This is a genomic window from Streptomyces sp. NPDC043876, from assembly GCF_056435825.1.
The window spans coordinates 585,513-697,825 of sequence record NZ_JBWKDV010000001.1 but is presented as its reverse complement, the minus strand read 5'-3'; the positions used below and the strand labels follow the sequence as shown (position 1 = coordinate 697,825).

Here is a 112,313-nt window from a genome sequence, read left to right as displayed (position 1 = left end):
GTCAAGCTCGCCGAGCAGGGCGGTGCCGAGTAATTCGGCTCGCGCACTGATCCACGCCGCCTAGTGCGTGGGTCGTAGCGGGCCGTTACGCCCGCCTCTCAATACATCCGGCACCTGCCGAATTAAGTGGAAGGATCGCCCATCATGGCGAAGCTCAGCCAGGAAGACCTGCTCGCCCAGTTCGAGGAGCTCACCCTCATCGAGCTCTCCGAGTTCGTGAAGGCGTTCGAGGAGAAGTTCGACGTCACCGCCGCCGCGGCCGTCGCCGTCGCCGGTCCGGCCGGCCCGGGCGCGCCTGCCGACGCCGTCGAGGAGCAGGACGAGTTCGACGTCATCCTCACCTCCGCCGGTGACAAGAAGATCCAGGTCATCAAGGTCGTGCGCGAGCTGACCTCCCTGGGTCTCAAGGAGGCCAAGGACCTCGTGGACGGCGCCCCGAAGCCCGTCCTCGAGAAGGTCGCCAAGGAGGCCGCTGACAAGGCTGCCGAGTCCCTCAAGGCCGCCGGCGCCGGCGTCGAGGTCAAGTAACACCTCTGAGGCCCTCACAGGGCCTCTGCGAAGGGCGATCACCCGTAAGGGTGGTCGCCCTTCGGCGTACCCGCGGTGCCTGATTTGCCCTGGTCTCGTTGGGGAGTAGGGTGATCTTCGTTGCTCCGTGACAGGGCCCGGTGATGATCCGCACGGAGCAGGGGGCCTTGACGAACGGCACGCGGCGCGCAATTCTCAGAGCCGTTGCCAGCTTGGACCAGCCGATCCGTATCCCGAGGCATGGATCGGTTACAAAGAGGGCAGTACTGATACGCGCTCTGTGTGCGAGGGCCGCAGCATTACCAACAAGGGGAAGGCCTGTTGCCGGACTCCAGAAGGCTGGTCTGGACATCAGTGAGCCAAGTGGCTACACTGACCCTTTGCGCTGCCTGTTAGCTGCCCCCTGCCCGTCGCCAGGGGCATACCTACGCTAGAGCACACCTGACTGATCACCCTGACCTGGTTCTTTGGACCGGATAGGGGAAGTTCGTCTTCTGTGTCAGCTGGGACCGGTACGCGCGTAGTGAGTCCGAGCCCTCGGAAGGACCCCCTCTTGGCCGCCTCGCGCAACGCCTCGACCAATACGAACAACGGTGCCAGCACCGCCCCGCTGCGCATCTCCTTTGCAAAGATCAAGGAGCCTCTCGAGGTTCCGAACCTCCTGGCGCTGCAGACCGAAAGCTTTGACTGGCTGCTCGGTAACGCCGCCTGGAAGTCTCGCGTCGAGTCGGCTTTGGAGAGCGGACAGGACGTCCCCACCAAGTCCGGTCTGGAAGAGATCTTCGAGGAGATCTCGCCGATCGAGGACTTCTCCGGGTCGATGTCGCTGACCTTCCGCGACCACCGTTTCGAACCCGCGAAGAACTCCGTCGACGAGTGCAAGGACCGCGACTTCACGTTCGCGGCGCCGCTGTTCGTCACGGCCGAGTTCACCAACAACGAGACTGGCGAGATCAAGTCCCAGACGGTCTTCATGGGCGACTTCCCGCTGATGACCAACAAGGGCACCTTCGTCATCAACGGCACCGAGCGTGTCGTGGTGTCGCAGCTCGTCCGTTCTCCCGGTGTCTACTTCGACTCCTCCATCGACAAGACGTCCGACAAGGACATCTTCTCCGCCAAGATCATCCCGTCCCGGGGTGCCTGGCTGGAGATGGAGATCGACAAGCGCGACATGGTCGGTGTCCGCATCGACCGCAAGCGCAAGCAGTCCGTCACCGTTCTCCTGAAGGCTCTCGGTTGGACCACCGAGCAGATCCTGGAGGAGTTCGGCGAGTACGAGTCCATGCGCGCCACCCTGGAGAAGGACCACACCCAGGGTCAGGACGACGCGCTGCTCGACATCTACCGCAAGCTGCGTCCGGGCGAACCGCCGACCCGTGAGGCCGCGCAGACGCTGCTCGAGAACCTCTACTTCAACCCGAAGCGTTACGACCTCGCCAAGGTCGGCCGCTACAAGGTCAACAAGAAGCTCGGCGCCGACGAGCCGCTCGACGCCGGTGTGCTGACGACGGACGACGTCATCGCCACCATCCGCTACCTGGTCAAGCTGCACGCCGGCGAGACCGAGACGGTGGGCGAGTCGGGCCGTCCGATCGTCGTCGAGACCGACGACATCGACCACTTCGGCAACCGTCGTCTGCGCAACGTCGGCGAGCTCATCCAGAACCAGGTCCGCACGGGTCTGGCTCGTATGGAGCGCGTCGTGCGCGAGCGCATGACCACGCAGGACGTCGAGGCGATCACGCCGCAGACCCTGATCAACATCCGGCCGGTCGTCGCCTCCATCAAGGAGTTCTTCGGCACCAGCCAGCTGTCGCAGTTCATGGACCAGAACAACCCGCTGTCGGGTCTCACCCACAAGCGCCGCCTGTCGGCGCTCGGTCCGGGTGGTCTGTCCCGTGAGCGGGCCGGCTTCGAGGTCCGAGACGTTCACCCGTCGCACTACGGCCGCATGTGCCCGATCGAAACCCCTGAAGGCCCGAACATCGGTCTGATCGGTTCGCTCGCGTCCTACGGCCGCGTCAACGCGTTCGGTTTCGTCGAGACCCCGTACCGCAAGGTCGTCGAGGGCGTCGTCACCGACGACGTCGACTACCTGACGGCCGACGAGGAAGACCGCTTCGTCATCGCCCAGGCCAACGCCGGCCTGAGCGACGAGATGCGCTTCACCGAGAACCGCGTGCTGGTCCGCCGTCGTGGTGGCGAGATCGACTACATCGCCGGTGACGACGTCGACTACATGGACGTCTCCCCGCGCCAGATGGTGTCCGTCGCGACCGCGATGATCCCCTTCCTGGAGCACGACGACGCCAACCGCGCCCTCATGGGCGCGAACATGATGCGCCAGGCCGTTCCGCTCATCAAGGCGGAGGCGCCGCTCGTCGGCACCGGCATGGAGTACCGCTGCGCCGTCGACGCCGGTGACTCGATCAAGGCGGAGAAGGACGGTGTCGTCCAGGAGGTCTCGGCCGACTACATCACCGTCGCGAACGACGACGGTACGTACACCACGTACCGCGTCGCGAAGTTCTCCCGCTCGAACCAGGGCACCTCGGTCAACCAGAAGGTCATCGTCAACGAGGGTGACCGCATCATCGAGGCGCAGGTCCTCGCCGACGGTCCGGCGACCGAAGAGGGCGAAATGGCCCTCGGCAAGAACCTGCTCGTCGCGTTCATGCCCTGGGAAGGTCACAACTACGAGGACGCGATCATCCTGTCGCAGCGCCTCGTACAGGACGACGTCCTCTCCTCGATCCACATCGAGGAGCACGAGGTCGACGCCCGTGACACCAAGCTGGGCCCCGAGGAGATCACCCGGGACATCCCGAACGTCTCCGAGGAGGTCCTCGCGGACCTCGACGAGCGCGGCATCATCCGCATCGGTGCGGACGTCGTCGCGGGCGACATCCTGGTCGGCAAGGTCACGCCCAAGGGCGAGACCGAGCTGACCCCGGAAGAGCGCCTGCTCCGCGCGATCTTCGGTGAGAAGGCCCGCGAGGTGCGCGACACCTCGCTCAAGGTCCCCCACGGTGAGATCGGCAAGGTCATCGGCGTCCGCGTCTTCGACCGCGAAGAGGGCGACGAGCTTCCCCCGGGCGTGAACCAGCTGGTCCGCGTCTACGTCGCCCAGAAGCGCAAGATCACCGACGGTGACAAGCTCGCCGGCCGCCACGGCAACAAGGGTGTCATCTCCAAGATCCTTCCGATCGAGGACATGCCCTTCCTTGAGGACGGCACGCCGGTCGACATCATCCTGAACCCGCTGGGTGTCCCGTCCCGAATGAACCCGGGACAGGTTCTGGAGATCCACCTCGGCTGGCTCGCCAGCCGCGGCTGGGACGTCTCCGGCCTCGGCGAGGAGTGGGCCGAGCGGCTGAAGGCCATCGGCGCCGACCGCGTCGAGCCCGGCACGAACGTCGCCACCCCGGTGTTCGACGGTGCCCGCGAGGACGAGCTGACCGGCTTGTTCGAGCACACCATCCCGAACCGCGACGGCGACCGCCTGGTCCTGCCCTCCGGCAAGGCGCACCTGTTCGACGGCCGCTCCGGCGAGCCGTTCCCGGAGCCGGTCTCGGTCGGCTACATGTACATCCTCAAGCTCCACCACCTGGTCGACGACAAGCTCCACGCTCGGTCGACCGGTCCGTACTCGATGATCACGCAGCAGCCGCTGGGTGGTAAGGCGCAGTTCGGTGGCCAGCGCTTCGGTGAGATGGAGGTGTGGGCGCTCGAGGCTTATGGCGCCGCTTACGCCCTCCAGGAGCTGCTGACCATCAAGTCCGATGACGTCACCGGCCGCGTGAAGGTGTACGAGGCCATCGTCAAGGGCGAGAACATCCCCGAGCCGGGCATTCCCGAGTCCTTCAAGGTGCTCATCAAGGAAATGCAGTCGCTCTGCCTCAACGTGGAGGTGCTGTCCTCGGACGGCATGTCCATCGAGATGCGCGACACCGACGAGGACGTCTTCCGCGCGGCGGAGGAGCTCGGTATCGACCTGTCCCGGCGTGAGCCGAGCAGCGTCGAAGAGGTCTGACGGGCCTGACGGGGGGCTCGCTCAAGAGCCCCCCGTCATCCCCGGGACCGTTCAGACCATGATTGAGACTCGACCCCGAAAGAGGGATTGACGCACAGTGCTCGACGTCAACTTCTTCGACGAGCTGCGGATCGGCCTTGCCACCGCGGACGACATCCGAACCTGGTCCCACGGCGAGGTCAAGAAGCCGGAGACCATCAACTACCGCACGCTCAAGCCCGAGAAGGACGGACTCTTCTGCGAGAAGATCTTCGGTCCGACCCGGGACTGGGAGTGCTACTGCGGCAAGTACAAGCGTGTCCGCTTCAAGGGCATCATCTGTGAGCGCTGTGGCGTCGAAGTCACGCGCGCCAAGGTGCGTCGCGAGCGGATGGGCCACATCGAGCTCGCCGCTCCCGTCACCCACATCTGGTACTTCAAGGGCGTTCCGTCGCGTCTTGGCTACCTGCTGGACCTCGCGCCGAAGGACCTCGAAAAGGTCATCTACTTCGCCGCGTACATGATCACGTTCGTGGACGACGAGCGCCGCACCCGCGACCTCCCGTCGCTGGAGGCCCACGTCTCCGTCGAGCGCCAGCAGATCGAGAACCGCCGCGACGCGGACCTCGAAGGCCGCGCCAAGAAGCTCGAGACCGACCTGGCCGAGCTCGAGGCCGAGGGCGCGAAGGCCGACGTGCGCCGCAAGGTGCGCGAGGGTGCCGAGCGCGAGATGAAGCAGCTGCGCGACCGTGCGCAGCGCGAGATCGACCGTCTGGACGAGGTCTGGTCGCGCTTCAAGAACCTCAAGGTCCAGGACCTCGAGGGCGACGAGCTGCTCTACCGCGAGCTGCGTGACCGCTTCGGCACGTACTTCGACGGTTCGATGGGTGCCGCGGCGCTGCAGAAGCGCCTGGAGTCCTTCGACCTCGAGGAAGAGGCCGAGCGCCTCCGCGAGATCATCCGTACCGGCAAGGGCCAGAAGAAGACCCGCGCGCTCAAGCGCCTCAAGGTCGTCTCCGCGTTCCTGCAGACCAGCAACAGCCCCAAGGGCATGGTGCTGGACTGCGTGCCGGTGATCCCGCCGGACCTGCGTCCGATGGTGCAGCTGGACGGTGGCCGCTTCGCGACCTCCGACCTGAACGACCTGTACCGCCGCGTGATCAACCGCAACAACCGCCTGAAGCGCCTTCTCGACCTCGGTGCCCCCGAGATCATCGTGAACAACGAGAAGCGCATGCTTCAGGAGGCCGTCGACGCCCTCTTCGACAACGGTCGTCGTGGTCGTCCGGTGACCGGTCCCGGCAACCGCCCCCTGAAGTCCCTGAGCGACATGCTCAAGGGCAAGCAGGGTCGCTTCCGCCAGAACCTCCTCGGCAAGCGCGTGGACTACTCCGCGCGTTCCGTGATCGTCGTCGGTCCGCAGCTGAAGCTGCACCAGTGCGGTCTGCCGAAGGCCATGGCGCTGGAGCTCTTCAAGCCGTTCGTGATGAAGCGCCTGGTCGACCTGAACCACGCGCAGAACATCAAGTCGGCGAAGCGCATGGTCGAGCGCGGCCGTACGGTCGTCTACGACGTGCTCGAAGAGGTCATCGCCGAGCACCCGGTGCTGCTGAACCGTGCGCCCACGCTGCACCGTCTCGGCATCCAGGCCTTCGAGCCCCAGCTGGTCGAAGGCAAGGCCATCCAGATCCACCCGCTCGTCTGCACCGCGTTCAACGCGGACTTCGACGGTGACCAGATGGCCGTGCACCTCCCGCTCTCCGCGGAGGCGCAGGCCGAGGCCCGCATCCTGATGCTGTCCTCGAACAACATCCTCAAGCCCGCCGACGGCCGGCCGGTCACGATGCCGACCCAGGACATGGTCCTCGGTCTGTTCTTCCTGACCACCGACGGCGACCTCCGTGACACCAAGGGCGAGGGCCGCGCGTTCGGCTCCACGGCCGAGGCGACCATGGCGTTTGACAACGGCGAGCTCGCGCTCCAGTCGCAGGTCGACATCCGCTTCCCGGTGGGCACCATCCCGCCGCGCGGCTGGGTGCCGCCGGTCGCGGAAGAGGGCGAGCAGGAGTTCCAGCCGGGCGACAGCTTCCGTCTGCGCACCTCCCTGGGCCGCGCGCTCTTCAACGAGCTGCTGCCCGAGGACTACCCGTTCGTCGACTACTCGGTGGGCAAGAAGCAGCTCTCCGAGATCGTCAACGACCTGGCCGAGCGCTACCCCAAGGTCATCGTGGCGGCGACGCTCGACAACCTGAAGGCGGCGGGCTTCCACTGGGCGACCCGTTCGGGCGTCACCGTGGCCATCTCCGACGTCGTCGTGCCCGAGGCCAAGAAGGCCATCGTCAAGGGCTACGAGGAGCAGGACGAGAAGGTCCAGAAGCAGTACGAGCGCGGCCTGATCACCAAGGACGAGCGCACGCAGGAGCTCATCGCGATCTGGACCAAGGCGACCAACGAGGTTGCCGAGGCGATGAACGCGAACTTCCCCAAGACGAACCCCATCTTCATGATGGTTGACTCGGGTGCCCGAGGAAACATGATGCAGATGCGACAGATCGCCGGTATGCGTGGTCTGGTGTCGAACGCGAAGAACGAGACCATCCCGCGTCCCATCAAGGCCTCGTTCCGTGAGGGCCTCACCGTTCTGGAGTACTTCATCTCCACGCACGGTGCCCGTAAGGGTCTGGCGGACACCGCCCTGCGTACCGCCGACTCGGGTTACCTCACCCGTCGTCTGGTGGACGTCTCGCAGGACGTCATCATCCGCGAGGAGGACTGCGGTACCGAGCGCGGTCTGAAGCTCAAGATCGCCGTTCGGGACGAGACCGGTGTCCTGCGCAAGGCCGACGACGTCGAGACCTCGATCTACGCCCGCATGCTGGCCGAGGACGTCGTCATCGACGGCAAGGTCATCGCGCCGGCCAACGTCGACCTCGGTGACGTCCTGATCGACGCCCTGGTCGCCAACGGCGTCGAGGAGGTCAAGACCCGCTCGGTCCTGACCTGTGAGTCCGCGGTCGGCACCTGTGCCTTCTGCTACGGACGCTCGCTCGCCACCGGCAAGCTGGTCGACATCGGTGAGGCGGTCGGCATCATCGCCGCCCAGTCCATCGGTGAGCCCGGTACCCAGCTGACGATGCGTACCTTCCACACCGGTGGTGTGGCCGGTGACGACATCACGCAGGGTCTGCCGCGTGTCGTCGAGCTCTTCGAGGCCCGTACCCCGAAGGGTGTCGCCCCGATCTCCGAGGCCGCCGGCCGCGTGCGGATCGAGGAGACCGAGAAGACCAAGAAGATCGTCATCACGCCGGACGACGGTGCCGAGGAGACGGCGTTCCCGATCTCCAAGCGCGCCAAGGTCCTCGTGCACGAGGGTGACCACGTCGAGGTGGGCCAGAAGCTCACCGCGGGTGCCACCAACCCGCACGACGTGCTGCGCATCCTCGGTCAGCGCGCGGTGCAGGTCCACCTGGTCGGCGAAGTCCAGAAGGTCTACAACTCGCAGGGCGTGTCGATCCACGACAAGCACATCGAGATCATCATCCGGCAGATGCTGCGCCGCGTGACGATCATCGAGTCCGGCGACGCGGAGCTGCTTCCGGGCGAGCTGGTCGAGCGGTCGAAGTTCGAGACCGAGAACCGTCGCGTGGTCACCGAGGGCGGTCACCCCGCCTCCGGCCGTCCGCAGCTGATGGGTATCACCAAGGCCTCGCTCGCGACCGAGTCGTGGCTGTCGGCGGCGTCCTTCCAGGAGACGACCAGGGTTCTGACGGACGCGGCGATCAACGCCAAGTCCGACTCCCTGATCGGCCTCAAGGAGAACGTCATCATCGGTAAGCTCATCCCGGCCGGTACGGGTCTGTCCCGCTACCGCAACATCCGGGTCGAGCCGACCGAGGAAGCCAAGGCCGCGATGTACTCGGCCGTCGGCTACGACGACATCGACTACTCGCCGTTCGGCACGGGCTCCGGCCAGGCCGTCCCGCTGGAGGACTACGACTACGGCCCGTACAACGGCTGAGTCGCGGCACCGCAGTAGGCAGTAGGCAGTAACCGCAGGGCGGTCACCCGAGAGGGTGACCGCCCTGCGGCGTTGTGGGGTCCAGGTACGGCTGGAGGTGGTGGAGCCGGGTCCGGTGGTCGGGGTGGCTCGACAGGAGGCGGGACAGGAGCCGGGTTGCCTCCGGGCCGCCGCTTGCTTCCTCGTCCAGCGAGCGGCGCAGCAGGGCGGCCAGCATCGGCGCGAAGCCGAGGCCCGCGGCGTGCGCGTCGGCGCGCAGCTCGGCCCGGCGCCCGACCGCCGCCGCCAGCCAGGGGAGGGCGAGCAGGAGCAGCGGCAGCCCGTAGGTCGCGGCCAGGGTGCGGTACGCCAGATAACCGCCGAGCGCGAGGACCACGAGGGTGGCGGTGGGGGAGAGGGCGCGGGCGGCCCGGACCCGCACGCGGGCCAGCGCCTGTCGGCAGGCCCGCGCGGGGAGCCCGTACCACTGCCCGAGCAGCCCGGCCCATGCGTGGCCGCCGGTGTGGTGGCCCAGCTCGTGGGCGAGTACGGCGGCCAGCTGGGAGCGGGGCAGCCGCTCCAGCGCATGCCGGGTGACCCCCACGATGTGCCCGGCGGCGGCGAACGCGTTGAGGTCGTCGCTGTCCTCGATCCACAGTTGGTAGCGGCCGCCGTCGACGCCGGCGCGGGCGGTGACCTCGCGCCACACCGGGGCGAGCACGGCCAGTTCATGGGGGAGCGGCCGGTGCAGCCGCAGCAGGTGCTTGGCGATGCGCTCTTCGGTGGGCCGGTGGAAGACGAGCGCGCCGGAGCCCGCCCAGAGCCCGACCGTGGCCCAGGCGGGCGGTCCGAGCCAGGCCTCCAGGGCGAGCGCCGCGGCCCCCACGAGCACGAGACCGAGCAGGAAGCCGGGCAGGTGCAGCGCGAGCCGCAGCCAGGCGGTGCCGTCGAGGCCGCGCTGGCGGGCCCGATAGGTGACCCGGGTGCCGGGAGCGTGGCGGTAGGCGAGGTCGTCGGCCGGTCGGTGGTCCGGCGCGGGGTCGGACAGCGGGTCCATGGGAGGTCTCCGGTCAGCCGATGAGGAGGGCCGTGGGCAGCAGGAGCGCGCCCGCGCAGAAGGCGAGCAGCCCGGTCCGGATCCACTGGTGCTTGCGGACGGCGATCCGGCTGTTCGCGGCGAGGGCCGCGCGGAGCGCGGCGGCGGGGTCGTCGTCGGTGGCGGCGAGGGCTTCGGCGAGCCGGCCCTGCCGGTCCGCGGAGCGGACGTCCCCGAAGTAGGAGAGGGGCACCCCGGCCCACCATTCGGTGCTGAGCGAGCGGGGCAGTACGGCCAGCAGCAGCGCGGGCAGCGACACCGCGAGCGCGACCGCCCCCGCCCACCACACGACCCGGCCCGGCGCGGACAGCAGGCCGGGCTGCCAGTGCCGTCCGGCGAGCTGGGCGCTGAGCACCCCGGCGGTCATTCCGAGCGCTCCGACCAGCAGGGACGCCTTGCTGTCGGCCCGGGCGATCTCGACCCGGAGGTCGGCCAGCAGCCGGGCGGCGGCCTCGTTCCCGTCGCCGCTCACCGGGGGTCGTCCGGGTCGAACGGTTCGGCCGCGGGTGGATCCGCGGGGACGAACTGCCCCAGGATGCCCTCGACGGCACTGAACGACAGCTGCTTGATCGCCTCCAGCTCGAAGGGCTCCGCCCCGCCCTTGTCCAGCACCGCCTGCACCAGCGCCACCTGGGCTTTGACCCGGTCCCTGTGGTCCTGGGCGAGACCGGTCATCGCGTCCTTGGAGTCGTCCGGGTGCCGGGCCAGGTGCAGGGCCCAGGCGTCGACCCCACCGCGGGCCAGGTACTCGCGGTAGAAGGCGATGCGCTTGGCCTCGTACTCCTGGACCTCCAGCTGCCCCTGCTGCGTGAGCACGTCCGCGGCCGTGGCGTGCTCGATGCCCTGGAGGTGCCGGGCCTGCGCGATGTTGTCCGCGTCCCTGCGGATGCGTACGGTCCAGCGCACGCCCAGCCCTTCGTCCGCGCCGAGCCGGGCGTGCCCCAGGGCGGAGAGCACTTCCGCCTCGGCCTCGGCGCTCGCGGCGATCGGGAAGCGGCGGGCGACCGGGCGGGCCGCCCGCTCCAGGGCGCCGAGCAGGAGGCGGGGGACGTCGCGGTGGCCGCTGCGCACGTACAGGACCGGGTCGGTGACCCGCCAGTCGAGCTGCACGGTCGCGTCGAACTCGTGGGCGTCGTCGCTGCTGGGGAGCGGGACCAGCGCCTCGACGGGGTGGACGCCCATGTCGACTTCGTAGACGGCCGTGTACCGGCGCCGGATCCGGCGCGGCCGGTGCGGGGGCAGGTACGCGTCGTAGGTACCGCGCGCCGTCGAACAGACCAGGGCGTGATCGATGCGGGTCGGGACGGTGCGGGCGAGGGCGTAGCGGCCCAGCTGGCGCACGGTGAGCACCGGGTCGACGAGCGGGGTGTGCCGGTCGGCGTGCTGGTCCCAGTCGGGGGTGCGGAGCAAGGGGTTGTCCATGGTCGGTCTCCTCTCAGACGGGAGCGAGGGCGCGCAGGCGGGCGGCCGCCGCGGGCGGGGGGCGGCCGTCGAGGCCCGGGACGGTGGCGAGGAGGTGGTCGAGCCGGGCGGCCTCGCGGCTGTCGGTCACGAGGGCGGGCAGCAGGGAGGCCAGGACGTGTTCCGTGCCGGGATCCGCGTCGGCGGCCCGCACCCAGCCGTGCAGGATCTCCTCGGCGCGGCGGCCGCGGTCGCGGTCGTGGTCGCCGAGAGCGGTGCGCAGGAGGAGGGCGATCCCGTCGGCGGCCGCCGTGCCGCGCCCGTACCAGGCCAGTACGGGCGGGCAGCGGAGGTCGTCGGGGCGGGAGCAGGCGTCGAGAAACCCGTCCAGGGCGAGGGCGCGTGTGGAGGGGTGGTCGCCGAGGGTGCGGCACAGCTCGGCGAGGACGGTGTCCTCCGCCGGGGAGAGGAGCAGCAGGGCGACGGAGTGGGGCAGTTCTTCGCTGATCCGCTGGTCGGGCTTGTCCAGCTCGGCTTGCCGGCGGGCCTGGGCCCGCAGGGCCCTGAGGGTGTCCACCGGCCGTTCCGGGCCGATCAGCCCGTGGGCGCGGACGGCGACCCAGCAGCGTTTCGGCGCGGCGCTGTCAGCGCTCCAGCCGTCGATGATCCGCGGGATGTTGGGAGCGTCGATCCGGTGGGCGAGGGTGAGGGCGCTGACGGCCGTGAGCTGCTGCCGGGGCTTCGCCGAGTCGGCCCAGCGTTCGATGACGAGCGCCATCGCGGACGGGAGGTCGGTGAGCGCCAGGACCGCCACGGTGGCGGCGGCCCGGGTGCGGACGAAGGGACGTCCGTCGACGGACAGGTCGTCGAGCCATCCGGTCAGTGCGGGGCGGGCGGCGGGGTGGCCGGTCCACACCTGGTTCAGCAGGACCCGGGCGGTCCTGTCGTCCGTGAAGGAGGCGTTGAGCTGGAACACCTCACCCCACTCGGTTTCCACCTTCCTGCGGTCGATCCGCGCGCGGGCGGTCTGGAGGCGTTTGGCGATGTGGGTGCCGAACACGGGTATGCGCTGACCGTGTTCCGGGTCTCCGGTCCGGCGCAGCTTCTCGTACAGCTTGTCGCTGAGTTCGGCGGTCAGGGGATACGGGCCGTTGTCGAAGGCGGCGAGGGCGATGAGGAAGGCCTGCTCCCGCAGGAGCATCGTGTCCTCGGACTCCTCGAACCACTCCTGGACCTGCCGCTCCAGCGCGCGCTGCGAGTACTCGTCGATCTCGACCGGGTCGGCCCGGACAAGGGCCTCGGCGTATCCGGCCACTTCGCGCAACTGGTGCTGCCGGGAGAGGAACGAGGTGACGGCGCCGAGGCCCAGTAACCGGTCGGCGGTGCCGGCGTCGACCCGCCGGTGCAGCAGGGCCGTCAGTACGGCCCGCGCCGGCGGCGGCTTCCACAGGGCGGGCTGGACGGTGTCCTCGATGTACGGGCTGTGGCCCGTCGTGATCACGAGGTAGGCGTTCTCGTCACGCAGGCGGTCCGCGACCGCCAGCAGCTGCGTCTCGCGCAACGGCTGGTGACGGGTGGGCTCCAGACCGAACAGCACATGTCCGCGGTGCTTGCCGGGCGTGATGTCTTCCGGCTTCGTGTCGCGGTCCACGGATTTCACCGGTGCGACGCCCAGTGCGCGCAGCAGCATCAGGGCCGCGGTGCGCCGACCGGTGTGCGGATCACCGCTCAGGACCAGGACGTGCTCCGCGCGCAGCCGCTCCACCCAGGCGCTGAAGTCGGTCCCCTCCGTGACGAAGCCGTCGGCCAGCCGGTCCAGGGTCTCCTGGGGGATCGTCCCCGATGTGGGGGTCGAGCCGTAGCTCCCGTAGTGGTGGAGGTGTACGCCGCCGCTGATGTCGTGCGCGGCGACGCCGTGGTTCACGCCGTCGAAGCGCATCGAGGGCGGGGCGTGGTCGTTCAGGTCGCGGCGGGAGTCCCAGGCCTGCTGGGTCTGCTCCTGCGCCTGCTCCGGCTCCGCCGGTGCGTCCGGTTCTTTGGGCGCTTCGGGTGCTTCGGGCTCGGCGCTCACCGCCGGTCTCCGGGGTTCCCGAAGGTGACGCCGCCCTGGATCTGGTGCGCGACCACGCCGTGGTTGGTGCCCCGGAAGTCGACCCCGGCCCCTGAAGTCGGGGCGGACGCGGGCGCCGTCGGCTCGGCGGGGGTGGCGGGGGCGGCGGGCGCGGAGGACGTCGTCGGCGCTCCGTGGAGCCACGCCGACAGCGGGCCGTTCTTGCTCTCGATGCCGACCCGGTGGAACCGGTCCGCCGGGATTCCGGTGTGGTTGTGGCGCACGATGCCCGCGTACACCGATTCCGAGACGCAGAGCGCGTAGTCGTCCGTGCTCTCCCGCAGCGCGGCCCGCAGCGGGTCCCCGTCCAGCAGGCGGTAGGCCTGGTTGAGGTCGCTGCCGACCCCTTCACCGTGCTCATCGATGAGGACGAAGCCCGTGGCCAGGACGGCGCGCAGACGGATCTGGGCCGAGTCCGCGGCCAGCCGGTTCACCGAGCGGAGTTCGGCGGGAACCGTGGTGAGCAGGGTGCTGAGCAGCGTCGTGAGGGGAACCGAGGAGTCGATCAGCTCGGTGATCGCGTCGCCGCGGTCGGCGCGCCGCCGCAGGGTCTGGTCGACCCCCACGGCCAGCAGCGTGCGGTCGACGATGCCGTAGAGCATGCGGCGCAGGTAGGTCTGCTGGACGTCGTCGCGGTCGCTGAAACGTTCGGTGTCGATCAGGAGGATCGAGTACGGCAGGGGATGCGCGGGGTGCGGGGTCGTCGTCATGGGAGGAGCGTGCGGCAGCGGCGGGCCGCGGCGTGAGGTCGTATGACCCTCCCCGAGTGTGACCGTGTGCACTGAAGGGCCGGCGGGTCAGCCCGCGGACGGCGGCTGGGACCGGGCGATCCGGCGCAGCACGTCGGGTCGTACGATCACCAGCGCCCGGCGGCCGGTGCTGACCACGCCGCGGTCACGGAGGTCCTTCAGCGCGCGCTGCACCATTTCGCGGGAGGCGCTGACGGCGCCCGCCAGCTCCTGCTTCGTCAGCGGAACGGCCACTTCCACGCCTTCGTCGGTACGCCTGCCGTGGATCTGGGCCAAGTCCAGCAGCAGCACGGCGAGCCGTTCGCGCACGCTCAGGGAGGCGAACTCCAGGGCGCGCCGGTCCGCGGCCCGGCTCCGGTCGGACACGAGGGCGGCGAGCTGGAAGAAGGCCTCCTGGCTGCGGCCGAGGTAGGCGCGGAAGGTCTCGTGCTCGATGACCACCGCGTGGACGCGTTCGAGCGCGGTGACGGTCGCGGACCGGGGACGCCGGGTGAGGGCGGCGGATTCGCCGATGATGTCCCCGGGGCCGCGCAGGGCCAGCAGGGCCTGGTAGCCGTTGGCGTGCGCGGCGGTGACCTTGGTCCAGCCGCGCAGCACGAGCAGCACGTGGGCCGTGGGCTCGTCCTGGTGGAGCAGGGTCGCGCGGGCGGGGTAGGTCACCTCGCGCCCCAGGGCCCGTAACGCGGCGCCGTCTGCGTCCTCCAGCCGTGCGAGGAAGGGGACCCGGTCGTCGAGCCCGCCGTCCCCGCTCATGACATGCGCTTGCCCGGTCATCCGCTGTCGCCCCCCGTCCCGGTGATCAGGGCGGTCAATGTACTGAACACCGGGTGCGGGCGGTCGCGGAACGCCGAGATCAGCCGGATGTGCGGCGCCGGCGCAGGCCGGCCACGGTGACCGACGTGAGGGCCAGGAGGGCGAGGGCGCCGGCGGTGAGGCCCGGGGTGAGACCGCGGGGGGTGAAGGAGCAGGAGAGCGCGGTGGTGTCCGGGGTGACCGGGAGGGAGACCAGGCCGTGGAAGGAGGTCGGCGCGGTGGTGCGGGAGCCCGTCGTGCACTGCCAGCCGGGGACGTCGGTCATGGCGAGGACGGCGGTGCCCGAGGCGCCGCGGGGGAGGGTGGCTTCGATGGAGTGGCCGCCGGTGGTGACCTTGGTGGCCCCCGTGGCGGTGAGGTGGGAGACCGCCGCCGTCAGCTTGGCGCGGTCCAGGCAGCCGACCGGGGAGCGCGGGGCGCGGGCCTCGGTGCGGGTCTCGACGGTGACCTCGACGCGGCCGGAGGCGGGGACCGGGCCGAGCTTCATGACGCCGGTGACGCGGTCCTCGACGGGGCGCCGGGTGCCCTCGTGGACGACCGTGCCGTAGAGGGCGGGGGAGTACCAGAACAGTTCGGAGCCGGGGGTGCACCGGGCGGTGTACGTCTGTGCGGTGTCCGTCCCCGTCCGGGTGGTTCCGGGGACCTCGTAGACGGTGGCGCCGAGGACGTCCTCCTGGTGGGCGTACACGCTGTCGGCCGGGTTCGGCGAGGTGTAGGGGGCGCTGCGCAGGGTGACCAGGGGTGGGGCCGGGAAGCGCTCGGCCGTCCAGGTGTTCGCGGCGTCCCCCGGACGGACCCGTGCGCCGATCGAGAAGATGGCGTCGAGGACCGGGTTGTCGGCGCCGAAGATGGTCCGGCCGTCGTTCTTGTAGCCGTAGCCGAGCGGTTCGAGCGCGCGGTACGTCGCCTCGGGGAGGTAGCTGCTGTAGTACTGCGGGCCTTCCGCCCGCAGGGCCAGCGCGTCGTTGTACGAGGTCTGCGGCGCCCCCGAGTCGGTCCGGTAGGCGGGCCAGCCGTCCACCTGGCGGACGGCCTCGGCGTGCCGGGCGATCGAGGCGTTCGAGGTGGCGGCCGGGGTGGCCCAGCGCTCGCGGGCGCGGCGGGAGTCGGCGTTCACCGCGGCGAGGGTGGACTCGGCGAGGACGACGCCGACCATCAGGACCGCCGCGACGGGGACCGGCCAACGCCGCTTCCCGCCACGGCCGAGGCCGAGGAGGAGCAGGGCGAGCAGCGAGACGCCGCCGCCGCCGAGGACGGCGGCCCAGGTGGCGCCGCCGAAGTCGTCGGTGTGGCGCAGCACGAAGGTGGCCGCTACCAGCAGGGCGGCGCTGAGCGCCAGGTGCAGCGGGCGCGGCCGGTGCGCCAGCGCCAGCCAGGCCAGCATCACCAGCATGCCGCTGAAGACGAAGGCCTCGCGGTACGGGTTGCCGTTCGGGACCGCCAGGCCGTGCCACACGTACTGGGTCGGCGGGAACTGGAAGGAGGCCGCCACCAGCACGGTCGCGGCGCCCCACACCAGCCGGGTGCGCCGGGCCACCTCGGTGTTCAGCAGGAAGGACCCGGCCAGGATCAGGCCGAGCGAGGCGATGTAGAGCCGGGGCCGGCCGCCCCACAGGTGGGTGGCGGGCAGCATGCCGGTGAGGAAGACCTCGATGCGCTGCGGGTGGAAGGCGGAGACGTCGGTGGGCTGCGCGGCGCCGCTGGAGAGGAAGGACGGGAGCAGCAGGGGGAGGGTGAGCATGATGCCCACCGCCGCGGCGCTCGCCGCGCGCCCCACGGCCCGCAGCCGCGCACCGGACTCCATGTCCCGCGTGCCGAGACGGATGGCGAGCAGCACGCAGGCCGCCATCGTCGCCATCATCGCGGTGTAGAAGTTGCCGTACCAGGCCAGCGCGACGAGGACGGCGACGCCCGGCCAGCGGCGCTGCTCCAGGCACCACTCGACCGCGATCCCGAGCATCGGCAGGGCCACCAGGCCCCACAGCCACATCGGGATGTACGAGGCGTCGCTGAGCGCCCACCCGCAGAGGCCGTAGCAGGCGCCCAGCACCCCGCGCTGCCACCAGGGGCCCCGGGCCAGCTTGCCGAGGTAGAGGGCCATCAGGGCCGCCGCCAGCCCCATGGTGAGCGGGGTGACCAGGAACACCGCGAGGTCGACGCGGGCCCGGGGGACCAGCACGGTCAGCCAGGACACCGGGTTGCCGAGGTAGGTGTGGTAGTCGGAGAGGAACTGCTGGCCGAAGCCGCCGCGCCAGGTGAAGAGGAGGTCCCCGGCGGCCTGTCCGTGCACCAGGTCCCACAGGGCGCGGTGGAACGGGACGTACTGGTTGGCCTGGTCGTTCAGCGCGCGCCCGGTGTCGCCGAAGGGGTAGGAGCCCCGCAGCGCCCAGGCCGAGCAGAACGCGGCCGTGGTGACGACGAAGGCGAGCAGGGGCGCGGCCAGGCGGCGCAGGGCGGGCCGCAGGCGGCGGCGGGCGGGCCGGCCGGGCTCGGGGGGCGGGCCGCCGACCGCTGTCCGCTCGGATGCCACGGTGCCCAATGTCTCGCTCCTGGTGCTCGGCGGCGCACTGTTCGTGTGCGCTGTTCCATGATCGGTACGATGGATGGTTTCGGGTAGTTTAAGCGGCCGCGGCCCGCGTCCCGGGGGGCGGTGGACCCGGCGGGGGCATTTGTTTTGACCGGAGTGAATGCGGTAGGTACGCTCAGACCTTGTGCCTGGGGTGTGCCTGGGCTCCCGTGCGTGTCCATCAACCGCACGCGAGCCGAAACTGGCCGCCGTTATCCGTAGGGTCTCCGCGCTGAGCGGGGGCTGAGCGGGTACGACACACCCGACCGCGTGGGTCGGCAAATGTTCCAGGTTAGCTTCACTAACGGCACACAGAAACCGGAGAAGTAGTGCCTACGATCCAGCAGCTGGTCCGTAAGGGCCGGCAGGACAAGGTCGAGAAGACAAAGACCCCCGCGCTTGAGGCTTCGCCCCAGCGTCGCGGCGTCTGCACGCGTGTGTTCACGACCACCCCGAAGAAGCCGAACTCGGCGCTCCGTAAGGTCGCGCGTGTGCGTCTGACCTCCGGCATCGAGGTCACGGCCTACATTCCGGGTGAGGGACACAACCTGCAGGAGCACTCGATCGTGCTCGTGCGTGGTGGCCGTGTGAAGGACCTGCCGGGTGTTCGTTACAAGATCATCCGCGGTGCGCTTGACACCCAGGCTGTCAAGAACCGCAAGCAGGCCCGCAGCCGCTACGGCGCCAAGAAGGAGAAGTAGAAATGCCTCGTAAGGGCCCCGCCCCGAAGCGCCCGGTCATCATCGACCCGGTCTACGCATCCCCCTTGGTGACGTCGCTCATCAACAAGATCCTCCTGAACGGCAAGCGCTCCACCGCCGAGCGCATCGTTTACGGCGCCATGGAAGGCCTCCGCGAGAAGACCGGCAACGACCCGGTCATCACGCTGAAGCGCGCGCTGGAGAACGTCAAGCCGTCCCTCGAGGTCAAGTCCCGCCGTGTCGGTGGCGCCACCTACCAGGTGCCGATCGAGGTCAAGCCCGGTCGCGCGGCGACCCTCTCGCTGCGCTGGATCGTGGGCTACTCCCGCGCCCGTCGCGAGAAGACCATGACCGAGCGCCTCATGAACGAGCTCCTCGACGCCTCGAACGGCCTCGGCGCGGCTGTCAAGAAGCGTGAGGACACGCACAAGATGGCCGAGTCCAACAAGGCCTTCGCGCACTACCGCTGGTAGTCCCAACCCACATCGAGACCGAGAGAAGACTGAGCCGATATGGCTACCACTTCGCTTGACCTGGCCAAGGTGCGCAACATCGGCATCATGGCTCACATCGACGCGGGTAAGACGACCACCACCGAGCGCATCCTGTTCTACACCGGTGTGTCTTACAAGATCGGTGAAGTCCACGACGGCGCTGCCACGATGGACTGGATGGAGCAGGAGCAGGAGCGCGGCATCACGATCACGTCTGCCGCGACGACCTGCCACTGGCCGCTCGAAGACGTCGACCACACCATCAACATCATCGACACCCCGGGTCACGTCGACTTCACCGTCGAGGTGGAGCGTTCGCTCCGCGTCCTCGACGGCGCCGTCACCGTGTTCGACGGTGTCGCCGGTGTGGAGCCGCAGTCCGAGACGGTGTGGCGTCAGGCCGACCGTTACGGCGTGCCGCGCATCTGCTTCGTCAACAAGCTGGACCGCACCGGCGCCGAGTTCCACCGCTGCGTCGAGATGATCAAGGACCGCCTCGGTGCGGTTCCGATCGTCATGCAGCTCCCCATCGGTGCCGAGATGGACTTCCAGGGCGTTGTCGACCTGGTCACCATGAAGGCGTTCGTCTGGTCCGCCGAGGCGACCAAGGGCGAGATGTACGACATCGTCGACATCCCGGACACCCACAAGGAAGCCGCTGAAGAGTGGCACGCCAAGCTGGTCGAGACGGTCGCCGAGAACGACGACCAGATCATGGAGCTGTTCCTCGAGGGCGTCGAGCCCTCGGTCGAGCAGCTGCACGCCGCCGTGCGTCGCATCATCATCGGTTCCAAGGGTGACAGCGGCGCCACGATCACCGCGGTGTTCTGTGGCACGGCGTTCAAGAACAAGGGCGTCCAGCCCCTGCTCGACGCGGTCGTCCGCTACCTCCCGTCGCCCCTCGACATCGAGGCCATCGAAGGCCACGACGTCAAGGACGCCGAGGTCGTCGTGAAGCGCAAGCCGTCTGACGACGAGCCCCTCGCGGCGCTCGCGTTCAAGATCATGCGCGACCCGCACCTCGGCAAGCTCACCTTCGTCCGGGTGTACTCGGGCCGCCTGGAGGCCGGCACTGCGGTGCTGAACTCCGTCAAGGGCAAGAAGGAGCGCATCGGCAAGATCTACCGCATGCACGCGAACAAGCGTGAGGAGATCGAGTCGGTGGGCGCCGGTGACATCGTCGCCGTCATGGGCCTGAAGCAGACCACCACCGGTGAGACGCTGTGTGACGACAAGGCACCCGTGATCCTGGAGTCCATGGACTTCCCGGCTCCGGTCATCCAGGTCGCCATCGAGCCCAAGTCCAAGGGTGACCAGGAGAAGCTGGGTGTCGCCATCCAGTCTCTCGCGGAGGAGGACCCCTCCTTCCACGTTCACTCGGACGAAGAGACCGGCCAGACCATCCTCGGCGGTATGGGCGAGCTGCACCTCGAGGTGCTGGTCGACCGTATGAAGCGCGAGTTCAAGGTCGAGGCCAACGTCGGCAAGCCGCAGGTCGCTTACCGCGAGACGATCCGCAAGACCGTCGAGCGTCACGACTACACCCACAAGAAGCAGACCGGTGGTACCGGTCAGTTCGCCAAGGTGCAGATCGCGATCGAGCCGATCCTCGAGGCCGACGGTCCCGCGTACGAGTTCGTGAACAAGGTCACCGGTGGCCGCATCCCGAGGGAGTACATCCCCTCGGTCGACGCGGGTGCGCAGGAAGCCATGCAGTTCGGCATCCTCGCGGGCTACGAGATGACGGGCGTCCGCGTCATTCTTCTCGACGGTGGCTACCACGAGGTCGACTCCTCGGAGCTCGCCTTCAAGATCGCCGGTTCGCAGGCCTTCAAGGAGGCCGCGCGCAAGGCGTCGCCGGTACTGCTCGAGCCGATGATGGCCGTTGAGGTCACCACGCCCGAGGAGTCCATGGGCGATGTCATCGGTGACATCAACTCCCGCCGTGGCCAGATCCAGGCCATGGAGGAGCGTCACGGTGCTCGCCTCGTGAAGGGCCTCGTGCCCCTTTCGGAGATGTTCGGCTACGTCGGAGACCTCCGCAGCAAGACCTCGGGTCGCGCCAGCTACTCGATGCAGTTCGACTCCTACGCCGAGGTTCCCCGGAACGTCGCTGAGGAGATCATCGCGAAGGCCAAGGGCGAATAACTCTTCGGAGTGCACGCTTTAGGCTTGTCACCGGAGCCTCTGGGGCAACAGGAGCAACCCTCCCTTGCCCCGGAGGGACCGGCTTTCCAGCAAAGATCACCTGGCGCCAATCTGTTAGGCGTACAGAACCACTCTCCAGGAGGACCCCGTGGCGAAGGCGAAGTTCGAGCGGACTAAGCCGCACGTCAACATCGGCACCATCGGTCACATTGACCACGGTAAGACGACCCTCACGGCCGCCATTACCAAGGTGCTGCACGACGCGTACCCGGACCTGAACGAGGCCTCGGCCTTCGACCAGATCGACAAGGCTCCTGAGGAGCGCCAGCGCGGTATCACCATCTCCATCGCGCACGTCGAGTACCAGACCGAGGCGCGTCACTACGCCCACGTCGACTGCCCCGGTCACGCGGACTACATCAAGAACATGATCACCGGTGCCGCGCAGATGGACGGTGCCATCCTCGTGGTCGCCGCCACCGACGGCCCGATGCCGCAGACCAAGGAGCACGTGCTCCTGGCCCGCCAGGTCGGCGTCCCCTACATCGTCGTCGCCCTGAACAAGGCCGACATGGTGGACGACGAGGAGATCCTGGAGCTCGTCGAGCTCGAGGTCCGCGAGCTGCTCTCCGAGTACGAGTTCCCGGGCGACGACCTTCCGGTCGTCCAGGTCTCCGCTCTGAAGGCGCTCGAGGGCGACAAGGAGTGGGGCGAGAAGCTCCTCGGTCTCATGGCTGCGGTCGACGAGCACATCCCGACGCCGCCGCGTGACACCGACATGCCGTTCCTGATGCCGGTCGAGGACGTCTTCACGATCACCGGTCGCGGTACGGTCGTCACCGGCCGCATCGAGCGTGGTGTCCTGAAGGTCAACGAGACCGTCGACATCATCGGCATCAAGGAGACCAAGACCACCACCACGGTCACCGGTATCGAGATGTTCCGCAAGCTCCTCGACGAGGGCCAGGCGGGCGAGAACGTCGGTCTGCTCCTCCGTGGCATCAAGCGCGAGGACGTCGAGCGCGGCCAGGTCATCATCAAGCCCGGCTCGGTCACCCCGCACAAGGAGTTCGAGGCTCAGGCCTACATCCTGTCGAAGGACGAGGGTGGCCGTCACACCCCGTTCTTCAACAACTACCGCCCGCAGTTCTACTTCCGCACCACGGACGTAACGGGCGTTGTGACCCTCCCCGAGGGCACCGAGATGGTCATGCCCGGTGACAACACCGAGATGACCGTCGCGCTGATCCAGCCGGTCGCCATGGAAGAGGGCCTGAAGTTCGCCATCCGCGAGGGTGGCCGGACCGTCGGCGCCGGCCAGGTCACCAAGATCAACGCCTGATCTTGATCTGACCCGGCAGCTCTCCGGAGCGCCAACCACTGAGGGGCCCTTCCCCCGTCGCGAGAGCGACGGGGGAAGGGCCCCTCGGCGTTTTCCACCGCCCGCCCCGGTGCCTTGCCGGGGCGGTGTGTTCCGGCTAGGACCAGCCGTTGTCCTGCGCCGTGTCCGTCACCGGCGCCGCGGCCGAGACCGACACCGTCGCGACCGACCAGCCGTTGTCCCCGGCCACGTCCTGACCCCAGCTGGAGGCCATGGGGGAGTGGCCGATAATGAGGGCCAGCGCCGCGGCCGCGCCGGCGATGAGCAGGGCGATTCTGGCGGAGATCGACTGCATTGTGTGGGTCCTTTTCATGCTGAGAGGTCAGGCCAGCATTGGCTTGAGGGTCGACATGCGGCGCGGATCGGCCAGACTTGATCTCACCGGGTGGCCGGCTGCCTTGTCTTCGAGCAGCTTGCCGCGCCCGAACGCCGCACGGGACCCCCCTTGACCTGCGGTATTCACGTCTGTCGCAAACACGAAGGGTGGCGAAGCCGATGAAGTACGCCGAGAACGGCGCCGCCGAGACGTACGTCCCGGAAGCGGAGCTGTCCCCGGACGCGCTGCGGCTCTACGAGCTCGCGGCGGGTTTGCCCTCCTTCACCCCGGAAGAGGTGGCGGGCGTGCTCGGCCTCGGCGAGCTGGAGCTGTTCGCCGCCGTCGAGCAGCTGGAGGAACTGCGGCTGCTGCGCCGGGACGCCGACAACGCGAACCGGCTGGCGGTCGTCTCGCCGCAGTTCGCGGCGGGCCAGCTGCTGTGGCCGATGGAGCGCAGGATCCGCCGGCAGTCGGAGGCCGTGGAGCGGATCCGCACCTCCTTCGCCACGCTGGCGCCCTGCTACCAGAAGGGCCAGCAGCGCCAGCAGCGCAAGGCCGTGGAACTGCTGACCGATCTGGACGACGTACGACGCCTCATCGACGGGCTGACCGACAGCTGCCAGACCGAGGCCCTGCACGTGCAGCCGGGCGGCGCGCGCGACCCCGAGGCGCTGCAGAAGGCGCGCGGCAGCATGGAGCGGCTGCTGGAGCGCGGGGTGAGCAGCCGGTCGATCTACCAGCACCCGGCCCGCTACAGCCAGCACACGGTGGAGTTCGCCGAGTGGATGATGGAGCGCGGTGCGGAGGTGCGGACCCTCGCGGACGGCCCGGACCGGATGCTGATCTACGACCGCCGGGTGGCGGTGGTCAGCGTGCAGGGCAACTCGGCGCACGCCCTGGCGGTGTACGAACCCAATCTCGTGGCGTTCATGGTGACCTCCTTCGAGACGGCGTGGCGGGCGGCCGACCCCTTCCCGGTGGGCTTCGACCGCGAGTGGGCCAAGCAGGTCTCGGAGGACCTGCGGCACTCGATCGTCCGGCTGCTGACGGAGGGCCTGGACGACAAGGCCATTTCGCGCAGGCTGGGGATGTCGGTGCGGACCGTGCAGCGGCACGTCGCGGAGATCATGCGCTCCTTCGATGCGAAGAGCCGCTTCCAGATCGGCTACCTGGTCGGTCTGGAGGAGGCGGGCGTGCCGGTCGACGGCCGGGGTGCGGCCGGCGCGGGTGCCGAGGAGGGCCCGGACCCGCTCACCACCGGGGCAGGGGCCTAGGGGGGCCCACGTCGCGGCGGCTGTGCCCGAGGGTCATGGCCCGCAGGACGCCGGCCGTGTGTCTCCCGGCGATCAGGGCGTCCAGTACGGCGCCGAGCGCCAGCGCGAGCGCGGGCGCGGGCCGCGGGTCCGCGGCCGGGGGATCGCGCGGGTCCAGCCACTCCAGCCCGGGCGGCGGGGCACCGGGGAGGGTCATCACGTACTCGTGTTCGCTCGCGTACGGGCCCCCGCGCGGTGCGCGGATCCACCAGGCGCTCCCCGCGCCCGGCAGCGGCGGCACCGGCGGGGCGAGCAGCCGCGGGATCCGGCCGGTCAGCCGCGCGACCAGGGCGGCGGCCGCGGCGGGGTCGTCCCCCCGGGAGACGGGGGCGTGCGGCAGGACGGCCGCGCCGCCGGGCAGCATCCCGGCCAGCCAGGGGCCCGGCCGGCCGCCGCCGGACGGCGCGGGGGCGCGGGCGTAGACGTAGCACCGGACGGCCGCCGGACGCGGGCCGCCCGGCGCCTCGGCCGTCAGGGCCGGCACCGTCACCGCCGGGCCGGTCACCGCCGGGGGAGCCGGTCCGGGAGGCCGAGCAGCAGCAGGGCCAGGTTGACCCCGGGGCGGCCGAACTCCTCGTGGTAGCGGTCGATGACCACGTTCTCCTCGGCCAGCGAGGTGCGCGCGCCGCCGGAGGTGACGCGGGCGTGGGTCCGCTCGCGCGCGGCCTCGGCGCGGCGGCCGACGAGGTGGATGATCTGCTGGTCGAGGACGGCGATGTCGTCGGGCTGCATGGGGTTCTCCGTTGCGGTGGTCACGGGCGGATCAGAGCGCCGCTACGAGCTCGGGGGCGCCGGGGTCGGCGGGCGCGGCGGGGGCGGCGGGGGCGGTACGGGGCGTGCGGCGCAGGGTGGTGAGGGCGACGAGCCCGCACAGCACGGCCAGCGGCAGCCACACCCAGACGGGGTCGCCGAAGCCGATGAGCGCGATGCCCGCGGAGGGGCCGAAGAACATGCCGATGCCCATCATCGAGTTGCACAGGGCGCTGGCCCGGGTCAGTTCGCGGTCGGGCACCTTGGAGATCAGCCAGGGGTGGAACGAGCAGGAGTAGGCGCATTCGCCGAGCCCGAAGAGGGCGGCGTAGGCGAGCAGGCCGGCGAGCTGGACGGGCCCGGGCCCGAAGGCGGTGGCGAAGGCGGTCAGGAACCCGGCCACCCAGAAGGCGACGGCGACGCGCAGGCCACGCTCCTCGGAGTGCCGCTCCAGCAGCTTCCCCAGGGGGCGCTGACAGGCGACGATCACCACGACGTTGACGGTGAGCATCACCGAGATCCAGCCGATGCCGGTGCCCATGAGCCGGTCTGCGACGAGCGGGACGGTGGCCTCGAACTGGCTGAAGCCGAAGAGGTACGCGCCGAACTGGAAGAGGGCGGCGGTCAGCGTGGCGCGGATCAGCATGCCGGTGCCGAAGGCCGGTGCGACGGGGCCGTCGGCCGGTCCGGCATCCGGTCCGGCGTCCTGCGCCGGTGCCGCGGCCCCGGGCGCCGTCCCGGCCTCCGGGATCCCGGGGACCTTGCGGGCCAGGACCAGGACGAGGGCCACCGGCAGGTACCCGGCCGCGTTCACCAGCAGCAGCCAGGTGATGGCCTCCCGGGAGAAGACGGCGAGGAACAGCCCGGCCACCAGGGAGCCGCCCGCGAGCGTGGCGTTCAGGATCTGGTAGCGGCGGGCGAAGACCGCGCGCCGCTGCTCGGGCGGCACCAGGGAGTTGACGATCGGGATGATCGCGGCCATGAAGGCGCCCTGGCCCGCGCCGCCGAGCAGGGCCGCCGCACCTGCCTCGGGCAGGGTCCCGGCCCCGGTCAGGACGCCGAAGCAGCCGGCCCACAGGAGCAGCCCGAGGAGGGCGAGGGCGTGCCGGGGGATCCGGACGACCGCGGCGGTGAGCAGCAGTGACACGGCGAGGTTGGCCAGGCCGGACGCGCCGTAGTAGACGGCGACCCCGGCCGTACCGATGTCCGGCCGGGCGGCCAGGTGGATGCCGATGAAGGGGAAGACCATGCCGTAGCAGAACGACGACAGGCCGTGCAGGACCAGGATGCGGTTGACCGACCTGCGGCGGAGCGCGGCCAGGGCGTCGGGCGTCGGGCTCATGGGTGCCCTTCCTTCCGGGAGCGGAGACGGAAGCGGAAGCGGGAGGGGGAGAGGGAGGGGGAGTCGGGAGCGCCGCAGGTCAGGCGGCGGGGCCCGGGACGAGGGCGAGGACGCGGGCCGGGCTGCCCGAGCCGCCGACGATGGGCAGCGGTGCGGCGATCAGCACCGCGCCCTGGGCGGGCAGCCGGTCCAGGTTGCGCAGCTGGGTGATGCCGTACTTGTCGGCGCCGTGGAAGTACCAGTGGCAGGGGTAGGGCTGGTCCACGAACTCGCCCGCGAGCCCCGCGTCGGTGCCGACCGTCTCGACGCCGATGCCGATGATCCCGGTCTCCTCGGCGAGCCAGCGGGCGCAGTCGGGGGCGATGCCGGGGGTGTGCCGGCCGTTGAGGAAGGTGTCCTGGTCGCCCTGGCGGGCCTCCCAGCCGGTGCGGTAGAGCAGCCAGCCGCCGGCGGGCAGCGGGCCGTGGTCCCGCTGCCAGGTCTCGACGTGTTCGCGCGTGAGCAGGAAGTCGGGGTCGGCGGCGGCCTCGGCCGAGAAGTCGAGCACGGCGGCGGGGCCGACCAGGCGCTGCGGCGGCACCTGGGAGACGTCGTCGAGGTCGCGGCCCGTGAGCCAGTGGACCGGCGCGTCGAAGTGGGTGCCGGTGTGCTCGGAGAGGCGGATGTTGTTCCAGTAGACGGTCGGACCGGCCTCGTCGTAGTGGCTGATCACCTCGCGCGCGAACGGCCAGGGCTGGCCGCGCTCCGGCGGCAGCTGGATCAGCGGGGTCTCCTCGGACAGCGGCGACGTCAGGTCGACGACCTCGACGGAGCCGTCGAGGAGGGCGCTCAGCAGCGGCCCGAGGGCGGTGGCGCCGGTGGCCGGGGCGGAGGCGGCCGGGGCGGTGGCGGGCGCGGTGCTCATCCGGCGGTCTCCGTGGTGTGGACGATCGTGTTCCAGTGCCGGTAGTCGGGGTGCTGGTCGCGCACCACGGCGTCGTAGAGCTCCTGGAGCTTGCGGGTGGTCACGCCGGGGGCGCCGTCGCCGACCGGGATCCGGTCGATGGTGGTGACCGGCGCGACCTCGGCGAGGGTGCCCGCGACGAAGACCTCGTCCGCCGTGTACAGCTCGGTGCGGTCGATCTCGCGGCGCTCCATGGGGATGCCCAGCTCGTTCGCGGCGAGTTCGCCGAGGGTGGCGACGGTGATGCCTTCGAGGACGCCGCTGGTCCCGGGCGGGGTGACGAGCTTGCCGTCGCGCAGCATGACCACGCAGGAGCCGGGCGCCTCGGAGACGGTGCCGCGCTGGTTGAGCAGGAGCGTGGTGTCGTAGCCGTTGCGGACGGCCTCGTGGTGGGCGAGGCGGCTGTTGTGGTAGTTCGCGCCGGCCTTGATGCGCGGCGGCATGCTGTCGTCGCTGATCCGGCGCCAGGAGGAGATGGTGGCGGAGAGCCCGCCGTCGAAGCCGCGGCCGCGGGGGGCGCGGGTGGAGGTGATGTGCGCGCCCGCGTCGGTGGTGTGGCTGAGCGGGTCGCCGTTGGGGCCCATGTTGAAGTAGGAGACGACGCAGACGTGCACGTCCTCCTCGAAGGCGTTGGCCTTCAGGACGTCGAACACGCCCTCCTTCAGCTGCTCGTCGCTGAAGGGGATCTCCATGCGCAGCGACTTCATCGAGCGGCGCAGCCGGGCCAGGTGCTCGTCGACGCGGAAGACCGCGAGGCCCTCGCGGTCGGGGCGGCGGTAGGCGCGCAGGCCCTCGAAGACGTTGGCACCCCAGAAGGCGCCCTGCGAGCGAGCGTGGACGGTGCAGTTCTCCCAGTCCACGACGGAGCCGTTGAGCCAGGCGTGGGTGGGGAGCTGGGGGAGCTGGGGGAGCTGGGGAGCGGTCATCGCGTACTCCTACGAAAGGGGGTGGGGGCCGGGCTCAGACGCCGACGGGGATCCGGGCGTCCGCCGCGGCGGCTTCCCCGGCGGGGGCCGCCGTGGCCAGCGCGCAGCGGGCGAGGGTGTCGCCGTACCGCTCCGGGCGGGCGGCGTCGGCGAGGGCGCCGAGGTGGCCGTCGGGGCGCACGACCAGGCAGGTGCCCTCGGTGGCCCGGTAGGCGGCGCGCAGGACGTTGTCGCGGTCGCGCAGGACGGTCACGCCGGCGGGCATGTCGTCGGCGCTGCCCGCGGCCGGGACGGCCAGTTCGCCCTCGCGCAGGACCACGATCAGGTCGGCGGCCAGGCCGCGGGTATCGGCGAGCGCGCGCTCGGCGAAGGCGCGGGCGGTCTCCCGGTCCGGGGCGAAGTACAGCCCGGTGAACCCGGCGCCGTACAGCTCGCGCAGCCGCGCCGCGCCGGGGGCGGAGATCCGCGCGTCGGGGGCGAAGGCGCCCAGCAGCGGGTGGCGCAGCGCGGATTCGACGACGGGGGAGTCGACGTAGGTGTGCGGTTCGGCCATCTTGCCGCTGTTGACCTTGTCGCGGGCGCCCTGGAAGGGCTGCGAGAGGGTCAGCAGCACCTTGCGGACGGTGCGGCGCAGCAGGTTCGGCGGCACCATGAACTTGATCGTCGCCTCGGTGACGGCCAGGTTCTCCTTCGCGGCGGCGTAGCGCTCGTCGTGGTAGGTGTCGAGGAGCGCGTCCCCGGCGGTCCCGGCGAGGACGAGGGCCAGCTTCCAGGCGAGGTTGTCGGCGTCCTGGATGCCGCTGTTCATGCCGCGGGAGCCGTACGGCGGCAGGGAGTGGGCGGAGTCGCCCGCGAAGAAGATCCGGCCGATCCGGAACTTCTCCACCACGCGCTGGTGGAAGCGGTAGGTGGACAGCCAGTCGATCTCGTAGTCCACGTCGCCGATGACGGCGCGCACCCGCCGGTCGAAGCGGCCGTCGGCGCGCTCCGCCTCGATGTCGGTGTCGGGCGCGAGCTGCCAGTCGATGCGCCAGACGTCGTTCGGCTGCGGGTGCATGACCAGCTGGCGGCCGGGGTTGAAGGGCGGGTCGTAGTGGAAGTGGCGCTCCTTGGCCAGCGGCAGCTTCACCTTGAGGTCGGTGATCAGGAACCGGTCCTGGTGGCTGTAGCCGGTCCAGGCGACCCCGGTGAGCGCCCGCAGGGGGCTGCGCACGCCGTCGCAGGCGACGAGGTAGCGGCAGGTGGCGGTGCGCGGGCCGGCCGGGGTGTCGGCGGTGACGGTGACGCCGTCGGCGTCCTGCGTGACGCCGGTGACCTCGTGCGCCCAGCGGATCTCGGTCAGCGGGTCCGACTCGATCTTCTCCAGCAGCAGCTGCTCGATGCGGAACTGCGAGATGTTGACGAACGGTCCGTAGCCGATGCGGCGGGTGTGCTCGGCGGCCCGGATCTCCTTGCCGCGCACGTACGTACGGGCGGTGGTCCAGGTGACGCCCTCGGCGCCGATGGTCTCGGCGCAGCCGAACTTGTCGAGCACCTCCAGGACGTCGCCCTGGATCAGGCAGGCCTTGGAGCCCTGCTTGCGCAGCTCGGGGTCGCGCTCGAAGAGCACGGACGGGATGCCGAAGGAGGCCAGACGGGCGGCGAGCGCCATGCCGACGGGGCCGGCACCGACGATGCCTACGGGGGTCGGGTCGCTGTTCATGCTGCTGCTTCGCCTTCGTTGGGGGAGCCGGCGGGCGCGGTGCGGGGGCCGGCGTCGGTGTCGGTGTCGGGCTCCTCCGCGACGCTGCGGAAGACCGGGATCCTGCGGACGGAGCTGAGGTACGGGGTGCCCTCGGTGGCGCCGGTCCCCGAGCGGGTGCCGAGCATCCGCACCGCGATCCGGTAGTGGGTCTGGCGCCAGCGGCGCAGCGCTGCGGCGAAGCCGAGCATCGAGGCGGCGAGCACCTCGCGGTCGGCGGCGGTGAAGCGCGGATCGCGGCCGGCGGCGGCGCAGGCCTCGTCGAGGGTCTGCTGGCCCGCCAGGATCCGCTCGCGCACCTCGGGGGTGGAGCGGTAGGCGGGGGAGTCGAGCCGGTCCTGGTCCGGGACCCGGCACAGCGACTCGACCAGCTTGTAGTTGCGCGACTGGATGGCGCTGGCGCCCTCGGTGAAGTCGCGGAACACCCGGAAGGACTCGACCTGCATGGTCGCGAGCAGCGAGAACAGCGGCGCCGATTCGGCGAGCGCGCTCTCGGCCACCGCGAGCTGGGCCGCGGCCGCTCCCGTACGGGCGCCGTCGAGGTGGCCTATGGCCGTACGGATGCTCAGCGCCAGCAGCGCGAACGTCGTCTCGAAGGTCTGGAGCACCCGGATGAACATGTGCTCGTCGTGCGAGACGTAGACGGGCAGCATGCTCAGGCGCAGCACCTGCCGTTCGTGGCCGTCCAGCAGTTCGCCGTCGACCAGCTCCCACAGCTGGGCGGCCTGCCCGGCGGGGTCGTCGGCGGTGAGCCGGTCACCGAAGCCGAGGCGCTCCAGCGCGGGGCGCGCCACGCGGACCGCGAGCCGGTGGCGCTTGTCCACCGCGCGGGCGTCGGGCCGCATCTGCGGCAGCCAGCCGGTGCGCCCCTCGGCGGCGGCCAGCTCGAAGCGCAGCAGGTCGGCGAGGAGCTGCACGGTCAGCCGGTCCCGGGTCACCCGGGCCGCCGCGGTGGCGTGCGGGCCGTCGTCGGCGCTGGGCAGGCCGAGCACGCCGAGGGAGGTGTACGTCGGGTAGTCGTAGCGTCCGTCCCACTTGTCGAGCGCGGTGTCCAGGAAGCGGTCCAGCAGCAGCCGTTCGGACGCGTCGGCGCCGGCGGGGGGCTGCGGGGCGAGCCGCTCGCGGGCCAGGGCCAGCGACTTCAGGGTCGGGTCGCACACGAAGTGCTTGCCGACGAGGTGGAACTCCTGGAGCACGGCGGAATAGGGGAACCGGCCGGGTACGGGATCGGCCAGCCAGTCGGTCAGCTCTTGCACGCTGGGGGTCTCACCTTCGGGAGCGGGACGGGAGCGGGACGGGGGCCGGAACGGGCGGGCCCGGTCAGCGCGCGGAAGGCGCGCACGGCTTCGCAGAGGGCCTCCACGTCGGCTGCGGAGTTGTAGTAGTGGAAGGACAGGCGCACCACGGGCCCGCGCGGGCTGACCGCGATGCCGCGGGCGCCCAGCCAGCCGGCCAGGGCGCGCGGGTCGGCGTCGTACAGCCCGAGGTGGGCGCCCTGGAGTTCGGGGGTCGCGGCCAGGCGGACGCGTTCGCCCCGGGCGGTCAGGGTCCGTGCGGCGCTCTCGATCAGCGCGCCGGTGTGGCGCCGTACGTCGGCCTGGTCGACGCCGTCGAACAGGCCGAAGGCGGCGTTCGCGGCGTAGAGGGCGGGCACGGCCGGGGTGCCGGTCTCGAAGCGGCGCGCTCCGGCGGGGAAGTCGAGCCGCAGCGGGTCGAAGGCCATCGGCTCCACCCGCCCGAACCAGCCGGTGAGCTGCGGGTCCCGGGCGGCGGGCGCGGCGTCGCGGGCGTAGAGGAAGGCCAGGCCGGGCAGCCCGGCGAGGTACTTCATCGTGCCCGCGACCAGGTAGTCGCAGCCGATCTCGGTGACGTCCACCGGCATCACGCCCACGGCCTGGTAGGCGTCGACGAAGGTCAGCGCGCCGGCGGCGCGGCCGGCCCCGACGATCTCCGCGACCGGTGGCCGCTCGGCGTACTGGTAGGTGGACATCGGGACCGAGACGAGCGCGGTGCGGGGGCCGAGGACGTCCGTGTAGTCGGCCGTCCGGACCCGCCCGGCCTCGCGGTCCCCGGTGAAGACCACCCGGGCGCCGCGCGGCCGCTGGGCGAGCCAGACGTGCGCGACGGACGGGAACTCCTCGACCGTGGTGACGATCTCGGTCCGGGACGCCGTCAGGGACAGCGTGGAGGCCACCTGGTAGGCGCCGACGGAGGCGTTGGGCACGATCGCGATCTGCTCGGGGGCCGCGCCGATCAGGGCCGCGAAGCGGATGCGGGCCGTGTCCGCCTCCTGCTCGAACCGGTCCCAGGGCGCGCCGTGGGCGGCGACGGCCTCCTGCATCCGCTCCAGGGCCTCGTCGACCGCGGTGGAGCGGGCGCCGAGGCTGCAACCGGCCAGGTGGACCGTCCGCTCCAGCATCGGGAAGCGGCGCCGGAAGGCGGCGGGCGTCACGGCGGGAGGGGCGGTCGGAGGGGCGGCGGGGCTCATGCCGGGCTCGTCCCGGTGCCGGTTACGGCACCGGCGTCGGTTCCCTCGCCCCCCGCGCCCATCGGGCAGACCGGCCGGGCCGGGCCCTCCAGGTACTCGGCGTACTCGGGCGCCGGTTCGTCCTCGCCCATCGGACCGCTGAGGGTCAGCTCGGTGCGCAGTTCCCACAGCTGCGGGAAGAACTTGTGCCCGATCAGCTTGGCCAGGAACTCCACCGGCGCGCCCTTGGTGCCGACCACGGAGTGGCCGATGACCCGGGTGGCCATCTTATAGTGCTGGGTGCGCCACAGCGAGATCCGCTCGTCCCAGTCGATGAGCGCCTCGCAGAGCCGGTACTCCGGGGTGTCCTGGCCGCTGCGGTAGACCTCGACGAGGTCGGTGCCGCGGGCCTCGGTCAGCCGCCGGAACGCCTTCTCCAGGTCCACGCTGACCAGCCGCGCGGCCTTCCAGCCGGGGGACTCGAAGCCCGACCCGTGCCCCAGGACCGTACGGATGATCTGGAAGTCCCAGGGGGCCAGCTGCCGCATCATCTCCAGCTGGTCGGCGGTCATCCGCGCGCTCAGCGAGGCACGGCCCAGCAGCCGGGCGGCGGTGTCGAGCGCTCCGGCGTCGATCTGCCGGGTGGCCTCCTCGACCTCGTGGCAGGCGAGCTTGAGCCACAGTTCGGTCGACTGGTGGACGACCTGGAAGAGCATCTCGTCCCGGTGGATCATGTCCTCGGGGCGGCGCTGGAGCGACAGCAGCGTGTCGGTCCGCATGTAGCGCGTGTAGTCGTTGTCCCCTTCTCCGTCGAGTACGGGAACCGAATAGTCCTTGGCCACGGTGCTCCTGTCAGGCGGTGGTGGTGGACAGGGCGAGCGGCTCGGCGCGCACCCGGAAGTCCTGGGCGGTGGCGGTGATGGCGGCCTCGGCGGCGGCGCCGGTCGCGGCGCGGAACCGGAAGCGGCCGCCCACGTGCTCGTAGTAGGCGTCCGCGTCGGGCAGCACCTCGCCCGGGCGGAGCACGACCTCGGCGTACGGCCCGTCGGCGCGGCCGGTCATCGAGGTGGACTCCGTGATGCGGCAGGGCCGTTCGGCCGGAGCGGGCACGAGCATCCAGCCGGCCACCTCACCGGTGGGGTGCGGTGCGGCCGCGGTGGCCGGGACCGGCGGCAGCGGGAGGTCCAGCTGGAGCTGCCAGGCGGCGTGCATCAGGTCGTAGCCGTGCACCTCGCGCCACAGGAAGGCGATCTCGGCGCCGCCGACGCGGGCGCCGCACTCCAGGAAGCGGCAGTGGGGGCGGCCGTCCGCGTCCCGGTCGATGAAGACTTCGAGGTGGAAGACGGTGGCCCGGCCGGGGGAGAGCGCGCCGAGGAAGGCGGTGGCGGCCTCCTCGACGGCCGCGTTGACCTCGGGGTCGTCGATCTCGACGGAGCCGAGGTGGTTCCCGTCGCGGAAGCCGAGGCAGGTGTTGAGGTAGCGGGAGGCCCGCCAGGCCAGCAGCCGTTCGCCGTCGAAGACGCCGTCCACGTGCGAGATCGGGGCGTCCACGAAGGCCTGCACGAGCATCGGCTCGCTGTCCAGGTCCAGCTCCGCGACCCGGCCGGGGCCGTCCACGCGGACCACGCCGGAACTGGAGCTGCCGGTGCGCGGCTTGACGATGACCGGCCAGCCGGTGTCCTCGCCGAAGGCGCGGACGGCGGCCGCGTCGGCCGCGGCGGCGAAGCGCGGTACGTCCAGGCCCGCGTCGGCGACCGCGCGGCACATCACGTACTTGTCGCGGAAGACGATCTGCGAGGCCTGGCGCGGGCCGGGTACGTCCCACTCCTCCCGGAGCGCGGCCCCCACCAGCAGGTCGTCCTCCTTGAGCGCGACGATCGCGGCGGGCGCGCCGTGCCGGGCGGCCAGGGCGCGCACCTCGCCGCGGACCCGCTCCAGGTCGTCGGTCGCGGGGACCAGGACGACCTCGTGGGCCTCGGGGGGCACCGAACCGGTGCCGACCGCGGTGCTCACGTAGCTGACGCGGTGGGTGGAGTGGTCGACGTAGCGGGTGAACTCGGCGTACCGCTCGCGCCAGCGGTTGACGACGACGACGTGCGGCCGGTCGTCGCCGGGGGCGGTCGCGGCCGGGGTGGCGGCGGCCGCCGTGGATTCGGGACTCATGTCCGGTTCTCCTCGTCTTCCGGGTGGGTGAACACGCAGGTGCCGCGGGTGCCGGGGTTCGCGTAGGTGATGACCGAGCCGTCCTGCGGCGCGAGGGCGCGGACGAAGGCGCCGCCGTATCCCCGGGGGGTGACGAAGATCCCCCAGTTGGCGACCCACTCCCGGAGCAGTCCGCTGTCCGGGTCGACGACCGGCTCCAGGGCCGGTACCACCAGCTCCTGCGCCACGTAGTCGCGCAGGGCGGTCGCCTCCAGGGCCGCGGCCCACTCCTCCTCGCCGACGTCCCGGCCGATCACCACGCCGTCGGCGCTGTAGCCGATGCCGGGCTTGAGGACGAGCGAGGCGCGGTGCGTACGGGCGTGCTCCAGGGCGTCTTCGCACCCCTCGGCCCCCAGCACCCAGGTGCGCGGCAGCACCCGGTCGATCAGCTCCTGCTCGGCCCCGGTCAGCGCGGCGCGCACGGCCGGGCGGTGCAGCAGGCCGAGGGCGGCCTTGCTGGTGAACAGGGCCCCTTCGAGGGGGGTGAACAGGGCGGTACGGCCCTCTGCATGCGCGCGGTTGACCCGGCTCAGCGCGGCCCGGGCGGCGGGGTCGCCGGCGATCTGGCCGGCGGCGAAGAAGCGCAGGATCACGTCCAGCGGGCGGCCGCGCAGGGTCAGCCTGCCGTCGGGGCCCTCGTCGAGTTCCTGGATCTCCCCGAGCTGGAGGTCGATGCCGTGGCCGCGCAGGTCCTCCTGGATGGAGAGGAAGACCCCGTCGTGCTCGTCGAGCGCGCCGGGGGCCTCCACCAGGGCGACGGCGGGGGCGGCCCCGGTCGTAGGGCCGGCCCCGGTCGTACCGGCGGGCGCGCCGGTGCGGGCGGCCGCGGCGGCGTGCAGTTCGGCGACCAGGTGCGCCATGGTGTCGGTGTGGCCGAGCCGGTTGCGTTCGGCGAAGTCGCGGAAGGCCGGGACGTCGAGGAAGGCGCGGTTCAGCTGGGCGCTGTCGATGCCGCCCAGTTCGCTGCCGACGTTGAGTTCCAGCAGGCGGAAGCCGGTGCCGTCGTGGAAGGCGTCGGCGCGGGCGTAGAGCAGCGGGTCGCCGTTCGCGCCCTCGCGCATCACCTCCGACAGTTCGGGAGGCAGCCCGATGGCGGCGCAGTAGCGGTCGAGGTCGCCGTCGTAGCAGCGCCGCGGCAGCGAGACGAGGACGCGGAAGAGGGCGGCGAGGTCGTCGGAGAAGGCGCTGATCTCCCGCTCGGAGACGAAGACGGGGCGGGGCAGCAGCACCTGGCCGTAGGTCTTGTCGTAGGCGGCCGGGACGGCGGCGCGGGCGGTGAGCGTGCGCAGCTCGCCGTTGGGGCGCCGGGTCTCCTCGACGTAGCGGCCGGTGACGGAGTTCTCCATGGGCGGTCTCCATTTCTGCCGGATCCGGGCATGCCGGATCACGGCACGAAGGGGAAGCCGCCGAAGGCGCGGCGGCGCGGAAAGTGGGGGGAAGGGGGTGCGGCGCTGCGATCCGGGGGGCGCATGAGGGGGGAATCCCGGAAGGGAGCGGACGGCCCGCACGAGCGGGGGCCGGGGACATGCGGGAAAGCGGTTCGATCCGCGGTGACGTGCCTTCACTGTGGCAGCGGCGCCCCCGGCGGGGGCCGCGTCCCGGGCTGCGCGTTTACGGCTGTCGTGAATGCGCCAGGCGGCCCCGGGCCGCCAGAACCGGGCAGAAGGGGATGAAGGGGCGGGCCGGGCGGTCCGCGGCGGCCGGATCCGGTTGCGCGGGGCCCGGACGGCTGCTTACCTACAGACCACTGCAGGGGCCCCACGCCCCTCCGGACGATCCGCGGTGACCACCGGACCGTCCACCAGGGAGAACCCACATGCCCCGCCTGCAGATCGTCATCGCCAGCACCCGCCCCGGCCGCGTCGGCCCCGCCGTCGCCGCCTGGGCCGCCGCCGAAGCCCGCACCCACGGCGGCTTCGAGATCGAGACCGTCGACCTCGCCGAGGCCGGCCTGCCGTTCTTCGACGAGCCCGAGCACCCGTCCACGGGCCAGTACGCGCACCAGCACACCAAGGACTGGAGCGCCACGGTCTCCCGCGGCGACGCCTACCTCTTCGTCATGCCGATGTACAACGGCGCCTTCACCGCGCCCCTGAAGAACGCCATCGACTTCCTCCACCAGGAGTGGCAGGACAAGCCCGTCGCCCTCTTCAGCTACACCGCGGGCCCCTCGGGCGGCGTCCCGGCCGTCGAGATGCTGCGCCCGATCCTCACCCGGATCGGTTTCCGCGCCGCCGGGCGCAGCGTGTCCGTGCCCGGCGTCGGCGAGTTGACCGGCCCCGACGGATTCCGTCCCCCGGCCGAGTTCGCGGGCGAGCTGAAGGGCGTCCTCGACGAGCTCGCCGAGCTGCTCGCGCCGCTCGACGCGGCCACCGCGGCGCAGGTCTGAGGGGCGCGGCCATGACCTCGCACTCCCCGCCCCCGGCCGCGCCCGGGCCCGTACCCGCCCCGGCCTGCGCCCCCGCTGCCGCCCCCGCCGCCGCACCGCGGCTGATCGTCGTCGGCAGCGGCGGGCGGCCGTACCGCGCGTACTCCTTCGCGTCCCTGCACGCCCGCTACACCCTCTCCGCGGTGCTCTCCGCCGAGCCGGACTGGCAGCGCGAGTACCTCGACTCCCACGTCGTCACCGACCTGTCCGATCCGGTCGCGATCGCCGATGCCGTACTCGCCCTCGCGGGCCCGGACATCGCCTCCGCGGCCGTGCTGACCTGGGACGAGACCGCCGTCGAGGCCACCGCGGCGGCCGCCGCCAAGCTCGGGCTGCCGCACCTGTCCGCCGAGGCCGCGAGCCGCTGCCGCGACAAGTACGCCACCCGCACGCTGCTCGCCGAGGCGGGGCTCGCCGCCGTCCGGCACCGGCTCGTCACCACCGCGGACGAAGCGGCCCTGGCCGCCGCCGAGTTCGGCTACCCGGTCGTCCTCAAGCCGCGCGCCCTGGCCGGCAGCATCGGCGTCACCCGCGCCGACGACGAGGGCCAGGTGCGGGCGGCCTTCGCCCTCGCCGACGGCGCCGCCTTCGCCACCCTGCCCACGGGCCACGGGATCCTCGTCGAGGAGTACCTCGACGGTCCCGAGATCAGCATCGACAGCGCCGTTCACGAGGGCGAGGTCCACATCGTCCACGTCGCCCGCAAGCGGCTGGGCTTCGCGCCCTGCTTCGAGGAGGTCGGCCACCTGGTCGCCGCCGTGGACGACGAGCCGTGGGCCGAGGAGGTCCGGGAGCTGGTCACCGGCGTGCACCGGGTGCTCGGCGTCACCACCGGCGTCACGCACGCCGAGGTCCGGCTCACCTCGCGCGGCCCGCGGCTGATCGAGCTGAACGCCCGCCTCGGCGGTGACCTGATCCCCTTCATCAGCGCCCTGGCCAGCGGGATCGACCTCGTGGCGGCCGCCGCCGAGCTGGCGTTCGGCAGGCTCCCCGAGCTGACGCCGACGCGCGGGGACACCGCCGAGGTCCGCTTCGTGTACGCGGCCGGCGACGGCTTGGCCCGCCCGCTCGACCTCACCGCCGCCGCGGCCGTGCCCGGCGTCGCGCACACCGCCGTCCTCGCCGGACCCGGCGACACCCTGCTGCTGCCGCCCCGCCAGGCCATCCCGCGGCTCGCCGCGCTGGTCGCGGTCGGCCCGGACGCGGCCGCCTGCGCGCGGATCCTCGACCTGGCCGAAGCCGCCGTGGACCGCACCGTGGACCCCCTCCCGGAAACGGAGACCGCCGCGTGAGCGCCCCCGTGGACCAGGCGGCGCCCCCCGGCCCGGCCGGCGCGCCCGCCGCCGGGCTGCGGGCGGCCGTCGTGCCCGGTGCCGGGACCGCGCGGACGCTGGCCGCGCGGCACGCGTACGTACCGCTCTACGTCGAGCTGCTCGACGACGCCCTCACGCCGGTCACCGCCTTCGCCCGCCTGTGCGGTCCGCAGGAGCCCGGCCTGCTGCTGGAGAGCGTCATCGGGACCGACACCACCGTCGCCGTCGCCCGGTACTCCTACATCGCCCACCGCACCCGGCCCCTCCCGCTCGGCGACGGGGACCCGCTCCTCGCGCTCCAGCCGCTGGCCGACCGCGACGTCGCCCCGCTGCCCGGACTCCCGCCCTTCCACGGCGGGGCGGTGGGCTACCTCGGCTACGAGAGCGCCCGCCACTTCGAGCGGCTGCCCGCCGCGGCGGGGCCCGGCCCGGACATGCCCGAGTCGGTGTTCCTCCAGGCCGACGACCTGGTCGTCTTCGACCACGCCACCCGCAGGGTGCTGATCACCACGCTGCACGACACGGCGGCCGAGACCTACGAGGACGCCGTCGCCCGGATCGCCGCGACCCACGACCGGCTGTACGCCACCGGGCCGTACGCCGACCCGACGTACGCCGGCCGGACCGCGGGCCGCGGCACCACCGGAACCGGCTTCCGCCCCCTCGCCCCCGCGCGCACCGCCGCGCAGCAGGACCGTTCCGCCTGGCGCGCCCACACCACCGAGGAACGTTTCCTCGACATGGTCGACACCGCCCGCGAGTACATCCGCGCCGGGGACGTCTTCCAGGTCGTGCTCTCCCAGCGGTTCAGCAAGCCGCTGGCGGCCGAACCCCTCGACGTCTACCGCCACCTGCGCGCCGTCAACCCGTCGCCGTACATGTTCCACCTCGCCCTCGGCGGCGGCCGGCACGTCATCGGCGCCTCGCCCGAACTCCTCGTCAAGGTCGAGAACGGCCGCGCGCAGACCCGCCCGCTCGCCGGGACGCGCTGGCGCGGCACCGACGCCGCCGCCGACGCGGCCCTGGAGGCGGAGCTGCTCGCCGACGAGAAGGAGTGCGCCGAACACGTCATGCTCGTCGACCTCGGCCGCAACGACATCGGCCGGATCGCCGCCCCCGGCACCGTCCGGGTGGACCGGCTCATGGAGGTCGAGCGCTACTCGCACGTCATGCACCTGTCGTCCACGGTCAGCGGCGACCTCGCCGAGGGCCGTACGCCGCTGGACGCGCTGCGCTCCACCTTCCCGGCGGGCACCGTCTCCGGAGCCCCCAAGATCCGCGCCATGGAGATCATCGCCGAGCTGGAGGACGAGCGCCGCGGCGTCTACGGCGGCGCCCTCGGCTTCATCGGCACCGGCGGCGACCTGGACACCGCCATCGCGCTGCGCACGCTCGTCATCGCCGACGGACGGGCCTGGGTCCAGGCCGGGGCCGGGGTCGTCGCCGACTCCGATCCGGCCGCCGAGTACCGCGAGACCCTGAACAAGGCGCAGGCCCTGTTCGCCGCCGTGGAACGGGCGGAGGCCTCCGCATGAGCGCGCATTCTTCCCGTACCGCCCCCCGCATCGCGGTCATCGACAACTACGACTCCTTCACCTACAACCTCGTCCAGTACCTGGCCGAGGCGGGCGCCGAGCCGCTCGTCCACCGCAACGACGGCGTCACCCTCGCCGAACTGGCCGCCCACGACGCCGTCCTGATCTCGCCCGGCCCGGGCGATCCGGGCCGGGCGGGCATCAGCCTCGCCGCCGTCCGCGCGCTCAGCGGCCGGCTCCCGCTGCTCGGCGTCTGCCTGGGCCACCAGGCGATCGCCGAGGCCTTCGGCGCCGACGTGGTCCGGGTGGGGCCCGTACACGGCAAGACCGACCGGGTGCGGCACGACGGCACCGGGGTGCTCGCCGGGCTCCCGGACCCCTTCACCGCGACCCGCTACCACTCGCTGGCCGTGGACCCCGCGACCCTGCCCGCCGAGCTGACCGCCCACGCCTGGGCCCAGGACGGCACGGTCATGGGCCTGCGCCACCGCGAACACCCCACCTACGGCGTGCAGTTCCACCCGGAGTCCGTGCTCACCGAGGCGGGCCACCGGATCATCGCCAACTTCGTCGACGCGGTCCCGGTCCGCGAAGCGGCCGGGTGCGCCGCCGGGGCCCCGCTCCTCCAGGGGGCCGCCCGGTGAAGGACGCCCTGCGCACCCTGGCGGCGGGCCGCCGCCTCACCCGCGACCAGGCGGGCCGGGCCATGGCCGCCGTCCTGGCCGGGGACGCCACCCCCGGCCAGATCGCCGGCTTCGCCATGGCCCTGTCCGCCCGCGCCGCCGACGTCGAGGAGATCGTCGGCCTCGTCTCCACCGCCCGCTCCTTCGGCGCCCGGCTCACCGGCGACGGCCGCGTCCTGGACACCTGCGGCACCGGCGGCGACGGCCACGACACCTTCAACATCTCCACCACCGCCGCGATCGTCGCCGCGGCCTGCGGGGTCCCGGTCGCCAAGCACGGAAACCGCAGCGCCTCCTCGGCCTGCGGCAGCGCCGACGTACTGGAAGCCCTGGGCGTACGGATCGACGCGGGCCCGGCGGACGCCGCCGCCTGCCTGGCCGACGTGGGCATCACCTTCCTCTTCGCGCCGGTCTTCCAGCCCGCCTTCCGGCACGCCGCCGGACCCCGGCGCGAGCTGGGCGTGAGGACCGTCTTCAACGTGCTCGGACCGCTCTGCAACCCGGCGGGCGCCCGCTACCAGACCCTCGGCGTCTCCGATCCGGCCCTGCTGGAGGTCATGACCGAGGTCCTGCACCGGCTCGGCACCGAGCGCGCCCTGGTGTTCTGCGCCGAGGACGGCCTGGACGAACTGAGCACCTGCTCCCCGTCACGGGTCGTCGAACTCGCCGACGGCCGCACCACCTCCTACCGGCTCGACCCCGCCGCACTGGGCCTCGCCCCCGCCACCCTCGCGGACCTGCGCGGCGGCGACGCCGCCGCGAACGCCCGGACCGTACGCCGGATCCTCGGCGGCGAAACCGGCCCGCGCCGCGAGATCGTGCTGCTGAACACGGCCGCCGCACTCCGGGCGGCCGGGCGGTGCGAGGACTGGGGCGCGGGCATCGCCCGGGCCGCCGAAGCCATCGACAGCGGCGCCGCCGCCGCTGTGCTCGACGCCTGGACCGCCGCCGGAGCAGCGTCGCTCCGCCCGGTCCCGGCCGCCGCATGACACGACGAGGAGCCGTACGTTGACCCGCCCCACCCCGGCCCACGCCCCACCCACGGCCGGCGCGCCCGCCCCCGCCGGCGGTCTGCTCGACGAGCTGGTCCGGGCCGCGCACCGCCAGACCGCGGCCCGCCGCGCCGAGGTGCCGTTCGCCGAGATCGAGCGCCGGGCCGCCGCCGCCCCCGCCGTACGGGACTTCGGCGCGGCCCTGCGCGCCCCCGGCCTCGGCGTCATCGCCGAGCTGAAGCCCCGCAGCCCGCTCAAGGGCCCGCTCACCGACGACTACCGGCCCGCCGACCTGGCCCGCGCCTACGCGGCGGGCGGCGCCTGCGCGCTGTCCGTCCTCGCGCACACCGAGGGCTTCGGCGGCCGTCCCGAGGACCTGGCGACCGTACGGGAGGCCGTCGGCCTGCCCGTCATGCGCAAGGACTTCATCGTCGACGCCTACCAGATCGCCGAGGGCCGGGCCTTCGGCGCGGACGCCGTCCTCCTGGTGGTCGCCGCCCTCAGCGGTGACCTGCTGGCCGAGCTGTACGCGTACGCGACCGGCCTCGGCCTGCACGTCCTGGTCGAGGTCCACAGCGAGGCGCAGGCGCGGACCGCGCTCGCGCTCGGCGCCGTCAACATCGGCGTCAACCACCGCGACCTGCGCGACTTCCGCATGGACCTCGGCCTGACCGGCCGGCTGCGCCCGCAGGTCCCCGCCGACCGCGTGCTGATCGCCGAGAGCGGCGTCCGCGGCCCGGCGGACGCCCTCCGCCTGCGCGCCGACGGCGCGGACGCGGTCCTGGTCGGCGAGACGCTGATGCGCGCGCCGGACCCGGCGGCGCTGGTGGCGCAGCTGAAGAATGCCGAGTACACCGCCGCGCCCACGACCGAGGAGACGCAGTCATGACCACCGTGCCCCCCATCCCTTCCTTCTTCCCCGACGCGGAGGGCGTGGTCCCGAACACCGAGGGCTATTTCGGTGATTTCGGTGGCAAGTTCATTCCGGAGGCGTTGGTCGCCGCGGTGGACGAGGTCGCTGCCGAGTATGAGAAGGCGAAGGTCGATCCGGCGTTCGCGGCGGAGCTGAACGATCTGCTCGTGAACTACACGGGCCGGCCGAGTGCGTTGACCGCGGTGCCGCGGTTCGCGGAGCACGCGGGCGGGGCGACGGTGTATCTCAAGCGTGAGGATTTGAACCACACGGGTTCGCACAAGATCAACAATGTGCTGGGTCAGGCGTTGCTGACGAAGCGGATGGGCAAGACCCGGGTGATCGCGGAGACCGGGGCGGGTCAGCACGGGGTGGCGACGGCCACGGCGTGTGCGCTGTTCGGCCTGGAGTGCACGATCTACATGGGTGAGGTGGACACCGAGCGGCAGGCGCTGAACGTGGCGCGGATGCGGATGCTGGGTGCCGAGGTGATCGCGGTGCGGTCGGGTTCGCGGACGTTGAAGGACGCGATCAACGAGGCGTTCCGTGACTGGGTGGCGAACGTGGACCGGACGCACTACCTCTTCGGTACGGTCGCGGGTCCGCATCCGTTCCCGGCGATGGTGCGTGATTTCCACCGGGTGATCGGGGTGGAGGCGCGGCGGCAGATCCTGGAGCGTGAGGGGCGGCTGCCGGATGCGGTGGCGGCGTGTGTGGGGGGCGGGTCGAACGCGATCGGGCTCTTCCACGCGTTCATTCCCGATGCGGGGGTGCGGCTGGTGGGCTTCGAGCCGGCGGGGCACGGGATCGGGACGGGTGAGCACGCGGCGACGTTGTCGGCGGGTGAGCCGGGGATCCTGCACGGGTCGCGTTCGTATGTGCTGCAGGACGAGGAGGGTCAGATCACGGAGCCGTATTCGATTTCGGCGGGTCTGGACTATCCGGGGATCGGTCCGGAGCACGCGTTCCTGAAGGATTCGGGGCGGGGTGAGTACCGGGCGGTGACCGATGACGGGGCGATGCAGGCGTTGCGGCTGCTGTCGCGGACGGAGGGCATCATTCCGGCGATCGAGTCGGCGCATGCGCTGGCGGGTGCTCTGGAGCTGGGCAGGGAGCTGGGCCGGGACGGGTTGATCATCGTCAATCTGTCGGGGCGGGGCGACAAGGACATGGACACGGCGGCCCGCTACTTCGGCCTCTACGACGGCACCGAGGGGCAGAGCAAGTGACGAGCACGACGGCGCCCGCGACGGCGGGGCAGGGCAACATCCGGCTGCTGGGCGAGACCCTGGCGAAGGCGAAGGCGGAGGACCGTGCGGCGCTGGTCGCCTATCTTCCGGCGGGTTTCCCGACGGTGGACGGCGGGATCGAGGCCGTCAAGGCGGTCATCGCGGGCGGCGCGGACGTGGTGGAGGTCGGTCTGCCGCACAGTGACCCGGTGCTGGACGGTCCGGTGATCCAGACGGCTGATGACATCGCGCTGCGCGGTGGGGTGAAGATCGCGGACGTCCTGCGGACGGTGCGTGAGGCGCATGAGGCGACGGGTGCTCCGGTGCTGGTGATGACGTACTGGAATCCGGTCGACCGGTACGGGGTGGAGCGGTTCGCGGCGGAGCTGGCGGCGGCGGGCGGGGCGGGGTGCATCCTGCCGGACCTGCCGGTGCAGGAGTCCGCGCTGTGGCGCGAGCACGCGGACAAGCACGGGCTGGCGACGGTGTTCGTGGTCGCGCCGTCGAGCAAGGACGCGCGGCTGGCGACGATCACCGCGGCGGGTTCCGGCTTCGTGTACGCGGCGTCCCTGATGGGGGTGACGGGGACCCGGGTCTCGGTGGGCGCGCAGGCGCAGGACCTGGTGGCCCGGACCCGTAAGACCACCGATCTGCCGGTCTGCGTCGGCCTGGGCGTCTCCAACGCGGCGCAGGCCAAGGAGGTCGCCGTCTTCGCGGACGGCGTGATCGTCGGCTCGGCCTTCGTCAAGCTCCTCCTGGACGCCCCCGACCTCCCGGCCGGCCTCGAAGCGGTCCGCGCCCTGGCGGCCGAACTTGCGGAAGGCGTCCGCAGGAACTAGCCCTCAGGCAGCCCCGCTACTCCGGCACCCGTCGCAGCAGCCCGGTTCGGGACCCCGGTAGGCGCGGTCGCAGTGGTCGCAGTTGCGCAGCGGCTCAGGCCCCGGCGGCCGTACGGGGAAGGCCCCGGCGGCCGGGGGCCGTACCCGCTCGGGCGGGATCCGCACGGTGAGCCGGTACGCGACCAGTCCCGCCGGGTTCCGGGGATGCGGGGGCAGATCGCCGCTGAGCGCGGCGATCACCGCGTCGGGCGCGGCCCCGCGCTCCAGCCAGGCCTCGGTGGCGGGCACGAACCGCTCGATGTCCCGCATCCCGAGCAGCAGCCGCGGGTCCACCGCGCGCAGAGCGACCAGGATCCGGGCAGCGGCCTCCCTGCGGGCGGGGCTGCCCTCCTCCACGGGCCGGGGCAGCGGCCGCACAGCCGCGACGACCTCCTCCGCGGGCCGGGGCAGCGGTTCCACCGCCGCGACGACCTCGCCCGCGGCCCGTACAGGGGCGCCGCCGGACCGCTCGCCCGGCGGCGCCCCGCCCCCTGCGTCCGCGCCCGCGTCGTCCTCCCCGGCCTCCGGCGGTTCCTCGCCGAGGAACCGGGGCCGGTTGTAGGAAACGGTCCGGGTGACGACCTGCCCGTTGTCCAGCCGCACCCGGGTGCGCATCAGGTAGCCGTACTTCTCCAGCTCCCGCAGCGCCTCGGCGATCCGGTGCTCGCTCTCGGGGAACCGCTCCGCGAGGTCCTTGATGCCGATGCGGTGGCCGGCCGGCAGGGACTGGATGTGGAGTGCGAGACCCATCGCGATCAGGGACATCTCGGTGTGCTGGGCCAGGTGGTTGCCGACGATCGTGAACCGCTTCTGATGGCGGACGTTCACGTGGACGACCCCGTACCGGGGAACGGCATCGGGATGCCGGGACGCGGCGCGCGAGGGCGCGCTAAGCTGCTGAGTACCCACCGGGAAGCCTTTTCTTCTCGCTGGTCAGGCCCCCGTCCGGGATTGCAGTCCCGCCGGGGGCCGACGTATGTCTGGAGTTGACGCGGCGAGCATATGCCAGCGAACCCCCTTGGATACCAGCCCAATTGGCCTAGTTCACCCATGTGAGCTACGCCCCGGCCCCCGCCCCGGGCCTCCCCGCGCCGGGAGGCTGGAGGGGCTTGGCGGGGTCCTTTCGCTTCCCGGGTACTTGGGCCTTATACGTCTAAGCCCACCGGATCGCGGATACCCGCGATCCGGCTGTGCCCGCGCCCGACGTCATCCGCCCGACCCGCCTCCGGCCCTGTTCAGGGGCTGTGAGACGCTCGCGCATCGCGAACGTTTCAGGGGTGGGGAAGCATGACGAAGAACGACGGCGGCGGTGGACCGGAGGTCTCCGACGAGGAGTGGGCGCGGTTCGTGCGGGAGGCCGGGCGGGGCGTGGAGGAGGGGCCGAAGGAGCCGTCGGCGCGGGCGCGGATGGTGACGGAGCGGCTGCGGCGCGAGGACGAGCAGCGGGCCGCGGCCGGCGGCCGCGGGCGCTTCGGGTCGCGGTCCGGCTCGCGGTCCGGGCCCGGGGCGGGCGATCCGCCCGGTTGGAGGACCGGGCCGGCCTGGCAGGACATGGAGGGCGGCCGGGGCCGGGGCAAGCGGCGGTTCAAGGCCGCCCTGGGCGTCGCGCTCGTCGCCGGGCTCGCGCTGGTCGTCGTACGGCCGGAGCTGCTGATCGACAAGCTGACCGGCGAGACGCGGGCGCGGGGCACCGCCCGGAACGCCGCCCCGCTGGCCGCGGAGACCGCCCGCCCGAGCGCGCCCCCGGCGTCGGCGGACCAGGACCGGCCGACCCTGAAGGAGCCCTTCCGCGGCTCCCCGGCGCTCCAGTGGGCCGACGGCGCGGCGGGCATCGAGCTTCCGCCCGCCACCGCCGTGGGCGGTGTGTCCCGGGAGCAGGTCGCGGCCCTGCTGACCCGTACCCGGGACCTGCTGGTCGCCTCGAACCTGGACCCCGCGGTCCTGGGCGGAGGGCGGCCGCAGGCCGCGCTCGACCTCCTGGACCCGCGCCAGGACGAGGTCCGGGGCCTCATGGAACGGGCACTGGAGAAGCCCTCCGAGGAGGCCGACCCGCTGTTCCTCTTCAGCCGCTTCGACCCGGCGGAGGTGCGCTTCCACGGCGGGGTGGTGAAGACGCGGGGCCGGATGACCGTCGAGGGCGGCAAGGACGGCGAGGTGCGGGTGCGCGCCGACTACACCTTCGTCTACCCCGTGGTCCGGGCGAAGGGCGGCTCCGACGAGGTGGCGCGGACGGTCGTGCGGCGCACGCTGACCACGGCGTATCTCGACCCGAAGGTCTGGGAGGCCACTCAAGGCAAGCTGCACGTCGTCGACTGGGCGGAGAGCGCGGGCAACGACGACTGTTCCCGGGGCGGGACCGGATACCTGCATCCGCGGTTCGACAGCGAGCCGAGCGCGGGGCCGGGCCCGTCCGGGCCGGTCACCGACCCGTACGACCGGAGCAAGCCCCAGGAAGAGCTGCCGCAGGACTGCGGGACCGTGTCGCGCACCTGACCGGGGCAGCCGGGGAGGGCCCCGCCGCGGGTGGCCGCGTGGTGCAGTTTGACCACTCAGCGTGGCGGGGTATTCTCTTCGGCCCGATTGGCGCCATACGTGCCTCGTATGGCAGACTACTCAAGTTGCTCGGCTGAGTACCGATGCTGCGCGCCTCCCGCCGGGAGGACCGGAAGCGAGTCCCACAGTACTCGTCGCCTTTACCTGCCCCTCGGGGCAGCACTGGGGCGGACGTACGGGAATCTTCTGGGAAGTGTCAGCACGGCGCCGGCCAGGCACTCGGTGGGTGTTTCTCCCCCGATGCGCGGTCCTGGGACCGCACCCCCTTGGCAGGGAATTTCCTCGGAAATTTCTTTGGAGGGAGTGCGACACGCCCGACCGCGGGGGTCGGAGGAGAGGCGGTGGAGAAATCCGCAGCCAGCCGGGAGCCAGAGCGTTTCCACAACAGACAGGACTACGGAGTAGCCATGGCGGGACAGAAGATCCGCATCCGGCTCAAGGCCTACGACCACGAGGTCATCGATTCCTCGGCGAAGAAGATCGTCGAGACGGTGACGCGCACTGGTGCGTCGGTCGCGGGCCCGGTGCCGCTGCCCACTGAGAAGAACGTGTACTGCGTCATCAAGTCGCCGCACAAGTACAAGGACTCGCGCGAGCACTTCGAGATGCGCACGCACAAGCGCCTGATCGACATCCTCGACCCGACGCCCAAGACCGTTGACTCGCTGATGCGCCTGGACCTTCCGGCCGGCGTTGACATCGAGATCAAGCTCTGAGAGGCACGGAGAAGATGGCAAAGCAGATCAAGGGCGTCCTGGGCGAGAAGCTCGGCATGACCCAGGTCTGGGACGAGAACAACCGTGTCGTCCCGGTGACCGTGGTCAAGGCCGGACCCTGCGTCGTTACCCAGGTCCGTACGAACGACATCGACGGCTACGAGTCGGTCCAGATCGCCTTCGGCGAGATCGACCCGCGCAAGGTGAACAAGCCCCTCAAGGGCCACTTCGCCAAGGCCGACGTGACCCCCCGCCGCCACCTGGTGGAGCTCCGCACCTCCGACGCCAGCGAGTACACGCTCGGCCAGGAGATCACTGCTGAGGTGTTCGAGTCCGGCGTCAAGGTCGACGTCACGGGCAACAGCAAGGGCAAGGGCTTCGCCGGTGTCATGAAGCGGCACAACTTCCGGGGCCTCGGCGCCGGTCACGGTGTGCAGCGCAAGCACCGCTCCCCCGGTTCGATCGGTGGCTGCGCCACCCCTGGGCGTGTCTTCAAGGGCATGCGCATGGCCGGTCGTATGGGTAACGAGCGCGTCACCACCCAGAACCTGACCATCCACGCGGTTGACGCGGAGAAGGGTCTGCTCCTCATCAAGGGTGCGGTCCCCGGTCCGAACGGCGGCCTCGTCCTGGTCCGTACCGCGGCCAAGGGGGCTTGAGGTAATGAGCACCATTGACATCCTTTCGCCGGCAGGCGACAAGGCCGGTACCGTCGATCTCCCCGCGGAGATCTTCGACGCCAAGACCAGCGTTCCGCTGATCCACCAGGTCGTTGTCGCTCAGCTGGCCGCTGCCCGTCAGGGCACGCACAAGACCAAGCGCCGTGGCGAAGTCCGTGGTGGTGGCCGCAAGCCGTACCGCCAGAAGGGCACCGGCCGCGCCCGTCAGGGTTCGACCCGCGCTCCGCAGTTCGCCGGCGGTGGCGTCGTCCACGGCCCGCAGCCGCGTGACTACTCGCAGCGGACCCCGAAGAAGATGAAGGTCGCCGCTCTCCGTGGTGCCCTGTCGGACCGCGCGCGCCACTCCCGCATCCACATCGTCACCGGTGTGGTCGAGGGTGCCGCCTCCACGAAGGCCGCCAAGACGCTGTTCGGCAAGATCTCGGAGCGCAAGAACCTGCTCCTGGTCGTCGACCGCGCCGACGAGGCCGCGTGGCTGTCCGCCCGCAACCTGCCCCAGGTGCACATCCTGGAGCCGGGCCAGCTGAACACGTACGACGTGATCGTCTCTGACGACGTGGTCTTCACTCAGGCCGCTTTCGAGTCCTTCGTGTCTGGCCCCAAGGCCGACGAGACCGAAGGGAGCGACGCGTAATGTCTGACGCGACCGTTACCAGCAAGACCTTCACTGACCCGCGCGACCTGCTGATCAAGCCGGTTGTCTCGGAGAAGAGCTACGCGCTGCTCGACGAGAACAAGTACACGTTCATCGTCGCGCCGGGCTCGAACAAGACCCAGATCAAGCAGGCTGTGGAAGCGGTCTTCTCGGTCAAGGTCACCGGGGTCAACACGATCAACCGTCAGGGTAAGCGCAAGCGCACCAAGACCGGTTTCGGCAAGCGCGCTGACACCAAGCGCGCCATCGTGACCCTCGCTGAGGGCGACCGAATCGACATCTTCGGCGGCCAGGCCTCCTAACGGAGGTCTAGTCGTCCGGAATCGGACGAGGACTGAGAAATGGGTATCCGCAAGTACAAGCCGACGACCCCGGGCCGTCGTGGCTCCAGCGTCGCCGACTTTGTCGAGATCACGCGGTCCACGCCGGAGAAGTCGCTGGTTCGCCCGCTGCACAGCAAGGGCGGCCGTAACAACACCGGTCGGATCACTGTTCGCCACCAGGGCGGCGGCCACAAGCGCGCCTACCGCGTGATCGACTTCCGTCGTCACGACAAGGACGGCGTGCCGGCCAAGGTCGCTCACATCGAGTACGACCCGAACCGCACCGCGCGCATCGCGCTCCTGCACTACGCAGACGGCGAGAAGCGCTACATCATCGCCCCGGCCAAGCTGAGCCAGGGTGACCGGATTGAGAACGGCCCCGGCGCCGACATCAAGCCGGGCAACAACCTCCCGCTCCGCAACATCCCGGTCGGTACCACGATCCACGCGATCGAGCTCCGTCCCGGTGGTGGCGCCAAGTTCGCCCGTTCTGCCGGTTCGTCCGTGCAGCTCCTGGCGAAGGAGGGCCAGTACGCCCACCTGCGCATGCCGTCCGGCGAGGTCCGCCTGGTCGACGTCCGCTGCCGCGCCACGGTCGGCGAGGTCGGCAACGCCGAGCAGTCGAACATCAACTGGGGCAAGGCCGGCCGTATGCGCTGGAAGGGCGTTCGCCCCTCCGTCCGCGGTGTCGCGATGAACCCGGTTGACCACCCGCACGGTGGTGGTGAGGGTAAGACCTCCGGTGGTCGCCACCCGGTCTCCCCGTGGGGTCAGAAGGAGGGTCGTACTCGCTCGCCGAAGAAGGCTTCGAGCAAGTACATCGTCCGCCGCCGCAAGACGAACAAGAAGCGCTAGGAGCGGGTTTAGATGCCGCGCAGTCTCAAGAAGGGACCCTTCGTCGACGGACACCTCATCAAGAAGGTGGACGTACAGAACGAAGCCGGTACCAAGAACGTCATCAAGACCTGGTCCCGTCGCTCGATGATCATCCCGGCCATGCTGGGTCACACCATCGCGGTGCACAACGGCAAGATCCACGTCCCGGTGTTCGTCACCGAGTCGATGGTCGGCCACAAGCTCGGCGAGTTCTCGCCGACTCGCACCTTCCGCGGCCACGTCAAGGACGACCGGAAGTCGAAGCGCCGCTAAAGGCGGGGTGGTAACGACTATGACTTACACCGAAGGGACAACCATGGAAGCCAGGGCCCAGGCGCGGTACATCCGCGTCACGCCCATGAAGGCCCGCCGAGTGGTGGACCTTATCCGTGGCATGGATGCCACGGAGGCTCAGGCGGTCCTGCGTTTCGCCCCGCAGGCCGCGAGCGTGCCCGTTGGCAAGGTGCTGGACAGCGCCATTGCCAACGCGGCTCACAATTACGACCACACGGACGCCTCTTCGCTGGTCATCAGCGAGGCGTACGTGGACGAGGGCCCGACCCTGAAGCGGTTCCGTCCGCGTGCTCAGGGCCGTGCCTACCGGATCCGCAAGCGGACCAGCCACATCACCGTGGTCGTCAGCAGCAAGGAAGGAACCCGGTAATGGGCCAGAAGGTAAACCCGCACGGGTTCCGGCTCGGCATTACCACCGACTTCAAGTCGCGTTGGTACGCCGACAAGCTGTACAAGGACTACGTCAAGGAAGACGTCGCCATCCGTCGGATGATGACGTCCGGCATGGAGCGCGCCGGCATCTCGAAGGTTGAGATCGAGCGCACCCGTGACCGCGTGCGTGTGGACATCCACACCGCGCGTCCCGGCATCGTCATCGGCCGCCGTGGCGCCGAGGCCGACCGCATCCGCGGCGACCTCGAAAAGCTCACGGGCAAGCAGGTCCAGCTGAACATCCTCGAGGTCAAGAACCCCGAGATGGACGCTCAGCTGGTCGCGCAGGCCGTTGCGGAGCAGCTGTCCTCCCGCGTCTCCTTCCGTCGCGCCATGCGTAAGAGCATGCAGGGCACGATGAAGGCCGGCGCCAAGGGCATCAAGATCCAGTGTGGTGGCCGTCTCGGCGGCGCCGAGATGAGCCGGTCCGAGTTCTACCGCGAGGGTCGTGTGCCGCTGCACACGCTGCGCGCGAACGTGGACTACGGCTTCTTCGAGGCCAAGACCACCTTCGGCCGTATCGGCGTGAAGGTCTGGATCTACAAGGGCGACGTCAAGAACATCGCCGAGGTTCGCGCCGAGAACGCTGCGGCCCGTGCGGGTAACCGCCCGGCCCGTGGTGGCGCGAACGACCGTCCGGCCGGTGGCCGTGGTGGTCGTGGTGGCGAGCGTGGCGGCCGTGGCGGCCGCAAGCCGCAGCAGGCTGTCGGCGCCGAGGCCCCCAAGGCCGAGGCCGCTGCCGCCGCTCCGGCTGAGAGCACCGGAACGGAGGCCTGACCGACATGCTGATCCCTCGTAGGGTCAAGCACCGCAAGCAGCACCACCCCAAGCGCCGCGGTATGGCCAAGGGCGGTACTGAGGTCTCGTTCGGCGAGTACGGCATCCAGGCGCTTACCCCCGCCTACGTGACGAACCGCCAGATCGAGGCGGCTCGTATCGCGATGACCCGCCACATCAAGCGTGGCGGCAAGGTCTGGATCAACATCTACCCGGACCGTCCCCTGACGAAGAAGCCCGCCGAGACCCGCATGGGTTCCGGTAAGGGTTCTCCCGAGTGGTGGATCGCGAACGTGCACCCGGGCCGGGTCATGTTCGAGCTGTCCTACCCGAACGAGAAGATTGCTCGTGAGGCGCTCACCCGCGCTGCTCACAAGCTTCCGATGAAGTGCCGGATTGTTCGGCGCGAGGCAGGTGAGTCGTGATGGCGACGGGAACCAAGGCGTCCGAGCTGCGTGAGCTCGGCAACGAGGAGCTCGTTGGCAAGCTGCGCGAGGCCAAGGAAGAGCTGTTCAAGCTGCGCTTCCAGGCGGCCACGGGTCAGCTCGAGAACAACGGCCGGCTCCGTTCCGTCCGTAAGGACATCGCCCGGATCTACACCCTGATGCACGAGCGCGAGCTCGGCATCGAGACGGTGGAGAGCGCCTGATGAGCGAGAAGAATGTGACTGAGACCCAGGACCGCGGCTTCCGCAAGACCCGTGAGGGCCTCGTCGTCAGCGACAAGATGGACAAGACCGTCGTCGTCGCCGTCGAGGACCGCGTGAAGCACGCCCTGTACGGCAAGGTCATCCGCCGTACGAACAAGCTCAAGGCGCACGACGAGCAGAACGCTGCCGGCGTCGGCGACCGCGTCCTCATCATGGAGACGCGTCCGCTGTCGGCGAGCAAGCGCTGGCGCATCGTCGAGATCCTCGAGAAGGCCAAGTAAGGAAATTGCCTGGGGGGGTTTCCCCCAGGTCAGTTCCGCCAGGCTCGGCAGGGGCTTCCACCGCTCGCGAGAGCGCCGCGAAGCCCCTGCCGGGAACCGGCAGACAAACAGGAGATAGACGTGATCCAGCAGGAGTCGCGACTGCGTGTCGCCGACAACACTGGTGCCAAGGAAATCCTTTGCATCCGTGTTCTCGGTGGTTCGGGTCGCCGCTACGCGGGCATCGGTGACGTCATCGTCGCCACCGTCAAGGACGCGATCCCCGGCGGCAACGTGAAGAAGGGTGACGTCGTCAAGGCCGTCATCGTTCGCACCGTCAAGGAGCGCCGCCGCCAGGACGGCTCGTACATCCGCTTCGACGAGAACGCCGCTGTCATTCTCAAGAACGACGGCGACCCTCGTGGCACCCGTATCTTCGGCCCCGTGGGTCGTGAGCTGCGCGAGAAGAAGTTCATGAAGATCATCTCGCTCGCGCCGGAGGTGCTGTAAGCATGAAGATCAAGAAGGGCGACCTGGTTCAGGTCATCACCGGTAAGGACAAGGGCAAGCAGGGCAAGGTCATTGTGGCCATCCCTACTGAGAACCGCGTCCTGGTCGAGGGTGTCAACCGGGTCAAGAAGCACACCAAGGCCGGTCAGACCGCTGGTGGTTCGCAGACCGGTGGCATCGTGATCACCGAGGCGCCGATCCACGTCAGCAACGTTCAGCTGGTTGTGGAGAAGGACGGCCAGAAGGTCGTCACCCGCGTCGGCTACCGCTTCGACGACGAGGGCAACAAGATCCGCGTTGCCAAGCGGACGGGTGAGGACATCTGATGGCTACCACTCCGCGTCTCAAGACGAAGTACCGCGAGGACATCGCGGGCAAGCTGCGTGAAGAGTTCTCCTACGAGAACGTCATGCAGATCCCCGGCCTCGTGAAGATCGTGGTCAACATGGGTGTGGGCGACGCCGCCCGCGACTCCAAGCTGATCGACGGCGCCATCCGCGACCTGACGACGATCACCGGTCAGAAGCCGGCCGTCACGAAGGCCCGCAAGTCCATCGCGCAGTTCAAGCTGCGTGAGGGTCAGCCGATCGGCTGCCACGTCACCCTCCGTGGTGACCGCATGTGGGAGTTCCTGGACCGTACGCTGTCGCTCGCGCTGCCGCGTATCCGTGACTTCCGTGGTCTGTCGCCGAAGCAGTTCGACGGCCGTGGCAACTACACCTTCGGTCTCACGGAGCAGGTCATGTTCCACGAGATCGACCAGGACAAGATCGACCGTACCCGGGGTATGGACATCACCGTGGTCACCACGGCGACCAACGACGACGAGGGCCGCGCCCTCCTTCGTCACCTCGGCTTCCCCTTCAAGGAGGCGTAAGCGAGATGGCGAAGAAGGCTCTCATCGCGAAGGCTGCCCGCAAGCCCAAGTTCGGTGTGCGTGCGTACACCCGCTGCCAGCGCTGCGGTCGTCCCCACTCCGTGTACCGCAAGTTCGGCCTGTGCCGCGTGTGCCTTCGTGAGATGGCTCACCGTGGCGAGCTGCCGGGCGTGACCAAGAGCTCCTGGTAATTCCCTCTCGTCCCTAGGGACTTGGGAATCACCAGAGACTCTCGGTAAGCACCTGGCCGGTGGGTGCCCCGCTCCGCATGCCGTAGGCTTGTGGGGTTGGGCGCCTGCCGTCCATAACGACTTACTACGCCGTAGGTCCCCGCACCGCACCCGTCCCGCCACTGAGTGGGGAGAGGGATGGCGCATACAGGAAACCCCGGCGAGAGAGGCCGAAGGCCGATTCATGACCATGACTGACCCGATCGCAGACATGCTGACTCGTCTGCGTAACGCTAACTCGGCGTACCACGACACCGTGGTGATGCCGCACAGCAAGATCAAGTCGCACATCGCGGAGATCCTCAAGCAAGAGGGTTTCATCACCGGCTGGAAGGTCGAGGACGCCGAGGTCGGCAAGAACCTCGTCCTCGAGCTGAAGTTCGGGCCGAACCGTGAGCGCTCCATCGCGGGCATCAAGCGGATCTCGAAGCCCGGTCTGCGCGTGTACGCGAAGTCCACCAACCTGCCCAAGGTGCTCGGCGGCCTGGGCGTGGCGATCATCTCCACGTCCCACGGTCTCCTCACCGGCCAGCAGGCAGGCAAGAAGGGCGTAGGTGGGGAAGTCCTCGCCTACGTCTGGTAGTCGGGAACGGAGGAAAAGCAATGTCGCGAATCGGCAAGCTCCCCATCCAGGTTCCCGCCGGTGTGGACGTCACCATCGATGGCAGCACGGTCTCCGTGAAGGGCCCCAAGGGTTCCCTCGCGCACACCGTCGCGTCGCCCATCGGTGTCGTTAAGGGCGAGGACGGTGTCCTCACCGTCACGCGCCCCAACGACGAGCGTCAGAACAAGGCCCTGCACGGCCTGTCCCGCACGCTGGTGGCGAACATGATCACCGGCGTGACCACGGGTTACGTCAAGGCGCTCGAGATCAGCGGTGTCGGTTACCGCGTCGCCGCGAAGGGCTCCAACCTGGAGTTCCAGCTTGGTTACAGCCACCCGATCCTGATCGAGGCGCCCGAGGGCATCTCCTTCAAGGTCGAGTCGCCCACCAAGTTCACGGTCGAGGGCATCGACAAGCAGAAGGTCGGCGAGGTCGCCGCCAACATCCGCAAGCTGCGGAAGCCCGACCCGTACAAGGCCAAGGGTGTCAAGTACGCCGGCGAAGTCATCCGCCGCAAGGTCGGAAAGGCTGGTAAGTAGCCATGGCATACGGTGTGAAGATCGCCAAGGGCGACGCGTACAAGCGCGCTGCCAAGGCTCGCCGCCACATCCGCATCCGCAAGAACGTCTCGGGTACGGCGGAGCGTCCGCGCCTCGTCGTGACGCGTTCCAACCGCAACATCGTTGCTCAGGTCATCGACGACCTCCAGGGTCACACCCTGGCGTCCGCGTCGACCCTGGACGCTTCGATCCGCGGTGGCGAAGGCGACAAGAGCGCTCAGGCCCAGGCTGTCGGCGCGCTCGTCGCCGAGCGTGCCAAGGCTGCGGGTGTCGAGACCGTCGTGTTCGACCGCGGTGGCAACCGATACGCCGGGCGCATTGCCGCTCTGGCTGACGCCGCCCGCGAAGCCGGGCTGAAGTTCTAAGCCCCGGTTCCGGGACTAACGGACGTAACAGAGAGAGGTAATCCAATGGCTGGACCCCAGCGCCGCGGAAGCGGTGCCGGTGGCGGCGAGCGGCGGGACCGGAAGGGTCGCGACGGTGGCCCTGCCGCCGAGAAGACCGCTTACGTTGAGCGCGTTGTCGCGATCAACCGCGTCGCCAAGGTTGTCAAGGGTGGTCGCCGCTTCAGCTTCACCGCGCTGGTCGTGGTGGGCGACGGTGACGGCACTGTAGGTGTCGGTTACGGCAAGGCCAAGGAAGTTCCCGCGGCCATCGCCAAGGGTGTCGAGGAAGCCAAGAAGTCCTTCTTCAAGGTTCCGCGCATCCAGGGCACGATTCCTCACCCGATCACGGGTGAGCGTGCCGCGGGCGTCGTGCTCCTGAAGCCGGCTTCGCCCGGTACCGGTGTTATCGCCGGTGGTCCGGTGCGCGCCGTTCTGGAGTGCGCCGGCGTTCACGACATCCTGTCGAAGTCGCTTGGCTCGTCCAACGCGATCAACATCGTGCACGCGACGGTGGCGGCCCTCAAGGGTCTCCAGCGTCCCGAGGAGATCGCGGCTCGCCGTGGTCTGCCGCTCGAGGACGTCGCCCCGGCGGCGCTCCTTCGTGCGCGTGCTGCGGGAGCGGGTGCGTAATGGCCCGTCTCAAGATCACGCAGACCAAGTCGTACATCGGCAGCAAGCAGAACCACCGCGACACTCTGCGTTCGCTCGGGCTCAAGCGCCTGAACGACGTGGTCGTCAAGGAGGACCGCCCCGAGTTCCGCGGAATGGTGCAGACCGTCCGCCACCTCGTGACGGTTGAGGAGGTTGACTAACATGGCTGAGAACAGCCCGCTGAAGGCCCACAACCTCCGTCCCGCCCCCGGTGCCAAGACCGCGAAGACCCGTGTCGGTCGTGGTGAGGCGTCGAAGGGTAAGACGGCCGGTCGTGGTACGAAGGGCCAGAAGGCCCGTTACCAGATCCCGCAGCGCTTCGAGGGCGGGCAGATGCCCCTCCACATGCGTCTGCCGAAGCTCAAGGGCTTCAAGAACCCCTTCCGCACCGAGTTCCAGGTCGTGAACCTGGACAAGCTCGGCGCTCTCTACCCCGAGGGTGGAGAGGTCACGGTGGCCGACCTGGTCGCCAAGGGCGCGGTGCGCAAGAACAGCCTCGTCAAGGTCCTCGGATCCGGCGAGATCTCCGTGGCGCTGCAGGTTTCGGTTGACGCCGTCTCCGGCTCCGCCAAGGAGAAGATTGCCGCCGCTGGCGGCACCGTCACCGAGCTCGTCTAAGACGAACCCAGTGATTTATAGCTAGAAACCCGACCGGGGATGCCTCACATATGGGGCATCCCCGGTTGGTCGTTCCTAGGCGGGCCTTCTCGCCGGTATGGTGGCCTGCACCTTTGCTTTGTCGTATTCGTCGATCCCTCAGACCGTCACCTCTGACGCAGTAGCGCGGGGGTCGCAGGAGGCACCGTGCTCACCGCGTTCGCCCGGGCGTTCAAGACGCCCGACCTGCGCAAGAAGCTGCTCTTCACGCTCGGCATCATCGTGCTGTTCCGGCTCGGGTCCCACATCCCGGTCCCCGGCGTGAGCTACAAGAACGTACAGATCTGCGTCAACTCGATGGGCAGCAGCAACAGCCTGTTCGGGCTTGTCAACATGTTCAGTGGCGGTGCGCTGCTGCACGTGACGATCTTCGCGCTCGGCATCATGCCCTACATCACGGCGAGCATCATCCTGCAGCTGCTGACCGTGGTCATCCCGAAGCTGGAGAACCTCAAAAAAGAGGGTCAGTCCGGCACGGCGAAGATCACTCAGTACACGCGCTATCTGACGGTCGCGCTCGCGATCCTCCAAGGCACCGGCCTCGTCGCCACCGCCAAGAGCGGCGCCCTGTTCCAGGGCTGCCAGGTCGCCAGCAAGATCGTCCCGGACCGCTCGATCTTCACCATGATCACCATGGTGATCACCATGACCGCCGGCACCTGTGTCGTCATGTGGCTCGGTGAGCTCGTGACCGACCGCGGCATCGGCAACGGCATGTCGATCCTCATGTTCATCTCGATCGCCGCGGGCTTCGTCAGCGCCCTGTGGACCATCAAGCTCCAGGGCAAGATCGCCGGTGGCTGGGTCGAGTTCGGCGTGGTCATCCTGGTGGGTCTCGCGATGGTGGCCCTCGTGGTCTTCGTCGAACAGGCCCAGCGCCGGATCCCGGTGCAGTACGCGAAGCGCATGATCGGGCGCCGCGCGTACGGCGGCACCTCCACCTACATCCCGCTCAAGGTGAACCAGGCGGGTGTGATCCCGGTCATCTTCGCCTCGTCGCTGCTCTACATCCCGGCCCTGATCGTTCAGTTCAGCGGCTCGAAGGCGGGCTGGGCCACCTGGATCCAGCAGCACTTCGTCAAGGGCGACCACCCGTACTACATCACTGCCTACTTCCTCCTGATCGTGTTCTTCGCGTTCTTCTACGTGGCGATCTCGTTCAACCCCGAGGAAGTTGCAGACAACATGAAGAAGTATGGTGGGTTCATCCCGGGCATCCGGGCAGGCCGACCCACCGCCGAGTACCTGAGCTACGTGCTCAACCGGATCACCTGGCCGGGGTCGCTGTACCTGGGACTCATCGCTCTTGTGCCGACAATGGCGTTGGCGGGCTTCGGCGCGAACCAGAACTTCCCGTTCGGCGGGACGAGCATCCTGATCATCGTGGGTGTGGGTCTGGAGACCGTGAAGCAGATCGAGAGCCAGCTCCAGCAGCGCAATTACGAAGGGTTCCTCCGCTGATGCGTATCGTCCTCGTCGGACCTCCTGGTGCGGGCAAGGGAACGCAGGCAACCGTGCTTGCCGAGACCCTGTCCATCCCGCACATCTCCACGGGCGACCTGTTCCGCGCGAACATCAGCCAGAAGACCGAGCTGGGGCAGCGCGCCCAGGCCTACATGTCGAAGGGTGAACTGGTCCCCGACCAGGTCACGATCGACATGGCCCGGGACCGCATGGAGCAGCCGGACGCCGCGAACGGCTTCCTGCTCGACGGCTTCCCCCGCAACGTCTCGCAGGCCGAAGCGCTGGACGAGATCCTCCGGGCCCAGGGCATCGAGCTCGACGCCGTCCTCGACCTGGAGGTCGAGGAGGACGAGGTCGTGAAGCGGATCGCCGGCCGGCGGACCTGTCGACTGGACAGCAAGCACATCTTCCAGGTCGACTACAAGCCGCCGACGGTCGAGGGCGTGTGCGACGTGTGCGGTGGTGAGCTGTACCTGCGCGAGGACGACTCCGAGGCCACGGTGCGCAACCGCCTGGAGGTCTACCACACGCAGACCGAGCCGATCATCGACTTCTACAAGGCCCAGGGCCTGCTCGTGACGATCTCCGCCCTCGGTAAGGTCGAGGACGTCACGCAGCGCGCTATGGACGCCCTGAAGAAGTAGTCACGCGTTCTTCTGTGCCGTACCGGCCGTGGTGTCCCCTGGGCACCACGGCCGTACTGTTGTATGACCCCGAACCGAAGGTGGAAGGCACGTTCATGGTGCAGCTGAAGACGCCCGAGCAGATCGCGAAGATGCGGGAGGCCGGACTGGTCGTCGCCGCCATTCACGCCGCCACCCGCGAGGCGGCCGTGCCGGGCGCCACGACGCGGGACCTGGACATGGTCGCGCGCAAGGTGATCGCCGACGCCGGAGCGAAGTCGAACTTCCTCGGCTACGGCGGTTTCCCCGCGACCATCTGCACCTCGGTCAACGAGGTCGTCGTCCACGGCATCCCCGACGACAAGACCGTCCTCAAGGACGGCGACATCATCTCCATCGACGCGGGCGCGATCATCGACGGCTGGCACGGCGACGCCGCCTACACGGCCTTCGTGGGCACCGGACACGCTCCGGAGCTGGTGGAGCTCTCCCGGGTGACCGAGGAGTCCATGTGGGCCGGCATCGCCGCCATGAAGCTCGGCAACCGCCTCGTGGACATCTCCAAGGCGATCGAGACCTACATCAAGCGCCAGCCCCGCCCCACCACCGGTGAGCACAGCCTCGGCAAGTTCGGGATCATCGAGGACTACGGCGGCCACGGCATCGGGTCCGAGATGCACATGGACCCCCACCTGTTGAACTACGTCTCGCGCAAGCGGGGCAAGGGCATCAAGCTCGTCCCGGGCGTCTGCCTGGCGATCGAGCCCATGGTCTCCCTGGGCACCGCCCAGACGGAGGTCCTGGCGGACGACTGGACCGTCATCACGACCGACGGCACCTGGTCCTCCCACTGGGAGCACTCCATCGCACTGACCGAGGCCGGTCCCATCGTCCTGACCTCGCCGGACTGCGGCAAGGCGAAGCTGGCGGAGTACGGGGTCACCACGGCCCCGGACCCCCTCGGTTAATGATCTAGACTTCGGGGCAAACTTTCCGGATTCGTCTTTCTGGGTGCCCTGTCGTAGACTGACTCGTCGGCTCTCGTGCACTTCCATGCCTGCATGGGTACGAGGTCGATCAAGGTAGCCGATTCGAAAGGCGAAGCGTGGCCAAGAAGCAAGGTGCCATCGAAATCGAGGGCACCGTGATCGAGTCCCTCCCGAACGCGATGTTCAAGGTGGAACTCCAGAACGGTCACAAAGTCCTCGCGCACATCAGCGGCAAGATGCGCATGCACTACATCCGCATCCTCCCTGATGACCGGGTCGTCGTGGAGCTGTCTCCGTACGACCTGACGCGTGGCCGGATCGTCTACCGATACAAGTAGATCTTGTCCTCACTCCTGCCTGGGCATCCGTCCCGGTGCGGGTGGTGGCACTGACCCGGAGAACCTCACCCACATGAAGGTCAAGCCGAGCGTCAAGAAGATCTGCGACAAGTGCAAGGTGATCCGCCGTCACGGTCGGGTCATGGTCATCTGCGACAACCTGCGCCACAAGCAGCGCCAGGGCTGACGCACGCCGACCGACCTGCACTCCGCAGTTCTTCGCGCGACGTAAGTAATACGTACATACGCAGAACCCGCCTAGCCCCGACCAGGGCCGGCGGCACCTCCGGCGGGGGCCGGGGACCCGGACGTACCACCACCCATCAGGTGTGGTCGGCGGCCGGGGTTCGGTTCTGCTGAAGACCCCCGAACACACAGGAGCCATTGAATGGCACGCGTTTCCGGTGTTGACATCCCGCGCGAAAAGCGCGTGGAGATCGCACTTACCTACGTCTTCGGTGTCGGTCGCACCCGGTCCAAGGAAATCCTTGCGGCCACCGGTGTGAACCCCGACACCCGCGTTCGTGACCTGGCCGAGGAAGACCTGGTCAAGATCCGCGAGTACGTGGACGCCAACCTCCGCACCGAGGGTGACCTCCGCCGCGAGATCCAGGCGGACATCCGCCGCAAGGTCGAGATCCAGTGCTACCAGGGCATCCGCCACCGTCGCGGCCTCCCGGTGCACGGTCAGCGCACCAGCACGAACGCTCGTACCCGCAAGGGCCCGCGTCGCGCGATCGCCGGTAAGAAGAAGCCGGGCAAGAAGTAGTCCTCAGCCGGACGCTTACTCAGCGGTCTTCGCTGTAGGACCGACCACCTCCCGTAGGAGATTTAGATGCCCCCCAAGGGTCGTCAGGGCGCTGCCAAGAAGGTGCGCCGCAAGGAAAAGAAGAACGTCGCTCATGGGCACGCCCACATCAAGAGCACGTTCAACAACACCATCGTCTCGATCACGGACCCCGCGGGCAACGTGATCTCCTGGGCCTCCGCCGGCCACGTCGGCTTCAAGGGCTCGCGCAAGTCCACCCCCTTCGCCGCGCAGATGGCCGCCGAGTCGGCCGCCCGCCGCGCGCAGGAGCACGGCATGCGCAAGGTTGACGTCTTCGTCAAGGGTCCGGGCTCCGGCCGCGAGACCGCGATCCGCTCCCTCCAGGCCACCGGCCTCGAGGTCGGCTCGATCCAGGACGTCACCCCCACCCCGCACAACGGTTGCCGCCCGCCGAAGCGCCGCCGCGTCTGACGCTGCGCGCTGGGTGTACGTGAACGCGTACACCGTGCGCTCTTGAGGTTGCGGGCGGCACGACCCCTCCGGGGGACGTGCCGCCCGTACCCTTGCTGTACGCAGTGCCCGTAGGACGTCAAATAGTGGGCGTCCACGACTGAAGGAACACACACATGCTTATCGCTCAGCGTCCGTCGCTGACCGAAGAGGTCGTCGACGAGTACCGCTCGCGGTTCGTGATCGAGCCGCTCGAGCCGGGCTTCGGTTACACCCTCGGCAACTCGCTCCGCCGCACGCTCCTGTCCTCGATCCCGGGTGCCGCCGTCACGAGCATCCGCGTGGACGGCGTCCTGCACGAGTTCACCACCGTGCCGGGTGTCAAGGAAGACGTCACCGACCTCATCCTCAACATCAAGCAGCTGGTCGTCTCCTCGGAGCACGACGAGCCCGTCGTGATGTACCTGCGCAAGCAGGGTCCCGGCCTGGTCACCGCCGCCGACATCGCGCCCCCGGCCGGTGTCGAGGTGCACAACCCGGACCTCGTCCTCGCCACGCTCAACGGCAAGGGCAAGCTGGAGATGGAGCTGACCGTCGAGCGCGGTCGCGGCTACGTCTCCGCCGTCCAGAACAAGCAGGTAGGCCAGGAGATCGGTCGCATCCCGATCGACTCCATCTACAGCCCCGTACTGAAGGTCACCTACAAGGTCGAGGCGACCCGAGTCGAGCAGCGCACCGACTTCGACAAGCTCATCGTCGACGTCGAGACCAAGCAGGCCATGCGCCCGCGCGACGCCATGGCGTCCGCAGGCAAGACCCTGGTCGAGCTGTTCGGTCTGGCCCGCGAGCTCAACATCGACGCCGAGGGCATCGACATGGGCCCCTCGCCGACGGACGCGGCCCTGGCCGCCGATCTGGCGCTGCCGATCGAGGAGCTGGAGCTCACGGTCCGCTCGTACAACTGCCTCAAGCGCGAGGGCATCCACTCGGTGGGCGAGCTCGTGGCCCGCTCCGAGGCGGACCTGCTCGACATCCGCAACTTCGGTGCGAAGTCGATCGACGAGGTCAAGGCGAAGCTCGCCGGCATGGGCCTGGCCCTCAAGGACAGCCCGCCCGGATTCGACCCGACCGCCGCCGCCGACGCCTTCGGCGCGGATGACGATGCCGATGCGGGCTTCGTCGAGACCGAGCAGTACTGATTCTTCCCGTCGCCGGCGGCTGAGGTCTTCGGCCTCAATCGCCGGCCGGGCTTGATTCGACTTTCCCGGGGCGTCCGCCCCGGGTGAACTGACACCGGTACCTGACACGGCCGGTGCAGATATGAAGGAGTATGACCATGCCGCGTCCCGCAAAGGGTGCCCGTCTGGGCGGCAGCGCCGCGCACGAGAAGCACCTCCTCGCGAACCTCGCGAAGTCGCTCTTCGAGCACGGCCGCATCACCACCACCGAGGCCAAGGCCCGCCGCCTGCGTCCCTACGCCGAGCGTCTGGTCACCAAGGCCAAGAAGGGCGACATCCACAACCGTCGCCTGGTGCTGCAGACGATCACGGACAAGAGCATCGTGCACACGCTCTTCACCGAGATCGCCCCGCGCTACGAGAACCGCCCCGGTGGTTACACGCGCATCACCAAGATCGGCAACCGTCGTGGCGACAACGCCCCGATGGCGGTCATCGAGCTCGTCGAGGCCCTGACCGTGGCGCAGGCCGCCACCGGTGAGGCCGAGGCCGCCACCAAGCGTGCCGCGAAGGACGCCGAGGCTGCTGCCGAGGCTCCCGCCGCCGAGGAGACCAAGGAGGCCTGATCCTCCGGGATCACGTCTTTTTGATCGGCTCTGAACGGGCCCGCCCCCTTCCGGGGCGGGCCCGTTTCGCATTCGTTCGACAGCGCAGCTGAGAGGATCGGTCACGTGAGTGACGAGGTGGAGCCCGGACACGTCCGGGTGCGGCTGGACCTGAGCTATGACGGCAAGGACTTCTCCGGCTGGGCGAAGCAGCGGACGCTGCGGACCGTCCAGGGCGAGCTGGAGTCGGCCCTGGCGACCGTCATGAGGCTGCCCGGTCCGGTCGAGCTGACCGTGGCCGGACGTACGGACGCGGGCGTCCACGCGCGCGGCCAGGTCGCCCAGTTCGACGTGGCCGACGAGGTGTGGGCCGAGCACCACGACAAGCTGCTGCGGCGCCTCGCGGGCCGCCTGCCGCACGACATCCGGGTCTGGAAGGTGGCCGAGGCCCCCGCCGGGTTCAACGCGCGCTTCTCGGCGATCTGGCGCCGGTACGCCTACCGCGTGGGCGACCACACCGCCGGGGTGGACCCGCTGCGCCGCGGGCACGTGCTGTGGCACTCCTGGCCGCTGGACGTGGACGCCATGAACGAGGCCTCGCAGCCGCTGCTCGGCGAGCACGACTTCGCCGCGTACTGCAAGAAGCGCGAGGGCGCGACCACCATCCGTACGCTCCAGCAGCTCAGCTGGGTGCGGGACGCGGAGGGGATCGTCACCGCGACCGTGCGCGCCGACGCCTTCTGCCACAACATGGTGCGCTCGCTCGTGGGCGCCCTGCTGCACGTCGGCGACGGGCACCGGCCGGTGGAGTGGCCCGGGAAGGTGCTGGGGGCCGCGGTGCGCGATTCCTCCGTGCACGTCGTCCGTCCGCACGGGCTGACCCTCGAAGAGGTCGGCTACCCGGCGGACGAGCTGCTCGCCGCCCGCAGCAAGGAGGCGCGCAACATGCGGACGCTGCCGGGGGCGGGCTGCTGCTGAGGCGCCCGGTCCGCGGCTAATCCGTTTGGGCGGATCGCGGGCGGACCGGGACAATGCCCGGCATGGGACATCTCGAAGCGAGTCATCTGGAGTACTACCTTCCCGACGGGCGGGTCCTGCTTCCCGACGTCTCCTTCCGGGTGGGGGAGGGCTCCGTGGTCGCCCTGGTCGGGGCGAACGGCGCCGGCAAGACCACCCTGTTGAAGCTGATCTCCGGTGAGCTCCAGCCGCACGGCGGCGGGGTCGTGGTCACCGGCGGCCTCGGGGTGATGTCGCAGTTCGTCGGCTCGGTCCGGGACGAGACCACCGTCCGCGACCTGCTGGTCTCGGTGGCCCAGCCGCGGATCCGGGAGGCGGCGAAGGCCGTGGACCGGGCCGAGCACCTGATCCTGACGGTGGACGACGAGGCCGCGCAGATGGCCTACGCGCAGGCGCTGAGCGACTGGGCCGACGTCCAGGGCTACGAGGCGGAGACGCTGTGGGACGTCTGCACGATGGCGGCGCTGTCGATCCCGTACGACAGCGCGCAGTTCCGCGAGGTGCGCACGCTGTCGGGCGGTGAGCAGAAGCGGCTCGTGCTGGAGGCGCTGCTGCGCGGGCCGGACGAGGTGCTGCTCCTCGACGAGCCGGACAACTACCTGGACGTGCCCGGCAAGCGGTGGCTGGAGGAGCAGCTGAAGGCCACCCGCAAGACGGTGCTGTTCGTGTCGCACGACCGGGAGCTGCTGACCCGGGCCGCGGAGAAGATCGTCAGCCTGGAGGCGAGCCCGATGGGCTCCGACGTCTGGGTGCACGGCTCCGGCTTCGACACCTACCACCAGGCCCGCAAGGAGCGCTTCGCGCGCTTCGAGGAGCTCAAGCGCCGCTGGGACGAGGAGCACGCGCGCCTGAAGGCCCTGGTGCTGCGGCTGCGCAACCAGGCCGCGAGCAGCCCGGACATGGCCTCGCGCTACCGGGCGATGCAGACCCGCTTCCAGAAGTTCGAGGAGGCCGGGCCGCCGCCGGAGCCGCCGCGGGAGCAGGAGATCACGATGCGGCTCAAGGGCGGACGCACCGGCGTGCGGGCGGTGACGGTCGAGAACCTGGAGCTGACCGGGCTGATGAAGCCGTTCTCGCTGGAGGTCTTCTACGGCGAGCGGGTGGCGGTGCTGGGCTCGAACGGCTCGGGCAAGTCGCACTTCCTGCGGCTGCTGGCCGGCGAGGACGTCAAGCACACCGGGACCTGGAAGCTCGGCGCGCGAGTGGTCCCCGGGCACTTCGCGCAGACCCACGCCCACCCGGAGCTGTTCGGCCGCACGCTCGTCGACATCCTGTGGACGGAGGCGGCGAAGCCCCTGGGCCAGGCGATGGGCGCCCTGCGCCGCTACGAGCTGGAGCGGCAGGGCGAGCAGCCCTTCGAGAAACTGTCGGGCGGCCAGCAGGCGCGCTTCCAGATCCTGCTGCTGGAGCTGGCCGGCACCACCGCGCTGCTGCTGGACGAGCCCACGGACAACCTGGACCTGGAGTCGGCGGAGGCCTTGCAGGACGGCCTGGAGAGCTACGACGGCACTGTGCTGTGCGTCACGCACGACCGCTGGTTCGCCCGTACTTTTGACCGTTATCTGGTCTTCGGTTCGGACGGTGTTGTACGGGAGACTCAGGAACCCGTGTGGGACGAACGTAGGGTCGACCGGAAGCGCTGAGGGGGGAGACCACCCCCGTGCGAGTCGAGGGGGAGGCGTTGTGGGCCTGCGGCCTAGCATCTGGCTCATGAAGTGGGACAAGCGGGACTCCGGGAACCGGGCCGTCGACTGGCTGCTGCGCCCCGCGCCCCGGTCGTGGCGGGCCGTCTCCCTGGCCGTGGTGCTCGGGATCGTGGTCTCCGTGGGCCTGCGGCAGAACTGGGGCTCGGACAACGCCTTCGTGGTCAAGGCCGCGGACACCCTGCTCTCGGGCGGTTCCCCGTACGAGGACAAGCGCTTCCTGTACCTGCCCAGCGCGGTGCTGATGGCGGTGCCGGAGGCGCTGCTGCCGATGCCGGTGCTGCGCTGGGTGCTGCCGCTGGTGATGTCGGGGCTGCTGGCGCTGGGCTGGTGGGGGGCGCTCAAGCTGTTCTCGGTGCCGATGCGCTCGCGCTTCGCGGTGGGCGGTTTCGCGCTGTTCGCCATCGGTTACAAGCCGTATCTCAACCTCGTGGTGATCGGGAACTGGACGGCGATCTCGGCCGCCGCCCTGCCGCTCGCGCTGCTGCTCGCGCACCGCCGGTCGTGGGGGGCGGCCGGGCTGGTCGTGGGCCTCGCCATCGCGTGCAAGCCGATGCTGGTGCCGCTGGGGCTGCTGTTCCTGGTGGCGCGGCAGTGGCGGGGGCTCGCGGCCGCGGTGCTGGTCCCGCTGGGGCTCTCGCTCGCGGGGGCGCTGATGATGCCGAGCCCGTCGCTCTTCTTCACCAAGACCCTGCCGTTCCTGCTCCAGGGGCAGGACGCCTACGCGCTGCCCTGGGACGCCTCGCCGATCGCGGTGCTGCCGCGGCTGGGGGTGCCGCAACCGGTTGCGGTGCTGGTGGCGGGCGCGGGGGCGCTGGCCGGGCTGTGGGGGGCGTGGCGCAGGTGGCACCGCAGCGACGAGCGGGACACCGGTCAGATGCGGCTGGCGGAGACGGGCTGCATGGTGATGCTCGCCGCATTCCTGGTCTCGCGTCCGTCCTTCGACCACTACCTGCTGGTGGTGCTGCCGCTGCTGCTGGCGTCGGCGGTGCGGGAGGACTCGGTGGCGCGGTCGCCGTGGTTCTGGCTGGCGATCGGGCCGCAGGTGGCGGGCGTGCCGTGGCCCTCCGAGCTGGAGCACAAGCGGCGCGCGTTCAAGGACTTCTTCACCCTGGGCGTGCTCGCCGTCGGCCTCACGCGGCGGTGTACGGCTCCGGCTCGGGTTAACCTGGATGACGTACGAACGGCAGGAGCCGTGCCCGGTCGCGCACGCGCCGACGAGCCTGCGGACGCAGGCGCTCGCTCGGCGTTTTGACCCGTCCGGGGCATCACGGGTATCCTGCTGGTTCGTTATGCGTATTGGCTTGTTCATTCTCACGTGAAAGGGCCCTTACGCCGGTCCACCGGGCCGATGACCAGCGGTACACACGGGTTGCGTCCCCGTTGTGGACCAGGGCTGTCGTGATCGTCCGTGGTGGCCTTGTCAGGACCCGTTCCCAAGGTCTCACGCCATATGGGAATACCCATCACTGAAGAAGCGAAGGCTACGACCGTGCGTACGTACAGCCCCAAGCCCGGCGACATCTCGCGCGTCTGGCACGTCATCGACGCCCGGGACATTGTCCTCGGCCGTCTGGCGACCCAGGCCGCGACCCTGCTCCGCGGCAAGCACAAGCCGACTTACGCCCCCCACATGGACATGGGCGACTTCGTCATCATCATCAACGCCGACAAGGTTCACCTGTCCGGCAACAAGGCGACCCAGAAGATGGCGTACCGCCACTCTGGCTTCCCGGGTGGTCTCCGCTCGGTCCGCTACGACGACCTCCTCAAGAACAACCCGGAGAAGGCCGTCGAGAAGGCCATCAAGGGCATGATCCCGAAGAACACCCTGGGCCGCCAGATGCTGTCGAAGCTGAAGGTCTACTCGGGCGATGTGCACCCCCACGCTGCCCAGCAGCCGGTGCCGTTCGAGATCACCCAGGTCGCGCAGTAGTTCCGGCCACACCCCCTAAGACGTAGAAAATTCTGAGGAGCATCGTGGCCGAGACCACCACCGAGACTGTCATCGACGAAGAGTTCGAGGGCGCTGTCGAGGAGTACACCACCGAGTCTGCGGACGTTCCGGAGGGTGACTACACCTCCGAGTCGCTCGCCGGCCGTTTCGGCGACCCGCAGCCGGCCGCCGGCCTGGGCCGTCGCAAGAACGCCATCGCCCGCGTCCGGATCGTTCCGGGCACCGGCAAGTGGAAGATCAACGGTCGCACCCTTGAGGACTACTTCCCCAACAAGGTGCACCAGCAGGAAGTCAACGAGCCCTTCAAGGTGCTCGAGCTCGACAACCGCTACGACGTCATCGCCCGCATCTCGGGTGGCGGCGTCTCCGGTCAGGCCGGCGCCCTGCGCCTCGGCGTGGCCCGTGCGCTGAACGAGGCGGACGTGGACAACAACCGCGCCACGCTGAAGAAGGCCGGTTTCCTCTCGCGTGACGACCGTGCGGTCGAGCGCAAGAAGGCCGGTCTCAAGAAGGCCCGCAAGGCCCCGCAGTACAGCAAGCGTTAATCTGCGCCTGCTGGTCTGCACGATCCCGCCCCGGCGGCACACTCTGTGCTGCCGGGGCGGTTCGTTTACCGCCACAAGCGGCAAATATCTGTCACAAGCGGTCACTGCGTGAAACGCGAAACCTCGGAGGACAAACATGGGACGACTCTTCGGCACAGACGGTGTACGCGGTGTCGCCAATGCGGATCTGACGGCCGAGCTGGCGCTCGGCCTCTCCGTCGCGGCAGCCCATGTCCTCGCGGAAGCGGGCACCTTCGAGGGGCACCGGGCGACCGCCGTCGTCGGCCGTGACCCGCGCGCGTCGGGCGAGTTCCTGGAGGCCGCGGTCGTCGCCGGCCTCGCGAGCGCGGGCGTGGACGTCCTGCGCGTCGGTGTGCTGCCCACCCCGGCGGTGGCGTATCTCACCGGTGCGCTGGGCGCCGACCTCGGCGTGATGCTCTCCGCCAGCCACAACGCCATGCCCGACAACGGCATCAAGTTCTTCGCGCGCGGCGGCCACAAGCTCGCCGACGAGCTGGAGGACCGGATCGAGTCCATCTACGAGGAGCACCGCACCGGCGCTCCCTGGGACCGCCCCACCGGCTCCGGCGTCGGCCGCGTCTCCGACTACACCGAGGGCTTCGACCGCTACGTCGCCCACCTGATCGGCGTCCTGCCGAACCGCCTGGACGGGCTCAAGGTCGTCCTGGACGAGGCGCACGGCGCGGCCGCCCATGTCTCGCCCGAGGCCTTCGCCCGCGCGGGCGCCGAGATCATCACGATCGGTGCCGCGCCCGACGGCCTCAACATCAACGACGGCTGCGGCTCCACCCACCTCGGCCTGCTCAAGGCGGCCGTGGTCGAGCACGGGGCGGACCTCGGCATCGCGCACGACGGCGACGCCGACCGCTGCCTGGCCGTGGACGCCGAGGGCAACGAGGTCGACGGCGACCAGATCCTCGCGGTCCTGGCGCTGTCCATGCGCGAGGCGGGCCAGCTGCGCGAGAACACCGTGGTCGGCACCGTGATGTCGAACCTCGGCTTCAAGCTGGCCATGGAGGGCGAGGGCATCCAGGTCGTCCAGACCGGCGTCGGCGACCGCTACGTGCTGGAGTCGATGAAGGAGCACGGCTACGCGCTCGGCGGCGAGCAGTCCGGCCACGTGATCATCCTGGACCACGCCACCACCGGTGACGGCACCCTGACCGGCCTCATGCTGGCCGCGCGGGTCTCGGCGACCGGGCGGACGCTGGCGGACCTCGCCGGGGTGATGCGGCGGCTGCCGCAGGTCCTGGTCAACGTCCCCGACGTGGACCGCAGCCGGGTCGGCACCTCCGGCGAACTGGCGGCCGCGGTCGCCGAGGCCGAGCGGGAGCTGGGCACCACCGGGCGGGTGCTGCTCCGTCCGTCCGGTACCGAGCCGCTCGTTCGGGTGATGGTGGAAGCCGCCGACATCGAGCAGGCGCGCGCGATCGCGGGCCGCCTCGCCGACGTCGTGAAGTCCGCCCTCGGCTAAGGGCCTCGTACGGCGTACCCGGTCGCCCCCCTTTAGAGGGGGGCGTCGTTCCGGGACGGCGCACCCGGCGGCCGGAGCATCCGGCCCCGCTGGGTGCGCCACAGCAGTTTCTGGGCCCACAGCGTCACGCTGCCCGCCACCATGATCCCGGCCAGGTTCAGCAGCAGCTGCTCGGCCGAGCCCCACATCTGGGCGAACTCGCCGTACCCCAGGGCCACCGCCGCGTTCGCGGCCGCCGGGACGGTGGTCACCGAGATCGCGACCCCGACCAGCGCGCCCGACTTGGCCGAGGTCAAGGACAGTACGCCGGCCACGCCCGCGAGCACCGCGACCACGAAGGAGAAGGGGTCCGGCTGCCAGATGAAGCTGGTGTTCGGACGCGGGTTCTCCAGCATGCCCCGGTCGAACAGCCCCAGCGCGTCCATGGCCAGGCTGAAGAGGGTGGTGGAGACCATCGCCACCGCGAAGCCCACCAGCAGGGCGGTCAGGGACCGGGCCGCCAGCCGGGGCGCCCGCTGGACCAGGGCGGTGCACACCCCGGCGAGCGGACCGAACTCCGGGCCGACCGCCATCGCGCCCACGATCAGGATCGCGTTGTCCAGGACCACGCCGCAGGCCGCGATCATCGTCGCGAGGGCCAGGAAGGCGAGGTAGGTGACCGAGAGGGTGGACTCCTCGTGGGTCGCCTCGGTCAGCTGCTCCCAGATCACCGCGTCGGCGCCCTCGCCCGGGGCCTCCTCCTCCGCCCGGTCGGCGCTGCGGGAGAGGGAGATGTCGATGTTCTCCACCGCGATCGAGCCGGTCTCGTCGAGACCGAGCGCGCGCAGCTCCACGAGCAGTTCGTCGGCCGCTTCCCGCGCCACGTCGCACAGCACCACGTCGCCGGGCGGATCGAGGGCGGCGCCCGCCAGTACGGCCAGGTGGGTGGTCCCGACCGTCCGGCGGACGAGCGCGACCACCTCGTCGGTCAGGCGGACCGGGGTGATCATCCGTACGTGCAGCATCCCGGCAGGTTAGCCGCCGGCGGCGGGGCGGCGGTCCTCAGAGCTTGCGCAGGCTGAGCTTCTGCACCTTGTGGTCGGGCCCCTTGCGGACGACGAGGGTGGCGCGCCCGCGGGTGGGGGCGACGTTCTCCAGCAGGTTGGGCCGGTTGATCGTCCGCCACATGGTGCGCGCGTAGTCCAGCGCCTCCTCCTCGGAGACCTGGGTGTACTTGCGGAAGTAGGAGAAAGGATTCTGGAAGGCGGTCTCGCGCAGCTTGCGGAAGCGGCCCAGGTACCAGCGCTCGATGTCCTCGGGGCGCGCGTCGACGTACACGCTGAAGTCGAAGTAGTCGGCGAGGGCCACCCGGGTGCGGCCGTCCTCGCCGGGCAGCGCGGGCTGCAGGACGTTCAGGCCCTCGACGATCAGGATGTCGGGGCGGCGCACGACGAGCCGTTCGCCCGGGACGATGTCGTAGATGAGGTGCGAGTAGACCGGGGCCGTGACCTCGTCCTTGCCGGCCTTGATGTCGGCGACGAAACGCGTGAGCGCGCGGCGGTCGTAGGACTCGGGGAAGCCCTTGCGGGCGGTCAGGCCGCGCCGCTGGAGCTCCTTCATCGGGTAGAGGAAGCCGTCCGTGGTGACCAGCTCCACGCGCGGGTGCTCCGGCCAGCGGGCCAGCATCGCCTGGAGCAGACGGGCCACGGTGGACTTGCCGACGGCCACGGAGCCGGCGACCCCTATGACGAAGGGGGTGCCCTGCTGGGCGCCGTGGCCGTTGCCCGCGTCGCCGAGGAAGGTGTTCAGGGTGCCGCGCAGGTTGCTGGTGGCGCCGACGTAGAGGTTGAGCAGCCGCGAGAGCGGCAGGTAGACGTCGCGGACCTCGTCGAGGTCGATGACGTCCCCGAGGCCGCGCAGCCGTTCCAGCTCGTCGGCGGTCAGCGGCAGGGGGGTGCGCTCGCGCAGCGCGCTCCACTCCGCCCGGGTGAGGTCGACGTACGGCGAGGCGTCCGCCCGGCGGTGGGCGGAACGCTCCGGCCGGTCGGCGCGCTCCGTTGCGCGGTCCGGGCCGGCCCCCGCGACAGGGCCCTCGGCGGCGCCCGCGACAGGGCCCTCGGTGGGGTCCGGGGCGGGGTCCGTGGTGCTTCGTGGCGGCGAAGTGATCACACCGCCATTGTCGGGGGTCGCGGCCGGTTGTGGGTGGTGTGGTCGGTCACGTGGGGAGTGATCACGGGGGGTAGCCGGTGTTCACGCGGGTTACGGGACCCGGTGCCGGGCCGGGGTGGCCGAAACGGGGGGCGAAGGCGTGCTGGGGGACCGGAAACCCTCGTACGCCGGTGCGTATCGGCCCGTGGATTTGGGGCGGCCGCAGGAGTGGCCGGTCGCCGAGCCGTGGGGGAGGGCCGTCGTGCGCCTCAGCCGTGTTCGCCCATGGGCGGTCGGCGCCGCCGTGGTGTCCCTCGGGCTGTCGGCAGCCGGATGCGGGCCGGCCGGGACGGCGCGCGGGAAGGACGGCCCCAAGGGCACCGAAACCTCCGCGGTACCGTCCGCGGCCGCTTCCGGGCCCGCGGCCAGGACCCGGCCGGAGCTGGTCGGGATGCTGGTCGGGCCGAAGGATCTGCCGGCCTACGTGGTCGCGACGCATGAGAGGTACCGGGCCTTCGCCCTCGCCACCACGTTCGGCAGTACCGAGGCCGCGTGCTCACCCTTGAGCGATACCCAAGCCGGCGTAGGGGTGGGCGCTCCCGCCGAGGCCGCCGCCGCCAAGGCCGCCGGCCGGCCGGAGGGTGCCGCTCCGAGCGGTGCGACGGACGAGGAGCGGTGGGCCGCGACGGACGCGCCCGGTGCCGCCATGGTGATCAGCCTCAGCTCGTACCGAGGCGGCGGCGCCGTGGAAGCCCTGGCCGAGCTTCGCAAAGCGGCCGTCACCTGTGCGGCCGGCTACGACGGCCCACGACGAGGACGCGGGCAAGGTCACCAGGATCGCCCCCACCGCTTCTGTCGTAGCAGGAGACGAGTCGGTCGCCTACACCGTCGAGCGGAACGTGGGAGGCGACGAGGTGATCAGCCAGCTGGTCGTGGTGCGCAAGGGCAACGTCCTCGCCTCTTTCACCGCGACTCCGTCATGGGGACGGGCCGATCAGCCCCGGGACATCATCCAGACACAGATCAGTAAGCTCGACTGAGGGGGCCGCAGCCCGGTATCGCCCTGGTCACGATTGGCGGGCGGGCCCGGAAATCGCGGTGGGCCCGGGCGCAATCGCTCGTACATTGCTCGGGCGGCACTGCCGCGAACATCATTTTTTGAGTCATAGGGGAGATTCATCGTGCGTTCCACCCTCGTCCGCCGTTCCGTCCTGACCGCCTCGGCGGTGTCGCTGGTGCTGCTCGCCACCGCGTGCGGCTCGGACAAGGCGGCGAAGGACGAGCCGAAGGACGCGGGTGCCTCGGCCGCCGCGTCGACGCCGGCCGCCGGGCCGGCCGCCAAGGCGAAGACGGCCGCGGAGCTGAAGCCGCTGCTCGTCACCCAGGCCGAGGTCGCTGACTACCTGGTCAAGGAGGCCGCCCCCGACGAGGTCACGGGCGCCGCCGCGGCCTACGCCACCACCAAGGCCGAGTGCCGGCCGCTCGCCCAGGCGATGTCGGGCGCCGGCGCCGGCAAGTCCGCGGGCAACGCGGCCGCCAAGGCCAGCAGCAAGCCGAAGCAGCCCGCCGCCGACGCTTCCGCGGAGGACAAGCTCAAGGCCGTCAAGGACGCCCTGAGCGTGACCGTCACGATGGTCGGCCTGAACTCCTACGACGGCAATGGCGCCGACGAGGCCTTCGCCGCGGTGAAGGCGGCGGGCACCCCGTGCGCCGCGGGTTACCCGGGGGCCAGCGAGTCCGAGACCGGCAAGGTCACGAAGGTCACCCCGGGCACCGCCGTGACCGCCGGTGACGAGGCCGTCGCCTACGCCGTCGAGCGTGAGGTGGAGGGCGAGAAGGTCGCCACCCAGCTCGTGGTGGTCCGCAAGGGCAACACCCTCGCGTCCTTCTACTCAGTGTCCCCGACGACGGACGCCGCGCTGCCCAAGACCCTCGTCGACGCACAGGTCAAGAAGCTCGGCTGACCCTCGCACGCGCCCGGGTGACCCCGGGTCAGGTCGCGTCAACCCCGCTCCGGCACATTCGCCGGGGCGGGTTTTTCGTCCGGTTGGGGTCCCGGACCGAGCCCCGTGCTCGGCGTAGGGTGCCGCCTATGTGCGGAATCGTGGGTTACGTGGGAGCGCAATCTGCGCTCGATGTGGTCGTTGCCGGACTCAAGCGGCTGGAGTACCGGGGCTACGACTCGGCCGGTGTCGCCGTGCTCGCCGACGGAGGGCTCGCCGCCGTCAAGAAGGCCGGCAAGCTGGTCAATCTGGAGAAGGAACTGGTCGGGCACCCGCTGCCCGCCGGTTCCACGGGACTCGGGCACACCCGGTGGGCGACCCATGGCGGGCCCACCGACCTCAACGCCCACCCGCACCTGGACAACTCCGGGCGCGTGGCCGTCGTCCACAACGGCATCATCGAGAACTTCGCCGTGCTGCGCGCCGAGCTGACGGAGCGTGGGCACCGGCTGGAGTCCGAGACGGACACCGAGGTCGTCGCCCACCTGCTCGCCGAGCGGTTCGCCGACTCGGGCGGCGACCTGGCGGAGGCCATGCGGCGCGTCTGCCGCATGCTGGAGGGCGCCTTCACGCTGGTCGCCGTCCACGCGGACGCCCCGGACGTGGTGGTCGGCGCGCGCCGGAACTCCCCGCTCGTGGTGGGCGTCGGCGAGGACGAGAACTTCCTCGCCTCGGACGTGGCCGCCTTCATCGCCCACACCCGGTCCGCGATCGAGCTGGGCCAGGACCAGGTCGTCGAACTGCGCCGCGACGGCGTGTCGGTGACCAACTTCGACGGTTCGCCCGCCGACGTGCGCGCCTACCACGTCGACTGGGACGCCTCGGCCGCGGAGAAGGGCGGCTACGACTACTTCATGCTCAAGGAGATCGCCGAGCAGCCGAAGGCCGTCGCCGACACCCTCCTCGGCCGGATCGACGCGAGCGGCTCGCTGACCCTGGACGAGGTGCGCATCCCCGCCTCCGTGCTGCGCGAGGTCGACAAGGTCGTCATCGTGGCCTGCGGTACGGCCTACCACGCCGGCATGATCGCCAAGCTGGCCATCGAGCACTGGACGCGGATCCCCTGCGAGACGGAGCTGGCCAGCGAGTTCCGCTACCGCGACCCCATCCTCGACCAGCGCACCCTCGTCATCGCCATCTCCCAGTCCGGCGAGACGATGGACACGCTGATGGCGCTGCGCCACGCCCGCGAGCAGGGCGCGAAGGTGCTGGCCGTCTGCAACACGAACGGCTCGACGATCCCGCGCGAATCCGACGCGGTCCTCTACACGCACGCCGGCCCGGAGGTCGCGGTCGCCTCGACGAAGGCGTTCCTGACCCAGCTGGTCGCCTGCTACCTGGTCGCGCTCTACCTCGGGCAGGTCCGCGGGACCAAGTGGGGCGACGAGATCCGCGCGGTGATCCGCGAACTGTCGGACATCGCGGGCGCGGTGGACACCGTACTGGAGACGATGGAGCCGGTCCGGGAGCTGGCCCGCTCGCTCGCGGACAAGAACACCGTGCTGTTCCTGGGGCGGCACGTCGGCTACCCGGTGGCGCTGGAGGGCGCGCTCAAGCTCAAGGAGCTGGCGTACATGCACGCCGAGGGCTTCGCGGCGGGCGAGCTGAAGCACGGGCCGATCGCGCTGATCGAGGCGGACGTGCCGGTGGTGGTCGTGGTGCCCTCGCCCAAGGGCCGTTCGGTGCTCCACGACAAGATCGTGTCGAACATCCAGGAGATCCGGGCCCGCGGGGCGCGCACGATCGTGATCGCGGAGGAGGGCGACGAGGCGGTGGTGCCGTACGCCGACCACCTCATCCGGATCCCGGCCACGCCGACGCTGCTCCAGCCGCTGGTGGCGACCGTGCCGTTGCAGGTGTTCGCCTGCGAGCTGGCGACCGCGCGGGGCAACGAGGTGGACCAGCCGCGTAACCTCGCCAAGTCCGTGACGGTGGAGTGAGCGCAGCGAGTTCGGAGTCCGAGAAGTGATCATCGGTGTGGGGATCGACGTGGCCGCGATCGACAGGTTCGCGGAGTCGCTGGCGCGTACGCCCAGGCTGGCGGCGCGGCTCTTCGTCGAGGCCGAGCTGAACCTGCCGAGCGGCGAGCGGCGCGGGGTCGCCTCGCTCGCCGCCCGGTTCGCCGCGAAGGAAGCCCTGGCCAAGGCGCTCGGCGCGCCCGCCGGGATGCTGTGGACCGACGCCGAGGTGTACGTCGAACCGAGCGGGCAGCCCCGGCTGCGGGTCTCCGGGACGGTGGCGGCGCGGGCGCGGGAGCTGGGGGTGCGCTCCTGGCACCTCTCGCTCAGCCACGACGCGGGGGTGGCGTCGGCCGTGGTGATCGCCGAGGGCTGAGCCGCGCGCCCGGGGATCGGGCACGCTGGTGGGATGCGTACTGCTTACAGCGTGGAGACCGTACGGGCCGCCGAGCGCGAGCTGATGGCGCGGCTGCCCGAAGGCGCCCTGATGCAGCGGGCGGCGGCCGGACTGGCCGCCGCCTGCGCGGGGTTGCTGCGGCGGGTGTACGGGGCGCGCGTGGCGCTGCTCGTGGGGACCGGGGACAACGGGGGCGACGCGCTCTACGCGGGCGCACGCCTGGCGCGCAGGGGCGCGGGGGTGACGGCCGTGCTCCTGGACCCCGAGCGGGCGCACGCGGGCGGACTGGCCGCGCTGCGGGGCGCCGGGGGCCGGGTGGCCGACCGGGTGCCGCAGCGGGTGGATCTGGTCGTGGACGGGCTGCTGGGCATCGGCGGGCGCGGCGGGCTGCGCCCGGCGGCCGCCGCGCTGGTGGCGCAGGTGCCGCCGGGGGCGCGGATCGTCGCCGTGGACCTGCCGAGCGGGGTGGACGCGGACACCGGGGAGGTGGCGGGGGCGGCCGTACGGGCGGACGTGACCGTCACCTTCGGGGCGTACAAGCCGGGGCTGCTGATCGACCCCGGGGCCGAACGGGCCGGGGAGGTACGGCTCGTGGACATCGGGCTGGCCCTGCCGGGTCCGGACGGGGCGGCGGTGCGGGCGCTCGGGCGGGCCGACGCGGGCGCTCTGCTGCCGCGGCCCTCCGCGGAGAGCGACAAGTACCGGCGCGGGGTCGTGGGCGTCGTCGCCGGGTCCGCGCAGTACCCGGGGGCGGCGGTGCTGTGCGTCGCGGGCGCGCTGCGGGGCGGGGCTGGGGCCGTGCGGTACGTCGGGCCCGCGCACGCGTCGGAGATGGTGCTGGCCCGCTACCCGGAGGTGCTGGCCGGGCGCGGGCGGGTGCAGGCGTGGGTGGTCGGACCGGGCCTGGGGGCGGGGCGGGAGGAGGAGGTGGCGCAGCTCCTCGCGTCGGCGGCCGCGGAGGGGGTGCCGGTGCTGGTGGACGCGGACGGCCTGCGCGGGCTGGATCCGGAGGTGCTGCGGGGGCGGGGCGCGCCGGTGCTGATGACGCCGCACGCGGGGGAGGCGGCGGCGCTGCTGGGGGTGGGGCGAGAGGAGGTCGAGCGGGAGAGGCTGGCGTCGGTACGGGAGTTGGCGGGGCGGTACGGGTGCGCCGTGCTGCTGAAGGGGTCCACGACGCTGGTGGCGGGTGCGGGTGCGGGTGCGGGTGCGGGGGCCGGGGCCGGTGTGGGTGCCCGGGCCGAAGCGGGTGCCGGGGGGCGGGGCCCGGTGTGGGTGAACGGCACCGGGACGCCCTGGCTGGCCACCGCCGGCAGCGGTGACGTGCTGTCGGGGCTGGCGGGGTCGCTGCTGGCCGGGGGGCTGGGGGTGGCGGAAGCGGGTGCGATGGCGGCCCACCTCCACGGCCTCGCGGCCCGCGGCGCCGCCGGGGGTGCGCCGCTCCTGGCCCACGAGGTCGCGGAAGCCCTCCCCACGGCGTGGCGCGCGGTGGTCGCCCCCGGGCCCCGGTGACCTCCCGGGCCGACCCCAGCCTCGCCGGCGTTTGAGGCGCCCCCGGAGGGCACTCGGTCCGCACCCGTCCACGGGCGTTGGGCCGGTGCGGCCGGGTGGGGCCTCCGGCGGGTCCTCAAACGCCGGACGGGCTGACTTGGCTGGGCCGCGTTCAGCGCGGACACCCCAGCCTCGCCGGCGTTTGAGGCGGGGTCCCCGGGGGGCGGTCGGGGGAAGGGGACCTGGTCAAGGTGTCGGCTCGTCGGGTGCTTGAGCGGCGCGCTGGTGGGGTTCTGAGACACTTGCGGCGATGAATGAGACACCGCCGCGCGTACACGCCGAGATCGATCTTGACGCCGTACGGGGGAACGTGCGCGCATTGCGCGCCCGCGCACCCCGGGCCGAGCTGATGGCCGTCGTCAAGTCGGACGCCTATGGCCACGGGGCCGTGGCCTGCGCCAGGGCCGCCCAGGAGGCCGGCGCGACCTGGCTCGGCACGGCGACCCCGCAGGAGGCCTTCGCGCTGCGCGAGGCGGGCATCGCGGGGCGGATCATGTGCTGGCTGTGGACCCCCGGCGGCCCGTGGCGGGAAGCCGTCGAGCGCGACGTCGACGTGGCCGTCAGCGGCATGTGGGCCCTCGAAGAGGTACGGGCCGCCGCCCGCGCGAGCGGCCGGACGGCCAGGATCCAGCTCAAGGCCGACACCGGCCTCGGCCGCAACGGCTGCCAGCCCGCCGACTGGCCCGAACTGGTCGGCGCGGCCGTCGCCGCCCAGGCCGAGGGCACCGTCAAGGTCACCGGCGTGTGGTCGCACTTCGCCTGCGCCGACGAGCCCGGCCACCCCTCCATCCAGCTCCAGCTGGACGCCTTCCGCGAGATGCTCGGCTACGCCGAGAAGGAGGGCGTGGACCCCGAGGTCCGGCACATCGCCAACTCCCCGGCCACGCTCACCCTCCCCGAGAGCCACTTCGACCTGGTGCGCTGCGGCCTCGCGGTCTACGGCGTCTCGCCCGCCCCCGAACTCGGCACCTCCGCCCAGCTGGGCCTGCGCCCCGCGATGACGCTCAAGGCCTCGGTCGCCCTGGTCAAGGACGTACCCGGCGGCCACGGCGTGAGCTACGGGCACCACTACACGACCCCGGGGGACACCCGGCTCGCCCTGATCCCGGCCGGCTACGCCGACGGCGTCCCGCGGCACGCCTCGGGCACCGGTCCGGTGCTGGTCGGCGGCGCGGTGCGGACGGTGGCCGGGCGGGTGGCCATGGACCAGTTCGTGGTCGACCTCGGACCCGGCGCGGACGTCCGCTCCGGCGACGAGGCCGTCCTCTTCGGCCCGGGCGACCGGGGCGAACCGACGGCCGAGGACTGGGCGCGGGCCGCCGGGACGATCGCCTACGAGATCGTCACGCGGATCGGGTCCCGGGTGCCCCGGGTGCATCTCCATGCGTGATCGGGACATTCGTAGGGGTGGCGCCTGTGCCGCTGAATGACTGCATATCCGGTGTTTCTGGGTTTCCTGGCTGAGTGAGGTCGGCGTGGGCGAGAACTGGCGAAAGGCGGGCTGGGCGGGCGCCGCGATCGGCGTCGTGGCAGCCGGTGCGGCGGCCGGAGTGGCCGTCGAGCGGCTCACGGTCGGCCGCGGGATCCGGATGAAGGCGCGCCTCGCGCTCGACGCCTCGGGCCCCTACGGCACCCTGCGCGGCACCGAGGGCACCTGCCGCGCCGAGGACGGCACGCTGCTCCACTACGAGTGCGACGAGCTGCCCGAGGACGGCGCCAAGCGCCGCCGGCTGCGCCGCAAGCCCGCCCCGGCCGCCACCGTCGTCTTCTGCCACGGCTACTGCCTCGGCCAGGACTCCTGGCACTTCCAGCGCGCCGCGCTGCGCGGCGTGGTCCGCGCCGTCTACTGGGACCAGCGCAGCCACGGCCGCTCCGCACGGGGCGTCGCGCAGGCCGAGGGCGTACCGGTCACCATCGACCAGCTGGGCCGCGACCTCAAGGCGGTCATCGACGCCGCCGCGCCCGAGGGCCCGCTGATCCTCGTCGGCCACTCCATGGGCGGCATGACCGCCATGGCGCTGGCCGCCCAGTACCCCGAGCTGGTGCGCGACCGGGTCGTCGGCGTGGCGCTCGTCGGCACCTCCAGCGGCCGGCTCGGCGAGGTGACGTACGGGCTGCCCTCGGTCGGGGTCAGCGCGGTGCGCCGGGTGCTGCCGGGCGTGCTGCGGGCGCTGTGCTCGCAGGTGGAACTGGTGGAGAAGGGGCGCCGGGCCACCGCCGACCTGTTCGCGGGCATGATCAAGCGGTACTCGTTCGGCTCGCCGGACGTGGACCCGGACGTGGCGCGCTTCGCCGAGCGGCTGATCGAGGCGACCCCGATCGACGTGGTCGCCGAGTTCTTCCCGGCGATCATGCTCCACGACAAGACGACCGCACTGCGGGCGTTCGCGGACCTTCCCGTCACCGTCATCGCCGGGGACCGCGACATGATCACCCCGCCGGAGCACAGCGCGGCCATCGCCGCCGAGCTGCCGGACGCGGAACTGGTGATCCTGGAGGAGACCGGGCACCTGATGATGCTGGAGCGCCCGGAGACCGTCACCGCCCTGCTCACCGAGCTGCTGGCCCGCACGGGAGCGGTCCCGGCAGCCGCTAACGTTGGCGGGCATGGAAGCACCGCTGCAAGCACCGCACAACCGGGCGGCTGAGGCCGCGACCGGCGCGACCCTGATCACGATCGACTCCCCCGAGGGCATGCAGGGCCTGGGCCGCAGGCTCGCCGCGCTGCTGCGCCCCGGCGACCTCGTCCTGCTGACCGGTGAACTCGGCGCGGGCAAGACCACCCTGACGCGCGGCCTCGGCGAGGGCCTGGACGTGCGCGGGGCCGTGACCTCGCCGACCTTCGTCATCGCCCGGGTCCACCCCCCGCTGGGCGAGGGTCCGGCGCTGGTCCACGTGGACGCGTACCGGCTCGGCGGCGGGCTGGAGGAGATGGAGGACCTGGACCTCGACGTCTCGCTGCCCGAGTCCGTGGTCGTCGTCGAATGGGGCGACGGCAAGGTGGAGGAGCTGTCCGACGACCGGCTGCACGTGGTGATCCGGCGCGCCGTCGGCCACGAGGAGGTCCTTGACGACATGCGCGAGGTCTCGGTGTACGGAGTGGGCGCGCGCTGGGCCGACGCGGGGATCGAGGCGCTCGCCGGGGCCGGGGGCGTCTGAGGGGCCCGGACATCCCTGGCGGCACTGGACTTTCCGACAACGTTCGCACGGGTACCGACAACGCGTCGGTAAAATGTTGCGCCGATGGCGGGGGCCGTGGTGACATGGTACCGAGAGCTGGTTAGGTCTACCTAACTTCGACGATCGGTCGAATGCCCAGGAGGCAGCCATGTCGGCAGAAGAGCGAGTTCCCCGCCCGTCCGCCGCGTCCGCGTCCGCGTACCGTTCCGCCCCCGGACCGTCGATGGGCGCGCTGCTCGCCTCGTGCCGCGCCGCGACCGCCGTCTCGACCCCGCCCGCGCGCCCGGCCGCCCCGGCGTCCGCGCCCGTCCCCGCGTCCGTACGCACACAGGCCGCTCCGGAATCCGAAGCGGCCTGAGCCGTACCCGACCCGAGGGGGGCACCCCGACGCGGCGCCGGTCACCGTGACGCGGCGTCGCACCCGTCGCGGCCTCACCCGTTCGGGTCAATCGTGGCGGTCCGCCGTCAGGGGACGACGACCACCCGCGTGTTGATCGTGGCGAAGTTCCACATCGCGTCCCCGTCGGCCCGCGTCATGCGGATGCCGCCCGTCTTCTTCGTCGTGTCCGGCTCCGGCGTCGCGCCGTCCACCCGGGCGCTGAAACCGATCACGACCCCGTCCGTGGTCGCGAAGAGCACCACGTGCTCGATCGGCGCCCCGTCCGAACCGGTGACCGTGCCGCGGCGCGTGTCCACCGAGTAGCTGCCCGTCTTGGGATGGACCGTGCTCGGCACCACCGCGAAGCTCTTCGTCTCCACGCCGTCCGCGCCGACCAGCCAGACCCGCTTCTGGGACACGGAGTAGACGACCCGCACGCCCTTGCCCGAATCGGCCGGCACCGGCGCCGGCTTGCCCGCGGCGTCGGGCGCGGCGGGGCTCGGCGCGGTGGAGGCGGCCGGCTGCTTCACGGCCGCGGCCGGGCGGGCCGGAGCGCTCGCCGACGCCTGGTAGCCGAGGAAACCGACCGCTGCCAGTGCCGCGGCGGTGAGCCCGGCCACGATTCCCGAGCTGCTGCGTGCCACCTTGCTCCACCTCTCCGCCGCCCCGGCGCCCTCGCGGTCCCGGGGGATTCAACGCTTGATCACACCGCTGGATGCACCCGCGCTGACGGTAGCAGCCGGGGTGCCGCCGGACCGGCCGCGAAGGCCCGGGGCCGCGGAGTCGTAGGCTGTTCGCGTGCTCTTGCTCGCTGTAGATACCGCCACGCCCGCCGTCACCGTCGCCCTGCACGACGGTGAGTCCGTCATCGCCGAGGCGCACCAGGTCGACGCCCGCCGCCACGGGGAGCTGCTGCTGCCCACCGTGGAGAAGGTCCTCGCCGGAGCCGGGCTGAAGCTCGACGCCCTGACCGGCATCGTCGTGGGCGTCGGCCCCGGCCCGTACACCGGGCTGCGCGTCGGTCTCGTCACCGCCGCCACCTTCGCCTCCGTCCTCGGCGTGCCGGTGCACGGCCTGTGCACCCTCGACGGGCTGGCCTACGCCGCCCGTGACGCCGGGATCGAGGGCCCCTTCGCGGTGGCCACCGACGCCCGCCGCAAGGAGGTGTACTGGGCCCGGTACGAGGACCCGCGCACCCGGACCACCGAGCCCGCCGTGGACCGCCCGGCCGACATCGCCGAGCAGCTCGCCGGGCTGCCGGTGGTCGGCGCCGGGGCCCTGCTCTACCCGGAGTCCTTCCCGGACGCGCGCGGCCCCGAGCACCAGTCGGCCGGCGCCCTGGCCTCGCTGGCCGCCCAGCGGCTGGCGGCGGGGGCGGAGTTCCTCCCGCCGACCCCGCTGTACCTGCGCCGCCCCGACGCCCAGGTGCCCAAGAACTACAAGGTGGTCACGCCCCAGTGACGGCCCCGACCGCCCCGGCCGTCCTGCTGCGCGAGATGCGCTGGTGGGACATCGGGCCCGTGCTGGAACTGGAACACGAGCTGTTCCCCGAGGACGCCTGGTCCGCGGGGATGTTCTGGTCCGAACTGGCCCACGCCCGCGGCCCGCTCGCCACCCTCCGCTACGTGGTCGCCGAGGAGGCGGACGGCGGCCGCCTGGTCGGCTACGCCGGGCTCGCCGCCGCCGGTGACCTGGGCGACGTACAGACCATCGCGGCGGCCCGCGACCAGTGGGGCACCGGGCTCGGCGCCCGGCTGCTCACCGACCTGCTCGGCGCCGCCACCGCGTTCGAGTGCGCCGAGGTGCTGCTGGAGGTACGGGTCGACAACACCCGTGCCCAGCGGCTCTACGAGCGCTTCGGCTTCGAGGCCATCGGCTTCCGCCGCGGCTACTACCAGCCCGGCAACGTCGACGCGCTCGTGATGCGACTCTCCGATCCCGCAAGCTCCGTCTCCACGGACGGACCCGTACAAGGTGAATCCTATGGCTGACGAACCGCTCGTCCTCGGTATCGAGACGTCCTGCGACGAGACCGGTGTCGGTGTCGTGCGCGGCACCACGCTGCTCGCCGACGCGATCGCCTCCAGCGTGGACGAGCACGCGCGCTTCGGCGGGGTCGTGCCCGAGGTGGCCTCCCGCGCGCACCTGGAGGCGATGGTCCCCACCATCGAACGCGCCCTGAAGGAGGCCGGGGTCAGCGCCCGCGACCTCGACGGCATCGCGGTGACCGCAGGCCCCGGCCTGGCGGGCGCGCTGCTGGTCGGCGTATCGGCGGCGAAGGCCTACGCCTACGCGCTCGGCAAGCCGCTGTACGGCGTGAACCATCTCGCGTCCCACATCTGCGTGGACCAGCTGGAGCACGGGCCGCTGCCCGAGCCCACGATGGCCCTGCTCGTCTCCGGCGGCCACTCCTCGCTGCTGCTGGCCCCCGACATCACCAGCGACGTCCGGCCGCTGGGCGCGACCATCGACGACGCGGCGGGCGAGGCCTTCGACAAGATCGCGCGGGTGCTCCAGCTCGGCTTCCCGGGCGGCCCGGTCATCGACCGGCTCGCGCGCGAGGGCGACCCGAAGGCGATCAACTTCCCGCGCGGGCTGACCGGGCCGCGCGACGCGGCGTACGACTTCTCCTTCTCCGGGCTGAAGACCGCGGTGGCGCGCTGGATCGAGGCGAAGCGGAAGGCCGGCGAGGAGGTGCCGGTGCGCGACGTGGCCGCGTCCTTCCAGGAGGCCGTGGTGGACGTGCTGACGCGCAAGGCGATCCGCGCGTGCAAGGACGAGGGCGTCGACCACCTGATGATCGGCGGCGGCGTCGCGGCGAACTCGCGGCTGCGGTCCCTGGCGCAGGAGCGCTGCGACGACGCGGGCATCGTGCTGCGCGTGCCGCGTCCCAAGCTGTGCACCGACAACGGCGCGATGGTGGCGGCGCTGGGCGCGGAGATGGTCAAGCGGAACCGGCCGGCCTCGGACTGGGACCTGTCGGCGGACTCCTCCCTGCCGGTGACCGAGCCGCACGTGCCGGGGGCGTCCCACGACGGGGAGCACGCGCACGGCCACGACCACGGGCAGCCGCACGGGCACGCGCACGACCACGATCACGTGCACGAGCTGAGCAAGGACAACCTGTACTCATGAGCACCACCGTCGCCGTCATGTGGGAGGCCCGGGCCGCCGACGGCCGGGGCGGCGAGCTGCTGGAGTGGGCCCGTTCGCAGGTGCTCGCGCGCGAACCGGTGCGGCGCGAGGTGTTCCGGGCGGCGCAGGACCGGGTCCTGGTCATCACCTGGTGGCAGACCGGGCCGGAGGCGGCGGACGGCAGCGCGGGCACGGGCGCGGACGCGCTGCCCGAACTGCCCGAGCCCCGCGCCGACCTGATCGCCCGGCCGGTGCACCGGTGGCGCTTCGAGTCCGTCGAGCTGACCGGCGGCTGACGCACGGCCGGCCTGCGGTCGGCCCGCTACCGGCCCGCGGCCGGCCGCGAACGCGGCGGCACGTCCGGGCTCGGAGCGTTCCGGAGTGCCGCTATGGTCATGCGCATGCCCCGCCCCGACCTGCCGCCCTCGCCGCCGCCCGTGCACCTGCGTGCATGGCTGGACCAGACCGCCGTCCGGGCCGACCGGGCCCGTTTCCTGGGCGAGTTGGAGCGGCTCAGCCTGGGCACGGGGCGGCTGCTGCTGCTCTGGGCGGTCAGCGCCGTCTTCGCCCTCGGCTGGTCCTTCGTCGGGATGGCCCTGATGGCCTTCGAAGAGGGCGTCCTGGTCGAGGCGTTGGTCGGCGCGGTCTTCCTGGTGCTGGGCGCCGGGGTGCTCGTACCGGCCGGGTTCTGGTTCGTGTGGGGCGTCAAACGGGACCGCCGCGTCCGCCAACTGCTGTGCGCGTGGGCGGAGTCGGACCGCGATCCGGTGAACGACCGCAGGCTGCGCATGCCGGGGCGGAGCCTGGTCTGGCTGATGTCCTCGTTCGTCCTGTGCGCGCTCGGGCTGTGGGTGACCTTCGGGAGCGCGGGCGGAGCACGGCCCGGCGCGGACACGTACGGCGAGGTGGCCTATTTCATGGGCCTCGGGATGATCCTGTGGATCACCGGGCTGCTGGGCGCCGGGAAGGCGGCCGCGCACTACCGCTGGGCGCTGCGCGCCTTCCGGCCCGTCCCGCCGGCGGCCGACTCCGCGGCCGCGCCCGTGGCCGGGGAGCCCGGCGCCGGGGAGCCCGCCGCCGGGGCCGCGACCGTCACCGCTCGGTTGCCCGCGCAGGAGCGCCGATCAGCATCGCAGGAGCGCCCGCCACTCGGGTCAGGATGACCGTCGCCGAGTTCGGTCCCTGCGGTTTGACCTTGCGGCGCAGTTCCTCCGGTTCGATCGCCGAGCCGCGCTTCTTGACGGTCAGGACGCCCACCCCGCGCTCGCGCAGCAGCGTCTTGAGCTTCTTGAGGCCGAAGGGCAGCACGTCGGTGATCTCGTACGCGGTCGCGTACGGCGTCGCGTGCAGCTCGTCCGCGGTGATGTAGGCGATGGTGGGGTCGATCAGCCGCCCGCCCAGCTGCTCGGCGACCTCCGCGACGAGGTGGGCACGGATGACCGCCCCGTCCGGCTCGTAGAGGTAGCGCCCCACCGGTCCGGCCTCGGGGTCCGGCAGCGGATCCTCGGTGCGCAGGGTGCGCGGGCCGGGGAGCAGGGTGGCGCGGACGGCGCCCGGCGAGGTGCCGAACCAGAGCACGGCCTCCTTCACGTCGCCGCCGTCGGAGATCCACTCCGCCTCGGCCTCGGCGGGGACCGCCTCGTGCGGGATCCCCGGGGCGATCTTGATGGCCGCGTACTTCGCTGCCCGGGCGGTCCCGACGGCCCAGGAGAGCGGCGGCGAGTACCCCTCGGGGTCGAAGATCCGCCCGCGTCCGCCGCGCCGCGCCGGGTCGAGGAAGACGGCGTCGTAGCCGGCGGTGTCGACCTCGGTGACGTCGGCCTCCACGACCTCGATCAGGTCCGCCAGCCCCAGCGCCGCCGCGTTCGCGCGGGCCACGGCGACGGTCAGCGGGTCCCGGTCCACGGCGAGCACCCGGATCCCGGCACGGGCCAGGGCCAGCGCGTCCCCGCCGATGCCGCAGCACAGGTCGGCGACCGACCGTACGCCGAGCGCGGCGATCCGCTCGGCGCGGTACTCCGCCACGGAGGCCCGGGTGGCCATCTCGCCGCCGCCCGGCGTGAAGTACATGCGGTACGCGTCCTCGGCGCCGAACTTCACCACCGCGCGCTGGCGCAGCCGGGCCTGCCCGAGGGCGGCGGAGACCAGCTCGGCGGGGTGCTCGCGGCGCAGCCGGGTGGCCACCGCGATCTCCCGGGCCGGGTCGTAGTCGTGCAGCGAGTCGAGCAGGGCCTGCCCCTCGGGGGCGAGCAGGGCGGCGAGGTCTTCGGGGTTCACCGCTTCATTGTCGGACAGTGTGGGCCACTCGATGGATCGTCCGGCGCCGGTCGCGGTGTCGCCGGGGGCGCGCGGGGCCCGGGTGCCAGGATGCGCTGCTATGCAGCTAGTAGGAAAAAAGGAAGATAACGCGCGTATCGGTCGCCGCGCCGCGGGTCCCCGCGGCCGGTACGGGGTGGCGCTGGCCGCGCTGCTGGTCGCCGCCCTGGGGTCGGCCTGCGGCTCCACGGAATCCGCCCCCGCGGTGAAGGACAAGAAGGCGAAGACGGCGGAGTCCGGCCAGAACGGCGCATCCGGCGCCCGGGGCGGCCCCGCGGTCACCGCCGAGCAGCTCCAGCGGGCCCGGGCGCTGGCCGCCAAGAAGTGGGGCCTGGCCGCTGCGCCGCTGGCCGCGCCCCCGGCGCCGAAGACCAAGCCGGAGATCACCTTCCGCAAGGGCTTCGAGGTGGAGGACGGCGAGGGCCTCCCGCCGGTCTTCACGACCGTGCCCACCGAGGACAAGGTCGTCTTCCTGACGATCGACGACGGTGCGGAGAAGGACCCCGAGTTCCTGAAGATGATGCAGGAGCTGAAGATCCCGTACACGGCGTTCCTCAGCGACTACCTGGTGCGCGACAACTACGCGTACTTCAAGCAGATGCAGTCCCTGGGCGTGGGCATCAACAACCACACGCTCAACCACCGCTACCTGCCCGCCCTCTCCTACGAGAAGCAGCGCCAGGAGATCTGCGGGATGCAGGACACCATCGAGAAGGAGTTCGGCAAGCGCCCGAAGCTCTTCCGGCCGCCCTACGGCAACTACAACGAGGACACGCTGCGCGCGGCCAAGTCGTGCGGGGTCAAGGCCGTCCCGATCTGGAACGCCGAGGCGTTCACGGACAAGATGGACTGGCGCGAGTACGACCAGGACCTGCACCCGGGCGACATCATCCTCACCCATTTCCGGGGCCGGGAGGACTGGAAGGGCACCATGCCTGACATGATCCGACAAGTGATGAAGACCGTCACGGCGAAGGGATACGCCGTGGCCCGCCTGGAGGACTACTTGTGAGCATCGCGCGCCGGTTGACGGCCGGAACGCTGGCGGCCGGCGCGCTCGCGCTGTCCCTTTCGGGGTGCGGGAACAGCGTGGACCCGATCGAACGGCTCGGCCGCAAGACCACGGAAGCGTCGCAGGGGGCGGCGGCGAGCGGTACGCCGTCCCCCGCGCCGTCCGCGAGCGCCGCCCCGCCGAGCCCCGCCGCGAACGACGCCCACCGGCGGTGGGGCCTCGCCAAGCCGCTGGAGTTCGCCGCGAAGCCCGCGCAGAAGCCGCAGCTCCCGAAGGCGGCGCCGGGCCGGATACCCGTGGTGGACCGAATACCCGTGCCCGCCGGCGAGAAGACGGTCTTCCTGACCTTCGACGACGGCGCGGAGAAGAACCCCGAGTTCCTGAAGATGGCGGCCGACCTCAAGCTGCCGATCAGCATGTTCCTGACCGACAACATCGCCTCGTCGGACTACGGCCACTTCCAGTCGCTGCGCGACAACGGCTCGCACAGCACGGTCAACAACCACACGCTGACCCATCCGAACCTGCGCACGCTGTCCTTCGCGGCGCAGAAGAAGGAGATATGCGGCCAGCAGGAACGCCTGGAGAAGCGGTTCGGCGCGAAGCCGCCGCTCTTCCGCCCGCCGTACGGCAACTACAACGACGACACCCTGCGGGCCGCCTCCGAGTGCGGGCTCTCCTACGCGGTGCTGTGGCGGGCCTCGATGCAGATCAACAACTTCCAGTACGCGGAAGGCAGCGCCCTGAAGCCGGGTGACATCATCCTGGCCCACTTCCGCGGCCCCGCGGAGCTGAAGGGCTCCACCGAGATCGAGATGACCACCCGGATGCTCCAGCGCATCCAGGAACAGGGCTACAAGATCGGGCGGTTGGAGGACTACCTCTAGTCAGCTCCTCGACGGCGGCTGGTTAGGGTGCGGGCATGCACGCACCGGACCCCGGCATGCGCCGGATCACCGCCTTCCTCTCCGGCTTCGCGCGGCGCCAGGCCGAGCGCACGGTCGCGGTGCCCGGCGGGTTCGCGGCGCTGGACGACACCTTCCACGCCTCCCGGGCCGACAACCAGGTCGTCATCGACGACCCCGCGGCCGTGGACCCGGCGGAGCTGGCGGGCATCGCGGACGCGGCGCTGGGACACCTGCCGTTCCGGCTGGTCAGCGTCCTCGACGACGAGGGCGGAGCCGCCTGCGCGCCGTCCATGGTCCGCGCCGGGTACGCCCACCTGCCCCTGGTCGTCCTGCGGCACACCGGTCCGCCGCCGCCCGCCGCGGGCCCCGGGGAGCCCGCCGCCGGGGAGGTGGAGGCGGCCGCCTTCCGCGAGCCGCTGGCCCGCCGCTGGCGCGGCTTCCTGCCGGACGTCGGGGACGAGGTCCTGCGCCAGCTCGTGGACCGCCGCCGGGCCCGCCTGCGGGGCGCCGAGACCGTGCGCTTCCTGGGCGCCCGTACCCCCGGAGGGGACGTCGCGGCCTGGGCCGACCTCTACCTCGACCCGGCCTCCGGCACGGCCCAGATCGAGGACCTGATGACCGCCGCGGACCAGCTGGGCCGCGGCTACGGCGACGCCGTCCTGGCCGCGGGCCTGCGCGCCGCCGCCGCGGCGGGCTGCACCACGCGCTTCCTCACCGCCGACGAGGCCGACTGGCCCCGCCACTGGTACGAGCGCCGCGGCTTCGCCCCCGTCGGCCGGGTGCACGTCTTCGAGCGCGACCAGAGCCTCTAGGACGCCTACGCCACCGCCGCCAGCGTGGCCGGCGGCTCCGACACCGGCAGGGAATCCGCCTCCCGCTGGCGCTCCGCGCTGTCGCTGATCCGGATCAGCAGCCCGATCATGACCCAGTTGGCCAGCAGGGACGAACCGCCGCTCGCCAGGAACGGCAGCGCCTTTCCGGTGAGCGGGATCAGCCCGGTCACCCCGCCCGCGACCACGAACACCTGGAGCGCGAGGGCCGACGCCAGGCCGACCGCCAGCAGCTTGCCGAAGGGGTCCCGGGCCCCGAGCGCCATCCGCAGCCCCCGCTGGGCCAGCAGCGCGTACAGCAGCAGCACGGCCATCACCCCGGCCAGGCCCAGCTCCTCGCCGACCGTGGTCAGGATGAAGTCGCTGCGCCCCGCGAAGCTGATCAGTTCCGGGTGGCCCATGCCGAGCCCGGTGCCGGTGACCCCGCCGGTGCCGAAGCTGAACAGCGCCTGCGCCGACTGGTCGGAGGTGATGCCCGGCGGCCGCGGGTTCTGGTAGTACGACAGCGGGTCCAGCCAGGCGGCGACGCGCCCCTTGACGTGCGGCTCGGTCGAGCCGACGACGAAGGCGCCGAGGGCGGCCATGATCCCGCCGCACACGATCCAGCTGGTGCGCTCGGTGGCGACGTAGAGCATCACCACGAACACCCCGAAGAAGATCAGCGAGGTGCCGAGGTCGCGCTCGAAGACGAGCACCATCAGCGAGACCAGCCACACCGTGATGATCGGGCCGAGCTGGCGCATCGGCGGCAGCCGCATGCCGAGGAACTTGCGGCCCGCCAGGGCCAGGGTGTCGCGGTGCAGGACCAGGTAGCCCGCGAAGAAGACCGCGATCATGATCTTCACGAACTCGCCCGGCTGGAGCGACAGCCCGAAGAGGTTGATCCACCGCTTGGCGCCGTACTTGTCCGCGCCGAAGAACGCGGGCGCGATCAGCAGCACCAGCGAGACGACCATCGTGATGTAGATGAACCGCTGGAGCAGCCGGTGGTCGCGCAGCAGCGCCACCACCGCCAGCGCGGCCGCGACGCCCACCACCGACCACATCAGCTGCCCCGGCGCCACCGCCGGGGAGTTGTACCGCTCGATGTACGACTGGTCCAGCCGGTGCAGCAGCACCAGCCCGAGCCCCGTCAGCAGCATCGCCAGCGGCAGGATCAGCGGATCCGCGTACGCCGCGAACCGGCGCACGCCCAGGTGTCCCACCAGCGACAGCAGCGTCATGCTGACCGTGAAACCCGTGAGGTTGTCGGGCAGCCGGTCGTTCAGCGCGAGTCCCGCACTGGCGTGCCCGGCGACCGTGATGACGACGACCAGGCCCAGCAGCAGCGCCTCCGTACGGCGACGGGCGCCCGAGGTCGACGTGCGCGCGCTCAGGCCGCGCACGGCACGCCGCCACCGTCGGTGCACCGCGGGCCGGCCGCGGCGGAACCGGGCGTCCGCGCCCCCGGTGACGAGGCAGCGGCACCCGGTACGCTCGGGCCCGCGGCGGCCCCGGGTCCTGTCTGCTCGGCATTGAGGCGCTTTATCTTCATATCGTCTACGACGTGTACCGCGCCCCCGTGGTTGCCTGCGAGCCCCTCGGTGAGCAGTGTCGCGCCCCACACGTGACCCGCCCCGGCCCCGGATCCGACGCGACGCCGGACCCAGAATTGGCACTCCGCTTGACCGAGTGCTAATCGCCGGAATAGTCTCGGGCCTGGCACTCGCCACTGGTGAGTGCCAACACAGCGACAGGCAGGTCCGGCACCCGCGACGACGGAACCACCTGGTCGCCACCCCAAAACAGTTAACCCCGTGAGATCTCCGAAGGGGGAGACCGGAACGTGACGACCACCAGCTCCAAGGTTGCCATCAAGCCGCTTGAGGACCGCATCGTGGTCCAGCCGCTCGACGCCGAGCAGACCACGGCCTCCGGCCTGGTCATCCCGGACACCGCGAAGGAGAAGCCCCAGGAGGGCGTCGTCCTCGCTGTGGGTCCGGGTCGCTTCGAGGACGGCCAGCGCCTGCCGCTGGACGTCTCCGTCGGCGACGTCGTCCTGTACAGCAAGTACGGCGGCACCGAAGTGAAGTACAACGGCGAGGAATACCTCGTCCTCTCGGCCCGCGACGTGCTCGCGATCGTCGAGAAGTAAGACACTTCACCAGTTTTGCTGTGAGCTGCGCCCCTGGTCACCCCTGCTGATGCCGGGCGGCGAGGGGCGTAGTTCGTTCAGGCGGTCGCGGTGAGCGGCCGGGGATCGCAACGAGAGGGCTGTACCGCTCCCATGCCGAAGATTCTTAAGTTTGACGAGGACGCCCGTCGCGCTCTGGAGCGCGGCGTCAACAAGCTTGCCGACACGGTCAAGGTGACGATCGGCCCCAAGGGCCGCAACGTCGTCATCGACAAGAAGTTCGGCGCCCCCACCATCACCAACGACGGTGTCACCATCGCGCGCGAGGTCGAGCTCGACGACCCGTACGAGAACCTGGGCGCCCAGCTCGTGAAGGAGGTGGCGACCAAGACCAACGACATCGCGGGTGACGGCACCACCACCGCCACCGTGCTGGCCCAGGCGCTGGTCCGCGAGGGCCTGCGCAACGTCGCCGCCGGCGCCTCCCCGGCCGCCCTGAAGAAGGGCATCGACGCGGCGGTCAAGGCCGTCTCGGCCGAGCTGCTGGAGACCGCCCGTCCGATCGAGGACAAGTCCGACATCGCCGCCGTGGCCGCGCTCTCCGCGCAGGACACCCAGGTCGGCGAGCTGATCGCCGAGGCGATGGACAAGGTCGGCAAGGACGGTGTCATCACCGTCGAGGAGTCCAACACCTTCGGCCTGGAGCTGGAGTTCACCGAGGGCATGGCCTTCGACAAGGGCTACCTCTCGCCGTACATGGTCTCCGACCAGGAGCGCATGGAGGCCGTCCTCGAGGACCCCTACATCCTCATCAACCAGGGCAAGATCTCGTCCATCCAGGACCTGCTGCCGCTGCTGGAGAAGGTCATCCAGGCGGGCGCCTCCAAGCCGCTGCTGATCATCGCCGAGGACGTCGAGGGCGAGGCGCTCTCCACCCTCGTCGTGAACAAGATCCGTGGCACCTTCAACGCCGTGGCCGTCAAGGCCCCCGGCTTCGGTGACCGCCGCAAGGCGATGCTCCAGGACATGGCCGCCCTCACCGGCGCCACCGTCATCGCCGAAGAGGTCGGCCTCAAGCTCGACCAGGCCGGTCTGGACGTCCTCGGCACCGCGCGCCGCGTGACGATCACCAAGGACGACACGGTCATCGTCGACGGTGGCGGCAGCCACGACGACGTCGTCGGCCGCGTCAACCAGATCAAGGCCGAGATCGAGTCCACGGACTCGGACTGGGACCGCGAGAAGCTGCAGGAGCGCCTGGCGAAGCTCGCCGGCGGCGTCTGCGTCATCAAGGTCGGCGCCGCCACCGAGGTGGAGCTGAAGGAGAAGAAGCACCGCCTCGAGGACGCCATCTCGGCGACCCGCGCCGCGGTCGAGGAGGGCATCGTCTCCGGCGGTGGCTCCGCGCTCGTCCACGCCGTCAAGGTCCTGGAGGGCAACCTCGGCCTCTCCGGCGACGAGGCCACCGGTGTCGCGGTCGTGCGCCGCGCCGCCGTCGAGCCGCTGCGCTGGATCGCGGAGAACGCGGGCCTGGAGGGCTACGTGATCACCGCGAAGGTCGCCGAGCTCGACAAGGGCCAGGGCTTCAACGCCGCGACTGGCGAGTACGGCGACCTGGTCAAGGCCGGCGTCATCGACCCGGTCAAGGTCACCCGTTCCGCTCTGGAGAACGCCGCCTCCATCGCCTCCCTGCTGCTCACGACCGAGACCCTGGTCGTCGAGAAGCCGGCCGAGGACGAGGGCGACGCCGGTCACGGCCACGGTGGCCACGGCCACAGCCACTGACCTCGTCGGTGACGTGCTGAGCCGGCGTCGGTACTGCCGGCAGTAGCGAGAGAGGGCCCCCGTTCCACTGGGACGGGGGCCCTCTTCGTCTGCCGCGGTCCGTCTGCCGCGGCTCAGCTGCCCATGCTGCGCATCAGGCCCGGTGCGTCGTAGTACCACCAGTCTTCCGCGATCTGCCCGTTCTCGATCCGGACGGTCGTGCAGCCCGACATGGCGACGGCCCTGCCGGTCGGCGCGAGGCCCATGAACTCGCCCTTGTGCGTGCCCTTCCAGTCCCACAGCGTGGTGACGCAGTCCCCTTCGGCGACCTGGCGCGTGATGTCGAAAGTGAAGTCGAAGGCATCGCGCCACATGCCGATCGTGCGCCGCATGCCCTCGCGGCCGTTGCCCCGGCCCTCGGTGTCCATCATGTCGTGGGTGACGTACCCCGCCGACACGCACTCGTCGATGGCCTCGAACCGGCCCTGCTCCGCGATCTCCTTGAACACCCGGTTCGCGATGAGGGTGTTGAGGTGCTGTTCGCGGACCACGTCGAGGTTGGTAAAGGTGGGCATGCCGTCGCAGAGGCTCACCATCTCCTGGAACATCCGCTCCGTCTCCGGGAGCTGAGAGTTCCTCATGGCGTCCTCGTACGACGGGAATTCGACCAGGTCCACGTAGTGCGTCCCCGCCTCGCGGTCCTTGCCGATCAGGGTGTGCGTGACCGTGCGCCTGCCCGCGGTCTCTTCGGCGTAGCGGTCGATGAGGGCGTTCATCTCGTCGAACCGTCTCGTCTCGTAATCGATAATCTGTACGAATGTCATCGCGTCGCCTCCCGGCGGGATAGGGACACGTCCAGTCTAGGGAGGATGGGGCCTTTTGGGTGGTTACCGGGTGGTTACTGCGGTCCGTACTTGCGGCCCGTCCGCGAGGACACCCCGCCCAGCAGCCCCCGCGGGGCCAGCTTCACCATGCTCATCAGCGCCTTGTAGCGCGGGTCCGGGATCGAGACCGCCCGCCCGCGCGCCAGGTCGGCCAGCGCCGCCGCGACCAGCTTGTCCGCGTCCAGCCACATCCAGCCGGGGATGTTGTCGGTGCCCATGCCCGCCCGCTCGTGGAACTCCGTACGGACGAACCCGGGGCACAGGGCCATCAGCCGGACCCCGCAGTCCGCGAGGTCCTTGGCCGCGCCCTGGGTGAACTGCACGACCCAGGCCTTGCTCGCCCCGTACGTCCCGCGCGGCAGGAACGCCGCCACCGAGGCCACGTTGACCACGCCCCCGCGCCCGCGCGTGCGCATCGATCCGGTCGCGGCCGAGGTCAGCCGCAGCACCGCCTCGATGTGCACCTTGATCATCGCCAGCTCGTCGGCCATCGGGACGTCCAGGTAGCGGCCCTTGTTGCCGAAGCCCGCGTTGTTGACCAGCAGGTCCACCGGGTGCTTGAGGTCGGCCAGGCGCCGCTCGACCGCCGAGATCCCCTCCTCCGTGGACAGGTCGGCGGTCAGCACCTCGGCCTCGATGCCGTGCCGGTCGTGCAGCTCGGTGGCCTGCTCGCCCAGCCGCTTGGTGTCCCGTGCCACCAGCACCAGGTTGTGCCCCTGGGCGGCGAGCTTGCGGGCGAAGGCGGCGCCGATGCCCGCCGTGGATCCTGTGATCAACGCAGTCGTCATACGCGCAACCTAACCGCAGGACGCGTCAGCCCCGGGCCCCGGCGCCCTCGTCGCCGAGCTTGTCCAGGTACGAGCGGACCTTCTCGTGCCCCGACGGATCCATCGCGTCGCCCGCCGCCCGGGTGCGCGGCAGCAGCGCGCGTTCGGTGGTGAACGCGCGGAACCAGAAGCCGACCGACACCTCGTGGCCGGGCCGGTGGAGCACCTCGATCGGGTCGCCGGGGGAGACCTGCCCCTCCTGGATCACCCGCAGGTACGCGCCCGGGCGGACCTCCCGGGTGAACCGCCTGACCCAGCCCGGCTCGCCCAGGAACCCCTGGAAGGTCCGGCACGGGATCCGGGCGGACGCCACTTCGAGGACCAGCTCCGCGCCGACCCGCCACCGCTCGCCGAGGCGTGCGCCGGTGACGTCCAGCCCCGACGTCGTGAAGTTCTCGCCGAAGACGCCCGCGGGCAGCGGCCGGCCCAGCTCGGCCTCCCACCAGTCCAGGTCCTCGCGGGCGTAGGCGTAGACCGCCTTGTGGTCGCCGCCGTGGTGGCGCAGGTCGCAGACGGCGTCGCCCTCCACCCCGCTCGCGCCCCGCCCCTTGGGGCCCGGGGCGACGATGCGCAGGGGCCCGGGCACCGGCCGCTTGTCGCAGCCGGTCACGCCGCCGTCGGCGTCGGTGTACTCCACGGACAGCGGGCGGGCCACGTTCAGGGACATCAGCTGCATGGGTGCACGCTAACCGAGCCCCCTCAAAGACGTCCATGCACCCGGGCGCCGTCTCCAAAGCAAGGCTTATGCTCGCAGGGTGATCGAGGCACGTCATCTCCGAGTCCTGCGCGCCGTGGCCGGTACGGGTTCCTTCTCCGCCGCCGCCCGTGAACTGGGCTGCACGCAGCCCGCCGTCTCCCAGCAGATGAAGGCGCTGGAACAGTCCGCGGGCACTCCGCTGCTCGTCCGCACCGGCCGCGAGATGCGGCTGACCCAGGCGGGTGAGGCGCTGGTCCGCCACGCCGCGGGCATCCTCGCCGGGCTCACCGCCGCCGAGGAAGAGGTCGCGGCCATCGCCGGGCTGCGCGCCGGCCGGGTCCGGCTGGTCTCCTTCCCCAGCGGCAGCTCCACGCTGGTGCCGACCGCGCTCGCCGCGATGCGCGCCGCGCACCCCGGCACCCGCATCTCCCTGGTCGAGGCGGAACCGCCGCGCTCGGTGGAGATGCTGCGCGAGGGGGACTGCGACGTGGCGCTGGCCTTCCGGTACGCGGGCACCGCGCCGGAGGGACCGGTCGCCGAGTGGGACGACCTGGTGGTGCGCCCGCTGCTCACCGACCGGCTGGTCGGGCTGGTGCCCGAGGGGCACCGGCTGGCGGGGGCGGGGCGCGTGGGCATCGCGGAACTGGCCGAGGAGCCCTGGATCGCGGGCTGCCCGCGCTGCCGCCGCCATCTGGTCGAGGTGTGCGAGGCCGCGGGATTCACCCCGCGGATCGACTTCGCCACCGACGACTACCCGGCCGTGGTGGGCCTGGTCGGCGCGGGGCTGGGCGTGGCGGTGCTGCCCGAGCTGGCGGTGGAGTCCGTACGGGCCAAGGGCGTGGCCGCGCTGGCGGTGGAACCGGCCGTGGAACGGGAGGTCGTGGCGCTGACCCTGGCGGACCTGGCCCGGGTCCCTGCCGTGGCGGCGACCCTGGACCAGCTGGAGCGGGCCGCCGCCCGCTGACGGCCGTACGGCGGTACGGCCGGGCGGGTGACGCCCCGGTGGCGCCCGGCGGGCCGGCCCCGTGAGGCGGCCTGCCGGAGGAACCGACGGTTTCGGAGAAACGTTCCTTCGGGTGTTCGTCCTGTCCTGGCGGAGTCAGTGCCTGACGGTCGGCCCCGTCGCGGCGCTCCCCGTCACGCTGGTGGCGGGGATGAGGCGGTGCCGGGCCCGGCCCATCAGTTCTTCGCGTTCGTCCTCGGTCAGGCCGCCCCAGACCCCGTAGGGCTCGCGGACGGCGAGTGCGTGCGCTGCGCATTCCGCGCGCACCGGGCATCGCATGCAGACCTCTTTAGCCGAGGTCTCGCGCGCGCTCCTGGCCGCGCCCCGCTCGCCTTCCGGGTGGAAGAAGAGGGAGCTGTCGACCCCGCGGCAGGCGGCGAGGAGCTGCCAGTCCCAGAGGTCGGCGTTCGGTCCGGGGAGGCGGGAGAAATCTGCCATGGGTAGTCCTCTTGGTGCCGGTACTGAGGCGGATATGGTCCATGTCTCCACATCTACTGTCGTAGTAGATGTAAATATGACTCATTGGGAATCTAGCCTCAGACACATGGCAAACGGAAGGAAAGCCGCCAAATAGGGCATAGCTCCAGATGGAGGACACGCCGGTGCCGACATCCCCGCCGTGTTCGGTTCCTCACGTAGAGTGCCGAAGGTGTCCGTCCGACCCGTAACTCTTTCGAGTGACCGTCGTTGAGAGTGCGAAGGCGGTTGAACCAAGAAGTTCTCGGACAGGTGTCCGGGAGCATCGACCGCAACGGTGACGATACGTACCAGCCTGGAGGCTCAAGGTGACGCGCATCAGCAGCTGCGGAGGGCGGTCATGACATCCGTCCTCGTCTGCGACGACTCCCCGCTTGCCCGAGAGGCGCTCCGTCGCGCGGTTGCCACCGTGCCCGGCGTCGAGCGTGTGACGACGGCGGCCAACGGCGAGGAAGTCCTCCGCCGCTGGGGTGCCGACCGCTCCGATCTGATTCTGATGGATGTACGGATGCCGGGGCTGGGCGGTGTCGAGACCGTCCGGCGGCTGCTCTCGGCCGACCCGGGCGCCCGCATCATCATGCTGACGGTCGCCGAGGACCTGGACGGGGTGGCCCTCGCGGTCGCCGCCGGTGCCCGGGGCTACCTGCACAAGGACGCCTCGCGCGCCGAACTGCGGGCCACGGTCACCCAGGCCCTCGCCGACCCGACCTGGCGGCTCGCCCCCCGGCGGCTGCGCTCGGCCGAGATGGGCGCCGCGCCCACCCTCACCGCGCGCGAGATCCAGGTCCTGGAGGGCATGAGCCACGGCCGGTCCAACGCGGAGATCGGGCGCGAGCTCTTCCTCTCCGAGGACACGGTCAAGACCCACGCCCGCAGGCTGTTCAAGAAGCTCGGCGCCTCGGACCGGGCGCACGCCGTGGCGCTCGGCTTCCGCTGGGGCCTGGTCCGCTAGGACCCGTCCCGCCGCGGCGCGCCGCACACGGACCCGGTCCGCCGGGGCCGTCCGTGCGTCACCGCGCCCCCGTCGCGCGGCCCGGTCCTCGCGGGCCGGGCGCGGTGCGGTCCGTCCGTCCTCGCGTACGGGGCGCCGCTCCGGCCGGGGACCGCGCGGACGGTTCGAGCCGGACCCGGTGCGCACCCGGGATTCGCGGGGCACAATCCGGGGGACGTGTCGCTTCGGGCGCGATGCCGCATCCTTGAGGGTGTGGCCGCACTTTCGGAGCTGTGGCCTCGGGGACCGGGACCATTCGGCCGAGCGGGAGGGGAGGGTGCGGGCGATGACTTCAGGTGCACCCGCTCATAACGCTTCGATGCACAACGCGGGGCGTGGCGGCGCGAATGCTCCGGCGCCAAGGCACCATGGATTGATGCGCGACGACGAGGCCGAGGGGTCCACCGCGGCCACAGGCCCGACCGGCACCGCCAACGGCGGCAGCGCCGGGGCCGTCGGCGCGCTCGTACGCCGTGCCGTCGAGGGCGACGGACAGGCCACGCACGACCTGCTCGCCTTCGTGCACCCCCTCGCGATCCGCTACTGCCGCACCCGGCTCTCCCGGCTCCCCGGTGATGCCCGTCACTTCGTCGAGGACCTCGCGCAGGAGGTCTGCGTCGCCGTCCTGATGGCCCTGCCCCGCTACCGCGACACCGGCCGTCCCTTCGAGGCGTTCGTCTTCGCCATCGCCGCGCACAAGGTCGCCGACCTGCAACGGGCCGCCATGCGGCACCCGGGCAGCACGGCCGTGCCCTCCGACGAGATGCCGGAGCGCCCGGACGACTCGCTCGGCCCCGAGGAGCGGGCGCTGCTCAGCAGCGACGCCGCCTGGGCCAAGAAGCTGCTGGCCAACCTTCCGGAGAACCAGCGCGAACTCCTGGTGCTGCGGGTGGCCGTCGGACTGACGGCGGAGGAGACCGGCCAGATGCTCGGGATGTCCCCGGGCGCGGTCCGCGTCGCCCAGCACCGCGCGCTCAGCAGGCTGCGCGCCCTCGCCGAGCAGTAGGCCCGCCCCCCGCTTTCCCCCGCTCGCCGCACAGTCCGTAGGAACGCACGAATCTCCTGGTCGATCTCGGTGGTGGAATGAGACGCCCCGGGATCCCGTTAGCATGGACATCCGCGCTGAGCAAGACCATCTGGGAAGGTGTCATGACTGTCAACGCCGACGGAGTGCCCGACAAATTCGCCACGCTGGGGCTCACCTACGACGATGTGCTGCTCCTGCCGGGCGTGTCGGACATGGCGCCTGACCAGATCGACACCTCTTCCCTGATCTCGCGCAACGTCCGGGTCAACGTGCCGCTGCTGTCCGCCGCGATGGACAAGGTCACCGAGGCCCGCATGGCCATCGCCATGGCCCGCCAGGGCGGCGTCGGCGTGCTGCACCGCAACCTCTCCATCGCCGACCAGGCCAACCAGGTCGACCTGGTCAAGCGCTCCGAGTCCGGCATGGTCACCGACCCGATCACGGTGCACCCGGACGCGACGCTGCGCGAGGCCGACGAGCTGTGCGCGAAGTTCCGCATCAGCGGCGTCCCGGTCACGGACGCGGCGGGCAAGCTCCTGGGCATCGTCACCAACCGCGACATGGCCTTCGAGTCGGACCGCGCCCGCCAGGTGCGCGAGGTCATGACCCCGATGCCGCTGGTGACGGGCAAGGTCGGCATCTCCGGCGTCGACGCCATGGAGCTGCTGCGCCGCCACAAGATCGAGAAGCTTCCGCTGGTCGACGACGCGGGCATCCTCAAGGGCCTCATCACGGTCAAGGACTTCGTCAAGGCCGAGAAGTACCCGAACGCCGCCAAGGACAAGGACGGCCGCCTGCTGGTCGGCGCGGCCGTCGGCGTCGCGGGCGACGCGTACGAGCGCGCCCAGGCCCTGATCGAGGCGGGCGCCGACTTCATCGTCGTCGACACCGCCCACGGGCACTCCCGGCTGGTCGGCGACATGGTCTCCAAGATCAAGTCGAACTCGACGGTCGACGTCATCGGCGGCAACATCGCCACCCGTGACGGCGCCCAGGCGCTCATCGACGCCGGCTGCGACGGCATCAAGGTCGGCGTCGGGCCCGGCTCCATCTGCACCACCCGCGTGGTCGCCGGCATCGGCGTCCCGCAGGTCACCGCGATCTACGAGGCCGCGCTGGCCGCCAAGGCCGCGGGCGTCCCGGTCATCGGCGACGGCGGCCTGCAGTACTCCGGCGACATCGCGAAGGCCCTGGTCGCGGGCGCCGACACGGTGATGCTCGGCTCGCTGCTCGCGGGCTGCGAGGAGTCCCCGGGCGAGCTGCTCTTCATCAACGGCAAGCAGTTCAAGTCGTACCGCGGCATGGGCTCGCTCGGCGCGATGCAGTCCCGCGGCGACCGCAAGTCCTTCTCCAAGGACCGCTACTTCCAGGAGGGCGTCGGCGGCGACGACAAGCTGATCCCCGAGGGCATCGAGGGCCAGGTGCCCTACCGCGGCCCGCTCTCCGCCGTCGTGCACCAGCTGGTCGGCGGCCTGCGCCAGTCGATGTTCTACGTCGGCGGCCGGACCGTGCCGGAGCTCCAGGACCGGGGCCGCTTCGTGCGGATCACCTCCGCTGGTCTCAAGGAGAGCCACCCGCACGACATCCAGATGACGGTGGAGGCGCCGAACTACTCCCGCAAGGGGTAGTTGCCGCAGCTGAGCGCAGGGGGCGGGTCCGGAGGTTCGGGCTCGCCCCTCACCGTTGCCGGGGACGGCGGGGCCGGTCCGCTGCGTCCCGTACAGCGGTCACCGGAACGCGGGGTGCCGGGGTTCGGGGATACTGGACCGGCAGACCCAGAGGAAAGGCCACCACACGTGACTGAGATCGAGATCGGGCGCGGCAAGCGCGGCCGCAGGGCGTACGCGTTCGATGACATCGCCATCGTCCCCAGCCGCCGTACCCGGGACCCGAAGGAGGTCTCGATCGCCTGGCAGATCGACGCCTACCGCTTCGAGCTCCCGTTCCTGGCCGCCCCCATGGACTCGGTGGTCTCCCCGCAGACCGCCATCCGCATCGGCGAGCTCGGCGGTCTGGGTGTGCTGAACCTCGAGGGTCTGTGGACCCGGTACGAGGACCCGCAGCCCCTGCTCGACGAGATCACCGGGCTGGACGAGGACTCGGCCACCCGCCGCCTCCAGGAGATCTACCAGGCTCCGATCCAGGCCGACCTGATCAAGCAGCGCATCAAGGAGGTGCGCGACTCCGGTGTGGTCACCGCCGCCGCGCTCTCCCCGCAGCGCACCGCCGAGTTCTCCAAGGCGGTCGTGGACGCGGGCGTCGACATCTTCGTGATCCGCGGCACCACGGTCTCCGCCGAGCACGTCTCGGGCGCCGCCGAACCGCTGAACCTGAAGCAGTTCATCTACGAGCTGGACGTCCCGGTGATCGTCGGCGGCTGCGCCACCTACACCGCGGCCCTGCACCTGATGCGCACCGGCGCGGCCGGCGTGCTGGTGGGCTTCGGCGGCGGCGCCGCGCACACCACGCGCAACGTGCTGGGCATCCAGGTCCCGATGGCGACCGCCGTCGCGGACGTGGCCGCGGCCCGCCGCGACTACATGGACGAGTCCGGCGGCCGCTACGTGCACGTCATCGCCGACGGCGGCGTGGGCTGGTCCGGCGACATCCCGAAGGCCGTCGCCTGCGGCGCCGACGCGGTCATGATGGGCTCCCCGCTCGCCCGTGCCACGGACGCGCCCGGCAAGGGCTACCACTGGGGCATGGAGGCCGTCCACGAGGACGTGCCGCGCGGCAAGAAGGTCGACCTCGGCACGGTCGGCACCACCGAGGAGATCCTCACCGGCCCGTCGCACTCCCCGGACGGTTCGATGAACATCTTCGGCGCCCTGCGCCGCTCGATGGCCACCACCGGCTACAGCGAGCTCAAGGAGTTCCAGCGCGTCGAGGTCACGGTCGCGGACGCGCAGCACAGCCGCTGAGCCCGGCGCACGGACGTACGCACGGAGGGCCGGTACCCCCACTCGGGGGTACCGGCCCTCCGGCGTTGCGCGGGGCGCCCGGGATCAGGCGGCGACCTTGCGCGCCGTCTGGAAGGCGGCGAGCGCGCCGATCACGAAGAAGACGAGCGAGAGGAAGCTCGCGTCGGCCTTCCAGGCCTCCTGGACCAGGTCGAGGTGATCGGTGAGCAGTTCGGTCGCGCTGAGCGGCAGCTTCTTCGAGCCGATCACGGCCTCGCCGACGAGACCGCCGGCGTAGACGGAGCCGAGCGACAGGATGGCGGCCACGACCGGCAGGACCGGGTTGCGGCCGCCGAGCTTGCCCGCCGTCAGACCGATGACGAGGCCGACGCCGACCGCGGCGTAGCCGATCTCGTGCTCGATGGCGCCGATGATCGCGCCGTAGGCCGCCGCCGTGATCACGGCCGCGATCACGGCGGCGACGATGCCGAGGGCCATGTTGCCCTTCGGGGCGGCCGGGGCCGGGTAGCCGGGGGCCGGGGTGACGGAATCGGGTGCGGGCGGCTGGAACTGCTGGCTCATGAAGGGTCCCCCCCAGGGGTTTCGGACGCACGGGTGCCCCAGGGGTGACCGCGGGGACGTAAGTGCGAAATAAGAACGCCGCAGGCTAACAGGTGCCTGTGACGGCCGAAGGGGGGATTTCGGCGGGCGGTCAGAGCCGGTGCGCGGCGCCCACCGGGCTGGCGCCCCGGGTGTCCAGGAGCAACTGGGCCTTCACGGCGAGTCCTTGCAGGTCGTAGGTGCGGTGGTGCTGGAGCAGGATGGTCAGGTCGGCGTTGGCCGCGGCCTCGTACAACGATTCGGCACGCGGCACGGGCTGGTCCCGCACCCGCCACCCGGCGATGTACGGATCGTGGTAGCTGATCAGGGCCCCGAGGTCGAGCAGCCTGCTCGCGATCTCGTGCGCCGGGGAGCCCTCCTGGTCGGCCAGGTCCGGCTTGTAGGTGACCCCCAGCAGCAGGACCCGCGCCCCGCGCGCGGACTTGCCGTGCTCGTTGAGGAGGGTCGCGCTGCGCTGGATGACGTACTGGGGCATCCGGTCGTTGATCTCCTGGGCGAGGCCGACCATGCGCAGGGGGTGGCCGGGGGTGCGGGGGGTGTGCGGGAGGTAGTTCGGGTCCAGGGGGACGCCGTGACCGCCGACGCCGGGGCCGGGCCGGAAGGCCTGGTACCCGTACGGCTTCGTCTCCGCGCAGCGGATCACGTCCCACAGGTCCACGCCGAGGTCGTGGCAGAGCACCGCCATCTCGTTCATGAGGGCGATGTTGACGTGCCGGTAATTGGTCTCCAGCAGCTGGACGGTCTCCGCCTCGCGCAGGCCGCGCGCGCGGACCACCTTCTCGGTCAGGCGCGCGTAGAAGGCCGCGGCGGACTCGGTGCACGCCGGGGTCAGGCCGCCGATCACCTTGGGGGTGTTGGCGATGCCGTGCGTCCGGTTGCCGGGGTCGTGGCGGCTGGGGGAGTAGGCGAGGTGGAAATCGCGGCCCGCGCGCAGGCCCGAGCCCGCTTCCAGGACGGGGCGCAGGTACTCCTCGGTGACCCCCGGATGGGCGGCGGATTCGAGGATGACGGTGGTGTGCGGGCGCAGCCGGGCGGCCAGCGCGCGGCCCGCCTCGCCGACCGCGGACAGATCGAGGGCGCGGTCAGCGCCGAGCCGGGTGGGGGCGCAGATCACGGCGGTGCGGACCCGGCCGAGCTCGGCGGGGTTCGTGGTGACGCGGAAGCCGGCCGCCGACATGCGGCGGATCTCGGCGGCGGTGAGAGTGGAATCGGTGGCGGGTCCGCTGTCGTATCCGACGGTCTCGATACCGGCGGACACGGCGGCCTGGGCGAGCGGGAGGCCGAGGTGGCCGAGTCCGATGACGGCGAGGTCAGCGGGCATGGGGGGTGCCGTCCTTCCTCCCCTGACATGAGGGGGCTGAACGCGCAAGTCCTGTGGACAGCTGGAGCTGGCGCTATGTCAGACTAGGCGTATATATGACCGATCTGCGGCATTGTGGGGTGGTGGTTGCCGCTGTGTTGTCCACAGGCGGTGGCCGATGTCCGCGGGCGCGGTAAGAATCGTGACCGAGGGGGATATGAGCGGGATCACCCGCAGCAACGGGAGGCAGCCGTGAGGACAGCGACACTGGGACCCGCGCAGCGCGCCGAGGCGCTCGCCCGAATGGCCGAACGCGAACTCGACGTCCTCGTGGTGGGCGCGGGCGTGGTGGGGGCCGGGACCGCGCTCGACGCCGTGACCAGGGGACTCTCCACCGGCCTGGTGGAGGCCCGCGACTGGGCCTCGGGCACCTCCAGCCGCTCCAGCAAGCTGATCCACGGCGGACTCAGGTACCTGGAGATGCTCGACTTCGCGCTCGTCCGCGAGGCGCTCAAGGAACGCGGCCTGCTGCTGGAACGGCTCGCGCCGCACCTGGTCAAGCCGGTCCCCTTCCTCTACCCGCTCCAGCACAAGGGCTGGGAGCGGCTCTACGCGGGCTCCGGCGTCGCGCTGTACGACGCGATGTCGGTGTCCAGCGGGCACGGCCGCGGCCTGCCCGTCCACCGGCACCTCTCGCGCAAGCGCGCCCTGCGGATCGCGCCCGCGCTGCGCAAGGACGCCCTGGTCGGAGCCCTCCAGTACTACGACGCCCAGATGGACGACGCGCGCTACGTCGCCACCCTGGTGCGCACCGCCGCGGCCTACGGGGCGCACTGCGCCAACCGGGCCCGGGTCATCGGCTTCCTGCGCGAGGGCGAACGGGTGGTCGGGGCCCGCGTCCAGGACGTCGAGGGCGGCGGCGAGTACGAGATCCGCGCGAAGCAGATCGTGAACGCGACCGGGGTGTGGACGGACGACACCCAGGCACTGATCGGCGAGCGCGGCCTCTTCCACGTCCGCGCCTCCAAGGGCATCCACCTGGTGGTGCCGAAGGACCGGATCCATTCGGCGACCGGGCTGATCCTGCGCACCGAGAAGTCCGTCCTCTTCGTGATCCCCTGGGGACGGCACTGGATCGTGGGCACGACGGACACCGACTGGGACCTGGACAAGGCGCATCCGGCGGCGTCCAGCGCCGACATCGACTACGTGCTGGAACACGTGAACGCGGTGCTGGCGGTGCCGCTGACCCGGGACGACGTGCAGGGCGTGTACGCGGGACTGCGGCCGCTGCTGGCCGGGGAGTCGGACGCGACGAGCAAGCTCTCGCGCGAGCACACGGTGGCGCACCCGGTGCCGGGGCTGGTCGTGGTGGCGGGCGGCAAGTACACGACGTACCGGGTGATGGCCAAGGACGCGGTCGACGAGGCGGTGCACGGGCTGGACCAGCGGGTCGCGGAGTGCGTCACCGAGGACGTGCCGCTGGTCGGGGCGGAGGGGTACCGGGCGCTGTGGAACGGGCGGGCCCGGATCGCCGCCCGGACGGGTCTTCACGTGGTGCGCGTGGAACACCTGTTGAACCGGTACGGCTCGCTGACGGAGGAACTGCTCGACCTGATCGAGGCCGATCCGAGCCTGGGGGAGCCGCTGGCGGCCGCGGACGACTACCTGCGGGCCGAGATCGTGTACGCCGCCTCGCACGAGGGGGCGCGGCACCTGGACGACGTGCTCACCCGGCGGACCCGGATCTCGATCGAGACCTTCGACCGCGGGACGCGCTCGGCGCGCGAGTGCGCCGAGCTGATGGCGCCGGTGCTGGGCTGGGACGCGGGGCAGACCGACAAGGAAGTGGAACACTACGAGAAGCGGGTGCAAGCGGAACGCGAGTCGCAGCGCCAGCCGGACGACCAGACGGCGGACGCGGCGCGGCTGGGGGCGCCGGACATCGTTCCGCTCTGATCCCGCCGGGTCCCGCGCGGGATTCCGGTCCGGGCTCCTGTCCGGGTTCCGTTCGGTCCGGTCCCGGTTCCGGTCCCGATTCCACTCGCGCCCCGCCGTACGCGCGCACGGCGTACGGTGGCCGGAGGAACCGCGGACCCGGGACACCCGTCCGTTGCGGAGTGAGGAACAATGAGGTTTCGGCCGGGGCGGGTTACGTCGGGCCCAGCGGGATGACGGGCCGGCCGGAGAAGGCGGCACGATCGCAGAGGGGACGCATGTCGAAGCCGGAGCACAAGCGCAAGCCGGAGTCCCCTGAGGGAACGGCCCCCGATACAGCGACCCCCCTGGAACCGGAGCCGAGCCGCGCCCCGGGGGCCGCTGACGCGGGGTCGGACGAGGCTGCCGGGTCGGTGCCGGTCGGGGACGGGGCTGTTGACGCTGCGTCGGACGGGGCGTCGGACGCTGCGTCGGACGGGGCGGAGCCGGTGTCCGGTGGGGAGCAGCGGGACGCGATATCCGGCGGCGAACCGGTGCGCGCGCCGGGGTCGGCCCCCGGGCGGCAGGGCGCGAAGGCCGGCCGGACCGGCGCGGGCCGTGCGAAGGCCGGTGTGGCCGAAGGCGGTGCGGTGCGGACGGGCGGGAACGGGTCCGTGGCGCTGGTGAAGGACGCCGGGTCCGCCGAAGTACCCGCGCAGCGGGTGGCGGATGCGGTCGCGGCGGAGCCGGTGGCACCGCAGGCCGCGGGGGCCGGGACGCCCCTGGCGGAGCCTCAGGACGCCGAACCGGCAGCCGGGGACGTGCCGGAGCCCGTACGCGCGGTGCGCGAGAGCGCCCGCTCGGATGCGCCGAAGCCGGCCTCCGGCGGACCGGCGCGGAAGCAGGCGGCGCCGAGGCGTGCGCCACGTGGCGCCGCGGCGCCGAAGGCGACCCCGTCGAAGGACGCGGCGCCGAAGGTCCAGGCGTCGAAGGACGCGGCGCCCGCGCAGGGCGCGCCCACGGATGCGGTGCCTGCCGGTGCGGCCCCCGCGGGCGCGGTGGCGAAGGGTGCGGTGGCCAAGGTCCAGACGTCGAAGGACGCGACGTCCGCGGATGGCGCGCCCACGGATGCGGTGCCTGCCGGTGCGGCCCCCGCGGACGCGGTGGCGGAGGGTGCGGCGGACAAGGTGCGGGTCGCGAAGGACGCGACGCCCGCGGATGGCGCGCCCACGGATGCGGTGCCTGCCGGTGCGGCGCCCGCGGACGCGGTGGCGGAGGGTGCGGCGGACAAGGTGCAGGCGGTGAAGGACGTGCCGCCCGCCGACGACGCGCCTGCGGATGCGGTGCCTGCCGGTGCGGTCCCCGCGGATGCGGTGGCGGAGGGTGCGGCGGACAAGGTGCGGGTCGCGAAGGGCGTGACGCCCGTCGACGACGTGCCTGCAGATGCGGTGCCTGCCGGTGCGGCCCCCGTGGACGCGGTGGCGAAGGGCGCGGCGGCCAAGGGGCAGGCGGCTAAGGGCGTGACGCCCGGGGACGCGGCGACCAAGGTCTTCGCAGCGAAGGACGTGCCGCCCACGGACGACGCGCCCGCGGATGCGGTGGACACCGGCGCGGCTGCCAAGGATGCGGCGGCCGGGGTGCGGGCTGCGAAGGACACGGCGGCCGGGGACGATGCGGCCGCCGACGCGGCGCCCGCCGACGCGGCGGCCGGGGTCCGGTCTTCGCAGCGCTCGGTGCCCGCCGACGCGGCGCCCCCGGACGCGGCGGCCGAGGTCCGGCCTGCGCAGGGTTCGGCGCCCACCGGCTCGGCGCCCACCGGCTCGGCGCCCACCGGCTCGGCGCCCACCGGTGCGGCGGCCAAGGACGCGGTGACCAAGGTTCAGGCCGCGCACGGCGCGGCGCCCCGGGCTGCGGCGGCCAAGGGCGCTACCGGCGGCGCGGACGACGGCGTCGGCGAGGTGCTGGACGTGCCCGGGATCGTGCGCCAGCCGGGGCGCGGGGAAGCAGGGTCTGCGCGGAGCGGACGCCCGTCGGGCGCGGCCCCGGCGCAGTCGCCGCGGCCGGCCGCCCCCGCCATCCCGGCGCAGCCGGGCCGCGGCACGGCGGACGAGGGCCGGCTGCTCGCACGGCGCTACCGGCTCGGCCGCGTCCTCGGCAAGGGCGGCATGGGCACCGTGTGGCGCGCCCAGGACATCACCCTCGGCCGTACCGTCGCCGTCAAGGAGCTCCGTTTCGGCCACGGCGTGGACGAGGACGAGAAGCGCCGCCTGATCACCCGTACTCTGCGCGAGGCCAAGGCCATCGCCCGGATCCGCAGCAGCGGCGCCGTGACGGTGTACGACGTCGTCGACGAGGACGACCGCCCCTGGATCGTGATGGAGCTCATCGAGGGGCTCTCCCTCGCCGAGTTCATCCGCGAGCGCGGCCCGCTCACCCCCCGGCGCGCCGCCGAGGTCGGCCTGGCCGTGCTCGACGTACTGAGGGCCGCGCACGCCGAGGGCATCCTGCACCGCGACGTGAAGCCGTCCAACGTGCTCATCGCCGAGAACGGCCGCGTCGTCCTCACCGACTTCGGCATCGCCCAGGTCGAGGGCGACCCCTCCGTCACCTCGACCGGCATGCTCGTCGGCGCCCCCTCCTACATCTCGCCCGAGCGCGCCCGCGGCTACAAGCCGGGCCCGCCCGCCGACATGTGGTCGCTCGGCGGGCTGATCTACGCGTCCGTGGAGGGCACGCCCCCCTACGACAAGGGTTCCGCCCTCGCCACGCTCACGGCCGTGATGACCGAGCCGGTCGATCCGCCGAAGAACGCGGGCCCGCTCACGGAGGTCATCTACGGCCTGCTGGCCAAGGACCCCGCCCACCGGCTCGACGACGCGGGCGCCCGCGCGATGCTGAACGCGGTGCTCGACGCCCCCGAGGAACCGCCCGCGCCGCTCATCCCGGCCGTGGAGGAGACCCGCCAGATATCTCTCGTGGAAGCCCAGCAGGCGGCTACGGACCGGACGGCCGAGAAGGCGGCCGAACGGGCCGCCGAGAAGGCGGAGAAGGCCGAGCAGCGGGAACGCGAGCGCGAGCAGCGCGAACGGGCCCGCGCCGCGCTGAAGTCGGCCCGCAAGGCGGCGGCTTCGGCCGCGGCCGAACAGAAGGCCGCGGCGGCGTCGACGGCGGCCGCCGCGTCGGCCGCCGAGGCCCCGGCGCCGCCCGCCCGCAGGCCGCGCACGGCTCCCGTCGCGGCCCCCCTCACCGACGTCATGTCGCGCCGTACGATCGCGCTGGCGATCGCCGGCCTGGTCGTCGTGCTGGCGGTCATCGGCTCCCTCCTCGTCTACGCCTTCAGCGGTGACGACGACCCCGGTGACAAGGGCGGCAAGGGAAAGGCGGGCGCCGCTGCCTCGGCGAGCCCGAAGGCCACCCCGAGCGCGAGCGGTGACGGCAAGAGCACCACCGGTGCCACGGGCGGTACGTCGCCCAGCCCCGAGGGCAGCCCTGGCCAGCAGACCCAGGGTCAGACGCAGGGACAGACCCAGGGGCAGGGCCAGGCCCAGACCCCCGGCCAGAACACCGGCCAGGTGCCGGGCCAGGGCACGGGGAACGGCGTACCGGCGGGCTTCGCCACGGTCACGAACGACGCCTTCCACTTCTCCATGGCGATGCCGCAGGGGTTCCACCAGACCGGTACCGCGGGCACCTCGTCCGGTGGGATATACAGTCGTGACGGCGGCTTCCCGCGCATCCAGGTCGACTACACCGGCAAGCCGGGCAACGACGCCCGGCTCGCCTGGGCCCAGCTCCAGCCCTCGGTCGCGGGCAGCAGCAAGGACTACAAGCCGCTCGGCCTGCGCGTCGTGGACTACCGGGGCTATCCGACCGTCGCCGACTGGGAGTTCGAGCGCACGCAGAACGGGACGAGGGTCCGCGTCCTGAACCGCGGCTTCAAGTTGGACGCCACGCACGGCTACGCGATCATGATCAGTTGCGCGGCGGACCAGTGGGACGGCGCCGAGTGCACCCAGCTGCGGAACACGGCCTTCGACACCTTCCAGCCCGTCGGCTGAGCCGGTGACGGCGGCCCGTTCGGCGCACCGGTCACCGCCCCGGTCGCCGCACTGACGTCACGGGCCTCGGCAGGCCCGGGACGCGGGCGCCCCGGGCGACGTATCGTGTTCGCGGGACCACGGGAACGCACTCGCGCCGACCCGGGCACCCGCTCACCAACGCGCGCTCGGGGGAGGCGGCATGGAGGAGTACGCGGGCCGGATCCTGGCCGAGCGGTACCGCCTGCCGCTGCCCCCGTCCGGCGCGCCAGACGAGTACGAACTCGTCGAGACGCGGGCCTTCGACACGCGCAGCGGGCAGGAAGTACTCGTCCGGCAGGTGCCGTTACCCGAGATCGTCGACGCGGAGATCGTCGACGCGGGGACGTACGACGGGCACCGCGCGCCCGCGGCCGGGCGGCGGCCGGTGTCCGAACTCCCCGCGGTGCGGCGGGCGATCGCCGCGGCGCAGGCGGCGGCCCGGGTGCCGGACCATCCGCGCCTGGACCAGGTCTTCGACGTGTTCGCCGAGGGCAACTCGCTGTGGATCGTGAGCGAGCTGCTGCCGGCGCGGTCGCTGGCGTCGCTGATCGCGGAGGAGCCGCTCAGCCCGTACCGGGCGGCGGAGGTGGCCGCGGACGTGCTGACGGCGCTGCGGGTGCTGCACGCGCACGGCTGGACCCACCGGAACATCACCACCCGCACGGTGCTCGTCTGCGAGGACGGGCGCGTCGTGCTGACCGGCCTGGCGGCCGGGGCGGCGGAGGAAGCCCTGTGCGGGTACGACCCCGTCCCGCCGGCCGACCCGGCCGAACCGGTACAGGACCCGGCCGGCGGCGAGGGCGCGCGCCAGGACGCGGCGTGGGCGCGCGGCCGGGCGGCGGCCCTTCCGGCGCCGCGCCCGCCGGACGCGGGGCGGTCGGTCGCCGAGCGGCCGTACGGCGCCTCGGAGTTCGGCGGCCCGGACCTCGGCAACCCCGGCTTCGGCGGCGGTGACGGCGTCGGCGCTCCGGAGGGCGGGTACGGCTACGGCCCCGGCTACGGCTACGCCGACGGCCAGGGTTACGGGGGCGGCCAGGGTTACGGGGACCAGGAGCGGGACCCCTTCGCCGCGCCCGATCTGCCGGGCGAGGGCGAGCTGGGCGGTTACGCCGGTTCCACGGACTACCACGACGTCATCGGGGGCGGCGCCGGAACCACCCCCGACGAGGACGGCTACGACGACCCCGGCCCGAGCAGCCCCGGCCTCGGCCGCTTCGCGTCGGAGGACCCGGGGGACGAGCGGACGGCCGCAGGCGCGTCCGGTTCTGCTCCCGGCCCGGGCCGCTCCGGGGGCGAGGGCCCGGGTGTGGGACCGTCGGCGTTCGGCCTGGGCCGCTTCGCGTCGGAGGACCCGGGGGACGAGCCGGAACGGGAGGGCGAGCCGGGGGCCGGCGAGGGCGGGGCGCCGTCGTACGCGCCGCTGGTGGCGCCCGGGTACGACACCGAACCCCTGTCGGGACCCCGGCCCGAGCGGCACGTCGGGCCGACCTACGCCGACCACATCACCCCGGATGCGCCGGGCGGGCGCCTTGACCCCAAGGCCGCCGCCCGGGCCGGGGCCGTCGCGGCCTACCGGGCCGGGGCGCAGGCCGCCGCGCGCGCGAACGAGGGTGCCCCGGCGGAGGAGAACCGCCCCCGGGGTTCCAACGTCCCCCAGGGGTACTCGTACCCCTACGGCGGCCCCGGAGCCACCTGGCACGGCGCCACCCCCCGCCGCACCCCCACCCCGGCCCTCCCCCCGGCGGCGAACCCCGGAGCCGCCCTCCCCCCGGCCCCGGACCCGGAGGCGGCGGTCCCGGGTGCGCTCTCCCCGGTCCCGGTTCCGGACCCGCAGGCGACCCCGGGCCCGAACCCGGGGGCTGCGTTCGCCCCGGCCACGGAGCCGAACCCGGGCCAGGGCCCCGAGGCGGCTCCGGGCACGGTTCCGGTCCCGGACCAGAGCCGTGAGACACCGCCGCCGGGCCCGGACCCGAGCCCCGCGGTGCTCCCGGCGCAGAACTGGACCCCGGACCCGGGCGCGAACCGGGGCTGGGGCCCGCCCCCGGACCCCGAGGCGACCCCGGACGGGACGTGGACCACGGGCCCGGACCCCGAGGCGACCCCGCTCCCGGAGGGGACGTGGACCGC

112 protein-coding genes (1 of these 112 only partly in view) are annotated in these 112,313 nt (G+C 71.4%); 81 read left to right on the top strand and 31 right to left on the bottom strand.

What is annotated here, in order from left to right:
* From rplJ to AC0693_RS03420, 4 genes are all read left to right on the top strand, one after another.
* A protein-coding gene (gene rplJ, locus AC0693_RS03435; protein WP_356412955.1) for a 50S ribosomal protein L10 crosses the window boundary here: on the top strand, positions 1 to 33 show its final stretch. Its footprint begins 498 nt before the window's first position; only the last 33 of its 531 coding nucleotides appear in the window; its start codon lies beyond the left edge, outside the window; the stop codon is at positions 31 to 33.
* 111 nt (positions 34 to 144) lie between these two features.
* The gene (gene rplL / locus AC0693_RS03430) at positions 145 to 528 is read left to right on the top strand and encodes a 50S ribosomal protein L7/L12 (RefSeq protein WP_356412957.1); all 384 of its coding nucleotides are present in this window, start codon (positions 145 to 147) and stop codon (positions 526 to 528) included.
* Between the two features lie 553 nt (positions 529 to 1,081).
* Positions 1,082 to 4,564: a DNA-directed RNA polymerase subunit beta gene (rpoB, locus tag AC0693_RS03425; RefSeq protein ID WP_356412959.1), complete on the top strand. Its 3,483-nt coding sequence runs from the start codon at positions 1,082 to 1,084 to the stop codon at positions 4,562 to 4,564.
* 97 nt (positions 4,565 to 4,661) lie between these two features.
* Positions 4,662 to 8,561, top strand: a complete 3,900-nt coding sequence (locus AC0693_RS03420) for a DNA-directed RNA polymerase subunit beta' (RefSeq protein WP_356412961.1) — start codon at positions 4,662 to 4,664, stop codon at positions 8,559 to 8,561.
* 43 nt (positions 8,562 to 8,604) lie between these two features.
* On the opposite strand, the gene AC0693_RS03415 is transcribed toward AC0693_RS03420, so the two are convergent.
* The 7 genes from AC0693_RS03415 to AC0693_RS03385 all read right to left on the bottom strand — a co-directional run bounded on the left by AC0693_RS03415 (position 8,605) and on the right by AC0693_RS03385 (position 17,239).
* A complete protein-coding gene (locus tag AC0693_RS03415; RefSeq protein WP_478800847.1) occupies positions 8,605 to 9,597 on the bottom strand; it encodes a M48 family metalloprotease in 993 nt (330 codons plus the stop codon).
* A gap of 13 nt (positions 9,598 to 9,610) precedes the next feature.
* Positions 9,611 to 10,108, bottom strand: coding sequence for a Pycsar system effector family protein (locus tag AC0693_RS03410; protein WP_478800846.1), 498 nt, complete (start codon positions 10,106 to 10,108; stop codon positions 9,611 to 9,613).
* The gene (locus AC0693_RS03405) at positions 10,105 to 11,058 is read right to left on the bottom strand and encodes a hypothetical protein (RefSeq protein WP_478738855.1); all 954 of its coding nucleotides are present in this window, start codon (positions 11,056 to 11,058) and stop codon (positions 10,105 to 10,107) included. Before AC0693_RS03405 ends, AC0693_RS03410 begins: the two co-directional genes overlap by 4 nt.
* A gap of 13 nt (positions 11,059 to 11,071) precedes the next feature.
* On the bottom strand, positions 11,072 to 13,108 hold the full coding sequence (locus AC0693_RS03400; protein ID WP_478738857.1) for a hypothetical protein: 2,037 nt from the start codon (positions 13,106 to 13,108) through the stop codon (positions 11,072 to 11,074).
* Positions 13,105 to 13,857 (bottom strand): hypothetical protein, encoded by a 753-nt coding sequence (locus tag AC0693_RS03395; RefSeq protein WP_478800845.1) that lies wholly within the window; start codon positions 13,855 to 13,857, stop codon positions 13,105 to 13,107. Before AC0693_RS03395 ends, AC0693_RS03400 begins: the two co-directional genes overlap by 4 nt.
* A gap of 87 nt (positions 13,858 to 13,944) precedes the next feature.
* Positions 13,945 to 14,670, bottom strand: coding sequence for a Crp/Fnr family transcriptional regulator (locus tag AC0693_RS03390; RefSeq protein ID WP_469317053.1), 726 nt, complete (start codon positions 14,668 to 14,670; stop codon positions 13,945 to 13,947).
* Positions 14,671 to 14,749: 79 nt separating this feature from the next.
* Positions 14,750 to 17,239 (bottom strand): YfhO family protein, encoded by a 2,490-nt coding sequence (locus AC0693_RS03385; protein WP_478800844.1) that lies wholly within the window; start codon positions 17,237 to 17,239, stop codon positions 14,750 to 14,752.
* A gap of 365 nt (positions 17,240 to 17,604) precedes the next feature.
* Between AC0693_RS03385 and rpsL the strand changes: the two genes are divergently transcribed.
* The 4 genes from rpsL to tuf all read left to right on the top strand — a co-directional run bounded on the left by rpsL (position 17,605) and on the right by tuf (position 21,960).
* A complete protein-coding gene (gene rpsL, locus AC0693_RS03380) occupies positions 17,605 to 17,976 on the top strand; it encodes a 30S ribosomal protein S12 (protein ID WP_007265893.1) in 372 nt (123 codons plus the stop codon).
* Positions 17,977 to 17,978: 2 nt separating this feature from the next.
* Positions 17,979 to 18,449, top strand: coding sequence for a 30S ribosomal protein S7 (gene rpsG / locus AC0693_RS03375; protein ID WP_214946861.1), 471 nt, complete (start codon positions 17,979 to 17,981; stop codon positions 18,447 to 18,449).
* 39 nt (positions 18,450 to 18,488) lie between these two features.
* A complete protein-coding gene (fusA, locus tag AC0693_RS03370; RefSeq protein ID WP_356412974.1) occupies positions 18,489 to 20,618 on the top strand; it encodes an elongation factor G in 2,130 nt (709 codons plus the stop codon).
* A 148-nt stretch (positions 20,619 to 20,766) separates the two neighbouring features.
* On the top strand, positions 20,767 to 21,960 hold the full coding sequence (gene tuf, locus AC0693_RS03365) for an elongation factor Tu (protein ID WP_356412976.1): 1,194 nt from the start codon (positions 20,767 to 20,769) through the stop codon (positions 21,958 to 21,960).
* Between the two features lie 136 nt (positions 21,961 to 22,096).
* Here the strand turns inward: tuf and AC0693_RS03360 are convergent, their stop codons facing one another.
* Positions 22,097 to 22,294, bottom strand: coding sequence for a hypothetical protein (locus tag AC0693_RS03360; RefSeq protein WP_469335798.1), 198 nt, complete (start codon positions 22,292 to 22,294; stop codon positions 22,097 to 22,099).
* A gap of 188 nt (positions 22,295 to 22,482) precedes the next feature.
* On the opposite strand from AC0693_RS03360, the gene AC0693_RS03355 reads away from it, so the two are divergent.
* Entirely contained in the window at positions 22,483 to 23,589 is a 1,107-nt protein-coding gene (locus AC0693_RS03355; protein ID WP_478800843.1) for a LuxR C-terminal-related transcriptional regulator, read from the top strand.
* On the opposite strand, the gene AC0693_RS03350 is transcribed toward AC0693_RS03355, so the two are convergent.
* The 11 genes from AC0693_RS03350 to AC0693_RS03300 all read right to left on the bottom strand — a co-directional run bounded on the left by AC0693_RS03350 (position 23,567) and on the right by AC0693_RS03300 (position 35,345).
* Complete coding sequence (locus AC0693_RS03350; protein ID WP_478800842.1) at positions 23,567 to 24,118, bottom strand: hypothetical protein; 552 nt, start codon at positions 24,116 to 24,118, stop codon at positions 23,567 to 23,569. The genes AC0693_RS03355 and AC0693_RS03350 overlap by 23 nt on opposite strands.
* Positions 24,119 to 24,129: 11 nt before the next feature.
* Positions 24,130 to 24,384: a chorismate mutase family protein gene (locus AC0693_RS03345; RefSeq protein WP_351045408.1), complete on the bottom strand. Its 255-nt coding sequence runs from the start codon at positions 24,382 to 24,384 to the stop codon at positions 24,130 to 24,132.
* Positions 24,385 to 24,391: 7 nt separating this feature from the next.
* Positions 24,392 to 25,720 carry an MFS transporter gene (locus AC0693_RS03340; protein WP_478800841.1) on the bottom strand — a complete coding sequence of 443 codons (1,329 nt, stop codon included), beginning with the start codon at positions 25,718 to 25,720 and terminating at the stop codon, positions 24,392 to 24,394.
* A 79-nt stretch (positions 25,721 to 25,799) separates the two neighbouring features.
* Complete coding sequence (locus AC0693_RS03335) at positions 25,800 to 26,624, bottom strand: cyclase family protein (protein ID WP_478800840.1); 825 nt, start codon at positions 26,622 to 26,624, stop codon at positions 25,800 to 25,802.
* The gene (gene ilvE / locus AC0693_RS03330) at positions 26,621 to 27,589 is read right to left on the bottom strand and encodes a branched-chain-amino-acid transaminase (RefSeq protein ID WP_478800839.1); all 969 of its coding nucleotides are present in this window, start codon (positions 27,587 to 27,589) and stop codon (positions 26,621 to 26,623) included. The genes AC0693_RS03335 and ilvE overlap by 4 nt, the downstream gene beginning before the upstream one ends.
* A 34-nt stretch (positions 27,590 to 27,623) precedes the next feature.
* Positions 27,624 to 29,291 carry an FAD-dependent monooxygenase gene (locus tag AC0693_RS03325; RefSeq protein WP_478738871.1) on the bottom strand — a complete coding sequence of 556 codons (1,668 nt, stop codon included), beginning with the start codon at positions 29,289 to 29,291 and terminating at the stop codon, positions 27,624 to 27,626.
* Positions 29,288 to 30,586, bottom strand: coding sequence for a tryptophan 2,3-dioxygenase (locus AC0693_RS03320; RefSeq protein ID WP_478800838.1), 1,299 nt, complete (start codon positions 30,584 to 30,586; stop codon positions 29,288 to 29,290). Before AC0693_RS03320 ends, AC0693_RS03325 begins: the two co-directional genes overlap by 4 nt.
* Positions 30,574 to 31,818 (bottom strand): aminotransferase class V-fold PLP-dependent enzyme, encoded by a 1,245-nt coding sequence (locus AC0693_RS03315; protein ID WP_478800837.1) that lies wholly within the window; start codon positions 31,816 to 31,818, stop codon positions 30,574 to 30,576. The genes AC0693_RS03320 and AC0693_RS03315 overlap by 13 nt, the downstream gene beginning before the upstream one ends.
* Positions 31,815 to 32,639, bottom strand: coding sequence for a tryptophan 2,3-dioxygenase family protein (locus tag AC0693_RS03310; RefSeq protein ID WP_469335779.1), 825 nt, complete (start codon positions 32,637 to 32,639; stop codon positions 31,815 to 31,817). The genes AC0693_RS03315 and AC0693_RS03310 overlap by 4 nt, the downstream gene beginning before the upstream one ends.
* Positions 32,640 to 32,649: 10 nt before the next feature.
* Positions 32,650 to 33,960: an ATP-grasp domain-containing protein gene (locus tag AC0693_RS03305; protein WP_478800836.1), complete on the bottom strand. Its 1,311-nt coding sequence runs from the start codon at positions 33,958 to 33,960 to the stop codon at positions 32,650 to 32,652.
* Positions 33,957 to 35,345: a hypothetical protein gene (locus tag AC0693_RS03300; protein ID WP_478800835.1), complete on the bottom strand. Its 1,389-nt coding sequence runs from the start codon at positions 35,343 to 35,345 to the stop codon at positions 33,957 to 33,959. Before AC0693_RS03300 ends, AC0693_RS03305 begins: the two co-directional genes overlap by 4 nt.
* 470 nt (positions 35,346 to 35,815) lie before the next feature.
* On the opposite strand from AC0693_RS03300, the gene AC0693_RS03295 reads away from it, so the two are divergent.
* From AC0693_RS03295 to trpA, 8 genes are read left to right on the top strand one after another with little or no spacing between them, the layout of a single operon-like run.
* Positions 35,816 to 36,388, top strand: a complete 573-nt coding sequence (locus AC0693_RS03295) for an NADPH-dependent FMN reductase (RefSeq protein ID WP_356412999.1) — start codon at positions 35,816 to 35,818, stop codon at positions 36,386 to 36,388.
* Positions 36,389 to 36,399: 11 nt separating this feature from the next.
* On the top strand, positions 36,400 to 37,719 hold the full coding sequence (locus AC0693_RS03290; protein WP_478800834.1) for an ATP-grasp domain-containing protein: 1,320 nt from the start codon (positions 36,400 to 36,402) through the stop codon (positions 37,717 to 37,719).
* The gene (locus AC0693_RS03285) at positions 37,716 to 39,275 is read left to right on the top strand and encodes an anthranilate synthase component I family protein (protein WP_478800833.1); all 1,560 of its coding nucleotides are present in this window, start codon (positions 37,716 to 37,718) and stop codon (positions 39,273 to 39,275) included. Before AC0693_RS03290 ends, AC0693_RS03285 begins: the two co-directional genes overlap by 4 nt.
* Positions 39,272 to 39,919 carry an anthranilate synthase component II gene (locus AC0693_RS03280; protein WP_356413002.1) on the top strand — a complete coding sequence of 216 codons (648 nt, stop codon included), beginning with the start codon at positions 39,272 to 39,274 and terminating at the stop codon, positions 39,917 to 39,919. Before AC0693_RS03285 ends, AC0693_RS03280 begins: the two co-directional genes overlap by 4 nt.
* Complete coding sequence (gene trpD / locus AC0693_RS03275; RefSeq protein ID WP_356413003.1) at positions 39,916 to 40,947, top strand: anthranilate phosphoribosyltransferase; 1,032 nt, start codon at positions 39,916 to 39,918, stop codon at positions 40,945 to 40,947. Before AC0693_RS03280 ends, trpD begins: the two co-directional genes overlap by 4 nt.
* Before the next feature lie 19 nt (positions 40,948 to 40,966).
* A complete protein-coding gene (locus AC0693_RS03270) occupies positions 40,967 to 41,839 on the top strand; it encodes an indole-3-glycerol phosphate synthase TrpC (RefSeq protein ID WP_478800832.1) in 873 nt (290 codons plus the stop codon).
* Positions 41,836 to 43,092 (top strand): tryptophan synthase subunit beta, encoded by a 1,257-nt coding sequence (gene trpB, locus AC0693_RS03265; RefSeq protein ID WP_468463056.1) that lies wholly within the window; start codon positions 41,836 to 41,838, stop codon positions 43,090 to 43,092. Before AC0693_RS03270 ends, trpB begins: the two co-directional genes overlap by 4 nt.
* Positions 43,089 to 43,931: a tryptophan synthase subunit alpha gene (gene trpA, locus AC0693_RS03260; protein ID WP_478800831.1), complete on the top strand. Its 843-nt coding sequence runs from the start codon at positions 43,089 to 43,091 to the stop codon at positions 43,929 to 43,931. The genes trpB and trpA overlap by 4 nt, the downstream gene beginning before the upstream one ends.
* Before the next feature lie 3 nt (positions 43,932 to 43,934).
* Here the strand turns inward: trpA and AC0693_RS03255 are convergent, their stop codons facing one another.
* Positions 43,935 to 44,798, bottom strand: a complete 864-nt coding sequence (locus AC0693_RS03255; RefSeq protein WP_478800830.1) for a helix-turn-helix domain-containing protein — start codon at positions 44,796 to 44,798, stop codon at positions 43,935 to 43,937.
* 459 nt (positions 44,799 to 45,257) lie between these two features.
* On the opposite strand from AC0693_RS03255, the gene AC0693_RS03250 reads away from it, so the two are divergent.
* The 37 genes from AC0693_RS03250 (at position 45,258) to glmM (ending at position 69,793) form a co-directional block, all read left to right on the top strand.
* The gene (locus tag AC0693_RS03250; RefSeq protein ID WP_478800829.1) at positions 45,258 to 46,463 is read left to right on the top strand and encodes a serine/threonine-protein kinase; all 1,206 of its coding nucleotides are present in this window, start codon (positions 45,258 to 45,260) and stop codon (positions 46,461 to 46,463) included.
* Between the two features lie 467 nt (positions 46,464 to 46,930).
* The gene (rpsJ, locus tag AC0693_RS03245; protein ID WP_003948644.1) at positions 46,931 to 47,239 is read left to right on the top strand and encodes a 30S ribosomal protein S10; all 309 of its coding nucleotides are present in this window, start codon (positions 46,931 to 46,933) and stop codon (positions 47,237 to 47,239) included.
* Between the two features lie 14 nt (positions 47,240 to 47,253).
* Positions 47,254 to 47,898 carry a 50S ribosomal protein L3 gene (rplC, locus tag AC0693_RS03240; RefSeq protein WP_007265899.1) on the top strand — a complete coding sequence of 215 codons (645 nt, stop codon included), beginning with the start codon at positions 47,254 to 47,256 and terminating at the stop codon, positions 47,896 to 47,898.
* Positions 47,899 to 47,902: 4 nt separating this feature from the next.
* Complete coding sequence (gene rplD, locus AC0693_RS03235; RefSeq protein ID WP_351047607.1) at positions 47,903 to 48,553, top strand: 50S ribosomal protein L4; 651 nt, start codon at positions 47,903 to 47,905, stop codon at positions 48,551 to 48,553.
* On the top strand, positions 48,553 to 48,876 hold the full coding sequence (rplW, locus tag AC0693_RS03230) for a 50S ribosomal protein L23 (RefSeq protein ID WP_215023440.1): 324 nt from the start codon (positions 48,553 to 48,555) through the stop codon (positions 48,874 to 48,876). The genes rplD and rplW overlap by 1 nt, the downstream gene beginning before the upstream one ends.
* A gap of 39 nt (positions 48,877 to 48,915) precedes the next feature.
* A complete protein-coding gene (gene rplB, locus AC0693_RS03225) occupies positions 48,916 to 49,752 on the top strand; it encodes a 50S ribosomal protein L2 (RefSeq protein WP_330332030.1) in 837 nt (278 codons plus the stop codon).
* Positions 49,753 to 49,764: 12 nt separating this feature from the next.
* Entirely contained in the window at positions 49,765 to 50,046 is a 282-nt protein-coding gene (gene rpsS, locus AC0693_RS03220; protein ID WP_023539342.1) for a 30S ribosomal protein S19, read from the top strand.
* A gap of 43 nt (positions 50,047 to 50,089) precedes the next feature.
* Entirely contained in the window at positions 50,090 to 50,437 is a 348-nt protein-coding gene (gene rplV / locus AC0693_RS03215; protein ID WP_004571827.1) for a 50S ribosomal protein L22, read from the top strand.
* The gene (rpsC, locus tag AC0693_RS03210; RefSeq protein ID WP_354383002.1) at positions 50,437 to 51,276 is read left to right on the top strand and encodes a 30S ribosomal protein S3; all 840 of its coding nucleotides are present in this window, start codon (positions 50,437 to 50,439) and stop codon (positions 51,274 to 51,276) included. Before rplV ends, rpsC begins: the two co-directional genes overlap by 1 nt.
* Before the next feature lie 5 nt (positions 51,277 to 51,281).
* Positions 51,282 to 51,701: a 50S ribosomal protein L16 gene (rplP, locus tag AC0693_RS03205; protein ID WP_030026326.1), complete on the top strand. Its 420-nt coding sequence runs from the start codon at positions 51,282 to 51,284 to the stop codon at positions 51,699 to 51,701.
* Positions 51,701 to 51,925, top strand: a complete 225-nt coding sequence (gene rpmC, locus AC0693_RS03200) for a 50S ribosomal protein L29 (RefSeq protein WP_073912892.1) — start codon at positions 51,701 to 51,703, stop codon at positions 51,923 to 51,925. The genes rplP and rpmC overlap by 1 nt, the downstream gene beginning before the upstream one ends.
* Positions 51,925 to 52,206 carry a 30S ribosomal protein S17 gene (gene rpsQ, locus AC0693_RS03195; RefSeq protein WP_053682619.1) on the top strand — a complete coding sequence of 94 codons (282 nt, stop codon included), beginning with the start codon at positions 51,925 to 51,927 and terminating at the stop codon, positions 52,204 to 52,206. The genes rpmC and rpsQ overlap by 1 nt, the downstream gene beginning before the upstream one ends.
* A gap of 120 nt (positions 52,207 to 52,326) precedes the next feature.
* On the top strand, positions 52,327 to 52,695 hold the full coding sequence (gene rplN / locus AC0693_RS03190) for a 50S ribosomal protein L14 (RefSeq protein ID WP_003956455.1): 369 nt from the start codon (positions 52,327 to 52,329) through the stop codon (positions 52,693 to 52,695).
* 2 nt (positions 52,696 to 52,697) lie between these two features.
* Positions 52,698 to 53,021, top strand: coding sequence for a 50S ribosomal protein L24 (rplX, locus tag AC0693_RS03185; protein WP_330332032.1), 324 nt, complete (start codon positions 52,698 to 52,700; stop codon positions 53,019 to 53,021).
* Entirely contained in the window at positions 53,021 to 53,572 is a 552-nt protein-coding gene (gene rplE, locus AC0693_RS03180) for a 50S ribosomal protein L5 (protein WP_030298216.1), read from the top strand. The genes rplX and rplE overlap by 1 nt, the downstream gene beginning before the upstream one ends.
* 5 nt (positions 53,573 to 53,577) lie before the next feature.
* Positions 53,578 to 53,763 (top strand): type Z 30S ribosomal protein S14, encoded by a 186-nt coding sequence (locus AC0693_RS03175; RefSeq protein ID WP_003956452.1) that lies wholly within the window; start codon positions 53,578 to 53,580, stop codon positions 53,761 to 53,763.
* Between the two features lie 223 nt (positions 53,764 to 53,986).
* The gene (gene rpsH, locus AC0693_RS03170; protein ID WP_007265911.1) at positions 53,987 to 54,385 is read left to right on the top strand and encodes a 30S ribosomal protein S8; all 399 of its coding nucleotides are present in this window, start codon (positions 53,987 to 53,989) and stop codon (positions 54,383 to 54,385) included.
* A gap of 20 nt (positions 54,386 to 54,405) precedes the next feature.
* Complete coding sequence (gene rplF / locus AC0693_RS03165) at positions 54,406 to 54,945, top strand: 50S ribosomal protein L6 (protein WP_330332033.1); 540 nt, start codon at positions 54,406 to 54,408, stop codon at positions 54,943 to 54,945.
* Between the two features lie 2 nt (positions 54,946 to 54,947).
* Positions 54,948 to 55,331 carry a 50S ribosomal protein L18 gene (gene rplR, locus AC0693_RS03160; protein ID WP_030026334.1) on the top strand — a complete coding sequence of 128 codons (384 nt, stop codon included), beginning with the start codon at positions 54,948 to 54,950 and terminating at the stop codon, positions 55,329 to 55,331.
* A gap of 45 nt (positions 55,332 to 55,376) precedes the next feature.
* Entirely contained in the window at positions 55,377 to 55,982 is a 606-nt protein-coding gene (rpsE, locus tag AC0693_RS03155) for a 30S ribosomal protein S5 (RefSeq protein WP_214946843.1), read from the top strand.
* Positions 55,982 to 56,164, top strand: coding sequence for a 50S ribosomal protein L30 (gene rpmD / locus AC0693_RS03150; protein WP_053682614.1), 183 nt, complete (start codon positions 55,982 to 55,984; stop codon positions 56,162 to 56,164). The genes rpsE and rpmD overlap by 1 nt, the downstream gene beginning before the upstream one ends.
* A gap of 1 nt (position 56,165) precedes the next feature.
* Entirely contained in the window at positions 56,166 to 56,621 is a 456-nt protein-coding gene (rplO, locus tag AC0693_RS03145; protein WP_356403734.1) for a 50S ribosomal protein L15, read from the top strand.
* Between the two features lie 186 nt (positions 56,622 to 56,807).
* Positions 56,808 to 58,121 carry a preprotein translocase subunit SecY gene (gene secY, locus AC0693_RS03140; protein ID WP_356403737.1) on the top strand — a complete coding sequence of 438 codons (1,314 nt, stop codon included), beginning with the start codon at positions 56,808 to 56,810 and terminating at the stop codon, positions 58,119 to 58,121.
* On the top strand, positions 58,121 to 58,768 hold the full coding sequence (locus AC0693_RS03135; RefSeq protein ID WP_356403740.1) for an adenylate kinase: 648 nt from the start codon (positions 58,121 to 58,123) through the stop codon (positions 58,766 to 58,768). Before secY ends, AC0693_RS03135 begins: the two co-directional genes overlap by 1 nt.
* Positions 58,769 to 58,863: 95 nt before the next feature.
* A complete protein-coding gene (gene map / locus AC0693_RS03130) occupies positions 58,864 to 59,715 on the top strand; it encodes a type I methionyl aminopeptidase (protein WP_330332037.1) in 852 nt (283 codons plus the stop codon).
* 137 nt (positions 59,716 to 59,852) lie between these two features.
* Positions 59,853 to 60,074, top strand: coding sequence for a translation initiation factor IF-1 (gene infA, locus AC0693_RS03125; RefSeq protein WP_003956442.1), 222 nt, complete (start codon positions 59,853 to 59,855; stop codon positions 60,072 to 60,074).
* Positions 60,075 to 60,147: 73 nt separating this feature from the next.
* Positions 60,148 to 60,261: a 50S ribosomal protein L36 gene (rpmJ, locus tag AC0693_RS03120; RefSeq protein WP_003956441.1), complete on the top strand. Its 114-nt coding sequence runs from the start codon at positions 60,148 to 60,150 to the stop codon at positions 60,259 to 60,261.
* A gap of 201 nt (positions 60,262 to 60,462) precedes the next feature.
* A complete protein-coding gene (rpsM, locus tag AC0693_RS03115; RefSeq protein WP_008739674.1) occupies positions 60,463 to 60,843 on the top strand; it encodes a 30S ribosomal protein S13 in 381 nt (126 codons plus the stop codon).
* 66 nt (positions 60,844 to 60,909) lie between these two features.
* Entirely contained in the window at positions 60,910 to 61,314 is a 405-nt protein-coding gene (gene rpsK / locus AC0693_RS03110; RefSeq protein WP_006376016.1) for a 30S ribosomal protein S11, read from the top strand.
* 155 nt (positions 61,315 to 61,469) lie between these two features.
* Entirely contained in the window at positions 61,470 to 62,492 is a 1,023-nt protein-coding gene (locus AC0693_RS03105; RefSeq protein WP_283521070.1) for a DNA-directed RNA polymerase subunit alpha, read from the top strand.
* A 137-nt stretch (positions 62,493 to 62,629) separates the two neighbouring features.
* Complete coding sequence (gene rplQ / locus AC0693_RS03100; protein WP_356403743.1) at positions 62,630 to 63,097, top strand: 50S ribosomal protein L17; 468 nt, start codon at positions 62,630 to 62,632, stop codon at positions 63,095 to 63,097.
* Positions 63,098 to 63,202: 105 nt separating this feature from the next.
* Positions 63,203 to 64,054: a tRNA pseudouridine(38-40) synthase TruA gene (truA, locus tag AC0693_RS03095; RefSeq protein WP_356403746.1), complete on the top strand. Its 852-nt coding sequence runs from the start codon at positions 63,203 to 63,205 to the stop codon at positions 64,052 to 64,054.
* Positions 64,055 to 64,116: 62 nt separating this feature from the next.
* Entirely contained in the window at positions 64,117 to 65,736 is a 1,620-nt protein-coding gene (locus AC0693_RS03090) for an ATP-binding cassette domain-containing protein (protein WP_468463050.1), read from the top strand.
* A 67-nt stretch (positions 65,737 to 65,803) separates the two neighbouring features.
* Positions 65,804 to 67,051 (top strand): glycosyltransferase family 87 protein, encoded by a 1,248-nt coding sequence (locus AC0693_RS03085; RefSeq protein ID WP_478800828.1) that lies wholly within the window; start codon positions 65,804 to 65,806, stop codon positions 67,049 to 67,051.
* Between the two features lie 237 nt (positions 67,052 to 67,288).
* Positions 67,289 to 67,732 (top strand): 50S ribosomal protein L13, encoded by a 444-nt coding sequence (gene rplM / locus AC0693_RS03080; RefSeq protein ID WP_330332042.1) that lies wholly within the window; start codon positions 67,289 to 67,291, stop codon positions 67,730 to 67,732.
* Between the two features lie 44 nt (positions 67,733 to 67,776).
* Complete coding sequence (rpsI, locus tag AC0693_RS03075) at positions 67,777 to 68,298, top strand: 30S ribosomal protein S9 (protein ID WP_356403755.1); 522 nt, start codon at positions 67,777 to 67,779, stop codon at positions 68,296 to 68,298.
* A 136-nt stretch (positions 68,299 to 68,434) separates the two neighbouring features.
* Positions 68,435 to 69,793: a phosphoglucosamine mutase gene (gene glmM, locus AC0693_RS03070; protein WP_356403758.1), complete on the top strand. Its 1,359-nt coding sequence runs from the start codon at positions 68,435 to 68,437 to the stop codon at positions 69,791 to 69,793.
* Positions 69,794 to 69,825: 32 nt separating this feature from the next.
* Here the strand turns inward: glmM and AC0693_RS03065 are convergent, their stop codons facing one another.
* Positions 69,826 to 70,797, bottom strand: a complete 972-nt coding sequence (locus AC0693_RS03065) for a TIGR00341 family protein (protein WP_468463048.1) — start codon at positions 70,795 to 70,797, stop codon at positions 69,826 to 69,828.
* A 37-nt stretch (positions 70,798 to 70,834) separates the two neighbouring features.
* On the bottom strand, positions 70,835 to 71,941 hold the full coding sequence (gene coaA, locus AC0693_RS03060) for a type I pantothenate kinase (RefSeq protein WP_478800827.1): 1,107 nt from the start codon (positions 71,939 to 71,941) through the stop codon (positions 70,835 to 70,837).
* Positions 71,942 to 72,705: 764 nt separating this feature from the next.
* Between coaA and AC0693_RS03055 the strand changes: the two genes are divergently transcribed.
* The 9 genes from AC0693_RS03055 to AC0693_RS03015 all read left to right on the top strand — a co-directional run bounded on the left by AC0693_RS03055 (position 72,706) and on the right by AC0693_RS03015 (position 81,364).
* The gene (locus tag AC0693_RS03055) at positions 72,706 to 72,960 is read left to right on the top strand and encodes a hypothetical protein (protein WP_478800826.1); all 255 of its coding nucleotides are present in this window, start codon (positions 72,706 to 72,708) and stop codon (positions 72,958 to 72,960) included.
* A 141-nt stretch (positions 72,961 to 73,101) separates the two neighbouring features.
* Positions 73,102 to 73,884 (top strand): hypothetical protein, encoded by a 783-nt coding sequence (locus AC0693_RS03050; protein ID WP_478800825.1) that lies wholly within the window; start codon positions 73,102 to 73,104, stop codon positions 73,882 to 73,884.
* 128 nt (positions 73,885 to 74,012) lie between these two features.
* Positions 74,013 to 75,863 carry a glutamine--fructose-6-phosphate transaminase (isomerizing) gene (glmS, locus tag AC0693_RS03045; RefSeq protein ID WP_478800824.1) on the top strand — a complete coding sequence of 617 codons (1,851 nt, stop codon included), beginning with the start codon at positions 74,013 to 74,015 and terminating at the stop codon, positions 75,861 to 75,863.
* 25 nt (positions 75,864 to 75,888) lie between these two features.
* Positions 75,889 to 76,257: a holo-ACP synthase gene (locus tag AC0693_RS03040; protein WP_356403775.1), complete on the top strand. Its 369-nt coding sequence runs from the start codon at positions 75,889 to 75,891 to the stop codon at positions 76,255 to 76,257.
* Positions 76,258 to 76,290: 33 nt separating this feature from the next.
* Entirely contained in the window at positions 76,291 to 77,787 is a 1,497-nt protein-coding gene (locus AC0693_RS03035) for an NAD(P)H-hydrate epimerase (protein ID WP_478800823.1), read from the top strand.
* 289 nt (positions 77,788 to 78,076) lie between these two features.
* Positions 78,077 to 79,216, top strand: coding sequence for an alanine racemase (alr, locus tag AC0693_RS03030; RefSeq protein ID WP_356403781.1), 1,140 nt, complete (start codon positions 78,077 to 78,079; stop codon positions 79,214 to 79,216).
* 85 nt (positions 79,217 to 79,301) lie between these two features.
* Complete coding sequence (locus AC0693_RS03025; protein WP_469317029.1) at positions 79,302 to 80,474, top strand: alpha/beta fold hydrolase; 1,173 nt, start codon at positions 79,302 to 79,304, stop codon at positions 80,472 to 80,474.
* A complete protein-coding gene (gene tsaE, locus AC0693_RS03020; RefSeq protein WP_478800822.1) occupies positions 80,434 to 80,985 on the top strand; it encodes a tRNA (adenosine(37)-N6)-threonylcarbamoyltransferase complex ATPase subunit type 1 TsaE in 552 nt (183 codons plus the stop codon). The genes AC0693_RS03025 and tsaE overlap by 41 nt, the downstream gene beginning before the upstream one ends.
* 169 nt (positions 80,986 to 81,154) lie before the next feature.
* Positions 81,155 to 81,364, top strand: coding sequence for a hypothetical protein (locus AC0693_RS03015; RefSeq protein ID WP_478738919.1), 210 nt, complete (start codon positions 81,155 to 81,157; stop codon positions 81,362 to 81,364).
* Positions 81,365 to 81,471: 107 nt separating this feature from the next.
* On the opposite strand, the gene AC0693_RS03010 is transcribed toward AC0693_RS03015, so the two are convergent.
* The gene (locus AC0693_RS03010; protein ID WP_478800821.1) at positions 81,472 to 82,029 is read right to left on the bottom strand and encodes a hypothetical protein; all 558 of its coding nucleotides are present in this window, start codon (positions 82,027 to 82,029) and stop codon (positions 81,472 to 81,474) included.
* A gap of 154 nt (positions 82,030 to 82,183) precedes the next feature.
* Between AC0693_RS03010 and tsaB the strand changes: the two genes are divergently transcribed.
* The 5 genes from tsaB to AC0693_RS02985 all read left to right on the top strand — a co-directional run bounded on the left by tsaB (position 82,184) and on the right by AC0693_RS02985 (position 85,683).
* The gene (gene tsaB, locus AC0693_RS03005; RefSeq protein WP_356403795.1) at positions 82,184 to 82,846 is read left to right on the top strand and encodes a tRNA (adenosine(37)-N6)-threonylcarbamoyltransferase complex dimerization subunit type 1 TsaB; all 663 of its coding nucleotides are present in this window, start codon (positions 82,184 to 82,186) and stop codon (positions 82,844 to 82,846) included.
* Positions 82,847 to 82,881: 35 nt separating this feature from the next.
* Positions 82,882 to 83,376 carry a ribosomal protein S18-alanine N-acetyltransferase gene (gene rimI / locus AC0693_RS03000; RefSeq protein ID WP_478800993.1) on the top strand — a complete coding sequence of 165 codons (495 nt, stop codon included), beginning with the start codon at positions 82,882 to 82,884 and terminating at the stop codon, positions 83,374 to 83,376.
* Complete coding sequence (gene tsaD / locus AC0693_RS02995) at positions 83,369 to 84,520, top strand: tRNA (adenosine(37)-N6)-threonylcarbamoyltransferase complex transferase subunit TsaD (protein ID WP_356403798.1); 1,152 nt, start codon at positions 83,369 to 83,371, stop codon at positions 84,518 to 84,520. The genes rimI and tsaD overlap by 8 nt, the downstream gene beginning before the upstream one ends.
* The gene (locus AC0693_RS02990; RefSeq protein WP_356403801.1) at positions 84,517 to 84,816 is read left to right on the top strand and encodes a hypothetical protein; all 300 of its coding nucleotides are present in this window, start codon (positions 84,517 to 84,519) and stop codon (positions 84,814 to 84,816) included. Before tsaD ends, AC0693_RS02990 begins: the two co-directional genes overlap by 4 nt.
* A 105-nt stretch (positions 84,817 to 84,921) precedes the next feature.
* Entirely contained in the window at positions 84,922 to 85,683 is a 762-nt protein-coding gene (locus AC0693_RS02985; RefSeq protein ID WP_478800820.1) for a hypothetical protein, read from the top strand.
* Here AC0693_RS02985 and AC0693_RS02980 read toward each other — a convergent pair.
* Entirely contained in the window at positions 85,613 to 86,797 is a 1,185-nt protein-coding gene (locus AC0693_RS02980) for a class I SAM-dependent methyltransferase (protein WP_478800819.1), read from the bottom strand. The two genes, AC0693_RS02985 and AC0693_RS02980, sit on opposite strands and share 71 nt — an antisense overlap.
* 100 nt (positions 86,798 to 86,897) lie before the next feature.
* Between AC0693_RS02980 and AC0693_RS02975 the strand changes: the two genes are divergently transcribed.
* From AC0693_RS02975 to AC0693_RS02965, 3 genes are read left to right on the top strand one after another with little or no spacing between them, the layout of a single operon-like run.
* Entirely contained in the window at positions 86,898 to 87,848 is a 951-nt protein-coding gene (locus tag AC0693_RS02975) for a polysaccharide deacetylase family protein (RefSeq protein ID WP_468463038.1), read from the top strand.
* A complete protein-coding gene (locus AC0693_RS02970; protein ID WP_469317024.1) occupies positions 87,845 to 88,735 on the top strand; it encodes a polysaccharide deacetylase family protein in 891 nt (296 codons plus the stop codon). The genes AC0693_RS02975 and AC0693_RS02970 overlap by 4 nt, the downstream gene beginning before the upstream one ends.
* Positions 88,736 to 88,770: 35 nt before the next feature.
* On the top strand, positions 88,771 to 89,568 hold the full coding sequence (locus tag AC0693_RS02965) for a GNAT family N-acetyltransferase (RefSeq protein ID WP_478800818.1): 798 nt from the start codon (positions 88,771 to 88,773) through the stop codon (positions 89,566 to 89,568).
* A gap of 5 nt (positions 89,569 to 89,573) precedes the next feature.
* Here the strand turns inward: AC0693_RS02965 and AC0693_RS02960 are convergent, their stop codons facing one another.
* Complete coding sequence (locus AC0693_RS02960) at positions 89,574 to 90,971, bottom strand: FtsW/RodA/SpoVE family cell cycle protein (protein WP_356403819.1); 1,398 nt, start codon at positions 90,969 to 90,971, stop codon at positions 89,574 to 89,576.
* Positions 90,972 to 91,411: 440 nt separating this feature from the next.
* Between AC0693_RS02960 and groES the strand changes: the two genes are divergently transcribed.
* Complete coding sequence (groES, locus tag AC0693_RS02955) at positions 91,412 to 91,720, top strand: co-chaperone GroES (protein ID WP_283455899.1); 309 nt, start codon at positions 91,412 to 91,414, stop codon at positions 91,718 to 91,720.
* A gap of 132 nt (positions 91,721 to 91,852) precedes the next feature.
* Positions 91,853 to 93,484, top strand: a complete 1,632-nt coding sequence (gene groL, locus AC0693_RS02950) for a chaperonin GroEL (protein ID WP_356403822.1) — start codon at positions 91,853 to 91,855, stop codon at positions 93,482 to 93,484.
* Between the two features lie 113 nt (positions 93,485 to 93,597).
* Here the strand turns inward: groL and AC0693_RS02945 are convergent, their stop codons facing one another.
* From AC0693_RS02945 to AC0693_RS02935, 3 genes are all read right to left on the bottom strand, one after another.
* Complete coding sequence (locus AC0693_RS02945; protein WP_469317020.1) at positions 93,598 to 94,287, bottom strand: ester cyclase; 690 nt, start codon at positions 94,285 to 94,287, stop codon at positions 93,598 to 93,600.
* A gap of 74 nt (positions 94,288 to 94,361) precedes the next feature.
* Positions 94,362 to 95,135 (bottom strand): SDR family NAD(P)-dependent oxidoreductase, encoded by a 774-nt coding sequence (locus tag AC0693_RS02940; RefSeq protein ID WP_478738932.1) that lies wholly within the window; start codon positions 95,133 to 95,135, stop codon positions 94,362 to 94,364.
* Positions 95,136 to 95,160: 25 nt separating this feature from the next.
* Positions 95,161 to 95,850, bottom strand: coding sequence for an MOSC domain-containing protein (locus AC0693_RS02935; protein ID WP_356403831.1), 690 nt, complete (start codon positions 95,848 to 95,850; stop codon positions 95,161 to 95,163).
* A 79-nt stretch (positions 95,851 to 95,929) separates the two neighbouring features.
* Between AC0693_RS02935 and AC0693_RS02930 the strand changes: the two genes are divergently transcribed.
* The gene (locus AC0693_RS02930; RefSeq protein WP_478800817.1) at positions 95,930 to 96,835 is read left to right on the top strand and encodes a LysR family transcriptional regulator; all 906 of its coding nucleotides are present in this window, start codon (positions 95,930 to 95,932) and stop codon (positions 96,833 to 96,835) included.
* Positions 96,836 to 96,970: 135 nt separating this feature from the next.
* Here AC0693_RS02930 and AC0693_RS02925 read toward each other — a convergent pair whose 3' ends face one another.
* Entirely contained in the window at positions 96,971 to 97,312 is a 342-nt protein-coding gene (locus AC0693_RS02925; protein WP_356403837.1) for a WhiB family transcriptional regulator, read from the bottom strand.
* 379 nt (positions 97,313 to 97,691) lie between these two features.
* On the opposite strand from AC0693_RS02925, the gene AC0693_RS02920 reads away from it, so the two are divergent.
* The 4 genes from AC0693_RS02920 (at position 97,692) to AC0693_RS02905 (ending at position 102,290) form a co-directional block, all read left to right on the top strand.
* Positions 97,692 to 98,303: a response regulator transcription factor gene (locus AC0693_RS02920; RefSeq protein WP_003948568.1), complete on the top strand. Its 612-nt coding sequence runs from the start codon at positions 97,692 to 97,694 to the stop codon at positions 98,301 to 98,303.
* A 415-nt stretch (positions 98,304 to 98,718) separates the two neighbouring features.
* Positions 98,719 to 99,348, top strand: a complete 630-nt coding sequence (locus tag AC0693_RS02915; protein WP_330332074.1) for a sigma-70 family RNA polymerase sigma factor — start codon at positions 98,719 to 98,721, stop codon at positions 99,346 to 99,348.
* A gap of 143 nt (positions 99,349 to 99,491) precedes the next feature.
* Positions 99,492 to 100,997, top strand: a complete 1,506-nt coding sequence (gene guaB / locus AC0693_RS02910) for an IMP dehydrogenase (protein WP_356403840.1) — start codon at positions 99,492 to 99,494, stop codon at positions 100,995 to 100,997.
* A gap of 168 nt (positions 100,998 to 101,165) precedes the next feature.
* The gene (locus AC0693_RS02905) at positions 101,166 to 102,290 is read left to right on the top strand and encodes a GuaB3 family IMP dehydrogenase-related protein (protein ID WP_469317018.1); all 1,125 of its coding nucleotides are present in this window, start codon (positions 101,166 to 101,168) and stop codon (positions 102,288 to 102,290) included.
* An 84-nt stretch (positions 102,291 to 102,374) separates the two neighbouring features.
* Here AC0693_RS02905 and AC0693_RS02900 read toward each other — a convergent pair whose 3' ends face one another.
* Both AC0693_RS02900 and AC0693_RS02895 read right to left on the bottom strand, forming a co-directional pair.
* Positions 102,375 to 102,851: a hypothetical protein gene (locus AC0693_RS02900; RefSeq protein WP_478800816.1), complete on the bottom strand. Its 477-nt coding sequence runs from the start codon at positions 102,849 to 102,851 to the stop codon at positions 102,375 to 102,377.
* Between the two features lie 130 nt (positions 102,852 to 102,981).
* Positions 102,982 to 104,211, bottom strand: a complete 1,230-nt coding sequence (locus AC0693_RS02895) for a nucleotide sugar dehydrogenase (RefSeq protein WP_356403849.1) — start codon at positions 104,209 to 104,211, stop codon at positions 102,982 to 102,984.
* 231 nt (positions 104,212 to 104,442) lie between these two features.
* Between AC0693_RS02895 and AC0693_RS02890 the strand changes: the two genes are divergently transcribed.
* From AC0693_RS02890 to AC0693_RS02880, 3 genes are all read left to right on the top strand, one after another.
* Positions 104,443 to 106,149 carry a glycerol-3-phosphate dehydrogenase/oxidase gene (locus tag AC0693_RS02890; RefSeq protein WP_356403852.1) on the top strand — a complete coding sequence of 569 codons (1,707 nt, stop codon included), beginning with the start codon at positions 104,443 to 104,445 and terminating at the stop codon, positions 106,147 to 106,149.
* A gap of 467 nt (positions 106,150 to 106,616) precedes the next feature.
* Complete coding sequence (locus tag AC0693_RS02885; protein ID WP_478800815.1) at positions 106,617 to 110,165, top strand: serine/threonine-protein kinase; 3,549 nt, start codon at positions 106,617 to 106,619, stop codon at positions 110,163 to 110,165.
* Between the two features lie 181 nt (positions 110,166 to 110,346).
* Positions 110,347 to 112,313 (top strand): protein kinase (locus tag AC0693_RS02880; protein WP_478800814.1); only part of this gene is annotated, 1,967 nt, incomplete at its 3' end.

Excerpts from the sequence above, each read along its gene's own strand:
- rplO (WP_356403734.1), top strand. The coding sequence starts at position 56,166 with ATGGCTGAGAACAGCCCGCTGAAGGCCCACAACCTCCGTCCCGCCCCC.
- rpsM (WP_008739674.1), top strand. The coding sequence starts at position 60,463 with ATGGCACGCGTTTCCGGTGTTGACATCCCGCGCGAAAAGCGCGTGGAG.
- rpsH (WP_007265911.1), top strand. The coding sequence starts at position 53,987 with ATGACCATGACTGACCCGATCGCAGACATGCTGACTCGTCTGCGTAAC.
- AC0693_RS03280 (WP_356413002.1), top strand. The coding sequence starts at position 39,272 with ATGAGCGCGCATTCTTCCCGTACCGCCCCCCGCATCGCGGTCATCGAC.
- AC0693_RS02895 (WP_356403849.1), bottom strand. The coding sequence starts at position 104,211 with ATGCCCGCTGACCTCGCCGTCATCGGACTCGGCCACCTCGGCCTCCCG.
- AC0693_RS03295 (WP_356412999.1), top strand. The coding sequence starts at position 35,816 with ATGCCCCGCCTGCAGATCGTCATCGCCAGCACCCGCCCCGGCCGCGTC.
- AC0693_RS02965 (WP_478800818.1), top strand. The coding sequence starts at position 88,771 with ATGCACGCACCGGACCCCGGCATGCGCCGGATCACCGCCTTCCTCTCC.
- AC0693_RS03090 (WP_468463050.1), top strand. The coding sequence starts at position 64,117 with ATGGGACATCTCGAAGCGAGTCATCTGGAGTACTACCTTCCCGACGGG.
- rpsC (WP_354383002.1), top strand. The coding sequence starts at position 50,437 with ATGGGCCAGAAGGTAAACCCGCACGGGTTCCGGCTCGGCATTACCACC.
- tsaD (WP_356403798.1), top strand. The coding sequence starts at position 83,369 with ATGGCTGACGAACCGCTCGTCCTCGGTATCGAGACGTCCTGCGACGAG.
- AC0693_RS02975 (WP_468463038.1), top strand. The coding sequence starts at position 86,898 with ATGCAGCTAGTAGGAAAAAAGGAAGATAACGCGCGTATCGGTCGCCGC.
- rpsS (WP_023539342.1), top strand. The coding sequence starts at position 49,765 with ATGCCGCGCAGTCTCAAGAAGGGACCCTTCGTCGACGGACACCTCATC.
- AC0693_RS03290 (WP_478800834.1), top strand. The coding sequence starts at position 36,400 with ATGACCTCGCACTCCCCGCCCCCGGCCGCGCCCGGGCCCGTACCCGCC.
- rplB (WP_330332030.1), top strand. The coding sequence starts at position 48,916 with ATGGGTATCCGCAAGTACAAGCCGACGACCCCGGGCCGTCGTGGCTCC.
- rpmD (WP_053682614.1), top strand. The coding sequence starts at position 55,982 with ATGGCCCGTCTCAAGATCACGCAGACCAAGTCGTACATCGGCAGCAAG.
- AC0693_RS03035 (WP_478800823.1), top strand. The coding sequence starts at position 76,291 with ATGCGTACTGCTTACAGCGTGGAGACCGTACGGGCCGCCGAGCGCGAG.
- glmM (WP_356403758.1), top strand. The coding sequence starts at position 68,435 with ATGGGACGACTCTTCGGCACAGACGGTGTACGCGGTGTCGCCAATGCG.
- rplX (WP_330332032.1), top strand. The coding sequence starts at position 52,698 with ATGAAGATCAAGAAGGGCGACCTGGTTCAGGTCATCACCGGTAAGGAC.
- AC0693_RS02935 (WP_356403831.1), bottom strand. The coding sequence starts at position 95,850 with ATGCAGCTGATGTCCCTGAACGTGGCCCGCCCGCTGTCCGTGGAGTAC.
- AC0693_RS02915 (WP_330332074.1), top strand. The coding sequence starts at position 98,719 with ATGCGCGACGACGAGGCCGAGGGGTCCACCGCGGCCACAGGCCCGACC.
- guaB (WP_356403840.1), top strand. The coding sequence starts at position 99,492 with ATGACTGTCAACGCCGACGGAGTGCCCGACAAATTCGCCACGCTGGGG.
- AC0693_RS03305 (WP_478800836.1), bottom strand. The coding sequence starts at position 33,960 with ATGAGTCCCGAATCCACGGCGGCCGCCGCCACCCCGGCCGCGACCGCC.
- rplV (WP_004571827.1), top strand. The coding sequence starts at position 50,090 with ATGGAAGCCAGGGCCCAGGCGCGGTACATCCGCGTCACGCCCATGAAG.
- rpmJ (WP_003956441.1), top strand. The coding sequence starts at position 60,148 with ATGAAGGTCAAGCCGAGCGTCAAGAAGATCTGCGACAAGTGCAAGGTG.
- rpsE (WP_214946843.1), top strand. The coding sequence starts at position 55,377 with ATGGCTGGACCCCAGCGCCGCGGAAGCGGTGCCGGTGGCGGCGAGCGG.
- ilvE (WP_478800839.1), bottom strand. The coding sequence starts at position 27,589 with ATGACCGCTCCCCAGCTCCCCCAGCTCCCCCAGCTCCCCACCCACGCC.
- AC0693_RS02925 (WP_356403837.1), bottom strand. The coding sequence starts at position 97,312 with ATGGCAGATTTCTCCCGCCTCCCCGGACCGAACGCCGACCTCTGGGAC.
- AC0693_RS02940 (WP_478738932.1), bottom strand. The coding sequence starts at position 95,135 with ATGACGACTGCGTTGATCACAGGATCCACGGCGGGCATCGGCGCCGCC.
- rplD (WP_351047607.1), top strand. The coding sequence starts at position 47,903 with ATGAGCACCATTGACATCCTTTCGCCGGCAGGCGACAAGGCCGGTACC.
- rplL (WP_356412957.1), top strand. The coding sequence starts at position 145 with ATGGCGAAGCTCAGCCAGGAAGACCTGCTCGCCCAGTTCGAGGAGCTC.
- rplE (WP_030298216.1), top strand. The coding sequence starts at position 53,021 with ATGGCTACCACTCCGCGTCTCAAGACGAAGTACCGCGAGGACATCGCG.
- AC0693_RS03390 (WP_469317053.1), bottom strand. The coding sequence starts at position 14,670 with ATGACCGGGCAAGCGCATGTCATGAGCGGGGACGGCGGGCTCGACGAC.
- AC0693_RS03315 (WP_478800837.1), bottom strand. The coding sequence starts at position 31,818 with ATGAGCCCCGCCGCCCCTCCGACCGCCCCTCCCGCCGTGACGCCCGCC.
- AC0693_RS03360 (WP_469335798.1), bottom strand. The coding sequence starts at position 22,294 with ATGCAGTCGATCTCCGCCAGAATCGCCCTGCTCATCGCCGGCGCGGCC.
- rpmC (WP_073912892.1), top strand. The coding sequence starts at position 51,701 with ATGGCGACGGGAACCAAGGCGTCCGAGCTGCGTGAGCTCGGCAACGAG.
- AC0693_RS03085 (WP_478800828.1), top strand. The coding sequence starts at position 65,804 with ATGAAGTGGGACAAGCGGGACTCCGGGAACCGGGCCGTCGACTGGCTG.
- AC0693_RS03325 (WP_478738871.1), bottom strand. The coding sequence starts at position 29,291 with ATGAACAGCGACCCGACCCCCGTAGGCATCGTCGGTGCCGGCCCCGTC.
- AC0693_RS03175 (WP_003956452.1), top strand. The coding sequence starts at position 53,578 with ATGGCGAAGAAGGCTCTCATCGCGAAGGCTGCCCGCAAGCCCAAGTTC.
- rplP (WP_030026326.1), top strand. The coding sequence starts at position 51,282 with ATGCTGATCCCTCGTAGGGTCAAGCACCGCAAGCAGCACCACCCCAAG.
- AC0693_RS02920 (WP_003948568.1), top strand. The coding sequence starts at position 97,692 with ATGACATCCGTCCTCGTCTGCGACGACTCCCCGCTTGCCCGAGAGGCG.
- AC0693_RS03105 (WP_283521070.1), top strand. The coding sequence starts at position 61,470 with ATGCTTATCGCTCAGCGTCCGTCGCTGACCGAAGAGGTCGTCGACGAG.
- AC0693_RS03250 (WP_478800829.1), top strand. The coding sequence starts at position 45,258 with ATGACGAAGAACGACGGCGGCGGTGGACCGGAGGTCTCCGACGAGGAG.
- AC0693_RS02985 (WP_478800820.1), top strand. The coding sequence starts at position 84,922 with ATGCCCCGCCCCGACCTGCCGCCCTCGCCGCCGCCCGTGCACCTGCGT.
- rplW (WP_215023440.1), top strand. The coding sequence starts at position 48,553 with ATGTCTGACGCGACCGTTACCAGCAAGACCTTCACTGACCCGCGCGAC.
- tsaE (WP_478800822.1), top strand. The coding sequence starts at position 80,434 with ATGGAAGCACCGCTGCAAGCACCGCACAACCGGGCGGCTGAGGCCGCG.
- AC0693_RS03065 (WP_468463048.1), bottom strand. The coding sequence starts at position 70,797 with ATGCTGCACGTACGGATGATCACCCCGGTCCGCCTGACCGACGAGGTG.
- rplF (WP_330332033.1), top strand. The coding sequence starts at position 54,406 with ATGTCGCGAATCGGCAAGCTCCCCATCCAGGTTCCCGCCGGTGTGGAC.
- rpsG (WP_214946861.1), top strand. The coding sequence starts at position 17,979 with ATGCCTCGTAAGGGCCCCGCCCCGAAGCGCCCGGTCATCATCGACCCG.
- rpsQ (WP_053682619.1), top strand. The coding sequence starts at position 51,925 with ATGAGCGAGAAGAATGTGACTGAGACCCAGGACCGCGGCTTCCGCAAG.
- map (WP_330332037.1), top strand. The coding sequence starts at position 58,864 with ATGGTGCAGCTGAAGACGCCCGAGCAGATCGCGAAGATGCGGGAGGCC.
- glmS (WP_478800824.1), top strand. The coding sequence starts at position 74,013 with ATGTGCGGAATCGTGGGTTACGTGGGAGCGCAATCTGCGCTCGATGTG.
- rplR (WP_030026334.1), top strand. The coding sequence starts at position 54,948 with ATGGCATACGGTGTGAAGATCGCCAAGGGCGACGCGTACAAGCGCGCT.
- rimI (WP_478800993.1), top strand. The coding sequence starts at position 82,882 with ATGCGCTGGTGGGACATCGGGCCCGTGCTGGAACTGGAACACGAGCTG.
- rplQ (WP_356403743.1), top strand. The coding sequence starts at position 62,630 with ATGCCGCGTCCCGCAAAGGGTGCCCGTCTGGGCGGCAGCGCCGCGCAC.
- rplC (WP_007265899.1), top strand. The coding sequence starts at position 47,254 with ATGGCAAAGCAGATCAAGGGCGTCCTGGGCGAGAAGCTCGGCATGACC.
- AC0693_RS03405 (WP_478738855.1), bottom strand. The coding sequence starts at position 11,058 with ATGGACAACCCCTTGCTCCGCACCCCCGACTGGGACCAGCACGCCGAC.
- AC0693_RS03300 (WP_478800835.1), bottom strand. The coding sequence starts at position 35,345 with ATGGAGAACTCCGTCACCGGCCGCTACGTCGAGGAGACCCGGCGCCCC.
- AC0693_RS03395 (WP_478800845.1), bottom strand. The coding sequence starts at position 13,857 with ATGACGACGACCCCGCACCCCGCGCATCCCCTGCCGTACTCGATCCTC.
- AC0693_RS03415 (WP_478800847.1), bottom strand. The coding sequence starts at position 9,597 with ATGGACCCGCTGTCCGACCCCGCGCCGGACCACCGACCGGCCGACGAC.
- AC0693_RS03340 (WP_478800841.1), bottom strand. The coding sequence starts at position 25,720 with ATGAGCCCGACGCCCGACGCCCTGGCCGCGCTCCGCCGCAGGTCGGTC.
- trpB (WP_468463056.1), top strand. The coding sequence starts at position 41,836 with ATGACCACCGTGCCCCCCATCCCTTCCTTCTTCCCCGACGCGGAGGGC.
- AC0693_RS02900 (WP_478800816.1), bottom strand. The coding sequence starts at position 102,851 with ATGAGCCAGCAGTTCCAGCCGCCCGCACCCGATTCCGTCACCCCGGCC.
- alr (WP_356403781.1), top strand. The coding sequence starts at position 78,077 with ATGAATGAGACACCGCCGCGCGTACACGCCGAGATCGATCTTGACGCC.
- groL (WP_356403822.1), top strand. The coding sequence starts at position 91,853 with ATGCCGAAGATTCTTAAGTTTGACGAGGACGCCCGTCGCGCTCTGGAG.
- fusA (WP_356412974.1), top strand. The coding sequence starts at position 18,489 with ATGGCTACCACTTCGCTTGACCTGGCCAAGGTGCGCAACATCGGCATC.
- rpsJ (WP_003948644.1), top strand. The coding sequence starts at position 46,931 with ATGGCGGGACAGAAGATCCGCATCCGGCTCAAGGCCTACGACCACGAG.
- AC0693_RS03335 (WP_478800840.1), bottom strand. The coding sequence starts at position 26,624 with ATGAGCACCGCGCCCGCCACCGCCCCGGCCGCCTCCGCCCCGGCCACC.
- rpsK (WP_006376016.1), top strand. The coding sequence starts at position 60,910 with ATGCCCCCCAAGGGTCGTCAGGGCGCTGCCAAGAAGGTGCGCCGCAAG.
- AC0693_RS03015 (WP_478738919.1), top strand. The coding sequence starts at position 81,155 with ATGTCGGCAGAAGAGCGAGTTCCCCGCCCGTCCGCCGCGTCCGCGTCC.
- AC0693_RS02990 (WP_356403801.1), top strand. The coding sequence starts at position 84,517 with ATGAGCACCACCGTCGCCGTCATGTGGGAGGCCCGGGCCGCCGACGGC.
- AC0693_RS03135 (WP_356403740.1), top strand. The coding sequence starts at position 58,121 with ATGCGTATCGTCCTCGTCGGACCTCCTGGTGCGGGCAAGGGAACGCAG.
- AC0693_RS02945 (WP_469317020.1), bottom strand. The coding sequence starts at position 94,287 with ATGACATTCGTACAGATTATCGATTACGAGACGAGACGGTTCGACGAG.